Here is a 111,655-nt window from a genome sequence, read left to right as displayed (position 1 = left end):
TCAAGGCCTTCTCGGAAACCGACTTCACCGAGGACCTCAAGAAGATCGACAAGCCCACGCTGGTCATCCACGGCGATGACGACCAGATCGTGCCGATCGACGCCGCCGGTCGCGCTTCGCACAAGCTCGTGAAGAACTCGAAGCTGATCGTTTATCCCGGTGCGCCGCACGGTCTGACCGACACGCACAAGGAACGCTTCAACAACGACCTGCTGACGTTTATCAAGAGCTAACGCTCTTGCCTGATGGCAGCGACCGCGCGCCTTCGCCGAGCGGTCGCTGCATCAGCACGGTATCGACCCACCCGCCAAACTTGAAGCCCGCGTTGGCGAGTGTGCCGACGTACGTGAAGCCGTGCCGTGCGTGCAACGCGCGCGAGCCCACATTGCCGCTGTTGCCGATGACGGCAATCATCTGCCGCCACGGCCCTTGTTCGCAGCGCGCGATCAGTTCGGCCATCAGCGCACTGCCGATGCCGCGTCCCGCGAGCCCATCGGCCGCATACACCGAATCTTCCACCGTAAAACGGTACGCCGCGCGGGGCCGGTACGGCGTGGCATAGGCATAGCCCACCACGCGGCCATCCAGCTCGGCGGCCAGATAGGGTAGCCCATGGCCGAGCACGCCGGCGCGGCGGGCACGCATGTCGTCAACAGTCGGCGGCACTTCCTCGAAGCTTGAGATCCCATGCAGCACGTGGTGCGCGTAAATGGCCTGAATGGCGTCCATGTCGTCGTCGGTGGCGTCGCGCACGTGCACGACGGTACGGGTAGCGATATCGAGGGAGGCGGCAGCGGTGGACATGATCGGTTGGAGACAGGCGTTGTCGCATCTTGCCTCAATCGATACCATAAATGAAGCTTCATCCATTGATGCAATGTATAAGTAATTGTTTGACAACAAAGGCGCCCACTTGAAACGCTTGAACCTCGACTACCTGCGCACGTTCATCACCGTGGTGGAGCACGGCAGCTTCTCGGCCGCCGCACAGCGGCTCGATCTGACGCAGCCGGCGGTGAGCCAGCAGATCCGCCAGCTCGAACGCAGCCTCGGCGCCACGCTGCTGGAACGCGTGGGGCGCCAGGCGCGCGTGACGGCGGCCGGCGCGGAGCTGCTCGCGCACGCGGCGAGCATCGAGACAGCGGTAGACGTGGCGATCGACGCCGTGACGCGCCGGACCGGCGTGGCGGCGGGCCCGGTGCGCATCGGCACGGGCGCCACGGCCTGCATCTTCCTGCTGCCGCCGTTGCTCAAGGACCTGCGCCAGCGTCATCCGGACCTCGAGATCGCGGTGACCGTCGGCAACACCGCCGATATCGTCAAGGCGGTCGAGGACAACCTGCTGGATCTCGCGCTGGTCACGCTGCCAGTCACCGGCCGCAGTCTGGACATCACGCCAGTCATGGAGGACGAGTTCGTGCTGATGGCACCCGCAAACATGGCGCTGCCCGCGCGCATCACCGCGGCGGCGCTGGCCACGCGACCGGTGCTGCTGTTCGAGGGCGGCAATACCCGGCGCATTGCCGATACATGGATCGCGCGCGGCGGTGCCAGCATCCGGCCCGTGATGTCGCTGGGTAGCGTGGAAGCGATCAAGGCGCTGGTCGCCGCAGGGCTCGGTTGCGCGATTCTGCCGGGCATGGCGGTGCGCCAGCCCCCTGCCGACGTGGTGGTGCGGCCACTGTCGCCACGGCTGCATCGTGGGCTCGCGGTGGTAATCCGGCGCGACAAGCGACTGCACGCGGGGCTGGCCGAGGTGTATCGCGCATTGAAGGGCGTCGGCACCAATCGCGCATTTGTCGGACAATAGCGGCTTCCCGTCCAAGGGAACATGACGATAAAAAAGCTGGCGGCGCCGGATTGGAGCACGGTACTACGCACGGCATAACGTTATTTGCGATCTCTCTCTTTGCTCATGGTAGTGACTCCAGACAATACAAACGACACCACAGACCGCCTCGCTTCCGCCACTTCGACTGACGCACCCGACCGCACGACGGCCCGCAAGGCCTTGCTGGCGCTCGGTGTGGGCGGTTTTGCCATCGGCACCGGCGAGTTCGTCATCATGGGCCTGCTGCCCGATGCCGCGCGCGATCTGGGAATCTCCATTCCGGAAGCGGGCCATCTGATCAGTGCCTATGCGCTGGGCGTCGTGATCGGCGCGCCGCTGCTCGCGGTGCTCGGCGCGCGCTGGCCGCGGCGCAATCTGCTGCTGGCGCTGATGACCGTGTTCGCGATCGGCAATTTCGCCAGCGCGGTGGTGCCCGACTACGGGTCGATGCTGATCGCGCGATTGCTCACGGGCTTTCCGCATGGCACGTTCTTCGGCGTGGCAGCGCTGGTGGCCGCGAATCTCGTGCCGCGCCATGCGCGCGCGCAGGCGGTAGGGCTGGTGATGTTAGGCCTGACCACCGCTACGCTGATCGGCGTGCCGATCGCGGCGGCCATCGGCCAATGGCTCGGTTGGCGTTCAGCCTTCGCACTCGTCGGCGCAATTGGCGTGCTGACGGTGGTGCTGGTCTGGCGCTGGGTGCCGTTCGTTGCAGGCGATCGCCTCGCGAGCCCGTTGCGCGAGTTGTCGGCGCTGGCACGCAAGCAGGTATGGCTGACCCTCGGCATCGGTGCGATCGGCTTTGGTGGCATGTTCGCCGTATTCAGCTATATCAAGCCGACCATGCTGGAAGTGGCGCATGTATCGGTGGACAGCATCCCATTCGTGCTCGCGCTGTTCGGTGTCGGCATGGTGGGCGGCAACCTGATCGGCTCGCGCCTCGCGGACAAAGCGCTGATGCCAACCATTGGCGGATTGCTCGCATGGTCGGCGCTGGTGCTTGGGCTGTTCGTCTACACCGCACCGCATGCGTGGCTGGCCTCGGCCAACGTGCTGCTGATCGGCACCATCGTCGCGATCGGACCGGCACTGCAGATCCGCCTGATGGACGTGGCTGGCGAAGCGCAGACGCTGGCAGCGGCGCTGAACCACTCGGCATTCAACATGGCCAATGCCCTCGGCGCATGGCTCGGCGGCGTGACCATCAGCGCAGGCTACGGCTGGACCTCCACCGGCTGGGTCGGCCTCGTGCTGGCGATTGGTGGTTTGCTGGTGTATGCGGTATCGCTGTCGTCTTCGCGTCGGATAGTGGCCGCGCGCGCTTAAATAGACAAGACATGCTGCATTCCAGCCAGGCGCACGATATCGGCGTTTTGCTATAGCCAGAGGCGGTGTGGCGGTTCTATGCTCTTGCGGCGTTGAAGTATGTGGAAATAAAAAGACTGATAGTTCGGACGGACGGCCCACGCTCGAGATTCAAGATGGCAAGAATAAACAAAAGATCCGATACGAACCATGACAGATTATTCGATTGTTGCCGACTCAAGTTTGCATTCGCTTCCCTATGAACTGTCCTCGCTGAGAGATGAGAATGGGAAGCTCGTGTTGGAGATCATGGGTGCAGATGGGCGTATGGTTTGCGTTGTCTTTGATGATTATATTTTCTTCAGTAAACAAGACGAAGGCGATGCGTTGCGAACCCTAGGAGGAATGCGCGAGGCAGGTGTATTGGGAAGGGCTGTAATTATTAGAGCGAAAAAATCTTCGTTGTTGAGGTGGTTTATTGATGAGGGGTGTGGGGTTAAAATCGAAGAAAAAATTAGTCACTATATTATTGTTCTGGTGGATGATGTCGTTAATGTAATTTGTATAACCCCTCCGTTGGTAATTTATAATAAATAAGGTGGGGGCGCAGGGAATTTTTTTAGCAGTTCCGATCGCGGTTAGCTGCTCCCAATTCGGGTCTGATGTTTATGAGTGGCAAAACTGTCGATTTCGTTGGCTTCACCGGATTTGATGGCAACGTAAACGTAGGTCGTATTGCGGTACCGGGAGTGAAATGAGTTGGAGAGCAATAACGCGTGCGGAAGCATCCCTTCTGAAGTTTCTTTGTGGTGTCGCAAAGGATGTGCATTGCCCTGCGGATTGGGCTGACGAGTCTCCTCCCGCACTGAGGAGGTCAGAGTGAACACCAAAGAGTTGAAGGCAGAGTTGGACCGTTTAGGTGTACCGCAACGTGTCTACTCGTTGACCGGATGGAGAGACGAACGGCTTTGTCTGGAGTTTCGTCAAGATAAGTGGCACATATTTTATGTGGAACGAGGCGCGGAGCGTTCGATGCGAGAGTTCCGAACTGAGGATGAAGCATGCGGATTCATGTTGGAAGAGCTCAAGTATGAGGTTTGAGAAGAGACTCATGTGATAGCGGAACGAAGATCACAAGGCGTTTCGAGAAGGTGGCGCTTGTGAGAGACGGGAGCAGGAAGTTGGAGGGCAGACGTAGACATCATCCACGATTTTCCGCATATCGACATGACGACATGATCGTTCGCATCCATGGCGGCGTTTGCTAGGCTGTAAAGCCTGCCAAGCTGGCATTGGTGCGTCAGGCGCGCCGATGTTAATCGTCATGCTGAATAACGACCGCATCATCCATTGGGTACTGAACAGTCTCGAACTCGAGACCACGCTGTTCCATATCGGTCAGTATTGCGGCAGCTGGCGCGCCTCCGTGGCGGGGCGTTCGCGGGCGGGTTACCACCTTGTGCTGCACGGCGAGTGCTGGCTGCATCTGCCCGATCGCGAGCCGCCGCTCAGGCTTTCTCCTGGTGACGCGGTGTTTTTCCTGCGCGATGTGCCCCATCATCTCGGGCCGTTCGAGCAGGCCGAAGCCTGCCGTCCCGAAGCCGCGATGCAGCCACTTGATCGCGTGCTGGCAGGCGCTCAGGCCGGTGCCACCGGCCTTGCCTGTGGCTTCTTCGATTTCCGTCCGGGCCTCGCCGAAGCGCTGCTGGCTCCGTTCCCCGACTACCTTGTACTGCGTGCCGACGACCCCTCGGTGCAGGGCACGCGCGCACTGTTCGATCTGATCGTCAACGAAGCTGAACAGGGTGGCGCGGAACCCTCGCCGCTGATTGCGCGGCTGGTGGAGTTGCTGTTCTTCTACATGGTGCGCGAACTCGCCGCGCGCGAGGACGTGGCACGCGGGCTGTGGCCGATGCTGCGTAGCGCGGAATTCTCCTCGCTCGTGCTCGAGCTGATCCGGCACCCCGAGCAGCATTGGTCCATCGAGTCGATGGCCGAGCGCGTCCACATGTCGCGCGCTACGTTCTGCAAGCGCTTTGCGACGGTGTGCGGCGAGACCCCTGCCGCATTCCTGTTGCTGCTGCGCATGAAGATCGCGGCGCGGCTGCTCGATGACCGCCGCAGCGTGGCGCAGGTGGCGGAGCAGGTTGGCTATGCCTCGGAGGCCGCGTTCGCGAAGGCCTTCCGCAAGACCACTGGCGCATGGCCGGGCGCATGGCGTCGTCGCGCCGCCGATGGCGTGGCAAACGACAGTCTGATCAGCGACGCGGCCTGATCAGGTCCGCGGATTCCATACATCGCCCATACAAAGCCGCAGACGAAATAGCACGAAACCCATACGTTTGCACATGGCAGACATGTCGAGCGTCGACGACACTCAAGTCATGTTCAATCGCTGATGGATATGCCATGAGTCGCCTCCCCCTGCAGACCCTGGAATCGGCCCCCGAAGCAAGCCGCCCTTTTATCGAACGCGCGATCGCCAATAACGGTTACCTGCCGAACCTGATCGCCGCGCTATCCAACGCGCCCGTGGCGCTTGAAACGTACCTGACGGTCTCCGGTATCAACGCACGCAGCTCGCTGACGCTGGCCGAACGCGAAGTGGTGCAGATCACCGCCGCCGCTACGCACGGCTGCGGTTTCTGCGTGGCCGGCCACACGGCCGTAGCGCTGAAGAAAGCCAATCTGCCGCAAGAGCAGGTAGATGCGCTGCGCACGCAGGCGCCGGTGGACGACGTACGTTTGAACGCTGTGGCAGACTTTACCCGCGCAGTCATTCGCGACCGTGGCGCGGTGCCCGATGCCGATCTGCAAGCGTTCCATCAAGCCGGTTACAACGATCAGCAAGCATTGGAAGTCGTGCTGGGCGTGAGCCTGGCCACGCTGTGCAACTTCGGCAACAACCTCGCGCAGTCGCCGCTGAACAGCCAGCTCGAGCCGTATCGCTGGACGCCTCCTAACGCCTGAACGATACCCGCCATGAAGCTCAGTGAAGATATCGCCGGCTGGCTCGATACCCATGCCGAAGCATTGGATCGCGGGACCCACGCGTCCGGTGACCGCAATGCCTCCGACGCACCGGCGGAGCTCCTGAGCACGCTTGCGCGCGCCGGCTTGTTCCGCATCGGCGTGCCGGCCGCGCGCGGCGGCACGGGTGGCACCACCACCGATGCTGTGCTCGCCATCGCGGCAACCGCCGCGCATTCGCAGGCTGCGGGCTTCGTGTTCTGGGCCCAGCGCGTCTTCATCGAGTATCTGCTGCAATCCCCCAACGATGTACTGGCCGCGCGCTGGCTGCCGCCGCTGCTCGACGGTACGTTCGCGGGCGCGACCGGTCTGTCCAACGCGATGAAGTACCTCGGCGGCATCGAGTCGCTGCAGACGCAGCTGGAGCCGACGCCCGAAGGATGGATCGCCAATGGTCAGGTGCCATGGGCGACGAACCTGGTAAAGAACAACTTTGCCGTGGCAGTGGCGGCCGACGATAACGGCTCGGGTCGCCCCGGCGTCTACGCCATCCCGCACGACGCCCCCGGCGTCACCCGCAGCCCGGACCTCGACCTCGTCGGCCTGCGCGGCAGCAGCACCGCCTCGCTGCGCTTCACCGACGCCAGACTGGCACGCGAATACCTGCTGCACGACGATGCGCACGACTATCTGCCGCGCGTGCGACCCGCATTTCTCGGCATGCAATGCGGCCTGTCGATCGGCCTTGCACAACGTTCCATCGCCGGCGCGCGCGAACGCGGCGAAGCGGGGCGCTCGATCCTCTCCGACGAACTCGACGCACTGGCCATTACGCTCGACGAGCAGACCCGTCTGCTGAGCGAGGGCATCGAGTCCCGCGTCTTCGAGACCGCGCCACGCGGACTGTTTGAACTGCGCATCGGTCTGGTCGATACCGCTATCGCCGCGACGCAACTCGAAGTGCAGGCGCGCGGCGGAGCAGGTTACATGGTTGGCCGCGACGGCGGTCTCGCACGCCGTTGGCGCGAGGCATCGTTCCTGCCGATTGTCACGCCAAGCCTCGTGCAACTGCGCACCGCGCTGGCCGAGGCACGTCAGCGGAAAGTCGCGTGAGCGCGGCGGACACGGTAACTGGCCCGCTGTTGCGGACCGAAGCGGTCTCGCTGTCGTATGACGGCCGCGATGTGTTTGCCGGCATCGATCTCGCGCTGCGTGCGGGCGAGATCGTGTCGGTGGTCGGTCCGAGCGGCGCGGGTAAATCGAGCCTGTTGCGCATTCTGGCCGGGCTACAGACCGCATCGTCAGGCCGCGTGCGGATGCGCGATGCCGCGCTGACCGGCCCGCATCCCGATATCGCGGTGGCGTTTCAGGATGCCTGCCTGTTGCCATGGCTATCGGTCGAACACAACGTCGCTTTCGGTCTCGATTTCCGCCGGCAGCCCGCTACCACCCGCAAGGAGCGGCATGACCGCGTCGCCCGCATGCTCGAAGCGGTGGGTCTCTCGCATGCGCGGCATCTTTTTCCGGCACAGATTTCCGGCGGCATGGCGCAGCGTGTGGCCCTCGCGCGCTGCATGGCACGCCAGCCGCGCGTGCTGCTGCTCGATGAACCATTCGGCGCGCTCGACGAGATCACGCGCGCGGACATGCAGACGTTGCTGCGCGACATCGTGCGTGTCCATCGGCCCGCCACGCTGCTGATCACGCACGACCTCGACGAGGCGCTGCTGCTGTCCGATCGCGTGGTGCTGCTTGGCGGACGCGAGAACGAGCCGGCGCGCATCGCGCACACCTGGCACGTCACGCTGCCGCATCCGCGCGAGGCGCAGGTAGAAGCGATGGGCGCGCTGCGCGTGGAACTCGTGCGTGGTCTGCGCGAGTTAGTACAAACCGGCGCCCCGCGCGCCCTACAACAACAGTCTTCCATCCATTCAGACGAGGGAAATCATGTGCCAGGTACCAATGTCGCGGCGTGAATGGCTCAAGCTGTCGGCGCTGTTCACGGCCGGCGGCGCGCTGCCATTGCTCAATTCGTTGAACGCACGTGCCGCCGCGGAGCCGGACGCACCGGTGCGCATCGGCTATCTGCCGATCACCGATGCCACGCCGCTGCTGGTGGCGCACAACAACGGCTACTTCGATCAGGAAGGCGTGCGCGCGGAGAAGCCGACATTGCTGCGTAGCTGGGCGCAACTGGTGGAAGCGTTTATCTCGGGTCAGGTCAACGTGGTACACCTGTTGTCGCCGATGACGGTATGGGCCCGCTTCGGCAGCCAGGTGCCGGCCAAGGTGGTCGCGTGGAATCACGTCGGTGGCTCGGGCCTGACGGTGGCGCCGCAGGTCAACTCGCTGCGCGATCTCGGTGGCAAGACCGTGGCGATTCCGTTCTGGTATTCGATTCACAACGTCGTGCTGCAGACCATGCTCAAGCAGGATGGGCTGACGCCGGTGTCGCGCAAAACCGGCACCATCGCCGCCAATGAGGTCAACCTGACCGTGATGGCGCCATCGGATATGCCGCCCGCGCTGGCGTCGCGCCAGATCGAAGGGTATATCGTGGCCGAGCCGTTCAACGCCGCCGCGGAGACGCTCAAGATCGGCAAGATCCTGCGCTTTACCGGTGACGTCTGGCGCAACCATGCATGCTGCGTGGTGTTCATGCATCAGAACGACCTGGACAAGCGTCCCGAGTGGTCGCAGAAGGTCGTCAACGCGATCGTCAAGGCGCAACGCTGGACGCAGGACAATCGCGCGGAAGCGGCATCGCTGCTGTCTAAAGAGGGTGCCAACCGCTACACACCGCATTCGCTGGAAGCGCTACGCAAGGTGCTCGCGCCCGATCCGTCGGATCATGGCCGCTACCTCGCCAGCGGCGCTATCAAGCATGCCAACTGGAACGAGAAGCGCATCGACTTCCAGCCGTATCCGTATCCGAGCTATACCGAGGAACTCGTGCGGCGGCTCAAGGGCACGCTGATCGAGGGCAACAGCACGTTCCTCGCATCGCTCGATCCGCAGCGCGCGGCGCGCGAACTCGTCGATGACCGCTTCGTGCGTCGCAGCATCGAGTCGGTGGGCGGCCTCAAGGCATTCGGCATCTCCGAATCGTTCACGCGTCAGGAAGAGATTGCAGCATGAAGGAGGCACGATGACGGCGACGACGGCCACGCTCTGGTCCCGCACCGCGCATGCGCGGCTCGGCCTTGGCGGTCTCGTGGCACTGGTGCTGGCGTGGTGGCTGGCCACACGCGGTGCGGACGGTCTGGCGGCGCGCTTTGCGCCGATCCCGACGTTCGAGAGCGTGTGGGAGTTGCTGCGCCAGCCCGATTTCCTCGTGCACATATGGGTCAGCCTGCGGCGCGTGCTGATCGGTCTCGCGCTTGCACTCGCGGCCGGCGTACCGCTGGGCCTGCTGATCGGCGCGGCGCATCATGCCGATGCGGCGCTGTCGCCGGCGTTTCAGTTCCTGCGCATGATCTCGCCGCTGTCGTGGATGCCGCTGGTGGTGATGGTGCTCGGCGTTGGCGACAATCCCGTGCTGTTCCTCGTTGCCTTTGCCGGTGTGTGGCCGATCCTGCTGGCCACCGCTGCTGGCGTGCGTCAGCTCGATGCGCGCTGGCTGATGCTCGCGCGCAGCCTGGCCGCGACGCGCGCGGAAACTCTGTGGCGCGTGATCCTGCCCGGCGTGCTCGGCAACGTGCTCACGGGCCTGCGTCTTGCCATCGGCATTGTGTGGATCGTGCTGGTGCCAGCGGAGATGCTGGGCGTGAACGCGGGGCTGGGCTACTTCATCCTCGATACGCGCGACCGGCTCGCTTACTCCGAATTGCTGGCCACCGTGCTGGTGATTGGTGCACTGGGGTTCGCGCTCGACAGCGCCGCACGGCGTCTGCACAAATGGTGGGTACCGGGGTAACGGCGGGGGGGGATCGGCCCAACATGGCCCCAACATGGCCCCAACATATCGATAGACGAAACCGTTCGTTGTGCGACATATGGCCGCACAGGATACTGAATGCTGCCCATCATTCAGGAAATCACGTCGATGTCCGAAGCTCACTCCCCGCTGCCTGCCCGCCGCGTCGCCCTCAGGCAACTTGCATCGCTCGCGCTCGCGGGCTCCGCTGGTTCGTTGCTCGCCGCGTGCTCGCGCGAGGGCGGTGACAACAAGGCCGCTGCGGCAAAAACCCCGGAAGCGCCCGCCGTTATCAGCAAGGCCGGCGAGAAGGTCGAGTTCCGCTATCCGGACAACCCGACGTTCGACCTCGTCTATCTGGCCGATCAGCTCGGCTACTTCGATGGCACCAATACGCGCCCGAAGTACATCGGCAAGGTCGCCGCGCCGCAGATCATTCCACTGACCGGTACCGGCGAGATCGACTTCGGCTCGCGCATGGTGCCGCTTGTGATCTCCGCCGTGGCCAGCGGCGCCGATATCAAGGTGGTCGCGGCCGGCAACAAGACGCTGCAGGATGCGCCGCACATGAAGTACTTCGTGCGCAAGGACTCCGGCATTCGCGCGCCCAAGGATCTCGAAGGCAAGACCATCGGCATCAACAGCTTTGGCGCCTGCGCGGAGTTCGTCACCAAGACATTCCTGCGCCAGAAGGGCGTCGATGTCACGAAGATCAACTTCGTCGTGATCCCCGATGACCAGGCCGAGCAGACGCTCGCCACGGGTAACACCGACCTCGCGATCATTCACGCGCCGTTCTCGGGCCGTGCCGATCATGCCGACAAGCTCGTACGCCTGTGGAGCGACTTCGACCTCGACGGTGGCCTCGGCGGCATGCAGCCGTACAGCGCGCACGGCAAGTTTATTCGCGAACATCCGGAGTCGGTGAAGGACGTGGTGACCGCGCTGGCGAAGGCCGCGAACTGGGTCAACGAGCATCCGGAAGACGCACGCCAGTTGGTGTCGAAGCGCATCAACCTGCAACTCGAGTTCGTCGATCGCTATGCATATGTCGACAACCTCGTGGTGACCGAGCCGCCGATCCAGTATTACATCGACGTGCTGGAAGCGGAAGGCAAGCTCGCCAAGGGCAAGGTCGCCGCCAAGGACATCTACACCAACGCGTTCAATCCCTATGCCCAGGATCGGGCCGCGGCCAAGGCATGACCGATCCGCGTCCTCACAAGATCGTCGCGCGCGACGTGCGCATGGACTATGCCGTGCGCAATGAAGCGGGCCGTACCGACGCGCTTACGGTGCTGCGCGACTTCGACCTCGATATCCGCGAGGGCGAATTCATCTCGATCCTCGGGCCGTCCGGTTGCGGCAAATCGACGTTTCTGAGCATTCTGGCGGGGCTGACCGATCGCACCGGCGGCAGCATCTCGGTCGATGGCCAGCCACTGCGCGGCATTCATCCCGCGCAGGGCGTGGTGTTCCAGGGCTATGCGCTGTTTCCGTGGCGCACGGTGCTGGCGAACATCGAGGTCGGTCTCGAGATTCGTGGGGTAGGGCGTGTGGAACGCCGCCGTATTGCGGAGGAATATCTGGATCTGGTCGGCCTGACCGGCTTCGGCGAGCGCTTTCCGCACGAGATCTCGGGTGGCATGAAGCAGCGCGTGGCCATCGCGCGGTCGCTGGCCTACAAGCCGGAAGTGCTGCTGATGGACGAACCGTTCGCGGCACTCGACGCGCAGACGCGCGAGATCCTGCAGGGCGAGCTGCTGCGCATCTGGGAGCAGACGCGCAAGACCATTGTGTTCATCACGCACAGCCTCGACGAGGCGATCTTCCTGTCGGACCGCATTGCCGTGATGACGCGGCGCCCGGGCACGATCAAGCAGATCATCGACGTCCCGCTGCCGCGCCCGCGCGCGGCCGAGGTACGCAATTCCGAGGCGTTCGTGCGGCTGCGTCAGCAGGCGTGGGAGATTCTCAAGGACGAGGTGCAGTTGGGCAACCCGGCCAGCGTGCCGCGCCCGCTCGGTGCCACCGCCAATCCGTCCGAGCGCGCCAACGCGGCGCCGGCCATTGCAAAGGTTTCGTCATGAGTACCACGATCGAATCGACTGCGGGGGCGGAAGCGGTTGCCGCCGCGAGCGGAAAACCGGCCACTGCACGTGCCGCCGTGCCATCGGTTGCCATCAAGCTGGCGGGCAGGTCCGCGCTCGGCGATCGCGCGCTGGGTTTGCTCGGCATCGTCGGCTTCCTTGTCCTGTGGGAGCTCGTGCCGCGGCTGGGCATCGTCAGCGAGGCGTATCTGAGTCCGCCGTCGCAAATCATCGTCACCATCTTCCAGCTGATCGGCAGCGGCGAGTTGTGGAAGCATCTGTTCGCGAGCTTGCAGCGTTCGCTTTGGGGCCTGTTGTCGGCGATCGGGCTCGGCGTCACGCTGGGTCTGTTGATGGGCTGGTTCAAGCGCTTCGAGGCGATTGTCGATCCGATCCTGCAACTGTTCCGGCAGACCTCGGCGTTCGCGCTGTTCCCGGTGTTTATCCTGTTCCTCGGCATCGGCGAGACGTCAAAGGTCGCGATCATCTTCTGGGCGTCGTTCTGGCCGGTATTGCTGAGCACGATCAGCGGTGTGCGGCAGGTGGACCGGTTGCTGATCGATTCGGCTCGCTCGATGGGTGCGTCGCAGTTGTTCGTGTTCACCAAGGTGGTCCTGCCGGCGGCGTCGCCGTCGATCTTCACGGGCATCCGCCTGGCCGGGACGTACTGCATTACCGCGCTCGTTGCCGCCGAAATGATCGGCGCGCATTCGGGGCTCGGCTTCCTGACGCTGAACTCGCAGGAAGTGTTCCAGATTCCGACGATGTACGCGGGCATTCTGCTGCTGGCTCTGCTGGGCCTTGCGCTCAACTATGTGCTGGCGCTGATCGAGCGACGTCTGACGCGTTGGAGGCGGGGGCTGACGCTCAATGGCTGAGGGATCGATCGCATGGGCACTGCCCACGCGCGGTAGCTGGTTGCGAAGCCGCGTGGGCCGCGTCGCCGTGGCGCTGGCGCTCGCCGGGGCGTTGGCGTTTGCCGCCGCATTGCTGGTACATGGCGCCCGCGCACCGGCCGGGCCGCTGCTCGACGCTGTCCGCGCCAAAGGCGAACTCGTGGTCGGCGTCCGCGAATACGCGCGCCCAGCGCCACCGGGACAACCATCGCCCGCGGAACCCGATGCCTTCGACGTGGCGGCCGCGCGCTATCTGGCCGATCGCCTGCAGGTGAACCTGCGCATCGTCACAGACAGACAGAGCGGCACCGCCGACCTCGCCGACCTCAATCTGGCCGGCGCTCGCGCGGTGCGGGCCAATGCCGTCGCCACCCCGTACACCGGCGGCACCGGCGCACTGGTGGTGCTGCGCGGCAGCGCCTACACGCATGTACGTGATCTCGCACAGCGCGAAGTCTGCGTCCCACAGGGCAGCCCGTATGTCACGACGCTGGCGCAACGCACCGGCGTCGTCCCACGCCTCTACCCATCGGCCATCCGCGCGGTGGCCGGCTTTATGGCCGGCGAATGCCAGGCCCTTGCCGACGACGAAGTCGTTATCGCACGTCTGCTGAGCCTGCCCGAATGGCGCTTCTATCGCCGTCTCGGCGACAAGATCAGCGCCGACGATGGCAACCCGGAGGTCACCATGCGTGTGGAAGACCGCGCCTCCGCGGCGTGGCTCGACCGCGCCGTCCGCGACTGGCGCACCGACGGCGCATTGACCCACGCCCGCGAACGCCGCGCCGGCGATATCGCCTTCGAGGTCACGCAGCTACAGGACGGCCTCGTCTGCCATTCTTGAGCGTGTGAGGAGGGTATGCAGTTCAGATCCCCGCATACCACTCGTAGCCACGATCTTCCCAGTAGCCGCCACGCCCGCCCCACAGCTTGTCGAACGCGGAAACGACCTCGATGCGCATCAGGTACTTCGCATGTTTGTAGCCAAGCTGTCGCTCGACCCTGAGCCGCAACGGCGCGCCGTGCGCCACAGGCAGGTCCTTGCCGTTCATCGCATAGGCCAGAATGGTCTGCGGATGATAGGCGTCGAGCAGATCGATGCTCTCGTAGTACCTGCCACTGCCATCGAGCGTAGCCTCCAACTCGTCCGCACAGTGGAACACCACATAGCGCGCGCCGGGCTTCAATCGCGCAAGGTCCAGAATGCGTCCAAGTGCCACCCCTTGCCATTGTCCGATTGCACTCCACCCTTCGACGCAATCGTGTCGCGTGATCTGCGTACGCGATGGCAGGCGCTTGAGATCGGCCAGCGTCAAGCTGAGCGGTTGCTGCACGAGCCCATCCACCTGCAGGCGCCAGTCGGTGAAGCCATGCTCGCGCAGGCGGGCATATTCGTCGGAGTCCGGTTCCTGCGTGCCATTGGCACGGAACACCGGCGACAGGTCCGCCACGCTGTATTCCGGCGCCAGCGCGTGGGCACCAAGCAGCAACCGCTGGGCACCCATCGTGAGCTTCTCGGTGTTGCGTAACACCGCGCCGAACTCGGCGTTCTGGGTCATGCGATCGCACCCGGCCAGAAACGGGGCACTGGCGCCAGCCATCAGCCCCAGCAACATGCGCCGACGTGAAAGATCAGGCTTCATGATCGCTTCCTGAGTGTTCGATGGCGTAACGCCCGGTTAGCATCGACCGCATGTTGTTCCAGAACCCGGACAGCACCACCATCAACACGTGGACGACGACAAACAGCGCCAGCGCCGACGCCGTGATGAAATGCAGCGTGCGAGCCGAGGGACGTCCGCCGAACAGATCGGGCAGAAACGGGAATGCCGCGTCCAGGCCCGGCGACATGGTCAGTCCGGTCAACACCATCAGTGGCAGCAGTACCAGCGCCACCAGCAGATAGGTCATCTTTTGCAGCGCGTTATAGCGGCGCGCCTCGTCGCCCTTGGGAAAACGCAGGCGCGCGTGGTCCATGATTTCCTGCCAGAGATGCCGCGGCTTCAATTGGTCCCGCTCCGGCCATAGATCCCGCCGAACATGGCCACGCAGGAAGCCATGCACCAGATAGATCAGGCCATTGATCACCAGCAGCCATGCAAACAGGAAGTGCCAGTTTCTGCCCGAAGCGAGGTCTTGATAGGAGGGGATCGTCAGCCAGGTCGGAAAGCCCTGCGCGATGGTAATGAACGCCGGGTCCGGATCCGCGCCGTACTTGCCCCAGTAGAGCCGGGGATGCGCATTGAAGATCTGCAACCCGCTCATCAACAGAATAGAAAGGCAGAGCACATTTACCCAATGGGTGATGCGCACTGCCACGGAATGTCGCCGTACAAGCTGACCTGTCATGGCAGTGAGTCCTCTCGGTTGCGTCAATTACATGGGCGGAACGACGCCGTTCTTGCCCACGATCAGGCGATTCGAGGACAACACGCCGGCCGCATCCTTCTGTGCGGGAATGAATACGACCGTGCCCGGCTTCACGTCGGCAGCAGTCGCCGCCGCCAGCGTGACCACCGGTGTACCGTTGGCAATGGAGATCTTCTTCTCCTGCCCGTGGTAGTTGACGGTCACGACGCTACCATCCACCGACTTGACCGCATCCCCGACCGTTGCATTGGTCATGGTGCTGTTGGGCTTCAGATCCCACCCATAGCTGCCCTCGCCACGCCCGCGCAACGCCGGCGGGAAGATCAGCACTTCCAGCGCGCCGTCACCGCCTTCGGACTTGGGCAGCGAGGCGATGCCGACGAAATCCCCCGGCTTGATATCGCTGGCGCTCGCTCGCTGGACCGCCGAGACTTCCCAGCCCGTTGCCAGCTTGATCGTGACCGCCTGACCTTCGCGCGATTTCACCTGAAGCTGATCGCCCGACAGCGAGACGACGGTGCCGCGCACACGAACGCTCTGATCCGCCGCGCTCGCCGTGCTGGCGGCGGTGAGTCCGCCGATCGTCAGTGCCACCCCTGCCAGGGTGCCCGTCAGAACCTTATGAAGCCGTGAAGCATGCATGTTGAACTTCCTTTGAAAGCTACCAACTAGTTGGTTGGGTGGGTGAGTAAATAAACTATCGGCGTTCTGCAACGCCCCTGACTCAGGCAGTCCCGGCGCTAGCGGCGCGCACGATTGCCTGCATGCTGAGTTCGACGTCAGCCTCCGTGGTGGCCCAGTTTGCCACGCTGATGCGCATGGCCGGGCGACCCTGCCATTCCGTTCCGCCACACCAGCAGACCCCCTCGGCCTGCAAGGCGTCGATCACGGCGCGCGTGGCTTCCGCCGATCCAAAGGATACGAGCACCTGATTGAGCACGACATCATTGAGTACCTCGTAACCGTGTCTCGACAGGCCTTCCGCGAACAACCGGGCAAAACGGCAAAATCTGGCCACGAGATCGGCGATGCCATCACTGCCGAGATGCAGTAACGCCGCCCATATCTCCACGCCGCGTGCCCGTCGCGACGATTCCGGGGTGTAGTGCGATGGATGGCGCTCGGTTTCAATGCCTTCCGCAAGGTATGCCGCACTCGCCGACATCGCGGCCTTCAGGTGCGCCGCATGCCGAACCAGCACCACGCCGTTGTCGTAAGGGACATTGAGCCATTTATGGCCATCCGTCGCCCAGGAGTCGGCTTCGGTGAGGCCGTTGGTGAGCGTATCGAAATCGCGGTTGGCGAGTGCCCAGAGCCCAAACGCCCCGTCGACGTGAACCCATGCGCCGGCCGCTGTGGCAAGCCGACAGACTTCCGCCGCCGGATCGAAGTCACCGGTGTTCACATTGCCGGCCTGAATGCATACGATGGTGCGCTCATCGAGCACCGGCAGGCATTCCGCCCGTAGTCGTCCACGCCCATCGGTCGGTACTCGCAGCACGCGGTCACGTCCGAGGCCAAGCAGCGATAGCGCCTTGAGCACCGTCACGTGAACTTCGTCGCTGACCACGACCCGGATTTCGGGCGCGCCATACAGGCCCTTGGCTTCCACATCCCAGCCCTGACGTGCCAGCAGCGCGTGGCGCGCGGCAGCCAGCGCGCTGAAGGTGGCCATCGAGGCGCCACTGACAAAGGCGCCGCCGATGTCTTGTGGGAGTCCAAACAACTCGCCGAGCCATTGCAGCGACACGTCCTCCAGCGTCGCCGCGATCGGCGAGGTCCAGCGGAAGCACGCGTTCTGATCCCACGCGGTGGCCAGCCAGTTCGCGGCCACCGTGGCGGGCAGGGCGCCGCCGATCACCAGCCCGAAATAACGTCCGCCTGCCGTGGCAACCGTCGCGGGCGAGCCGATCTCGTCGAGGCGACGCAGGACTTCGACGGCATCGAGGCCCTGTGGCGGTAGTGGGTGGTTCAGTTCATCGAGCCGTCGCACTGCAGCGGACGAAGCCGCGATCGGGCGCTCGCGCACCGATTGCAGGTACGCGATCGCGCGCGCGGAGGCCTCTTGCAGAACGGTCTGTGTCGAAACGTCTTTCATGGTGGCTTCCGTCAAAGCAGTCCCAGCGCCGACGCCTTGAGCGTGGCGGCTGCGCGCGTGGTGCATCCAAGCTTGCGAAACACGCTCTCGAGGTGCGTGGCCACGGTGCTGGGGCTGAGCTCGAGTTCGCGCGCAGTTTCCTTGTTGGTCGCGCCACGCGACACCGCGCGGAGGACATCGACTTCGCGCGGCGACAGGCGGGCGCCATGATCACGGGTTTGCGGCAATCGTTGGGCGCCGCCGATGCCATCGGACAACAACGCCTCGACCGCCTCGCCGCACAGGCGGCCGGCCGCAACCTCATCTCGTATTGCCTTGATCGCGGTGTCCTCGGATAGGGCAGCACGCCACGGGCGCCGCGCGCGCATCGCGACCCAGGCCACCGCCGCGGCAAGCACGCGTGCCTCGACCGACAGGGCCTGATCGCGGGCTCCGCGAAAATAGCCGGAGCCGTCCACTCGCTCATACGCAAACGAGGCGAGCTCGGCCGCTTCACCGAGCGGCCCCTGCCATTGCGCGGCGCGCGCGGTCCAGTACGGGACCAGGCGAAGCCGTTCCCATGCGCTTTCCGGCAATGGCGTCGTCATGTTCCAGATCTGATTGGGCACAGCGGCCCGGCCCAGCCCGTGGATCAATCCTGCACGGTAGATGCGCGCGTGCGCCGATTTGTCGGAGGTGAGGCGCGCCAAAGCGCCAGCCGCCGTGGCCGCGACGGCGCGCGAGAAGCCCATCATCCACGGCAACTTGAGGTCGATGACATCGGCAATCAACTCTGCGGAAGTGGTGCGCTGCATTGGCGGCGTCGCCAGGGCAGTGTCGAGCGTGGCAGGTGAACTGGCCTCCAGCTCCGCGAGCCACTCCGCCGCGTGAGTCGTGGCGACCGAGGCAAGCCACGCCGGATAGCGATGGCCGGCGTATCGACCGATCAAAGCGAGCGCAAGTTCGGTCCCATGCGTGCGGCTCAGGACTTCAAGATCCCCGGCCAGCGAGACCACACATACCGCCATTGGCACGGCATCGCCCTGAAGGTGTGCAGGCTGCCCACTGCCGTCCCACGCCTCGAAAATATGGCGCAACGCCGTTTCCGTCGCGGGCGCCAGACCCAGCATGCGACCCACTTCCGCCGACACCTCGCAGTGGATTTGCGCCAGCGGCTGCAGCACGACACCAGCGCCGCCTGCCTGCTCCATGGGCTTGAGCCAATCGATGGTGCGCCCGTCGAGCATCGCCGCACGGGTCGCGATATCGTCCCCGAACACTTCGGCAAAGCCGCCAGCATTGGCCGTGCAGCCCGCCCATCGCAGCAAGGCTGTCTCGCAGGCCGTATGGCACGCCGCGGCATCGAGTTGCGCCGCCTGTGCCAGACGCGTGGCCAGCCACGCGGTGCGGAGCGAATAGTTGGTCGGCTGGCCCATACTCAGGTCGCCGACAAATGCGAGCGCTTTCACCACATCGAACACACGAAGCTGGGAACGGCTGCTGGCTGTCTGGTCGGTCATCGGAACCTGGGGAAAACGCTTGCGGTAACTATATCGCGTGATCTTGCGGCACAGGATCGGCTAATTGACCGATGCCGTCTTCTCCCGCAGGAAGGCAATCAGGGTGGCCACGGCGCGCGTCTGGTAGCGCGTCGGCAGGTACAGCAGATACATTGTTGTCCGCAGGAACGCAAGATCGGCAGGCGGCAATGGCAAGCGCACCAGCGTGCCCGCCTCGATATCGCGCGCCACCATGTATCGGGGCAGCAGTCCCACGCCCAGCCCCTGCAGGATAGCGTCGCGCAGGAAGAAGAAGTTGGCCGACATCAGGCGCGGATGAATCTGCAACTGCCCGCTCGCGGTACCGAGCCGTCCGGCCGCCAACAGCTTCTGGCCCGTGAGTTCGGAGGTGATCAACGGCAGATCGCCGAACTGATCGAGCGTCTGCGGCATGCCGGCCTCGCGCGCCAGGCCAGGTGTGGCGCAGGCCACGTACTCCACATCGCCGAGGGTGTAGGCCACCGCGTGCGTCGGCGTCTCGCCCATGACCCGCACCGAGAAGTCCACCGCGCCCTTGATCAGATCCTCGATATCGTTGTCGAAGATCACATTCAGCGTGATGGCTGGATACATCGCCATGAATTCCATGAACCACGCGGACATCGTGTGCTGCCCGAAGCCGCTCGGCACGCTCAGCCGCACCGTGCCGCTGAGCCGCTTGCCCAGGCTCTGCACTGATTCCTGCGCCGCCATCAGCTGATGGCGGATGGCTCGCCCATGCTCGTAGAGCTGCCAGCCGAGTTCGGTCGGCTCCAGTTGCCGCGTACTGCGCCGGAGCAGTTCCGCCCCGAGCTGCCGCTCGAACTGGTTGAGCCGCTTGCTCACGTTGGCCCGGCTCATCCCGAGCTGGTTCGCGGCGCGGCTCAGGTTGCCGGCATCGATGATGTCAACGAGCAGAGACAGGGCAGTCTGGTCCATTGTCAACCTGAAGTTGTCGTATATGGTGAATTTCCGTAGCAATTGTCAAACATAAAGAACATATACACAATCGCTACTGAACAAGACAACCGGACCGCCTGGATCCGCGTGGGTTCGGGAGACAACTGAATGCATTCGCAAGACAACGAACAATCCGCGGCACCCCTGCCGCTGGCAGGCGTACGCGTGCTAGACCTCTCGCGCGTGCTCGCGGGACCGATGTGCGCGATGGCGCTGGCGGACCTTGGCGCGGACGTGATCAAGGTGGAGCACCCCGCGCGCGGCGACGATACGCGCGACTGGGGCATCCGTATCGGCACGCGCAATACGTCCTACTTCAATAGCGCCAACCGCAACAAGCGCTCGGTCACGCTGGATCTGCAGAGCGAGCAGGGCGTCGCACTGGTGCGCAAGCTCGTGGCGCAGAGCGACGTCGTGATCCAGAACTTCAAGGTGGGCGGTGCCGAGAAACTCGGCCTGGGCTATGAACAGCTCAGCGAGATCAATCCGCGCATCGTCTACTGCTCGATCTCGGGTTACTCGCGTTCTTCTCCCGAAGCTGAACGTCCCGGCTACGACCTCGTCGTGCAGGGCGAGGCCGGCGTGATGGCCACCAATGGCGAAGCAGGCCAGGGCCCACTGAAATTCGGTATAGCCGCAGTGGATATGTTCACGGGCATGTTCTCGGCGCAGGCGATCCTCGCCGCGCTGTTCGCGCGGCACACCACCGGCCGGGGCCGCCACGTGCAGATGGCGCTCTACGACTGCGGGCTGATGATTCCATCCTACTACGGCATGGAAGCGATGCTGCGCAACGCCGAGCAGCCCAAGTTCGGCAATGCGCATCCGTCGATCGTGCCCTATGGCGTGTTCGACGCCGCCGATGGTCCGCTCGTGATCACGGTGGGCAACAACGGCCAGTTTCAGCGTTTCTGCCGCGAGGTGATCTGCCGTCCCGAATGGGCCGAGGACGAACGCTTCGCCACCAACACCGCACGCGCGACCCATCGCGACGTGCTGCTGCCCGAGCTGCGCGAGGTATTGCGCCGCTTCACGCGAGCGGATCTGCTGGCACGGCTCAATGCCGCGCAGATCCCATGCGGCGAGGTGCTTGGCATGCTCGAGGCGTTGCAGTCCGAACGCACCGCGCAGGCAGGGCTGCTGCATCGCTTCGAGGACAGCGAGGCGGGCGCGCAGGCTGTGCTGGCACCGCCGTATGCGATGGATGGTGAACGCATGCCGGTGCGCATGCCACCGCCGCATATGGGCGAGCACACGCGCGAAGTATTCCGCGAGCTGCTGCAGCTCGACGACGACGCCATCGCGGCGCTGCGCGCGGACGGCGTCATCTGACGCGCCGCGCCACAGAACAGAACGACGATTGATTCACGGAGACAAGACAGCATGAAGACCATCACCACCAATGAGCACCCGCACGCGATGAACGACCACCAGCACGGCCGCCGTCAGTGGCTCAAGGCCGGTGCCGCCGCATCGCTCGCGACGCTGATGCCCGGCGCGTTTGCCAAGGCCGGCTGGCCCGACAAGTACATCAAGATGGTGGTGGCATTTCCCGCGGGCGGTCCCACCGATACCGCGGCGCGTATCCTCGCGCAGAAACTGTCGGAGCGCCTTGGTCAGCAGGTGGTCATCGAGAACAAGCCCGGTGCGTCGGGTTCGATCGGCACCGCGGGCTTTATCAAGAGCCCGGCCGATGGCTACAACCTGTCGATGTTCGGCATGCCCGCGCTGCTGGCACCGCTGATGTACAAGAACAACGCGTACGACGTGAAGAAGGACTTCCTGTCCGTGGCCACGGTCTACGTGCTGCCGATGGCGATCGTGATCAACCCTGCGGTGGTGCCTGATGTGCAGTCGCTGCCGGAGCTGATCCGCTTTGCCAAGACCAGCAAGACGCCGCTGAACTACACGAGCTCCGGCACCGGCAGCTTCGGTCATCTGGCGATGGAGCAACTGAAGGATCTCGGCGGATTCGATATGCAGCACGTGCCGTACAAGGGCAGCGCGCCGGCGGTGTCGGATCTGCTCGGTGGCCAGATCGGCGTCATGTTCGCCGACGTGGTGGCCGCGCTGCCGCATATCCGCGCGGGCAAGCTCAAGGCCATCGCGCTGAGCTCGCCGAACGCGAAGGTGCTGCTGCCCGGCGTCAAGACGGTTTCCGAGCAGGGCTTCGCGAACTTCGACTTCGATTCATGGGGCGGCCTGATCGCGCCGCTGGACACGCCGCAGGCCGTGATCGACCGCCTCAACGCGGAGACGCGCGACATCGTGACGACGGACAAGGAGCTTCAGCAGAAGCTGGTCACCGCGGGCGCGATTGCCGCGTACCAGGACGGCAAGCAGATGCAGGCACGCCTGAACAAGGACTACGACCGCTGGAGCGCGGTCGTGAAGGCCAAGAACATCAGCGCGCTCTGACGAACGGTTTGCTCGTGGTCTCCGGGAGAGGGGTGCCTGATTTTTCTACATGCCCAACCCGGCCCGGGTGAGCGGGGAGATCGGATTCCATTCGAGCAAAGCGATAAATCCGTCCTGCGCCGCCACTACGATCTCCCGCCGATACTGATGGACGAGGCTGCCAGGTGCATGCGCGTGAGGTTCTACCCACCCGGCCGCGCGGCGTACGTAGACCGACTTGCCATGGCCCACTGGCGCGATGCATTCCTGCCATCCCAAGGCCCGGGCCACGCGCAGAATTTCGGCTACCGGGCGCGAGAAATCCAGCGTTCGTTCCGCGTCGGTGATCCGCGGCCAGTAGCTGCCGCCTTGCTGCGGCTGTCTGGCCTTCCACAGCGCATGGAAGTTCGTGGCCACGCGGCTGGCGAGCCGCTGTGTCGCAATCTGCAGCTTCAGTTGGAGCGTTTCATGGCATTCGTCGGGGGCGAGGGCCAGCGGGTTCGCGGCAAGAATGTCGCCCGTGTCGAAATCGGGCGCAATGCGATGGCAGCTCACGCCCCACTCACGCCGGTTTTCGAGGATTGCGCGAAACAAGGGGTAGGGTCCGCGTCCCTCTGGCAACGGCGACGGGTGGAAATTGATGGCGTGTGGCAGATATGGTGTCCAGTCCGGGATCTTCCACGTGTAGCCCGCCACGACGAGTAGGTCGCACTGTTTCTCGCCCAGTGCCCGCAGATCCTGCTCCCGGATGCGCGACATCTGCACTGGAATCCCGTGCCGGCCTGCCCGCGCTACGACTTCATCGTGAAAGTCGCTCCGGTGATCCACTGGCACGGTAAAGAGCGCGAGGGGTTCCCAGCTCTCGGCGATGAAGGCGTCGAAGACGCCACGCCACTGGTCGAATCCGGCAAAGGCAAAGCGCATCTGGGCTCGTCTGGCAGTGATGACAAGGGTCGCATCGTAGCCATGGCTTCTTATCCGGATGCCGCGAACTGGGCCTGATTTTCCCAGCATTTAACCGGCCGTAATGCCGATTCATCGTCTGTAAGCGGAAGCCCATCAATGTGTTCCCGTCGATACCGAGCGGATACATCAAGCTGGCGCAAGCCGGCTCTCCTACTACGCGCCGCTCCACGCCTCCTCGCTGATACGCGCCGCCAGTGGCCGGCGCGGCTCGCGCGTGCGCGCCAGATGCTCGAGCGCGGGTTCGATGACCTCCGCGAGCTTGCGGAACGCAGGCGCGATTTCCGCTTCGGGCACGCATGCATAGCCAAGCAGCAGCCCCTGCTGCGCGTGCGTGGCATCGGTGTAGTAGCGCGATAGTGGTCGCGCCGACAGTCCCTGCGTGCGCGCGGCCATGCTGATGCCTAGGTCGTCCGCGCCTGGCGGCAGATGCATCACCATGTGCAGTCCAGCCTCGTGCGTGGAGGTGGGCCAGTCCGCGCCGAAGCGCGCGGCAATGGCCTCGCGCAGCAGCGCTTGCCGTTGCGCATAACGCTGGCGCATGCGGCGGATATGCGTGGCGTAGTGGCCTTCCTCGATGAAGTCCGCGAGCACGGCCTGCTGCACGAGCTGGCCTTCGCGATAGAGCTCGGACAGTGCGAGTGCGAAGTGCGGCGCGAGCGGCTTGGGCAGGACCATGAAGCCCATGCGCAGGCCGGGAAACAACGTTTTCGAGAACGTGCCCATGTAGATCACGCGGTCGTGTTCGTCGAGGCCCTGCAGCGAGGCCACCGGGCGCCCTTCGAAACGGAACTCGCTGTCGTAGTCGTCCTCGATGATCCACGCCCCGCGCTGCCGCGCGTACTCGAGCAGCATGCGCCGGCGCGACAGGCTCATCATCATGCCGAGCGGATATTGGTGTGATGGCGTGACGAAGATAAAACGGGGCGGGTCCTGCAGTGCCGCGGCCCCTGGCGCGATGCCTTCCTCATCGACGGGCACCGGGATCGGTTCCACGCCCGCGCTGTGCAGCAGGCTGCGTGTGCCCCAGTAGCCGGGGTCCTCCATCCAGGCGCGATCGCCGGGGTCCGCGAGCAGGCGCGCGATCAGATCGACCGCCTGATGGATGCCGGTGGTCACGATGATCTGGTCCGGCTCGCAGCGCACCGAACGCACCACGCGCAGATGTTCGGCCAACTGCTGCTTGAGCGGGCCGTGACCGCCGTGGTGCGCATACGTGAGCAGTTGCGGGCTGGGGTTGCGCCAATGCTTGCTCAGCAACCGCGACCACACGCCATGCGGAAACAGTGAGACGTCGGGCACGCCCGCGACGAATGCGCCCCACTGGCGATCCGACGCGCTGGCATGCGAGACCAGATGCTGGCCACGCCGCGACAACGCGGAGCGGTTCGCATGTGGATGCGTGGCCGACTGCGGGGCGGGCACACCAGTGGTGCCACTGTGCGCACTGCCGTTGTGCAATGCACGATGGTCGGGCATGGTGTGCGACACGAAGGTGCCACTTCCGCTCGACGCCGTGACGTATCCCTCGGCAAGCAGTTGCTCGTACGCATACAACACCGTGTTGCGAGAGATCCCGATATCTTTTGCAAGCGCGCGCGATGCGGGCAGCTTGCTACCCGCAGGCACAGTACCAGCAAGGATTTCCGCCCGAATGATCGCGTACAGCTGGCGATTCATATGCTCGTTCGACTTGCCCGCCAGCGCGTCGCCGCCGGGACGCTCGAGCCGTTGCAGCAGCAGTTCCGAAAGCAGTGTCTCTTTCAAAGTGGCCCCGCGGAAAATTAAAGACATGGACCTACCGATGGTACCAACCATCGGCTAATTTTCATCCGTGCCGATGTTGTTTTTTTCCGGAGTGCTCATGACACCCAGTGCGGTTGCCACCAATAACGCTTCGTCGAACCTCTCGACGTTATCCGTCGCGGATGCCGTGCGCGCACTCGTGCCCTACATGGTCGATACGCTCTCCGACCTCGTGGCCGCGCCCAGTCTGTCGGGCAACGAGCAACCCGCCGTGGATGTCATGGAGCGCGCCCTTCAGGACCTCGGCCTGCAATCGGAACATATCGTGCTGAATACCGCGGCGTTGAAGGACTTGCCGCTGTACTCGCCGTCGTGCTGTCCCGATGGCGGCCGCTACAACTTGCTGGCGACGCATCGCCCCGCCACGCGCGGCGGCCGCTCGGTGCTGTTCAACGGCCATCTCGACGTAGTGCCCACCGGCCCCGTGTCGATGTGGCGCCGTGACCCATTCGCGCCGTATATCGAGGACGGCTGGCTCTTCGGTCGGGGTGCCGGCGACATGAAGGCCGGCATCGTCTGCGCACTGGCCGCGTTCAAGGCGCTGAAGTCGCTTGGCGTGCAGCCCGCCGGCGCGGTCGGCTTCAACGCGGTGCTCGAGGAAGAGAACACCGGCAACGGTGCGCTGGCTACGGTGGCGGCATTGCGCAGCGCTGTGGGTGCGGGCAAGCTGGCCTCGTTCGATGCGGTACTGATTCCTGAGCCGCTGGGAGAAGGGCTCATGAGCGCGCAGATGGGCGTGTTCTGGATGTTCGTGGAACTCACGGGTCGCCCCGCGCATGCCGCGTACATGACGACCGGCGTCAATCCGATCGAAGCCGGTATTGCGGTCATGGCGGACCTGCGCAAGCTGGAGGCGCAATGGAACCTGCCCGAGAACCGCCCCGCCGTCTATCGCGATCACGCGCATCCGATCAACTTCAATCTCGGACAGATTCAGGGCGGCGAGTGGAATTCGTCGGTGCCGTGCACCTGCACGCTCGGCGTGCGCATCGGCTTCTATCCGCAGATGAATGTCGATGACGCCAAGGCACAAGTGGCGGCGTGCGTGCGCGATACCCTCGCGCGGCTCGCAAGCAATCTCACCTTGAATATCCGCTACGAAGGCTTTCACGCGCCGGGCTGCGAGTTCGATCTCGACAACGCACCCATGCAGGCGCTCGCGCACGCGCACGAACAGGTCCACGGCGCGCCGCCCGCGCGGCAGGCCACGACCGCGACCACGGATGCCCGTCACTTCCGGCTGACGCTCGATACGCCAGTCACGTGCTACGGACCCGAGGCGCGCAATATCCACGGGATCGACGAGTCTGTGTCGATCGACAGCATGGTGCGCGTGGCCACCACGTTCGCACTGTTCCTGCACGACTGGTGTGGCGTGGAGCCCGCCGTGGACTGACCGCACCGCCGCATCACCTTTCGTTTCCTGTAGCAGTACTTCCCTGGCTGACGACCCGCGCGAGCGGCGGCGGCCGGTTGCCCTCACTCGTCCATATCACTCGTCAGAACAAAAGGATTCGACCGATGAAACGCACCATGAAATCAGTCGGCAGCAAGACGCGTATCAGGGGGAGCCTGATGTCGATGGTCATCGCCGCGGCCGCGGTGGTGGCGGGCTTCACCAGCACCAGTGCCATCGCGCAGACGGCAGGCGGCACGTTGTCGGGCATCGTTCAGCCCGAGCCGCCGATTCTCGTGAGCGCGCTCAACTCCCAGGCGCCTACGCAGTACATCGCGGGCAAGATCTACCAAGGCCTGCTCACCTACTCGGCGGACCTGAAGCCGCAGCCGGAGCTCGCCAAGTCGTGGAAGATCTCGCCGGACGGGCTGACCTACACGTTCGAACTGCAGAGCGGCGTCAAGTGGCACGACGGCAAGCCGTTCACGTCCGCCGACGTGGTGTTCTCGATCGACAAGCTGCTGCGCGAGGTGCATGTGCGCACGCGCGCGGTCATCAACAAGTACATGGCGTCGATCCGCGCGGTCAATGACACGACGGTCGAGATCAAGCTCAAGGAGCCGTTCCCGCCGTTCATCTCGATGTTCGAGACGGGCACGATGCCGATGATGCCCAAGCATCTGTACGAAGGCACCGACTATCGGAACAACCCGGCCAACCAGAAGCCGATCGGAACGGGTCCGTTCATGTTCAAGGAATGGAAGAAGGGCGCGTATATCAAGCTCGCCAAGAATCCGAACTACTGGAAGAAAGGCAAGCCTTACCTCGACGAGCTCGTGTTCTACGTGATTCCCGATTCGGCCTCGCGCGCGGTCGCGTTCGAGAAGGGCGACGTGCAGGTGCTGCGCGGCGGCGATGTGGATAACGTCGATGTCAAGCGTCTGCGCGCGCTGCCCAATGTCGAGTACACGACGAAAGGCTGGGAGATGTTCGCGCCGATGGCAAGCATGCTGCTCAACGAGCGCAAGCCACCGTTCAATAACGTGAAGGTGCGGCAGGCCGTGATGCATGCGCTCAACCGCAAGCTCATCGTGGACAACATCTTCTTCGGTATGGGCAAGCCCGCGGTCAGCCCGTTTGCATCGAGCACGCTGTTCTTCGACAAGAACATTCCGCAGTTCGAGTTCAGCCTCAAGAAGGCGCGCGAAGAGATCAAGGCGTCGGGCGTGGACGTTGGCCAGTATCCGATCAAGATCCTGTCGACGTCGTACGGTGCCAACTGGGATCGCCTCGACGAGTACGTGAAGCAGATGCTCGAGCCGCTCGGCTTCAAGGTCAGCATCGAGTCCGCCGATGCGGGCACGTGGGCCGCGCGCGTGGGCAACTGGGACTTCGACATGACTATCACGTACACGTACCAGTACGGCGACCCCGCGCTGGGCGTGGAACGCCTCTACGTGGCGCGCAATATCGTCAAGGGCACGCCGTTCGCGAACGTGCAGGGTTACAACAATCCGCAGGCCGACGAGCTGTGGACGAAGGCCGGTGTCACGATGGACTCCGCCGAGCGCCAGAAGCTCTATAGCGAGGTGCAGCGCATCCTGGTGAACGATGTCGCCAACGCAAACCTGTTCGAGATCGAGTTTCCGACGCTCTATCGCAAGAACGTCAAGAACCTCGTGACCAGCGCGATCGGGCTCAACGAGTCCTTCGACAACGTATCGATCGAGAAGAACTAAGTCGAGGAACCCGCGCCCTCCCGAGGCGGGGAGGGCGCGATCGATGGCATTTCCCGCGGAGCGTGCGCCGTGAATTTCCTGTCTTTCTTTGTGTCCCGGCTCGGCAAGGCGCTGGTCGTCGTGCTGGGCGTGGTGATCATCAACTTCTTCCTGATCCGCCTTGCGCCAGGCGACCCCGCCACGGTGATGGCGGGCGAAGCCGGTGCCGGTGATGCCGCGTACGTGGCGCAACTGCGCGAGGAGTTCGGCCTCGACAAGCCCGTCGTCACGCAGCTCGGCATCTACCTCAAAGGCGTGGCGCACCTCGACCTCGGTTACTCGTACCGCAATCACCTGCCGGTACTCGACCTGATTCTGGACCGGCTGCCCGCGACGTTCCTGCTGATGAGCGGCGCCTTCGTGTTCTCGATCGTGCTGGGTGTGCTGCTCGGCGTGATTGCCGCGCGCACACGATACGAGAACCGGCGGCGGTGGATCGACAGCGCGGTGATGTCGGGTGCGCTGCTGCTGTACGCGACGCCATTGTTCTGGCTGTCGCTGATGGCGATCATCTTGTTCTCGGTGGTGCTCGGCTGGCTGCCCGCGTTCGGCATGGAGTCGGTTGGCGCCGGCTACACGGGTCTGGCGCGCGCGCAGGACATCGCGCTGCATATGGTGCTGCCGACGGTATCGCTCGGCTGCTTCTTCATGGCCGTGTACGTGCGGCTGACGCGCGCGTCGATGCTCGAGGTGATGGGCATGGATTTCGTGAAGACCGCGCGCGCGAAGGGCGTGCCCGCGCGGCGCGTCATCCGGGTGCATGTGCTGCGCAACGCGCTGCTGCCGGTCATCACGTTTGCTGGCATCCAGCTCGGCCAGATGGCCGGCGGCGCGGTGCTGACCGAGACCGTGTTCTCGTGGCCCGGTATCGGCCGGCTGATGTTCGACGCGCTGCTGCAGCGCGACTATCAGCTATTGCTCGGCATCTTCTTCGTGACGTCGGCGCTCGTGGTGGTGTTCAACCTGGCGACCGACATCCTCTATCGATTCATCGACCCGCGCATCGCCGTCGGGGGCAGGGAGGCTGCCGCATGACATCGTTTCTTCGACGCTATTGCCGCAATGCCGGCGCGGTCGCGGGCCTCGTGGTGCTGCTCGCGGTCGTGGCAGTGTCATTCCTGGCTCCGCTGCTGTACGAGGAGTCGCCGTGGATGATGGTGGCGGATCCGCTGATCCATCCGTTTGCGGACATGGCCTATCCGTTCGGTACCGACATGCTCGGGCGCGACATCACGGCCGGTCTGCTCTACGGCGCGCGCGTATCGCTGCTTGTTGGCGTGGTATCCACCGCCGTGGCGCTCGTGTTTGGCATCCTGATCGGCGCGGTGGCCGGCTATTGCGGCGGCCGCATCGACGACGCGCTGATGCGGTTCACCGAGTTCTTCCAGACGATTCCGCAGCTTGCGATGGCGGTGGTGATCGTCGCGATCTTCAATCCGTCGATCTACTCGATCGTCGGCGCCATCTCAGTCGTGTCGTGGCCGCCGGTCGCGCGGCTCGTGCGGGGCGAGTTCCTCACGCTCAAGCAACGCGAGTTCGTACAGGCCGCCGTCGTCATCGGGCAGCGTCCGTTACGGATCATCCTGACGCAGATCCTGCCCAATGCGATGTCGCCGATCATCGTGTCTGCATCGTTCATGATCGCGACGGCGATCCTGACCGAATCGGCGCTGTCTTTCCTCGGGCTTGGCGACCGCAACATGATGAGCTGGGGCTTCATGATCGGCGCCGCGCGCACGATGATCCGCGAGGCCTGGTGGATGAGCGTCTGGCCCGGCGTGGCCATCCTGCTCACCGTGCTGGCCATCAACCTGATCGGGGAAGGGCTCAACGATGCCATGAATCCCCAGCTGCGCCGCCGTGGCGAGTAATCGAATGAATGCGCAAACGATGAGCGAAAGGGATCCCATGTCCATCATCCACGCCCAGCCGCTGCTGTCGATTCGCGATCTGTCCATCGCGTTGCCCGCCGGGGGCGATCGCCCTCATGCGGTCCGCAATATCTCCTACGACCTGCATGCAGGCGAAATCCTCTGTATCGTCGGCGAATCGGGGTCTGGCAAGTCGATGAGCGCAAACGCGATCATGGGCCTGCTACCGACGTACCTGAAGCCGGAGCGTGGCCAGATCCTGTTCCGCGGACAGGACCTGCTCGCGCTGGACGAGGCCACGCTGCTCGGCATGCGCGGCAAGGACATCGCGATGGTGTTCCAGGAGCCGCTGTCCGCGCTCAATCCCGTGATGACGATCGGCGACCAGATCGGCGAAGTCATGCGCGTGCATCGCGAGTATCCGGGCGAAGCCCGCGCACGCCGTGTGCTCGAGCTGCTCGAGTTCGTGGGCTTACCGGATCCGGCGACGATTGTGCATAGCTATCCGTTTCGGCTGTCGGGCGGCCAGCGCCAGCGTGTGGTCATCGCCATGGCGCTGGCGCTGGAGCCCGCGCTACTGATTGCGGACGAACCGACCACCGCGCTCGATGTCACCACGCAGGCGCAGATCCTCGCGCTGATCCGCCGCATCCAGGCCGAGAAGGGCATGGGCGTGATGTTCGTCACCCACGATTTCGGCGTGGTCGCGGAGATTGCCGACCGGGTCGCGGTGATGGAAAAGGGCGTGCTCGTCGAGCTGGGCAACGCGGAGCAGGTACTCAACGATCCGCGGCACCCGTACACGCGTCGGCTGATCGGCGCGGTGCCGCATGGCCGCGCGCGCGAGGGCGGACGCGCCGACGATCGCACCGTGCTCGACGTGCGCAACCTGCGCAAGACATACGTATCCGGCGGGGGCCTGTTCGCGAAGAAACGCGTCACTCATGCCGTCGACGATGTGAGTTTCCGCGTGCGCCGCGGCGAGACGCTCGGCATCGTCGGCGAATCGGGCTCGGGCAAGTCGACGATCGGCAAGTGCCTGCTCAAGCTGACCCACGTCGATGGCGGCGAGATCCTGTTCGACGGCCATGACCTCGCGCGTCTCTCCGAGCGGCAGTTCCGGCCGATGCGGCGCGCGGTGCAGATGATCTTCCAGGACCCGTTCGCCTCGCTGAATCCGCGCCACACGGTGGGCCGCATCATCTCTGACGGACCGGTCGCCAGCGGCGTGCCGCGCGAGACCGCCGATGCGCGGACGCGGGAACTGCTCGAACTGGTTGGTCTTGAGGCCTCGGCCTTCGACCGGTATCCGAACCAGTTCTCGGGCGGCCAGCGTCAGCGCATCGGCATCGCGCGCGCGCTCGCCCTGGAGCCCCGCGTGCTGGTCGCCGACGAGTCGGTGTCGGCGCTCGACGTGTCGGTACAGGCGCAGGTGCTCGCGCTGCTCGCCGATCTGCAGCAACGCCTCGATATCGCGCTGATCTTCATCACGCACGATCTGCGCGTGGCCGCGCAGATTTGCCACGAGGTCATCGTCATGCATCGCGGCCGCGTGGTGGAAGCGGGACCGCCCGCGCAGATCTTCGACGCGCCCCGACATGACTACACGCGACGCCTGATCGACGCGATTCCGGGCAAGGCCTGGGATCCGACGCGCGTGCCCGCGGCGGCCTGATCGCTGGCCTTGCCTATCACAACCACCAAGACACGCCCTCATTAATCTGGAGTCCCCACGCATCATGAAGAACGCCGAACTGCTACGCCGCAAGGATGCCGCCACCCCGCGCGGGGTGGGGGTCATGTGCAATTTCTACGCCGAGCGCGCCGAGAACGCCGAGATCTGGGACGTGGAAGGCAAGCGCTATATCGACTTCGCGGCCGGCATCGCCGTGCTGAACACCGGCCATCGCCATCCGAAGCTGGTGGCGGCGCTGCAGCAGCAACTGGAGCGCTTTACGCATACCGCCTATCAGATCGTGCCGTACGCGAGCTATGTCGAACTGGCAGAGCGCATCAACCAGCGCGCACCGGGCCGTTCCGCGCGGAAGACCGCATTCTTCACCACCGGTGCGGAAGCCGTGGAGAATGCGATCAAGATCGCCCGCGCGGCCACGGGTCGTCCCGGCGTGATCGCGTTCTCGGGTGGCTTCCATGGCCGCACGATGATGGGCATGGCGTTGACGGGCAAGGTCGCGCCATACAAGGTGGGCTTCGGGCCGTTTCCGGGCGAGGTCTATCACGCCCCGTTTCCTTCGGCGCTGCAGGGCGTGACCGTCGCGGACGCGAGCAAGGCGCTCCAGCATCTGTTCAAGGCCGATATCGATCCGCGTCGCGTGGCCGCCATCATCTTCGAACCTGTGCAGGGCGAGGGCGGCTTCAACGTCGCGCCGCCCGAGTTCGTGCGCATGCTGCGCGCGGTTTGCGACGAGCACGGCATCCTGCTGATCGCCGACGAAGTGCAGACGGGGTTCGGGCGCACGGGCAAGCTGTTCGCGATGGAGCACTACGACGTCGTGCCCGACCTGACCACGATGGCCAAGAGCCTGGCCGGCGGCATGCCGTTGTCCGCGGTATGCGGTCGCGCCGAGATCATGGATGCGCCCGCGCCAGGTGGCCTCGGTGGCACCTACGCGGGCAACCCGCTTGCGGTGGCGGCCGCGCTGGCGGTGCTCGACGTGCTGGAATCCGAGCAACTGATTCCGCGTGGCGCCGCGCTCGGCGAGCGGCTGGTGACGCGTCTCAACAGCATGAAGCCGCGCGTGCCGCAGATGGCCGAAGTGCGCGGCATCGGCGCGATGGTCGCGGTGGAGTTCCAGCGTGCCGACGGCAGCCCCGATCCCGAGTTCACGCGCGAGGTCCAGAACCGCGCGCTCGAACGCGGCCTGCTGCTGCTCTCGTGCGGCGTGCATGGCAACGTGATCCGCTTCCTGTTTCCGCTGACCATTCCGGACGCGGTGATGAACGAAGGCCTCGACATCCTCCAAGACGTATTGACGCGATAAGCGGCCTCGACCGGCCACAACCAGGACATGACGATGACCCGACCCCAGGCAGTCCCGACCGTGCAGGTCGACAACGAACGCGTGACCGTCACCGAATGGCGCTTCGCGCGCGGCGCGGAAACCGGTCATCACCGCCACGGTTACGACTACGTGGTGGTGCCGATGACGAGTGGCCCGCTGTTATTGGAAACGCCGGCGGGACAGGTGACGAGTGACCTCGTCGCCGGCCGTGCGTACTACCGGCCCGCGGGCGTCGAGCACAACGTGATCAACGGCCACGATGGCGAATGCGTGTTCGTCGAGATCGAGTTCAAGACGCCATCCGCTACGCCAGCCGGCGCGTGAAGACCGCACCCCTATTGACCATGCCACCCACCATGCGCGCCTTCTTCTCGGATGACCAGTTATTGCATCAGCCCCGGCAATTCATGCGCGTCGGCCGGCTGTGCGAGCCGACCGACGTTCCCGCCCGCGCGGCGGCGCTGCAGCGCGCGCTCGCTGCCCGGGCAATCACCGTCAGCGCGCCGCCGGACTACGGGCGCGCGCCACTGGAGACGGTGCATAGTCCGGCGTATCTCGACTTCCTGTCCACGGCCTATACGCGCTGGACGGCGCTGGCATCATCGACGCTGGAGCCCGGTATCGAAGTGCTGCCGAATCTCTCGCCCTATCACAGCGGCCGCATTGATCAGACGCGGCGCGCGCCGTGCCCGTCGGACAATATCATCGCGCAGACGGGCTACTACCTTGGCGATCTGAGCTGCCCGCTGGGCCCGCACAGCTGGCGCTCGATCGAACGGTCGGCGCATAGCGCGGTGGCGGCGGCACGGCATGTATCGGCGCCCGATGCGGGCGGCCTCGCCTATGCGTTATGCCGGCCCTCCGGCCATCACGCGCGCACGGATCGCGCAAGCGGCTTTTGCTACGTCAACAATTCGGCTATTGCCGCGCAGACGTTGCTCGAACGCTTCGACAAGGTCGCAGTGCTCGACGTGGATGCGCATCATGGGGACGGTACGCAGCAGATCTTCTATCAGCGCTCCGACGTGATGACCATCTCGCTGCATGCCGACCCGAGCAACTATTACCCGTTCTATACCGGCTACGCTACCGAGCGCGGCCATGGTGCGGGCTACGGCTACAACCTGAATTTCCCGCTCCCCCACGGCACCGCCGACGTGGGCTTTCTGGCCGCACTAGACGGCGCGCTCGATGCGCTGCGCGACTATCGTCCGCAGGCGCTCGTGCTGGCGCTCGGATTCGATACCTACGTGCACGACCCTATCAGCGTGCTTCGCGTGGGTCTCGACGCGTATCGCGGCATCGGCGAGCGCATTCATGCGCTTGGCGTGCCAACCGTGGTAGTACAGGAGGGCGGCTACGAGGTAGATGCAATCGGGCGCGCGCTCGAGGCATTCCTCTCCGGCTTCGTGCCGGCCACGGCCTAGTTTCTTCCGCGTTTGTCGATTCGCGCAAGCAGTTGTTCGATCACGTCGCTGGTTTCACGCTGCCGCAGTGCCCGCGCTTCGCGTTGCTCGCGCTCATCGCCTTCGCCCAACTCAAACTTGGCAACCGAAACGGGGCCATCCTTGCGATAGCCCTCCGTTTTCTCATCGTTGGCGAAGCGACTACGCAGGATTGCCAGCGAAGCCTCGATGACGGCGCCGTGCTTGCCAGATCGCTCTTTGCTGAAGGCTTCTGCCACTGCGTCGATGCCTTCGGCTGCGTGCTCGATGCAATAGATCAGATCGTGCGCGTCTTTACGCTCGAATCGCTGGTCGAATGCGAACGACTTCAGGCAAGTGAAGCTGACGAGATTGGCATGCTTGATCTTCTCGGTGGCTACGCCGTTGTCGCCCAGCAATTCCGCCTGAATTTCCGTGACCTGATGCAGGTCGAACACGATCGACGAATGTGGGATGTTCAGGGCCGAGATCGTCCCCTCGGTCGGCAGAGGCTGGACCTTGCCGCCGGCGAGCTCCGGCGCGTCAGCCAGTAGTTCCAGGATCATCAGCGCACCGTGTTCAGTGCGAGTCTGCCAACGCCACGATAGCTTCGTTCCAAATTTGTTCTCGGCGCGCTCGAAGCCCATCTTCTTGAGGTTGTCCTCCAGCGTGTGATACGCCTCGGTGTCGGCCAGGATCTGCAGGTCAATCACAATGTCCACGTCCAGCGTGCCCGCGTGCGCGGGAACCGCAGGCGGCCGCGCGGCGACGAGATACCGCGGTGTGAGCCCACCGACCAGATAGACCGAATCCTTCCAAGGCCCGAGGCCGCGCAATAGCGTCACGAGAACGCGCTCGCAATCCACCGTGTACGGGTCGCTGTAACCGTCGAGCGTTGCAGGCTTGGCCATCAGAATCCGATCCTTTCTTTGCGGAAGTGCTCAGCCATTTCCTTGGAGCGGCCTTCGCCGCGCAGCAGATCGAGGTAGATCTGAATGGAGCTGGCCAGCCACAGGCCATCCTTCTGCTCGCGGAACAACAGTTCGCCGGCGGACTTGGCTTCGATGATGCCCAAGTTGGCGCCCTCGTAAACGACACGTGCGTCCAAGTCGCCCATTGCGGCATCGAAGTTCGCATCGGTTAGTACGCGCGCGCGTACTTGGGACACGTGGGAAAGAAACGGCGCATAGCGCTGCGCGGCCGCTTCGTGGGTGATTGCGTATTGGATGCCGTGAGCGTCGAAGGCGCGGCCAAGCCGCTCTGCCAGCGCGTCAGCCTTTGCGCCTGGCACGTAGTAGCGCGGCACGGGCGGCTGACGAATGGCGGCAAGCTCCTTGGCCCATGAATCCAGTAGCGTAGTGGGTTCGCGAAGGTGGCGTTCTTTGCTAGGGCCTTGTCCACGCGACTCGAGCCAGTCGAAGCGCTCCAGTTCAGTGAGCACCTCCGAGGCGGTGGCGGGCGATACCGTTGCCTTTTGTGCCAGTTCAGTGACGCCGAGCCAGTCCTGATGCTGTACCAACAGGGCGTGAAGCACTTGGGCGCGTCGCCCGGCAAACAACGTCTGAAAGGATTTAGTCCATGCCTTGGGTGCTGGCCTGTCGATGTAGAGGTACGCGCCAGGAGCAGGGAGGTATAGGCTGCCGCCGCTGTCGTAATAACCAATGCCCTCGCTCTTGAGCAGTTCCTTCGCGCCGGGTGAAATGGACTCCGCTACGAGCAGCGTCAAGGGTTCATTTCCATGCTCGGTTGCCCAGTTGTGGATGACCCCCCGAAATTTCCAGATGAGCTCGCGGACATCACGTGGGAAGACGGCTTTCTTTTCTTCAAGCAGTACGACGAAGGACTTTTCCGCTACGTGCAGATCAATGCGGGCGTCGTACCCTCGGTCGCCGGAACCTGCAGCAGGGTCCGTCCGGCCGACGTCCGCCCGTACGTCGGGAAGTTCGCACAGCGCTTCGATGAAGCGCGCGATCAGCTGTCGTTCGGTTGAAACGGATTCAGGCATGTGGATGATGATCCATATTCACTGCGCAGTAAATATGATGACTATAGCGAATATTCGCTGGAATGGCCATATTTGCTGCGCAGTGAATTTGCAGGATCCTAGGTGAGGATTCCCGTAGAATCCCCAGAAACCTTTGTCCAGCTTACTCCAGCGGCGTATCCCCAACCGGCTCATGCATCCCAATCGCCATGCGATTCCACGCATTGATCGACGCCACAGTCCAGCTCAGCTCGACAATCTCCTGCTCGGTGAAATGCGCGCGCAGTGCCTCGAATTCAGCATTGCGATCGCTAAACCCGGCCGGCAGGTTCGTCAGCGATTCCGCCCACGCCAACGCGGCCTGTTCCTTCGCCGTGAACACATACGGCACTTCACGCCAGGTCGACAACAGGTTCAGCCGCTTCCACGACTCGCCAGCCTTGCGCAGATCGCGCACGTGCATATCCACGCAATACGCGCAGCCATTGATCTGCGACACGCGGGTCTGAATCAGCTCGACCAGCACTGGGCCGAGCGACGACTTGGCGCTGGCCATGCTCACGGCAACCAGAGACTTGTATTGGACGGGAGCAAGGGTTTGCCACGGCAGGCGGGGTGCGTTCATGATGTTTTCCTAAGTAGATTGATGTTGGGTAATTCTTAAAAAATCAGATTTGCAGCGCCGCCGCGGCGAGATGCCGACTGGCATGCGTCTGCACGAGTTCCAGCGGGGCGTCAACGCCGGCGAGGCTCGTCGAGGGTAGATAGGTGATGTCCTTGAGCCCGATCACGCCAAGCACGGCGGTCAGGTACGGGCGGAAGAAATCAGGCTGAATCGCCGGCTCCCGGAACATCGCACCGCCCGCGGTCACGGCCACATAAACCGGCCGATCACGCAGCAAGCCCACCTTGCGGTTGTCCTTCGTGACGAACGTCACGTCGCGGCGGACCACATGGTCGATCCAGTTCTTGAGCACGGCGGGCACCGTGAAGTTGTGCACTGGCGTGGAAATCCACACCACCTCGGCGGCGTCGAGTTCGCGAATCAGTTCGTCGGACACCGCAAGCTGGTTGCCAAAGCGCGCACGCGCTTCTTCCGCGGGCAGCACGAGCGAGTCCGCATACTCCGCAGTGATCGCCGGTACCGGCTTGACGCCGAGATGGCGCTGGGTCACGTGCACGGGACGGCCGAAGCGGTGCGTCAGCGCGGGCAACAGCTGATTGGTCAGGTGACGGCTGGTCGAGTTGTCGCGGCGCGGGCTGCAGTCGAGCAGAAGGAGTTCAAGCGGTTTCATTGCAGTTCCATCGAGAAGTGGAGGCCGCGCGACAGCAGGCCGGCGCGGAAATAGAAGCGCTGAGCCAGTGCGTTGGCCAGCCCGGTGTCGAGCACGAGCTGCGCGCAACCTTGTTTGCGTGCCAGATCGCGCACGGCCTCGATCAGCTGCTCGCCATGGCCACGACCACGTTCATTGGCGTCGGTGACCAGATCGTCGATATAGATAAAGGCGCCGTAGATCAGGTTGTCCATACGGCGATAACCGGCCGCGGCCACCGGACGTTCGCCATCCCACACCACGAGCAGACGGTAGCCTTGCGTGCTTTGCGTGGTGACTTGATCGATGAACTCCTGCGCCGAGCGCAGGTGGGGGCGAAGCTGCTGCACGAGTTCGAAACAGGCCGCCAGTTCGGCGTCCGTTTCCGCGTGTTGCAAGGTGTATTGGGTGGCCATGGTGCTGAAGGTTGCTGGTTGGTGTAGGCTCAAGTGTCGTCGACAGATGGCACAGCCAACAGGCACATGAATTTCACTTTCGACTAGTCCATGAAGCAAACCGCTCCGGCATCCGTTCCCGATACTCCTGCCGCCAGCCCTGCCGCCACCATCCACGCCCAGATCTATGGCCGCTTCCGCGCCATGATCGAGACTGGTCAATTGAAGCCCGGGCAACGGGTCTCCTCGCTGCGAGCGCTCGCGGAGGAGCTCGGCGTGGCGCGCGGCACCGTTCAGGTGGCCTTTGACCGGTTGCTGGGGGAGGGCTATCTGGTGGCGCGCGGCCCAGCGGGCACATTCGTCGCGGAGCACATCACGGCGGCGCCGGCCCGGGCACGCGCCGCGCGCAAGGCGCCGGTTGCGAGCGACCAGCCGCCGAAGCCGGTCAGACCGGCCGCGCCGCGCTTTGCCACGTCGCAAGACGCCACCGAGGTCGTGATCGAATCGGGCGGCGGCGCGCCGGCGATGCTGCAGCTCGGGGTACCGGCGCTCGATGAATTTCCGCGCAAGCTCTGGACACGATTGATGACGGGGCTGGTGCGATCGGTCAACACGCTCAACCGACCGGCGCCATTCGGTTATGAGCCACTGCGGGAGGCGTTGGCCACCTATCTGCACAGCTCGCGAGGCATCGATCTGCGGCCGGCGCAGGTGTTTGTCGTGCCAGCCTACACCGCGGGGCTCGAGCTCGCGGTCAATGCATTGGAATTGCGGGGCGGGAAGGGGGCCTGGGCGGAGTCACCGGGCTATCCGCCCACGGCGCAGTTGCTCAGGCGCCTGGGCCTGCCGCCACTGTTTGTGCCGGTGGACGAATGTGGGGTCGATGTCGAGTATGGCATCGCGCATCATGGCGATGCGTGCCTGGCGGTGGTGACGCCGTCGCACCAGAGCCCGACCGGCGTACCGCTGACGCTGCAGCGGCGCGTGGCGCTGCTCGACTGGGCCGCGCGGCGCGGCGCATGGATCGTCGAGGACGACTACGACGGCGAGTTTCGTTATCGCGGGCATCCGTTGCCGGCTTTGAAAAGTCTCGACACGTGCCAACGCGTGATCTACTGCGGCACTTTGAGCAAGGTGATGTTTCCTGGCCTGCGGCTAGGGTACGTGGTGGTGCCGGAGAGCCAGATCGAAGCGTTCGAAGTCGCCATTGCGCGGGCAACCTTCGGCGGGTGTCCGGAGCTGATGCAGGCTGCGGTGGCGGAATTCATCACCGCCGGCCATTTTTCGCGGCACATCAAGCGCATGCGCACGTTGTACGCACGCCGCCGCACGCTGCTGGCGGATGCGCTGCGCGCCTACGAGCCGCACGGGTTTCGCGTGCAACTGGAGGATGGCGGCATGCATCTGCTGCTGGACGTCCCCGACGACCGCGACGACATCGCCATGGCCCGGCTCGCCCAGGAAGCGGGTTTCGGCATCCACTCCCTGACCGGCTGGCGCCGCGGCAAACCAGGCCGCCGCGCGCTACTGCTGGGCTTCACGAACGTCGCGACGCAAGCGGAGGCGGAACGCGTGGTGACGAAGCTCATGCGCGCGCTCGGCGAGCCACGCACGTAACGGCTTAGGTTTTCTGATCCAGCACAACCTTCGCCATCGCGATTTGCCGTTCGACGCTCCGTATGGTGGTTGCCGCCTGCCCATTCGCTTCCGCTGCCAGCGCCCGCCCCTGCAAGTCGATCGGCAGTGCCAACACGCCATACAACGTCTGCTGCCCCAGCGACAGCTTGTCGTCCGCCTCCTTGCCGTGATTCTTGATCGTCGTCGTCGTGCCCTGACTGTAGGCCGCAATCGCACCGAGCCCCGCACCCAAACCTGAGAACGCCCCAATATACGAAGTCTTCAACTTCGACGACCCGCCGGCAACCGCCGCCGCAACCCGTCCAATCGAAGACGAAGCAAAGCTGCCAAACGCCCCCATGTGCCACGTCTGGCCCAATCGCTGCGCCACCTGCGTCTGGACCTCATCCCTATTGAGATTGCGCTTGCTATCACGCCACACACCCGGCAACAGCGCATCGGCATTGGAGACGAGCGTCGCCCGCGCATGCCCATTCGCGGACAATCCAGCGAGGTCGTTGTCCTTGAGCTTCTGCTTATCCGCGTTCATCGTATTGAGCGTCGTCTCGAGCGTCTTCCTTTGCTCGCTGCCGACCGGCGCCGCATCACGTTCCGCCTCGGTGCGCTTGATCACATCGTCGAGCGATTTCCCCACGCGCTTGACCAGCGATTGCGCCGGTGAGGCAATCAACCCGCGTAACTTGTCTTCGTCGATATCTGCCTCGGTGATCGGCTCACCGGCGGCAATCTTCGCATTACCCGCCGCGGTAAAGAAATCCCCGTAGATCAGATTGAGCGCGCTCTTGTAGTTGACCTTGGCCACCTCGTCATAGCCCGCCGAAACGTGCTGCGCGCCGGTAAGCGCCAGCGCGCCGAAGGCCTGGATGATCGCGATCGTCTTCGAATCGAGCCGTGCCACACGCTGCACGAGATTGGCGGCCATGGTCGCGGCGACATCCTTCGGCGTGCCCGATGCCAGCCCCATCAAACTCTGAAACACGGGCCGCATCACGCGTGAAACGGACTGGAAGCGATTGCCGATATGCTGCCGCGTATGGCCGGCCTGCGTCATCAGCACACCCTCATGGAGGTCGCGCAATGAAGTCAGCGCATCGGAAAACGCCTGCGCCGATTCGCGCAGTCTGACCGCATCCGGATCTGTCGGATTGGCCTCCAGCCACGCGGCCACCCGCGCGTCGTCGTCCTTGCCGTCCACCTTGTCGTTCGCACCACCCGAGATCTTCCCCATCACCGCATTCAAACGCTCGGAAAACTCGTCCCCACAGCGGTTGAGCGTCTCGGCCTGCGCCGACGCCTTGCGCGCGATATCGGGCAGCCATTCCTTGTGATGGACGTGGTCCTTGTCCACCTGCACTACGGGCCCATTGCGCTCGGCCGTATGCTCGACGAACTGCACAACCACCGGTTGCTGCGCGGCATACATCGGGGTCTGAAGTGCCCCGGCCACGCCCAGTCCGAGGCCGGTGCCCGCCCACGGCTTGCCGGTCCACGCGGACAGGAACGGCGACGCGAAGAACTGCAGCAGGTTCGATACCAACCCGGCACTCGGAGAAATCATCCCCGACACGAACGCGGCGTGATGCAACTGCTTGATATCCGCATCGTTCAGGCCCTGCGCGCGATACCAGTCGTCACTGCGGTTGGCGGCTGCGCTCATCAGGGTGCTGTTGCTCACCGACGCATCCTTGCGTTGCAGGCGCAGCCCGTTGACGAGTTGCGCGGCCTGCTCGCGATCGACCGGACGCTCGCGGCATTCACCGATCGCGCGCTGCAGATCGCGGAGCAACGCGGCCTCCGTGGTGGTCGCCGTTGGCTTGTACGAAGAGAGCGTGGCACCCACGGCAGAGCGCGTACTGGGCGGCTCGGCGGCCACCGTGCCGGCCTCGATGTCCGCGGGCTTCTCCAGCTTCGCCAGCCCGAACGCATTCACCGCGCGGCGCGCCAGCGAGGGCGGCTGCGCTTCAGGCGCACGTGACGCAAGGCCTGACAGTCGCGCATCCGTTGCATGCTTCTTTCCCGCAGGACGCTGCGGTGACGGCGACGTGTCCTGTTGCGGCTGAATATCGAGGCTGGGCGCGCGGCTGACTTGTGGGGAATGAATCGACGGCGGAGGAGGCATGGCGTATCCAGGTTCGGGAGGAATGCGAACGAGGCTACGAACCCAAGATGACAGCTTCATGCAAGTCACTGGGTGCTTGAGCGAAAGGCGCGGCGTCGCTTCGTTACGCGCAACCTCGCTTCGTTTGCGGGCTCGCGCGTCGTTACAAATTAATCAATATCCGATCGGATTTGCACGTTTACCGATTGTTTTCGTGCGATTAGACTCCCTTCGCAATTTGCCTCAACCTGCCTGCCTACTTGGCGAAGCACGTCGCACCATGATCGCCTCCTCTCCGACAAGTTCAGCCGCGCCCGCGCAACCGCCGATTGGCATGCCGCGCGTGTCGATGCCGGCCGCCGCCGATTCGCTCTGGGCCGCCACCGCGCCCGCGGCGCTGGCCACGCCGCCGCTGTACGACGCGAAGACCGTCGACGTACTGGTGATCGGCGCTGGCTATACGGGTCTGTCGACGGCACTGCATCTGAGGGAGGCCGGCACCGATGTGTGCGTGGTCGACGCGAATGAGCCGGGGTGGGGCGCATCGGGCCGTAACGGCGGACAGGTGAATCCATCGCTCAAGCACGATCCCGACGAGCTGGTGCAGAAGCTCGGCGGCGAGCGTGCCGAGGCCTTGATCGATGCCGTGTCCGGATCGGCCGACCTGGTCTTCGACCTGATCGAGCGACATCGCATCGACTGCCATCCGGTGCGGCAGGGCTGGCTGCAGCTCGCGTATGCGCCCAAGTCGGTGCCAGCGCTGCATGCGCGCGCACGGCAATGGGAGCGGCGCGGCGTGTCAGTGGAGATGCTCGATCGTGCCGACATCGAGCGCCGCGTCGGCACCCGAGCCTTCGCCGGTGGCTGGCGCGATGGCCGCGCGGGCGCGATCCAGCCGCTGGCCTACGCGCGCGGACTGGCCGTGGCCGCGCAACGCGCCGGTGCTCCGATCTACGGCCGCACCGCGGTGACCGCGCTCGAACGTGTAGAGGGCCAGTGGATCGCCACGCTCTCCACCGGTGGCCGCATCACGGCCTCGCATGTGGTCATCGCCACCAATGGCTATAGCGATGCGCTGTGGCCAGGTCTGCGCCAGACGCTGCTCGCGGCCAACAGCTTTATCATCGCCACGCGACCGATCTACGGCCAGGCCGCGCAGGCCATCCTCGCACGCGGAGAAACGGTCGCGACGTCGCAGCGGCTACTGCTGTATTTCCGCAAGGACCACACCAACCGCCTGCTGATAGGCGGCCGTGGCGCCTTCAACGACCCACGCGCACCAAAAGACTTCGCTCACCTCGAACGCTCGCTGGCGCTGCTGTTTCCACAACTGGGCGCGCTGCACGTCGAATACCGCTGGGCCGGCCGCATCGCGGTAACGCGCGATTTCATGCCGCACATCCACGAACCCGCCCCCGGCATCACGATCGCGGTCGGCTGCAACGGCCGCGGCATCGCGCTATGCACGAGCTTCGGCAAGCATCTGGCCACGCGGCTCACACAGGAAAACGGCACCTTCCCATACCCCGTGTCGCCGCTGACCCCATTCCCGCTCCACGGCCTGCAACGCGCCTACATCGGCGCGGGCGTAGCGTGGTACAGCCTGCTGGACAAGCTGTCGCGCTAGTCGTCAGCCAAGTCGATCAATCAAGCTTGATGCCGACGCTCTTGACTACCTTGTCCCACTTCTGCGCGTCGCGATTCACCAGTTGCGTGAACTCCACCGGACCCAGCGCTGCCGGCTCCATGCCCTGCTTGGCGATCGATTCACGGATCGACGGTTGGTTCACCACGGCGGCGATTTCCTGCGCGAGGCGGTTCACGGTCGGCATCGGTGTGCCACCGGTGGTGAACACGCCGTACCACGACACCACTTCATAGCCCGGTACGCCGGACTCGGCGATGGTAGGCACATTCGGCATCGTCTCCACGCGCTTGGTGCTCGTCACCGCAATGATGCGCACCTTGCCCGAGTCTGCCCCGGCCTTGGCGGACGGCAAGCTGGCAAACGTCATCTGGGCCTGGCCCGCCATCACGTCCTGCATGGCCGGCGCATCGCCGCGATAGGGGATATGCGTGATCTGCACGTTGGCCATGCTCTTGAACAGCTCGGCCGACAGATGCGAGATCGTGCCGTTGCCCGGCGATGCCACATTGAGCTTGCCCGGATTCGCCTTGGCATAGGCGAGCAGTTCCTGCACGTTCTTCACCGGCACATCGTTGTTCACCACCAGTGCGTTGGCGGACTTGGCCACCAGCGACACCGGCTGCACGCCCTTGATCGGATCGTAAGGCAGCTTGCTGTAGATCGACGGCGCGATAGCCTGTCCACCGACGGAGCCCAGCAGCATCACCGAACCATCGGGCTTGGCGCGCGCCATCTCGGCGGTGGCCAGCGTGCTGCCGCCACCGGGTTTGTTGTCCACGACGATCGTGGTCTTGGTGTTCAGCTGGAACTGCGTGGCGACCACGCGCGCGATGACATCGTTGCCACCGCCCGGCGCAAAGCCGACCAGCATGCGAAGGGGGCCCGGGGGCAGTTCCTGTGCCATGCCCTGAGCTGCGGCCAGTGCAAGCGCGAGAGCGGGAACGATCTTGAAAAACGCCATGATGAATTCTCGATAGATAGGTTGGGGAATGCTCTCAGGATGTCGTCGCTGTACTGGTCCAACTGGCGGGACTCGGCGTACCGGTCCCTGCTTCTTATGCTGCTGTCGTGGTGCTTGCTACGTGGTGCTTGCTACGGGTGCTTAAATTCGGTGTTGCCTTACTTCTTGAACCGCACGACGGCCTCGCGCGATGCCTGCGTCTGCGGCAACGTCGCGAGTTCGCCGAGCGTGACCGGCTTGGTGGGAAAACGCAGCCGGTAGTAGCCAACGTCGCGCGGATGGCGCTGCTGCTCGTCGGCGATCAGTTCGGTAACGGTGAGCCCGCAGAAGCGGCCCTGACACGGCCCCATGCCGCAACGCAGAAACGCCTTCATCTGGTTCGGACCCTGGCAGCCGATACGCGCCGCCTGGCGAACCTGTTCGGCGGTAGCCTCCTCGCAGCGGCACACGATGGTGTCGCCCACGGGGCGGCGGAACTGCGGCAGCGGGCGGTACAGCACCTCGAAGAACTCGCGACCGCGGGTGGCGCGATCGAGGGCTTCGCGATGCGACGCGGCTTTGATATCGCGCGTGGCGTTGTCGATGCGCCCAAGCGCGGCAGCCGCATGCACTGCGGCGATACGACCGCGATGTTCGGCCGCCACCGCGCCGGCAATCCCCGCGCCGTCGCCGGCAATGGTCACGTTCGGCACCGAGGTCGCACCCCAGGCATCGACCTGCGGCTCCCAGCAATCCTGGCGCTCGTTCCACACATGTTCGGCACCGATCGCGCGCGACAGGTTGGTGTTGGGCACCACGCCCTGATGCAGCAGCAGTTGATCGACGGCGATCGTCTTGCGTTGACCGTCAGCCTCGTAATGCAACTGCGCCACCTGCCCATTGGCACCGGCCACGGCTTCGAGCGCGGTCACCCCGCTAATAATCGGTATGGCTTTGCGCACCGCGCGCAGCAGCTTCAGGCCCTTGCCCAGATATGGTGAGCGCAGAAAGCCCCAGGCATGCGGCAGCGCCGCGCGCCATTGACCGCTGGCGGTGGTTTCCAGAATCGCGTCGAGCTTTACGCCAGCGTTGAGGTATTGATAGGCCAGCAGATAAAGCAGCGGCCCACCGCCAGCGAGAACGGTGCGGCCTTCGGGCACCACACCCGAGGTCTTCAACAGGATCTGCGCGGCACCAGCGGTGATCACGCCGGGCAGTGTCCAACCCGGAATCGGGAACGGGCGCTCCTGCGCGCCAGTGGCGAGAATGATATGGCGGCAGTGCAGCAACGCAGCCTGCGGATCCTGACCGGGGCGGGCCACCGAGTAGGCCACCTCGTAGCCGGCCGGCGTCTTGTTGGCCTCGGCTTCACGCGCATTGATCGACCACACCGTGGCCGCGGAAAGATGCCGCGCGCCGCTGGTGGCGAACGGCTCCAAGAGGTTCAGGCCGTGCCAGTAGTCCTGGCCGAGAATTGCGCGGTTCCGCACGGGCGTAGTGCTGATGGCGCGATAGATCTGTCCGCCCGGCGCGGGCTGTTCGTCGATCAGCACCGTCGCCAGCCCGAGCTGGGCCGCCTGCGTTGCCGCGGCAAGTCCAGCTGGGCCGGCACCGACCACGAGCAGGTCGCACGTCATGATGTCGAGGCTCATGCCGCCACCTCGCGTGCGCCTTGCTGGCGCTCTACCGTCATGCCGTCGCGCACGCGTGCCATACAGGCCTGCTGATTGGGTCGGCCATCGATACGTACGAGGCAGTCGTAGCACACACCCATCATGCAGTACGGACCGCGCGCGGTGCCGGACACCGCGGTATCGCGGCATGCCAGCACGTTGGCGGCAAACAGCGCCGCGGCGACGCTGTCACCCTCGCGGCATTCGAGCACGGTGCCATCCACGGTGACCCGTACCTTGTGTTCTGTCGATTGCAGGACAGCCGCATCAATGCGTTTGAACATGAAATCTCCGGGTCGAGAAAGTGTCGAGCTCGGGCGCAAGCGCGCCGGCGGCGATCATCGGGGCGAGGTTCATGGCATGCGTGGCGGCCAGCGTCACGCCGCTATGGCACGTGACGATGAACGCGCCGGGATGCGTCGCCGATTGTTCATAGACCGGGAAACCGTCCTTCGCGCGTACGCGCAGCGCGGACCATGCGCGCACCGCGCGCACATCGCGCAAGGCTGGCAACGTGCGTACCGCGCGGTCCGCCAGTGTTCCCAGCACCGGCAGCGTGGTGATCTGATCCGCGTAACCCGCGTCTTCCTGCGAGTCGCCCACCAGCCAGCTGCCCTCGTCGTTCTGACGCAGCGTGACCATCGGCGTATCGAGCAGGCGCTTCGTGCGTTCCAGCACGAGGATCTGGCCGCGCTGCGGTGCCATCGGCAGGTCGATCCCGACCATACTGCCAAGGTCGCCATTGCGCAGGCCACCGGCCAGTACGATCTTGCGCGCGCGCACCTCGCCGTTGGGCGTGCTCAGCACGAAGTCGCCGTTGGCCCGCTGCACGATGTTCGTCACACCGTGATTGGGAAGGTAATCGACGCCGCTGGTGCTGAACGCCGTGTGGAAAGCGCGCAGCAGTTTGAGCGGATTGACGATGCCGTCGTGCGGGGTCCAGATCGCGCCGGTGACATCGGGGCCAAGCCCGGGCACCAGCGAGGCCGCCTGATGATGATCGAGCAGCTTCCACTCGTAGGGCTCGACGCCGGGCTGGGACATCAGCGTGTTGACCCACCCGAGGCGGGCCTCCACTTCGTAGTCGCCCATCAGCGGGGTCAGGCCGCCTTTCTGCTCGAGCGCGACGTCGATGCCGGTTTCCTTCTGCAACGCGTCGGCCAGCTTTGGCCACAGGCGCGTGGAATTCAGCGTCCAGCGGCTGTAGGCACCCATGCCGTAGCCCTTGCTCTGGAGCCAGACCAGGCCGAAGTTGCCACGCGAGGCACGCAGCGCGATATCGCCTTCGTCGAGCACGGCAATGGCACCCGCGCTTTGGCGCAGGCCATAGGCCACGGCGGAGCCGACCAGGCCGCCGCCGACCACGGCGACGTCGAATACAGGGTAGGAGGAGGCCGCGGTCATCGGCGCAGCCTTCCGTGGGGGCGTTGCGGGCCTTGGGCCCTGCTTGGAATCATGTTCGCTACTCGCAAGAATCGTGACAGCACGGGTCTGTCAGTTTCGAACGAGTATGCGGAGTGCGGCCTATACGCGCAAATACGAGTCCATCAGGCGTCCATACGGAAACCGTATGGCCTCTGCTAGAGGGACGCTGTTTCGGCTGCGATGACCTCGATCATCCGCTCGGTAAAGCGGTCCACGAGTACGTTTGCGGGGCGATTGCGAGCCAGCAGCAGGTAGCTGACGAAAGGGATATGTGGCTGGAACGGTTTGATGACCACCTCCGACTGATGCATGCGTGCGACCAGTGGATTGACGATGGCCACGCCCAGACCGAGGCCGACCATCTTGCAGATGGTCGCGCCATAGGGCGTCTCGAAGTGCATGACGCGCCGGTCGTCGTCCACGAACGCGGCATCGATCGCGGCGCGCAGCCCATCGCCATGGCCCATCGAGATAAACGATTCGCCAGCAAGATCCGCGGGCGTGATGACTTCGCGTTCTGCCAGACGGTGGCCCGGCGGCAATACGCAGCAGCCTGCGAGTTCGGCCACCGGCTGCGCTTCCGTAACCGCCGCGGGCGGCAGGAACGAGACCAGGCCGAGATCGCAATAGCGGCTGCCCACGCGGTCCGCGACCAGTTGGGTGCTGCCGGTTTCCATGGCCACGTTGACGTCGGGGAAGTCGGCATGAAAGCGCTGCAGTACCAGTGGCAGCACCGTCAGGGCCAGCGAAGGCACCGTGGCGATACGCAGTCGGCCTTTACCGAACTGGCGGATATTGCGCGCGGCATCCTTGAGCGCATCGATGCCGACGAACGCGCGCTCCACCTCGCGCAGAAAGGCCAGACCTTCCTCGGTGGGCGTCAGGCGGCCGGCCGTGCGGGTGAATAGCGTGAGGCTGGTCGAGTGCTCGAGCTGGGCGATCAGCCGGCTCACATTCGGCTGCGAGGTGTAGAGCTCGGTGGCCGCGGCTGTCATCGAGCCGGAGCGCATCACGGCCTGAAAGGCGGCGATTTCCTTGAATTTCATGCTTTGGGGGCGTCGAATGCGGTGAATCCGTGTTTCGCGATGGTATATCAAATCCGTATGCGCACCCCGCAAGAACTGATTTGACGGTATAGGGTCGCGATTTCCATACTGGGTGTCATCGCATCGTTGGAAACACCCGAACATGGAATCGAAAGTCAGCCGCCGTTTGACGCAGGCCACCGCCCCCGAAGTCTGCGCGCATATCTACGCGCCCCGTCTGCGTGACTTCGCGCCGGGCTTTCGCTATCTGACCGACATCAACGCCGCGCATCTGCTGATGCTGCACGGCACCGGGCTGATTCCTGTCGACACCGCCACCACGCTGGCACAGGCACTGCTGCGTATGGAGCGCGAGGGGGCCGATGCGGTGCCGCTCGATCCGCAGCGCGAGGATGCCTACTTCAACTACGAGGCGCGCCTGATGGAAGTGGCGGGTGCCGATGCGGGCGGGCGGCTGCACGTGGCGCGCAGCCGCAACGACATCCTGTCCACGCAGGACCGGCTGCGCGCGCGCGATGCAGTGCTGGCGTTGCTGGAGACACTGGCCGAGACGCGCGGCGTCGTGCTGCGTCATGCGGCTGCGCATGCCGAGACCGTGATGCCCGGCTATACGCATCTGCAGGCCGCGCAGCCGATTACCTATGGCTACTATCTGGCCGGCGTGGCGCAGGCGATGCAGCGCGATATGACGCGCCTGCTGCATGCACTCGAGACGCTCGATGCCTGTCCGCTGGGCGCGGGCGCACTGGCTGGCACCGCGTTTCCAATCGATCGCGCGGCCACTGCGCAATGGCTTGGTTTTTCGGCCTATGCACCGAACTCGCTCGACGCGGTGGCCTCGCGCGATTTCGCGTGGGAGATCCTGTCCGCCGTCACGATTGCCACGGTGACGTGGGGACGCGTGGCGCAGGACCTGTTCGTGTGGGCCACGCCGGAGTTCGGGCTGATCGATTTTCCGGACAGCGTCGCGGGTACGTCGAGCATCATGCCGCAGAAGAAGAACCCCGTTGCGCTCGAGTATCTGAAAGGGAAGGGCGGACATATGCTGGGGTTGCTCACAGGCTCGCTCGCCGCGCTCAAGGGCACGCACTTCACGCATAGCGGCGATGGCAACCGCGAGACCATGCGAGGTTTCTGGGAGGCGATGACGGAGGCGCAGCGTTGTGTCGAAGTGCTGCGGCTTGTGCTGGAGCACGCCACGCCGCAGCCGGACACCATGCTGAACCGCGCCCGCCGCGATTTCTCCACGGCAACCGACCTTGCTGACATGCTGGTCCGCGACGCCGGCATGTCGTTCCGCGAGGCGCACCACGTAGTAGGCGCCGTGGTCCGCGAAGCGCTGGACCGCCACCTGCCCGCGTGCGAGATCGACAGCACGATGGTGGACCGCGCCGCGTTGACGCACACCGGCAGAGCGCTAAAGCTCGACCCGATGGTCGTCGCGCAATGCCTCGACCCCACCCACAGCGTAGCCGCCCGCACCGCCGCCGGCGGCCCGGCACCAACGCAGGTACGTGCACAGGTAGAGACGCAACAGGCCACGCTGACCCAACACCAGACCACGCTCGCCACCCAGCGCAAAGCCGTGGCCGCGCGCCGCGCCGACCTACAGCGCGCGCTAGAAGAACTAGCGAGCGCGAAGCACTAACGTCTTGCTCCATTCCTTGGGGCAAGCACGCGAGCAGATCGCATCCCGCCGGTTTTCTCCCTCTCCCTTGAGGGAGAGGGCACCTCCAACGCATCGCATCCCACCGGTTTTCTCCCTCTCCCTTGAGGGAGAGGGCACCTCCAACGCATCGCATCCCACCGGTTTTCTCCCTCTCCCTTGAGGGAGAGGGCACCTCCAACGCATCGCATCCCACCGGTTTTCTCCCTCTCCCTTGAGGGAGAGGGCACCTCCAACGCATCGCGTCCCACCGGTTTTCTCCCCTCTCCCTGGAGGGAGAGGGGCCGGGGGAGAGGGTGAGAATAAATCTACCAATTGTTTGCTCCCCTCTCCCTCGGGGAGAGGGGCCGGGGGTGAGGGCACCCCCCAACATTTCCCGCACATCGATATACACCCCATGCTGACAAGCATGCTCGGAAATATTCGTCGTACCCCCACACCCCTCCATGCTGAAATGACCGTCCGAACCAAGCGATCGAACTAAGCGACCGAAGTCGACCCGCGCCGCGCGCGATCGATGCGTCGACATGCCATGACGAACCTGTCAGATCAGCACGCCCTGCAATTCCCCTCACCCATCGCCGGTGCCCACCGCATCGCCAACGATGCTGAAGCCATCGCCGCCGCACACGCCTTCGCCGCCGCAGTCAAAGAGAGTGCGGCCCAACGCGACCGCGAACGCATTCTCCCGTGGGAAGAACTCGACCGCTGGTCCGCCAGCGGCCTCGGCGCCATCACCGTGCCACGCGCCTACGGCGGCGCTGAAGTCTCGTACGTCACCCTCGCCGAAGTCTTCGCGATCGTCTGCGCCGCAGACCCCGCGCTCGGCCAGATCCCGCAAAACCACTTCGGCCTGCTCGGCGTGCTGCGAGAAATCGGCACCCCCGCACAAAAGCAGCGCTTCTACAGCGAAGTCCTCGCCGGCCAACGCCTTGGTAATGCAGGCCCCGAGCGCCGCTCGTCAGCCAGCAGCACCATCCTGCAAACCAGCACCCGACTGCGTCGCACGCCGCAAGGCCTGCGCCTGACGGGCACACGTTTCTACTCGACCGGCGCACTGTTCGCCCACCGCGTCCCAGTCCGCGCGCTCGACGACAACGACCGCCCGGTCCAGGTATGGGTCCCGCGCGACGCCGCCGGCCTGACCGTTATCGACGACTGGTCCTCATTCGGCCAACGCACCACCGCCAGCGGCACCGTCGAACTCGACCACGTTGCCGTATCGGAAGACGACGTACTGCCAATCTGGCAACTCGCCGATCGCCCAGGCCTCTACGGGCCCACCTCACAATTGATTCAAGCCGCCATCGACCTCGGCATCGCGCAGGCCGCCTTCGACGAAGCCATCGCCTTCGTGCGCGCGTACGCACGCCCATGGATCGACGCCAATGTCGAACGTGCCACCGACGATCCGCACCTGATCGGCGACGTCGGCCGCCTCGCCGTCGACCTGCACGCCGCCCAGGCCGTATTGCAGGAAGCGGGCGAAACGCTCGACAGCCTTGCCGCCTTCACCGCGCAAACCGCCGCAGTTGATGGCACCCCCGAACTCGACGGCGACCTCAGCGCGCAGGCTTCAGTCGCAGTGGCCGAAGCGAAAGTGCTCACCACCGAAGTCGCGCTGAAAGCCGCCGAGAAACTCTTCGAGTTCGCCGGCTCCTCGGCCACCCGCGCCAGGCACAACCTCGACCGCCACTGGCGCAATGCCCGCACGCACACGCTGCACGACCCGGTGCGCTGGAAGCTTCATCTGATCGGCAACTACTTCCTCAACGGCGCCTTGCCCGCTCGACATTCCTGGAACTGACATGACGCTGCTGTCCACTCCCGCACCGCGCCCTGACGATCCCGCCAGCCGGCCCGCGGCGGCCCCCGCACCCGCGCGCACGCCAGACCGTATCCGCGACGATGCCGAAGCCATTGCTGTCGCACACCGGCTAGCCGAACAATTCGCGCAAGACGCCGTGCAACGCGACCGCGGACGCCAGCTGCCGTGGGCCGAGCTCGACGCGCTAAGCACCAGCGGCCTGCTCGCCATTACCGTGCCGCGCAAGTTCGGTGGTGCCGGCGTGTCCACCGGCACGCTCGCGGAAGTCATCGCCATCCTTGCCGCAGCGGACGGCTCGATCGGCCAGATCCCGCAAAACCACTACTACGCGCTCGAAGTCCTGCGCGTGGGCGGCACCGAGGCTCAGCAGCAATGGCTGTATGACCGCGTGCTGGCGGGCGAACGCCTCGGCAATGCGCTGGCCGAGATCGGCCACAAGGACTTCAAGCGACGTACGCGTCTGGTTCCCGATGGCGACGGCTTCCGCGTCACGGGCCAGAAGTTCTATTGCACGGGCGCCGTCTTCGCCCACTGGATCCCGACGTTGGTCGTCGCGGAAGAAGGCGAGGGGGAGATCAAAAAACAGGTCACCTATCTGGCGATCGTGCCGCGCGAAGCCGCAGGCGTGTCGATCGTCGACGATTGGGACGGCTTTGGCCAACGCGTCACCGGCAGCGGGTCCGTAGCCTTCGACAACGTGCGCGTGGAGAAGGAATGGGTGCTGCCTTTTCTCGCCTCGTTTGAAAGCCCGACGACCATCGGCCCGTTCGCCCAGATCCTGCACGCGGCAATCGACCTCGGCATCGGCCGCGGCGCCTTCGCCGCGACGCTGCCGTTTATCCGCGACCGCGCCCGCCCGTGGATCGACTCCGGCGTCACGCGCGCCAGCGACGATCCGCTAACGATCCACCACGTCGGCGAGGTCCGCGTCAGTCTGTGCGCGGCGGAAGCGCTGGTGCGCCGTTCCTCGCGCTTTCTCGATGCCGCCCAGCAGGCCCCCGACGAACGCAGCGTCGCCGCCGCCTCGATTGCCGTCGCGGAAGCCCGTGCCGCCACCACCAACGCCTCGCTGCTCGCCGGCACGCGCCTGTTCGAACTCGGCGGCACCGCGTCCACACTCGACGGCCTCGGCCTCGACCGCTTCTGGCGCAATGCGCGCACGCATACACTGCACGACCCCGTGCGATGGAAGTACCACGCCATCGGCAACTACTATCTGAACGACAAGCTGCCGACCCGTCACGGAGCGCTGTGATGGCAGGCAAGCAGATTCTGCTGAACGCGTTCAACATGAACTGCGTCGGCCACATCAACCATGGTTTGTGGACGCACCCGCGCGATCGCTCCACCGAGTACAACACGCTCGAATACTGGGTCAATCAGGCGCGCATCCTCGAGCGCGGGTTATTCGATGGCCTGTTCATCGCCGATATCGTCGGCGTGTACGACATCTACGGCGGCAACGTCGACGTTACGCTGCGCGAGTCGATTCAGCTGCCGGTCAACGATCCGTTGTTGCTGGTACCAGCGATGGCCGCCGCCACGAAGAACCTCGGCTTCGGCGTCACCGTCAACCTGACCTACGACGCGCCGTACCTGCTGGCACGCCGCTTCTCCACGCTCGACCACCTGACGCGCGGCCGCGTCGGCTGGAACATCGTCACCGGCTACCTCGACAGCGCCGCGCGCGCGATGGGTCTCGACGCACAGATCGCGCACGACGAACGCTACGACCGCGCCGACGAATACCTCGAGGTGCTGTACAAGCTGTGGGAAGGTAGCTGGCAGGACGACGCCGTGCGCCGCGACAAGGCCGCGCGCGTGTTCGCCGACCCATCCCGCGTGCACCGCGTCTCGCACCACGGCAAGTACTACGACGTCGAGGGCTATCACCTCGCCGAACCGTCGGCACAACGCACGCCGGTCCTGTTTCAGGCCGGCAGCTCCGGGCGTGGCCAGCGCTTTGCCGCGCGCCATGCGGAATGCGTGTTTATCTCGCCACCGAGCAAGGAGGCCGCGCGCAAGACCGTGTCCGCGCTGCGCGAGCAACTGGTCGCCAGCGGCCGGCGCGCCGATGACGTCAAGGTCTTCGCTGGCGCGGCAGTGGTTGTGGGCAAGACCGAAGCCGAAGCGCGTGCCCTGCATGCCGAGTATCGCGACTATGCGAGTCGCGAGGCCGGGCTCGCGCATTTCGCGGCCAGCACCGGTATCGACTTCGCGCGACATGGGCTGGACGAGCCGATCGACTATGCCGGCGGCAACGCGATCGAATCCGCGCGCCGCACCGCCGAGCAGCATGGCTGGACGCGCCGCAAGCTACTCGACCTGTTCGAACTCGGCGGACGCTATCCGGCCATCGTCGGCGACCCGTCGCAGGTTGCCGATGCGCTCGAGTCATGGATCGACGAGACCGGCATCGATGGCTTCAACCTGAGCCGCACGGTCATTCCCGAAAGCTACGAGCACTTTGTGGACCTCGTGGTGCCCGAATTGCAGAACCGCGGGCGCTACAAAACAGCCTATGCCGAAGGTTCGCTGCGGCACAAGCTGTTCGGCGAAGGCGACCGCCTGCCCGCGCGCCATGCTGCAGCAGAGTTTCGCCGCTACTGAAAACTGATTCCCGTCGTTCCCGATCCCGTCTCCAATACGCCTCCTGCCCATGTCCTTCCTGCTACGCCCCTCTACCTGCTCTCCCTGATCGTCGGGCTTGCCGCGTCGCTACTGTTTATCGCGCAGGCGCAAGCGGCACCGCTGATCATCGGCGTCACCCCCGGCTCGCTCGCCGACTCCGTCGAAGCGGCCGCCACCGAGGCCCGCAAGCAGGGCCTCGACGTCAAGGTCATCGAGTTCACCGACTGGACCACGCCGAACGTCGCGCTGGCCTCGGGCGACCTGGACCTCAATTACTTCCAGCATCAGGCCTTCCTCGATAACGCGATCAAGGAGCGCGGCTACAAGTTCCGCGCCGTTGCACTTGGCGTGCTGCCGAACATCGGCCTGTACTCGACGCGCATCAAGCGCTTCGATGACCTCAAGGAAGGCGCGCGCGTGGGGGTGGCCAACGACCCAGTCAACCAGGGCCGGGGCCTGCTGCTGTTGCAGAAGGCCGGGCTGATCAGGCTGCGCGATGGTGTGGGCGCCAAGGGCAGCGTCAACGATATCGTCGCCAATCCCAGGAAGCTCAAGTTCGCCGAGATCGAAGGGCCGCAGCTCGTGCGCGCGCTTGACGACGTGGATCTTGCGCAGGGCTATCCCGCGCACTTCGTCAACGCCGGCAAACCGCAGGTCGCCGGGGCAGGGCTGCTGTACTCGGGCATCGACGACGAATACTTTGCGATTCGCTTCGTCACGCGCGAGAACAACGCCACCGATCCGCGTGTGGCGCGCTTTATCCGCATCTATCAGGAGTCGCCCGCGGTCCGCAAGCAGCTCGCCACCTCGTTCGCCAACAACGACAAGCTCTACAGCCTGCCGTGGCTCAAGCAGTGATGCGGCATTGACCGAGGAGATCGCATGGCACTGACCAGTTCGTTGTTCTTCAGGCAGGCTGATGGCGGCGCAGGTGTCACGGGTGTCGATGCGGCCGAAAGCGCGGCACGCACCGCGGCCACCACCACCACCACCACGCGCCACGCCGGCACCATTCGCTTCGCGCACGTCAACAAGACCTATCGCGCGGCGAGCGGCCCGGTGGACGCGTTGCGCGATATCGATCTCGAGATTCCCACCGGCGGCATCTTCGGCATCATCGGCCGCAGTGGCGCGGGCAAGTCGAGCCTGCTGCGTACGATCAACGGTCTGGAGACGCCCAGCAGCGGCCATGTGCTCGTGGATGGTGTAGACGTTGCGACGCTCGACGCGCGCGCACTGGTCGCGCTGCGTCGTCGCATCGGCATGATCTTCCAGCACTTCAACCTGCTGGCCGCCAAGACCGTGCGAGACAACGTGGCACTGCCATTGCGCGTGGCAGGCGTGCCCCGCGAGCGGGTGACCGCGCGCGTGAATCATTTGCTGGCGCTGGTTGGCCTCGAAGGCAAGGCCGATGCGTATCCCGGCCAGCTTTCCGGTGGGCAGAAGCAGCGTGTCGGCATCGCGCGCGCGCTCGTGCATCGGCCGGATATCCTGCTGTGCGATGAGGCTACGTCGGCGCTCGATCCCGAAACCACGCAGTCGATCCTCGCCTTGCTGCGCGACATCAACGTGCAGCTCGGCATTACGATCGTGCTGATCACGCACGAGATGCGCGTCATCCGCGAGATCTGCGACACAGTGCTTGTACTGGAACGCGGCGAGGTGGCCGAGGCCGGGCCGGTGTGGCGGGTGTTCGGCAATCCCAGGCACGATGCCACGCGGGCTTTGCTGGCACCGCTGCATGCGCGGCTGCCCGCTGACCTTGCGCAGCGTTTGCGCGCTCGCCCGAATCGAGCCGAGGCGTCGCCGGGCGGCTGGCATCGTGTGCTCGAGGTGCGCTATACGGGCGGTGGCGATGCACCCGATCTGTCGCGCATCGCGGCCACGCTAGGCGAGGGCGTCCGGCTGCTGCATGGCAACCTCGACCGCATCCAGGGTCATGCGCAGGGCACGCTGCTGCTGTCGGTGCCCGACCGCGCCGGCATCGACCCCGTCGATGCCATCTCCGATCTTGCCCATCACGTGAGTCTGCTTGGCTATGTTCCCGAACCTTTCGATTTCCAGTCTGCTGTCGCCCATTCTCGTTGAGCGGCTCTGGACCGGCCTGTTCGACACGCTGACGATGGTCGGCGCCTCGGCCGCGATCGCGGCGCTGGCGGGATTGCCGCTGGCCTTGCTACTGGTGATTACCGCCCCCGATGGCATGCGCCCCGCACCGCGCGTCCATCGCGTGCTCGGGGCATTGATCAACGGGTTTCGCGCCACGCCCTTTATCGTGCTGCTGGTGGCGCTGCTGCCGTTCACGCGCCTCGTGGTCGGCGTGACGATCGGTGTGTGGGCCGCGGTAGTGCCGCTCGCGATCAGCGCCACACCGTTCTTCGCGCGCATCGCCGAAGTGAGCCTGCGCGAGGTAGACCGCGGCCTGGTCGAAGCCGCCCAGGCGATGGGCTGCGAGCGTCGCCATATCGTATGGCACGTACTGCTGCCGGAAGCACTGCCGGGCATCATCGGCGGCTTCACCATCACGGTGGTCTCACTGATCGGCGCCTCCGCCATCGCTGGCGCGGTAGGTGCCGGCGGCCTCGGCGATCTGGCCATCCGCTACGGCTACCAGCGTTTCGACACCACGGTGATGGTGATTGTCATCGCCATCCTGATCGCACTGGTCACCAGCGTCCAATGGATTGGTGACCGCGCCGTACGGAAGTTAAAGACGCGGCAGGCAACCTAGGTCGCCAGCACCACAAACAGGAACCACAGCACCACCGGCGCGATCAACGTCACCCCTGCGCCATACAGCATCAAGCTGCGGAAGAACGCCTGCCGATCCACCCCTTGCGCATTGGCCAGCACCAGCGCGCCATTGGTGGAGAACGGGCTCACGTCCACGATCGTCGAGGACACCGCCATCGCCGCGATAAAGCCAATGGCGCTGACGTCGCCACCCTGCAGGAACGGTACCGCGAGCGGAATCAACGAACCGAGCACCGCCGTCGACGAAGCAAACGCGGAAACTACCGCACCGATCAGACACAACAGCAGCGCGGCAATCAGCGGCGAGGTCAGCCCGGCCACGCTGTGACCGACAAAAGCAATTGTCCCCATCTTGTCGAGCACGCCCACAAACGTGCTCACGCCGACGATCAGCATGATCTCGGGCCAGGAAATCTGGTTGAGCGCGTCTTTCTGCAGATTCGGCGCCGTCAACGTCAGCAGCAGGGCAATCGTCAGCGCAACAAAGCCGATATCGAGCTTGAAATACAGCGTGAGCACGCCCAGCGCAATCAGCCCGGCCACCGTCAGGTACTGACAGAACGTACCCGGCGCATCCTCCCCGGCTTTCTTGCTGGCATCGTAGCCATCGTCCTCGAGCGGCGCGACCATCGTCGCACCCGCCATCGCCCGCGCGCTGAACGACTCGTGCATGGCAAAGCCCCCGGCCATCGCGGCCACTGGCTGCGCCGCACGCTGCGGCTTGCGCATGAGTTTCAGCCCGCCCAGCAGACAGAACAATCCTGCCGCCACCATTAGGTTGAAGCCAAGGCTGGCAAGCGCGGTGGCCATTTCGTTGAGCGGCAATCCTGCCTTGTGCACGATCTTGTTGGTAATGCCGCCATAGATACTCATCGGCGAGAAACCACCACCCTGTGCGCCGTGGACCACCATCAGCCCCATCAGCAGCGGGTTGATGCCATGCCGCGCGGCAAAGCCCAACGCAATCGGTGCGATGATGGCCACCGCCGCGGGACTTACCGCGCCGACCGAAGTCAGCAACGCGGCAATGCCGAACATGATCCACGGAATCGCCGCGATCCGTCCCCCCACCGCACGCACGGCCAGCCGCACGAGCCAGTCGATGGTGCCGTTCTTCTGCGCCACCGCAAACAGATAAGTGATCCCGGCAAGCGTCAGGAACAGGTCTGCCGGAAAGCCCAGGAAAATGGCCTTGGCCGGCATGTCCGCGACAAACGTGCCAACCAGAAACGCCCCGACAAACGCGAGAACTCCCATGTTGATGGGCAGGGCCGTAGCCACCACGAACATCAACACGAGTACGGCAATGGATAGTAAATGTGGTGTGGGCACGTCTGTCTCCGTCGTTTTGTCATAGTTCTGGTATGGAGACGACGATAGAAGACGCGCGGAAGCCGCGTCAATTAAGCTCGGGCGCGAATCCTTACGCACGCAGGAAAGAACGGTCGTGCGGAAAGGTGTCTGGCAGTGTGGCTAGCGACTCTTCGGAACGAGCGGCGGACCCAGCGACCAGTAACGTTCCGGGCCGCCAAGATCAGACAACTGTTCGGCATTGAACAGCGGCAGCTGACTCTCGTACGCCTCGATGGCTCGCATCTTCTGCGTCTGAAACGGCGCAATCGGCAGATGCACGGGCGCCGCCAGCAGCCCTTCCTGCCACCAGGCCATCAGGCGATTCTGAATCATGCCCGGCATGCGCCGATAGATAGCGTCCTCATAGAACAGCCATTGCTGCGTGGGCGGCGCAGGCACCGCTTGCGGCGTCGCGACGTCGCTCGCATGCGGCGTGGGCGTGGCGGCATGCGCCGCGGTAGCCCGTGCCGAGGTCCGGGGGGCCGGCACCTCCGCATGCGCGGCTTCGCGCACCAGCATGCAGGCCGCGTTCACCAACACATGGTCCGAGTGGAACAGGCCCAGCGGCGCGACGATGGTGGCATGTGGCTGCATGGCTAGCAGACGGGCGAGGCGCACGGCAAGATCCACGGGGTTGTAGCGCTTGCCGTACTGGCCATCGAGAAAATCGAGCCACACCGGCTCCGCGCCAAGCATCGACAGCGCGCGCGCATCTTCGCGACGCCGCGCGTGAACCGATTCGTATCCGGTGCTGAAGCCCGCCGCGCGATCCCAGTCGGGCGCATCGATGCCTTCGGGCGGCACGCCGCCGAATACGGTGACGACGATAGGGTTGCGGCTGGCGGCAATCAGGCTGCCGCAACTGAAGACCGCATCGTCGAGATGTGGGGAAATGACCGTCAGCAGTTCAGGTACTTGCATATCCATTCGGGTAGCCGGTAAAGGGATGCCGCATCGAAATACTGCAATCCCCATGCCAACGCGACCCACGCCCCATGACCCTTGAATGACTCAGTCGACGGGCAGGCGATGCAAATCTACCGTGCGACCGCTGCAAGTTTTACTGACGGATATCAACCAAGCGCGGCCAACACCTCCGCCGACTGCCGCACCAGCCCAATACGCGGAAACACAAAGCGCACGGCCGCGTCGTGATGCTCGACCGCCGCACAGCTCATCGCGTCCTCGGCCAGCACGAGCGTATAGCCATGTTCATACGCCGCGCGCGCGGTCGATTCCACGCCGATATTGGTGGAGATACCACCCAGCACAACGGTGTCGATGCCGCGACGGCGCAGCTGCAGATCCAGCTCGGTGCCATGAAAAGCGTTCCATTGGCGCTTGACGATCAGGATGTCCCGCTCGGCAGCCTCGAGCGCTTCCGGAAACTCCCACCAGTCGGCCGGCAGTCCTCCGGGCGGGCGGGGCGCGGGCTGATCCACCGGCTGCTTGAGCGTATCGCCATAGTCGGCGCTCCAGCCCACCCGTACCAGCACGACGGGCGCTCCCACTTCCCGAAAGCGCCGCGCGAGCGTCGCCGCGGTGGCCAGCGCTTCGGTGCCCGGACGCGGCGCCTTGCCGAACCCGAGAATGCCTTGCTGCAGGTCGATCAGCACCAGCGCCGTGGATTGAGGGGAAAGCTTCTGCAACATGGAAAGGCCTCCATCGCGTGCGAGCACGCATGTTGTTGCGGATGTCAGAGCCCCTCAGGCGTCCGCATCCGCGGTCAGGACGGCATTCGCGCGCGCATCGCCAGCCTTGCCACCGCCGCCGCCATTGCCACCATGTTCATCGCGCAGACGGCTCAAACTGATCGCCGCACCGATCGCGGCTACGGCCGCCGCCACGAACAGCGCGGTGCGCGCGGCACTCGTCCGATCGATGCTGAACAGCAGCGCGACAAATGCAGTGCCCGTGGTCTGCCCCAGCAGCCGCGTGGTCGCCTGCGCACCGCTCGCGCCGCCGCTGCGTTCGCGAGGTGTGGCGGAGATCATCGCGCGATTATTCGGTGACTGGAACAATCCGAACCCAAGCCCGCACAGCCCGGTGCGCCAGGCGATGTCGAGATTGCCGGCATCGTGCGATATCAAGCCAAGACTCAGCAGACCGCCCATCATCAGCAACAAACCGAGACCCGCCAGCACGCTCGCGGAGTAGCGATCGGACAAGCGGCCTGACACCGCGGCCATTACCGCGACCATCAGCGGCCACGGCGTAATCAGCAAGCCGGTTTCCTGCAAACCGCGTCCAAGCTGGTACTCGAAGTAGAACGGCAGCGACACGAACGCGAGCATCTGCGTCATAAACGAGCAGAACGAGGTGCCCACTGCCAGCGTGAACGCGCGGCTCGCGAAAAGATCGACCGGCACCAGCGGCGCGAGCTTGCCGTGCTGACGTCGCACCAGCACCCAACCGAGCACGATCGCGAGCACGAGGCCGCCCGCGCCCGCGATACGCAACGAGGGGTGTCCGAGGTGATCCACGCCAAGAATGAAGCAGGCGAAGACGATGGCCGACAGCACCGCGCTGGGATAGTCGAAGTCGCGCGGCTGAGCAGGGGTGACCGGCAACGCCTGCTTGCTGAGCGTAAGCGCGAAGATAGCCACGGGCACGTTGATCGCAAACAGCCACGGCCAGTTGCCGAACGACAGAATCAGCGCGCCGAGCGAAGGGCCCATCGCAATGGTCGCCCCGACCACCAGCGCATTGAGGCCGATGCCGCGGCCGAGCTTGGTTGGCGGGTAGATAAAGCGGATCAGCGCGGTATTGACGCTCATGATGCCCGCGCCGCCAATACCCTGCAGCACGCGCGCCGCGACCAGCATCGGCAGATTGACGGAGACCGCGCACAGCAACGAACCGACCAGGAACGTCGCAAGGCCGGCCCGATAGACGCGCTTGTACCCGAGGATGTCACCTAGCGATGACAGCGGCAGCAGACAGACCGTCACGGTCAGCTGATAGGCGTTGACGACCCAGATCGTGCTCGCGGGATCCGCATTGAGCTCGCGCGAGATCGATGGCAACGCGATGTTGGCGATCGAGCCATCGAGCACGGCCATGATCAGGCCACAAAAAACGGTAATGACGGCCCAGGTGCGCTGGGGTTTGGGAAGGCCTTGATACGGCTGCATGGGGCGAGGCGAAAAGCGGACCAATGGCGGAGAACCTATGCCGCGCATCCGCACCGCGTTGTCAGGTGCGATCGAGGCACGCGTGACAGGGCGGACGAGTGACGGCCGCGACATTATCGTCCTGCAGCCACAACTCCGCAAATCCGATCGCGCCTGCCGACGCGCCGACAATCGCACTGACAGTCGCACGGACAATCGGCCCGATCTCGAATGTCTCTATATGTCTGCCCGGCCCGCCGCGCCTGGCGTCGCAGCCTCAGCCGAGTTGGGGGCGGAGGTTGAACCGACTGTCCCTGCCAGCCTATAAGCGCGAACCGCGGCATGCAGCGCCTCGGCCCGCTTGCCGATCTCGGGGGTCCAGTCGTTGGTTTCGCGGCATTGGCGCTCCAGCTCCCGACACATCGAGACAATCGCGCGTTGTTCCACAATGTGGAAGGCACCCGCTGCGCGGTGGGCCCAATGGAACAACGCCTCGGTATCGCGTCGCCCGAGTATCGCCACGAGGTGGGGCAGGTCGACGTCGAGTTGCGTGCGCAGAATCACGTCGTAATAGGCGACGGGCTTGGGCGACATGACGGGCGCCGACGCTGGTGTCGGCACTGGCGCCTCCATCGGCGCAGTCGGCGCAGTCGGTGCGAAGCGGCGCAAGGTCGCCTCGATGTCGGCGAGCGACGCCGGCTTGGCGATGTGGCCGGCAAAGCCGCGTTGTTGCCAGTCATGCAACACACCCGCGGCGGATTCCGGTTCCTCCGCGTCCTCCGCCTGTGTGAGCGCGCTAAACGCGAGCACGGGCAGTTCGGGGTGCGTGGCGCGCACGACGGACAATAACGCGTGGCCGTTCATGACCGGCATATGAATGTCGGTCAGCAAAACGTCGAACTCGGAATGCTCCAGCGCTTCCACGGCCTGACGCCCGTCGCCCACGACGATCGGGCGATGGCCCAGTACCGCCAGTTGTTCCGCGATCAGCGTCTGATTCAGTGGATTATCTTCGGCGACGAGGACGCGCAGCGATGGCATCGCTCGTCGATTGACCATTGCGGCGTTCGGCGGTTCAGGTGCGATTGTTTCAGCCGGTGCAGTTTCAGTCGGCATCTCACTCGACGAGGCCTCGGCCGGCGCCGTGATGGCCATCTCCATCGCTGCGAGCACGCTGCGATGATGAAATCCCCCAACCTCGAAGATGCCCGGGGCACACCGCGCGGATTGTGGGGGACCGTCCCGCGTGATCCACACGGCGTTGATCGGGCCATGCGCCGGCGGCACACGGGAACGCACCGCGATCGCAAACGGCAAGTCGTAGTCGCCAGTGACAACGAGGATCTGCGGTCGATTGACCTCAAGAAAGCGCTCGGCCGCGGCCAGCGACCGGACCGAATGCGTGCGCCAGCCGCGCGACTGCATCGCTGCCTCGATGGAGGCGCCGGTCTCGCTATCCTGGCAAACGATCAGGGCACTCACGCCGCGGACCGGTGGCCGTGCCTTGGGCAATGCTTCGTCCTCGCGCAGCCCGACCGGCACGTGGACGGAGAACGCGCTGCCTACCCCCTCGACACTCTCGACGGTGATGTGCCCGCCCATCAGTTCACACAAGCGCGCGCAGATCGAGAGGCCTAGCCCGGTTCCGCCATAACGGCTCGAGTTGTTGGCTTCCGCCTGTACGAACGGATGAAAGATACGCGCGACCAGCGTGGGTGGCATGCCGATACCCGAGTCCTTGACCTGGCACACCAGCATGGTCCGCGCCCGGGCATCGGTATCCAGGCGCGCGCTGAGGGTGATCTTGCCGCTCGACGTGAATTTGAACGCATTGCTGAGCAGGTTGTTGACGATCTGCAGGATGCGCGCGCGATCGCCAATGATCGTGGTATCGAGCATTGGCGCGAACAAGGGATAGAACCGCACCGGCCGCTCGGCGAGCAAGGGGCAATAGGACAACGCCAGACTCTCCAGGTCGTCGAGCGGATGAAACGGCTCCATCACGAGCTTCATCTCGCCCGCATCGATCTTCGAGAAGTCCAGAATGTCGTTGACGATGCGCCGTAGTCCGCTCGCGGCCACATCGAGCGAACGCAGGCGGGGTGCGTGCGCCTCCAGACCCGGCGCGCGCGCGAGCAGTTCCAGGTTGCCGAGCAGGGCATTGAGCGGAGTACGAATCTCGTGGCTCATCGCCGCAAAGAAGTTCGAGCGCGCGCGCATCATGGTTTCGGACGTCCGTTGCGCCGCGCGGAGGCGTTCTTCGAGTTGCTGTTGCGCGGTGACATCCTGGATCGCGCAGAACAGTACATCTTCGCCGCGATAGCGCACGGGGGCATAGGTAATCTGCAGAAAGCGCCGCTCCTCGCCATCTGCCGTCACGCCTGTCGCGCTGGCACCCACCGTCGACGGCGCCGGCTCGGGCTGGGCCGGCACGATGAACTGCGCCGTCGCGGCGAGGCGCCCGGCCTGAACGTTCAGCGGCCCGGGCGGGAATGCCGCCACGATATGTCGCGGCAGCCGCGGCGGATCCCCCGGGTACAGCAGCGTATCGGCAAGCTGATTCGACCTGACCACCGCGTAATCGTGAAGCCTGACGATGCAGAGGCCGATCGGCGTCGTGCTGACCAGCACGTGGTTGATGGTCTCGCTCTCGAGCGCGCGCGTGGCCTCCGCATGACTGCGCCGCAGCAGATGAATGTCCCAGTAGCGTGCCGTCACGACCATGGCCGCGATCAGCAGCAGCGCAAGTGCGCCGATAACGGACAGATCGCTGGTCAGCGATGCGATCAGCGCGCCGGTCGGCACGAAGTATACGAACGAACCGAACCCCGCCCTCAACGGCTGCACGAGCAGCGCGCCGGCGCGCGTGATCTCGAACTTCTCGCGTGGGAGCGTGCGCGCACGCGCCAGAATGCGATCGATGTCCTGCTGCGACGTTGGTGGCGAGACATCGATCAGTTGCTCGCTGCTGTTGAGGAGCAGCAGCAGGGCGCGATCGTCGGTGACACCAGCGCGACCAATGCGACGGAGGCGCGCGAGGATGTCTTCCACCGGAATCACCGCCGCGATCAGCGTGGTCGCGACATTGTCCGAATAGGTGGCCGACACCACGGTCATCACCGGCGTGCCCAGCACGGGATCGATGCTCGGTCCCAGCCAGATCTGCTCGTTGCGGCGTGGCACCGGCTGGCCGATGCGATCCCGCAGCGCGAGCCCGAGCCGGTCGCGAACCACGGTCGCAAGGTTGGCGTCAAGCGGTGCAGAATGTCCATGGCTTGGATGATCGCGCGCGATAACGATCGCGTACTCCGCGTGCACATCGACGATATAGGCGCGATGATCGAGCTCGAAGGCCTGCTGCGTGGTAATGGCCGCGGTCGCGATCTGCTGCAGTTGAGCCAGCCGCTCGGGCAATGCGGTGCCCCACGCCGCGCGCGTGGCGGGAGGGACGACCACGGCGTAGCCGGGATCCAGCGCCTCGCCGATGCCGGTCTGTTGCACCTGTTTCACCAGCGCGGGGTCGGCGGGCTGCCGCGCCGGGTTCTCGCGGTTGAAGCGCACCGTCAGGTCGGTGCGACGCAGGAACGATACCTCTCCCTGCAGCATCAGCGAGATCGCGGCGACATGCTGACCAACCATGCTGCGCCGGTCGTCGAGGTGCCGCGCACCAGCTAGCCCCGCAAGCAATATCGCCGACACCAGCACGATCGCGATCAGCAGGCCGACGGTCGCGTAATACAGATTGCGCTGGCGGCGCGCATTGCGCGCCAACGCCTCGAACGCATGCGCGAGGGCCTCTTCAGTGCGGTCGAGAATCTGCTGCATGGCGTGGTCAGATCAGTCCGCGTTGTCAGATGAGCCCATTCTCATAGGCATATCGGATCAGGTCCGTGTTGGTCTGGACGCTGAGCTTGCGCATTGCCACGGTCTTCTGGCTCGAGATCGTGCTGACCGATCGCCCGAGCTTGCTGGCAATTTCGTTGAGCTGGAATCCCTGGGCGTAGAGCCTCACCACCTCGAGTTCGCGCAATGTCAGATCCGTCGCCGGCGCCGTCATCGCCGCGGCGCTATCCAGCACGGCGCGGATCGAAGGCGAATAGAAGTGCCCGTTGCTCACGGTCACGTGGACGCAGGCGCGCACGATTTCATCGAGTTCGTCCTCCTTGCTGACGAAGGCGCGGGCGCCGAGCTTCATGGCGCGGGTGACCACCCCTGGATTGATCTGCGCGCTGACCACGACGATGCGGGTCTCGGGATATCGTCGGGCCAGCCGGCGCAGCAGATTGAAGCCATCCAGCGAGGTATCGCCGTGGCCCATGCTGAAATCGGTCACGGCCACATCGACGGGATTCTGGGACAGCGCGGCAATCAGTTCACTGCCGTTCGTGCATTCGCACGTAACCTGAAATCCAGGGGTTCGGTGCAGGCAGTCGCGCAGTGCAACCACTACGAGGGGGTGATCGTCGGCCAGGGCAACACGGAGGGTTTTCGCCGGCATCCTGCAATTCCTTTCCGCTGACACGCAGCGTGCTCGTGGCAATCGCTCGTTAGAGTTTAATGCGTCTAAGAAAATAAGGAATAAAAGTAATCTAACGATTTCCCGATTTTTCCGTATCGAAGGTGCTTGCTGGCGGTGACTGCATGGTCAGTCTGAGTGGCATGAGAGGTCGAACCCGAGGTCCATTGAGGGTGAAACAACGGAGACTGTGATGCGGCGGAGACAATGCGTTGAAGTCAGTCATTGTGTTTGTGATAATAGAATTGCGAAATAGTAATTCTACGAATTTGCTCTTGTTTGTAGCGTGGAGAAGAATTAAATTTGGCTAAGTGACGATTTAAGTTTGACTGTTTCCTCGGCAAACTCTGAGGCAGTGAGCAGACGGGCCCGCACTCGGCCCGCCTGTTCGATCACTCCCTCGCGATGAAAGCGTTTAACGATTGTCACGACTGTCACGATTGTCACGTTCAGCCAAACTCTTCCGATGCCGTCCGTCAGACGGCCTCCAGCCGCTCCACCTGCTGCGCCAGCGCGCGCGACAAGCCGCCGTACTGCGGCAGCAGTCGTGTCACGCGCTCTATAAAGTGCGTGACGCGCTGCGATTGAGCTGGCGCGCCGGCGCCGACCAGCGCGGCGGCAGGGTGCTGCATGACCGGATGCGAAGCCAGCCACGGTGGAATGACCTTGGCGCCGCGCAGACGCATCAGCATCAACAACTCCACGGGAATTGCCTGCTCGACCGGATGATCGAAGTCATAGAGCTTCGCCACCGAGTCATGCCGGCATTGCCGTACGCGCCGTTCCGCCAGTTGCAGCACAGCGGCGGTGAACGTGCTGTCGTCATGTCGCCATCGTTCGCGCGTCTGGGCCAGTGCGGCGTCGGCCTTCTGGAAGGTGGTCGGCGGCACAGGCACGCCGAGCGCCTCGCCCGCAATGTTCACGATCATGCCCGCCATGCCGCTGATCGGGTGCGTACCGGCCAGTTCACCGTCCGCCTCGAACCATGACTCCAGCGCGAATGCCGCCAGCTCGCGCCAATCGAGCGCCAGCAGCATGGCGATCTGCAGGGCCATGTCGCGCTCGTACACCTGACGCCGGATGGGCCCGCTCCACTGCTCCTTGTGCAAGGCCAGCGCATGGATGCCGGCGAGCCCCTCGACCACGCCGAGTTGCAGAGACAGCCAGTTTGTCGACGGCAGCGTTTCCCCGCCGTTGAGGTCGATGGCGCGCCATTGACGCAGGCGCCCAAGCCAATAGATGGCACGCGCCGCACGCGGTAACGGCACCGCGTGCGGCGTGGAGAGAAAGGTCCCGAGGGTCTCCCGGTACATGGTGTTCAGTGCCGCAGCCTCGGCCTGCGCGGTGTGGAGAACGGTTTGCCGAGCTAGTTCTGCCTCCATTCCTGTGGTGATCTTCCCTGGCATTTGAGATCTCGTGGTTGTGTGAAAGCCGACACTAAGGCGAGATGTAATCAGGGTCCATCGGAGTTTATCTAAAAGAAACAAATTAAAACGGTCTCTCCTAGTATTCGATTGGGAGGTATTGCGTGCATTGAATCGAGAAGTTTAAAGAAATTACGATTTAAGAAAATGATGAAGTTAGCCAAACTCACGGAGTTTTGAATAAATTGCGACGCAAACCAACGCGCGTGGCGCGTATTAAGGAATGAAGTCATGAATAATGCTATTTTTAGGCGCCGCGCGACCGTCGCGGGCCTGGCACTCCTAGCGGGCGTCTCCACGGCCGCGCTGGCCACCGGCATGGTGCCCGAAACGTCTGTCGTCCTGCTTCAGGAGGCGGACGGCGAGACGGCCATGAATGTCAAGAACAGCGACGCAACACCGCAGTTGCTGTACTCGTCGATCAATCACATCGAGGAAGATCCGGAGGATCTGGTGGTGGTCACGCCGCCGGTGGCGCGCGTGGAAGCCAACGAGACGCAGGTTGTGCGCTTCCTGTTGCGCAGCAAGACGCCGCTCAAGACGGAACGACTCGCGCGCGCGATCTTCGAAGGGATTCCGCCCAAGGAGAACAAGCCCGGCGAAGCGCGCGTGACCATGACCGTGCGTCAGGATCTGCCGCTCGTGATTCATCCGAAGGGTCTGCCGATGGAACGCGAGCCGTGGAAGCTGCTCAAGGTTTCGGTGGCCGGAGATCAACTGGTTGTCGCGAACGACAGCCCGTACGTCGTCCGGCTTGCGCAGAACGTGCAGTTCCAGCCCGGCGGCCAGTCCGTCGAGTTGCCGCGCCCCTACGTGTTGCCGAAGACGACCGTCAAGGTCGACCTCAAGGATGTGCCCAAGGGCGCGCCGGCCGCCGCCGCCAGCCTGAGGCTGTTCCCCGCCACGCTCTACGGCTTTGCAGTGGAAAGCTATGACGTACCGCTGACTGCGGCGGCGCAGGCCGCCAAATAGTTGCATCGGAGTCAGCAATGCATTACCCCTCGAGATCGGCGCGTTCCGCCGTTTCCGGCCCGGCGCATTCCGCGATCGCGATCGCCACGCTGACGGCCCTGTCCTTCGGCGGCTGCCAGTCCGCCCAGGCCGGGCAAGCCGGCCCATCCCCATCCGTTCCACCCGCCGCTCAGCCATCGGGGCCGGCGACAACGCCGGCGATCGAGGCTGCCCCTGCCTCGTCTGGCGGCGAGACGCAGTTCGACCTCGAGATGATGAAGTCCCGCGGCATCGATCCGAAGGTTGCGGAGTACTTCATGCAACAGGCGCGCTTCATGCCGGGTATGACCACGGTGACGTTGAGCGTCAACGGCAAGCGCAAGGGCGCCGCCATGGCGCGCTTCGATGAGCGCGGCCAGCTCTGCTTCGAGCGGCGATTTCTGACGCGCGCGGGGTTGCGGATGCCTGACGACGCGCAGGGTCCCACCACGCGCGCGGCACGTGCCGACACCGCGGACGCGACTCAAGGTGCCAATGCTCAGGGGCAGTGCCTTGGGTTTCGGGAAGCCTATCCGCATACCGTGGTCACGCTGAAGCCGAATGCCTCGCTGGTGGAGCTGCTGGTCCCGACCGATGCGCTGGTTGCGGACGCGGTGGAGCAGACCGACTACACCAGCGGTGGCACAGCGGCGCTGCTCAACTATGACCTGCTTGCGGTAGGCAGCTCGTTTGCTGGCGGCAGTTCGAAGTACTACTCGGCCGCCACCGAATTCGGCTTCAACATGGGCGACTGGATTGTGCGTAACCGCAACATGTACAGCAACGACGGCACCACGTCGACGTTCTCGCATCTGTACGCGTATGCCCAGCGCACCTTCGTCGAACAGCAGGCCGTGTTCCAGGGCGGCGAGATCAACGTCGCCAATTCCATCTTCCCGGGCCCCGCCATCTATGGCGCGCAATGGATGCCGGAAATGGCGCTGCGGCGGCCCGCGAACCCCGGTACCGCGGTCGAGGGTATTGCACAGACCCAGGCGCGCGTGGAAGTGCGCCAGGCCGGCGCGGTGATCTACACCACGGTCGTGCCGCCGGGGCCGTTCACACTGACCAACATTCCGCTGCTCAATGGCAGCAACGACCTTGAAGTCACGGTAATCGAGGCGACCGGCTCGTCGCGGCGATTCGTGGTGCCGGCTGCGCAACTCGGCGCGGGCACGCTGGGCATTACGCCCGGCTATTCGCTCGCCGTCGGCAAGCTGCGTCAGCTTGGCAACGATCCGCAGGCGAAACCGTGGATAGCCACCGGCACCGGCACGTGGCAGCTCGGCAAGAGCGCTGGCCTGACCGGTGGCCTGATGGTCGGCACCCAGTACCAGAGCGCGGGTGCGGGCGTGGATGCGCTACTGTTTGGCGACAAGGTAGGCCGCACCAACGGCAGTCTGCGCGCCATTGTCTCCAATGCCACACGCGAATCCAATCGCGGGGCGCAGTTCATGGGGTCGGTGTCGACGCAGGTGAGTACGTCGTTCTCGATCAACGCCACTGCGACGCAGCAGACGCCGGGCTTCCGGTCCATCACGGACACCACGCAGGATACGACCAAGGACTGGATCAACAGCCACTATCGCGGCCAGTACACGGCCGGCGTGGCGTGGAGCCACGAGGTGCTCGGTGCGTTCTCGCTGAACTACAGCCGCTCGAGTCTGTTCGTTGGCGACACCTCGCAGCGCGTCACCGGCTCCTGGGGCAAATCGTTCAAGTACGCGAGCGTATCGCTCAGTGTGGAAAAGGCCATCGGCAACAGTACCAGCAGTAACGGCAACTCGGTCTACCTGAGCGTGTCGGTACCGCTCGGCAAGCGCAGCGTGCGCGGCTATGTCAATCGTGTCGATGGCACCACGCGGATCGGGGCCACGTACAACGAGATCGTGAACGACGTGTTCAACTACAGCCTCAACGCCGAGACGCAACCCAACGATGGTGTGGCATCGGGGTCGGCCAATGCGTCGATCACGCCGTACTACACGCGCGCCAATATCGGCGTGGCGCAATACGGAACATCCAGCACGTCCTACAACGGCGAGCTCAGTGGCGGGATTCTCGCGCACAAGCAGGGTGTCACGTTCTCGCCGTACGCGATCAGCGATACGTTTGGCGTGGCGTCGTTGGGCAGCGACCTCGCGGGCGTCAAGATCTCCACGCCGCAGGGGCCGGTGTGGACCGATGCCTGGGGCCGCGCGGTCATCTCGACCGTGCCTGCGTACTCGCAGTCGCGTCTGGAGGTGACCACGAAGTCATTGCCGCGCAATGTCGATATCGGCAACGCGTTCATGCAGATCAATCCGGGACGAGGCTCCGTCAGTTACGTCAACTTCGACGTCGTGAAGGTGCGCCGGCTGCTGCTGCGCACGGTCGATGCTGGCGGCAATCCGCTGCCGCGCAATGCGACCGTTACCGATGCGAACGGGAACTTCGTGACCACGGTGCTCAACGACGGCACGATCTTCCTGTCGAACTCGAGCGTGGGCGCTGGCCTGCGCGCGGTCGATCAGTCCGGCAAAGCCTGCGCGCTGCAATTCACGGTGCCGGTCGCGCAGGACCTCGATGCTTACTTTGACGAGGTGGAGGCGCGTTGCGTGCCAGAGGTCCCGTCATCAGAAGGAGAGCGCAAATGACGCGCGAGAACACTGTACGCGCCAGCATGCGCGTGATGATGATGGCCGCCAGCTTCGGCGCGATGCATGTCGCGATGGCGCAGGCGCCGCGGCCGCACGGCCCGAGCGCGCCCGCCGTGCCGATGGTGGTGGCGCCGCCGGCGGAGCGTTGTCAGCTGATGGTCAGCGAAGCCCGTGTCGACTATGGCACGACGACGCGTTATCGGCTCGAGTCCAACGGCACCGACATGTCGCTGGGCAAGCGACGCATGACGATGAACGTGACCTGCAGCAGTGCATCGACGCTTGGCATCGTGTTTCGCGCGCCATCGCTCGGCACCGACTATATCTTCGGGAATATCGGCGGGAAGAGCGGCAAGGTCACGCTGCAGATGTCCGAGGCGCAGATCGATGGCGTGCCGGCGCAACTCGGCAACGCCATATCCGCGGGAACACTGCCCGCGGCGATCGGCGGCACCGCGCGCTTTACACCGGGACAGGCGATCGTCCCGGTGATCGACGGCCGGCCGGCGCAGGGCACGCGCTTCTCGGCAACCGTGGATATCGATCCGGTTGTGCCGCGCGGCGACAACCAGGTGTCGTCACCCACGCCGCTCGAGTCGAACGGCGCGTTTCAGGTGCTCTGGCGCTGAGGTCAGGAAACCTCCACACAGGCCTCGATTTCCACGCAAGCGCCGAGCGGAATCTGCGCGACGCCGAATGCCGATCGTGCGTGACGGCCGCGTTCGCCAAACACCTCCGCCAGCAACTCCGACGCGCCGTTGGTGACGAGGTGCTGTTCGGTGTAGTCGAGCGTGGAGTTGACCAGGCTCATCACCTTGACGATGCGGGTGACACGGTTGAGGTCGCCCAGGTGAGTGTGCAGCGTGGCGAGCAGGTCGATCGCGACCTGCCGCGCGGCGGTCTTGCCGTCTTCTGTGGTCATGGTCGCGCCGAGCTTGCCGACCCACACGGCGCCGTCGCGCTTGGCGATATGGCCGGACAGGTAGACCACGTTGCCGGTCTGGGCGCTCATCACATAAGCGGCGGCAGGGGCGGCGGCGTTCGGCAGTTCGATGTCGAGCGAGGCCAGCTTGTCATAGACGTTCATCTGTTTCATCCCAAATCGTAACGAGAGCCTCAGCGCGGCTTGCGCTCGCTGCCAAATACATCGAATTCCTTCACGAGGCTGCGTGCGGCCAGCGCGACCAGCGCGCCACCTTTCTCGGGCGTGGCCAGGGCGGGGTTCGAGCCGATACGGCCGTCCGGGAAGCGCGCGCGGAAGTCGAGCGCTTCGCGGATCGGACCATTGGGCGCGATCGGCGGCGAGAAGTCCGCGGTCTTGATCAGGTCCGGGAACGCCCATTGCGTGACGGCAATCTCCGACGGCGTCGCGTGCGAGCCGTGGCCTTCGGGGAATTGCTCGCGCGCGAGATCGCCCACACCTTCCAGGTCCCACCAGTTCACGAGCTTCAACGCAAAGCCGGCGTCGCGTCGGGCGAAGCTCGACTCGGCATAGATCTCGGAGAACGCGGCCTCGATCGAGGCGACGTTGCCGCCATGGCCGTTCAGGAACAGAATTTTCTCGAAGCCGTGCCCAGACAGCGAGCGAATCCAGTCGGTGATGGCGGCGATAAACGTGCTCGGCCGCAGCGAGATCGTGCCCGGAAAGCCCAGGTGGTGCTGGGCCATGCCGATGTTGAAGGTGGGCGCGACCAGAATGTCGGCGCTCTTCTCGGCTTCACGCGCAATGATCTCGGGGCACAGCCAGTCGGTGCCGAGCAGGCCGGTGGGGCCGTGTTGCTCGTTGGAACCGATCGGCACGACGACCGTGCGGCTGCGCTTGAGGTAAGACTCGATTTCGGCCCAGGTGGAGAAAGATAGCAACATGGTGTGTTCCGTTCAGCGTGTGGAGGGAATGGCGGGAATCGCGGGAGTCGTTTGCGACTTCGGGAGTTTATTGGCGAACACGATCAGCGCGGCGATAACCGGCAGGATGGCCATCATCAGCACGCCGAGGTGGAGGTTGCCGGTCGCGGTCTTGGCCCAGCCGATCATTGCGGGGCCCCAGAAGCCGCCGGACAGGCCGATCGTGTTGATCAGCGCAATGCCGCCGGCCGCGGCCGGGCCCTTGATGTATTCGGGCGGCATGGCCCAGAACACGGTGTAGGCCATCCACAGGCCCATGGTCGCGACCGTCAGCAGTGCCAGCGACAGGTAGAGGTGGCCGTCGGTCAGCGTCGAGCAGGCGAGCATCGCGCCGGCACCGAGCGCGGGCAGCGCGCAGTGGAAGCGTCGCTCGCCCAGACGATCCGAGCGACGGCCCATGTAGTACATGCCGAATGCCGCCGCAACGTAGGGGATGGCGGCGTACCAGCCCAGTTGCACGAGGTCGTTGACGCCCTGGGCCTTGATGATGGTCGGCAGCCAGAAGCTGATGGCATAGATCGCGGCGATGATGCAGAAATACGCGAAGGCCAGCACATAGACGCGCGGATCCCTGGCGACGGCGAGGAACGAGTGATTGTGGGCCGCCTGCGAGCCGAGTTCGGATTCGAGCAACACGCGCTCGCGATCGTTGAGCCATTTGGCTTCGCTCGGGCGATTCGGGATCAGTCGCAGCGCGACGATGCCAAGCAGGATGCAGGGCAGGCCTTCCACGAGGAACATCCATTGCCAGCCGGCGAGGTTGCCGGTGCCGGCAAGCGCTGTCATGAGCCACGCCGAGATTGGCGCGCCCACGATGCCGCCGAGCGGCCCTGCGAGGAACACGATCGCGATCGCGCGTGCCATGCGTTGCGGACCGTACCAGCACGACAGGTAATAGATCATGCCGGGGGCGAAGCCCGCTTCGAACACGCCGAGCAGGAAACGCATCGCGTAGAACGTGGGCACGTCGCGCACAAACAGCATGCAGGCTGAAGTGATGCCCCATAGCACGAGGATGCGGCTGAAGGTCTTGCGCGCGCCGATGCGCGGCAGCATCAGATTGCTCGGAATCTCGAACAACACGTAGCCGATAAAGAAGATGCCGGCACCGACGCCATAGGCCGCGTCGGAGAAGCCGAGTTCGCTCTGCATCTGCAGCTTGGCGAAGCCGACGTTGACGCGGTCCAGATACGCGAACAGATAACAGACCAGCAGGAACGGAAGCAGTCGGAAGTTGATCTTCCGGTAGAGCGCCGAAATCTCGTCAGCGACCCCCGTGGTGGGTATTGCCAGCATGCCTGTCTCCTGTGGTTGTGAGTCGATGATGGCAAACGGGAGCGTGACTACCAAGAGCAACTAAGTACACAGTTCGTTCTGATTTGAGCAACGCAACGTGGATTGGGGTATCTTGGCGGGAAATATCGGGGACATCGGGGATCAGGAGCATGGGGATGCGGGAAATCAATCAACAGCGGCTGCGTTATTTCCGCGAAGTGCTGGTGCACGGCACCATCCGCGGGGCGGCCGATGCGCTCAATACGTCGCCTTCGGTGATTACGCGGCAGGTCAAGCTGCTCGAGGACGAGCTCGACGTGACGCTGTTCGAGCGGCTGCCGCGTGGCGTGCGGCCGACCGAGGCGGCGCTGCATCTGCTCGAGTTCTGGCAGGGCTACCGCTCGCACCAGGAGAAGCTGGAGGACGAGTTGCACGCGCTCAAGGGGCTGCAGCAGGGGCGCGTCACGCTGGTGATCAGCGAAGGCTTTGTCGATCCGCTGGTCAATCAGGTGCTGGCGCCGTTCTGCAAGCAGTATCCGAAGCTCGATATCGACATGCAGATCCTGCCCGTCGATGACGTGCTGGCGGAAGTGGCGGAGAGCCGCGCGCATATCGGGCTGGCGTACAACCCGCCGCCGCATCCGCATGTCGTGTATCGGGCCAGTTCGCCGCAACCCGTGGTGCTGCTGGCGCGGCCTGACCATCCGCTGGTGACTCGCGGCGGTAGCGTCGACATTGCGGATCTGATGGACTATCCGCTGGCGCTGATGCCGGCCTCGTTCGGCATCGGCCATGCGGCCAAGATGGTCGAGTTCGCCGAGAACGTGAAGATCCGCGCGACACTCGTGACCAATTCGCTGACCGCGCTCAAGCAGTTTGTGGCGTATGAGAACTTTGTCACGCTGATTGGCGCGTTTGCTGCGTACCGGGAGATTGCGGCGGGCACGCTGGCAACGGTGCCGGTCGCGCATCCACTGTTTCAGGGCGTCAATGCCCGGTTGCTGGTCAAGGAGAGGAGGCCGCTGCCGGCCGCGGCGCTGGAGTTGCTCGCTCATTTGCTGCGCCATATGCCGATGTTTGCGGATGACGCGCCATCGTGATGGAGCGACTGCGCCATGCGCGACAGCGGTGCATCGATGGCGCGATGCACTGCGATGGTGCCTGCGTGCGATTCGATAAGGGATCGTGCACGGACGTGGGGCGAACCTCGCCTCGCGTCGGTGTCGATTGAGATCAAATATTGCATACAAAGCTGGCATGCCGTTTGCGTTGTCAGAGGCCATCGACAATTCGCCTCCGACAACAAGGACCTGCCACTTATGTTTTCGAATGCCTTCGCCTCTCGCGCCCGTCGCGCTTTTCTGCTGGCCACCGCGGCCGGCGCCTGTCTCGCCAGCCTGACGTTGTCCGCACCGGCTCGTGCCGATGCGCTGGACGACGTGACCAAGGCTGGCGTGCTGCGCGTGGCCGTGCCGCAGGACTTTCCGCCGTTCGGCTCGATCGGCGCGGACATGGCGCCGCAGGGTCTGGATATCGACGTGGCCGCGCTGATGGCCAAGAAGATGGGCGTCAAGCTGCAACTGGTGCCGGTGACGAGCACGAACCGCGTGCCGTACCTGCAGACGAAGAAGGTGGATCTGATCATCTCGAGCCTGGGCAAGAACCCCGAGCGCGAGAAGGTGCTCGATTTCTCGGAAGCCTACGCACCGTTCTATAACGGCGTCTTCGGCCCGGCCGACATGGCCGTGAAGTCCGCCGCCGATCTGGCGGGCAAGACCGTGGGCGTGACGCGTGGCGCGGTGGAAGACCTCGAACTGAGCAAGATCGCGCCGGCCAGTGCCACGATCAAGCGCTACGAGGACAACAACGCGACGATCTCCGCGTTCCTGTCGGGTCAGGTGCAATTGATCGCCACCGGCAATGTGGTGGCCTCCGCGATCATCGCCAAGCATCCGCCCAAGACGCCGGAAACCAAGTTCCTGATCAAGAATTCGCCGTGCTTCATTGGCCTGAACAAGGGCGAGACGCGTTTGCAGGAGAAGGTGAACGCGGTGCTGGCCGAGTCGAAGAAGGACGGTTCGCTGAACTCGCTGTCGATCAAGTGGCTGCTGCGTCCGCTGCCGGCACAGCTCTGATGCGCGAACGCTGAGTTCGCGCAATGGCATATCAGTTCGATTTCACGTCGATCCTCGGCTACACCGACGTCCTTGCCAAGGGCGTCGCCGTGACCGCGCAGCTGACGCTGACCGGTGGCGTCATCGGCGTGGCCGTGGCTATCCTCGGCGCGTGGGCACGGACCGAGGGGCCGCGCTGGCTGCGCGCGGTGGTGGGGGCGTATGTGGAGGTCATCCGTAATACGCCGTTCCTGATCCAGCTGTTCTTCATCTTCTTTGGCCTGCCCAGTCTGGGCGTGCAGTTGCCGGAGATGGTCGCCGCGTCGCTGGCGATGGTGATCAACCTTGGCGCCTACGGTACGGAGATCGTGCGGGCGGGCGTGGCCGCCACGCCGCGCGGCCAGTATGAAGCGGGTGCAAGCCTGGCGATGTCGCGTGTGCAGGTGTTCCGGCACGTGGTGCTGCGTCCCGCGCTGCAGAAGATCTGGCCCGCGCTGTCGAGCCAGATCGTGATCGTGATGCTCGGGTCGGCGGTCTGCTCGCAGATTGCCGCGCAGGACCTGACCTATGCGGCCAACTTTATCCAGGGCCGTAACTTCCGCGCGTTCGAGGTGTATCTGGTCAGCACGCTGATCTATCTGGCGCTGGCATTGTTGCTGCGCCAGTTGCTGCGCGCGTTGGGCCGACGTCTGTTTGCGAGGGGCGCACGATGATCGAGTTTTCGACGTGGGACATCGTCCGCAACCTGTTGCTCGCGGCGCGATGGACCGTGCTGCTGTCGCTCGTTGCCTTCCTCGGTGGTGGGGTAATGGGGTTGCTGGTGCTGTTTGGCCGCACGTCGCGGCGGGCATGGTTGCGGCGCGCGACGTGGGTCTATATCGAGGTGTTCCAGGGCACGCCGCTGCTGATGCAGCTGTTTCTCGCGTTCTTCGGGCTCGCGCTATTTGGTGTCGATGTGCCGGCATGGCTGGCGGCCGGGCTGGCGTTGACGCTGTGGACCGCCGCATTCCTCGCCGAGATCTGGCGCGGCTGCGTGGAGTCGATTCCGCGCGGGCAGTGGGAAGCCTCGGCGAGTCTGGCAATGGGCTACGTGCAGCAGATGCGCCACGTGATTCTGCCGCAGGCGCTACGCATCGCGGTGGCGCCGACGGTCGGGTTTGGTGTGCAGGTGATCAAGGGCACCGCGCTGGCGTCCATCATCGGCTTCACCGAGCTGTCGAAGGCCGGGACGATGATCGTCAATGCGACCTTTCAACCATTCACCGTTTATGCGGCCGTGGCGCTGATGTATTTCGCGCTGTGCTGGCCGCTCTCGCAATTCAGCAGGAAGCTCGAGGAGAAGTTCCATGGCGCTCATCGCCATTGAGGATGTCCGCAAGTCGTACGGCGCCAACGAGGTGCTGAAGGGAGTGTCGCTGTCCGTGGAGCCGGGCGAGGTGATCGCGATCATCGGCAAGAGTGGTTCGGGCAAGAGCACGCTGCTCCGCTGCATCAACGGGCTCGAGCAGATCGACGCGGGCGCGATTACCGTGGCCGGCGCGCATCTGGCCGACAGTGAGTTGCAACTGCGCGCGCTGCGGCTCAAGGTCGGCATGATCTTTCAGCAGTTCAACCTGTTTCCCCACCTGAGCGCGGGGCGCAACGTGATGCTGTCGCCGACCATCGTCAAGGGCGTGTCGCAAGCCAAAGCGCGTGAACTCGCGGAGATCAACCTTGCACGTGTGGGATTGGCGGCGAAGTTCGATGCCTATCCCGATCAGTTGTCCGGCGGCCAGCAGCAGCGCGTGGCGATTGCCCGCGCGCTGGCGATGGAGCCGACCGCGCTGCTGTGCGATGAAATCACGTCGGCGCTGGATCCCGAACTGGTCAACGAAGTGCTACAGGTGGTGCGCGGTCTCGCGGCCGACGGCATGACGCTGCTGATGGTCACGCACGAGATGCGCTTTGCGCGTGAGGTGTGCGATCGCGTGGTGTTCATGCATCAGGGGCGGGTGCACGAGGTCGGTGCGCCGGAGACCGTGTTCGCCAATCCGCAGACCCCCGAATTGCAGCAATTTCTTGGCATGGTGGCGGCCTGATCTCTCAGGAACGGGCAACGCGACGCGCACAATATATACGCTGTCATTGGGGTCTTCGCAGGTGCCATACGCGCGCCTGAATTTTGTGGCAGGCTCCTCCTCGCGTGCGTGCGCATTCGACTCCCCCGATGCGCGCACGCTGACCTACCCCCGCCTGGAGGTGTGCCATGACCCAACGTCAATTTGGTGAATTTCCGTTCAACGAACAACAGGACGTCGCTGCGGTCGTCCAGTTGGTTGGATTGATGCCGCAGGACTTCGAGATCTCCGATGTCAATGGCACATCGGCTCGCCAGGTGACAGTCAAGCGCCAGAGTACCGGCGCGGCCAGCGTCTACGACGCGGGGCCGGGCACGACGTGGGTGGAGGAGTTCGAGAGCGATCTCGAATGCGGGTTGTTCGGGCAGGTTTCGCACTAACGCGTCAGTCAAGTCGAGCGCGTAGCGGACTGAACGATCGACGCACCTGCGATCAACTCTTTGAGTAGCGACAGCGAGGCTACTGCCGGCATGCGGTAGGGGTCGAGCTCACCCTGCGCCGAGTACTTGAGCAGCGTGGCGGGGTTGAGCCGGCCGGCGTTGACGCGGCCCATCGACCAGACCGAGAACTCGCGCTCGGCGATTTCCTCGAAATGCAGGAGTACCACGTCCTCGTGGCGCGGGTCGCGGCCGATATTGAGAAACAGCCGCGACACCGCCGCGCGTTCGCCCTCGAGTGCCTGCAGGAAAATGCCATTGCCGTGGCACAGCACGCCGGTGATGCCATGGCGCGCGTTGCCATTCATGCTGGTTTCGAAGATCGCATCGAGCGTGGCGGCCTCGAGAGGTTGCTTCGCTCGGCTTGCGTAGAGCAGACGGACTAGCATGGAGGAAGGTCTCCGGTATCAGCCGCGGTTGAGGTGCAGCAGCGTGAGGAACTCGCGGCGCAGCTTGTCATCCTTGAGGAACGAGCCACGCATCACGCTGTTGGTCATCTTGGCATCGGTATCGCGCACGCCGCGCCAGTGCATGCAGAAGTGCTCGGCTTCCATGACGATGGCGAGACCGTCGGGGTTCATCTTTTCCTGCAGCAGGTCCGCGACCTGTGAGACCGCCTCTTCCTGAATCTGCGGCCGGCACATGATCCATTCGGCCAGCCGCGCGTATTTCGACAAACCGATCAGGTTCGAATGCCGGTTCGGCATGACGCCGACCCACAGCTTGCCGATGATGGGGCACAGATGGTGCGAGCACGCGCTGCGCACGCGGATCGGCCCGACGATCATCAGTTCGTTGAGTTGCTCGACGTTCGGGAATTCGGTGATCTCGGGTGCGCGCGCATAGCGGCCCGCGAAAATTTCCTTGAGGTACATCTTGGCCACGCGCCGCGCGGTTTCGCGCGTATTGTGATCCTGATCGACATCGATCACGAGCGTGCGCAGGACTTCCTCCATGCGCGCTTCCACTTCCGCCTGCAATGCGTCGAGCTCACCGGGCTCGATGAACTTCGCAATATTGTCGTTGGCATGGAAGCGCTCGTTGGCGGCCAGCAGCCGCGCACGGATTCGCTCGGAAACGCCGCGCTCGGATATGCCGGATATGTCGGATACGCTGGGTTGGCCGGGATGATCCTGATCTGACATGTAGAACCGCTGTGCGTGTTGGGGGGCGCCATCGTGCGCAATGCTTCACTATATGGCAGTTCGAATGTCGCTACAACCGTGCTGGTGCCGGGATTTGGGCGGCAATTTGCCGCGCTGCCGCAATGAACTGCTGGACATGACGGTCATCCGTGTCCTGTTGCGTTGCCAGCGCGATGCCGATGCGGGCGGCGGGGCGGGGGCTGGTGATGCGAAGGAAACGGACGCGGCGGTTGGTATAGCGCGCGGTGACGCCGGGGACGAGCGCGACGCCCAGGCCGCTTTCGACGAGGCTGACAATGGTTTGCACCTGCACGGCTTCCTGCGCGATGCGCGGGACGAACCCGGCTTGCTGGCACATCAGCATGGCCACAGCCTGGAGGTTGGGCACATCGGCGCTCGGGTGCATGATGAACGGTTCGTTGGCGAGCGTCTTGAGTGCGATACCGGTTTGCTGCGCGAATGCGCTGTCGGCCGGCACGGCCGCGACGAATGTGTCCGACTCCAGCGGGAGCAGCGAGAACGGGCCGCTGCTAAGGATCGGAAAACGCACGAGACCGGCGTCGAGCTGGCCGCGTTCGATGCGGTCGAGGATCGACGCCGAGGTCGATTCGTGCAGGATCAGCTCGATGCCCGGATGCGTGTCGCGAAACGCCGGAATCAGCTTCGGCAGTAGCGCATAGGTGGCGGATCCGACAAAGCCGATACGCAGCGCGCCACGTTCGCCATGGGCCGCCGACACCGCGGCGGCGCGCGCCTGATCGGCGTGGAACAACGCGCGCCGTGCATCGTTGAGCGCCGCTTCTCCGGCCTGCGTCAGGCGCACCCCGCGCGTGGTGCGCACGAACAGCGGCGTGCCGAGCTCGGCCTCGAGCTTGCGGATCGAGATCGACAGCGGCGGCTGCGCCATATGCAGACGCTCGGCCGCGCGATGGAAGTTGCCGGTTTCGGCAAGCACGACGAACTGCTGCAGCTGGCGCAGATCCATGGTGATATCCAATCAATATCGGTTATTAAAAAACTAATATTAGACGGAATACTACCTGCTGGACTAGTCTGTGGCCTCAACCATGCGGCAAGTCATGGACACTCACAACTACAGGAGACCCGGCATGTTGCCTCTTTCCGGTATTCGCGTGGTCGATCTGTCGACCGTCGTCATGGGTCCCTATGCGAGCCAGTGGCTGGCCGATCTCGGTGCCGAGGTGATCAAGGTGGAAACGCCCGACGGCGATTCCACGCGCCGCACGGGGCCCGCGACCGAGGACGGCATGTCGGCGATCTTCCTCGGCGTCAATCGCAGCAAGAAGAGCGTGGTGCTCAACCTCAAGCAGCCGGCCGCGCAGCAGGCGTTGCATCGGCTGCTGGAGACCGCGGACGTTTTTCTGCACAGCATGCGGCCGCAGAAGCTCGGCAAGCTCGACCTCGATCCGGCGAGCGTGATGGCGCGCCATCCGCGACTGGTCTACGTGAGCCTGCTTGGCTTTGCCGAAGATGGCCCGTACGGCGGCCGACCCGCGTATGACGACATCATTCAGGGCCTGTGCGGCAACGCCGCGCTGATGGCGGCGCAGACCGGCACGGTGCGCTACTTCCCGACCATTGCCGCCGACAAGACCAGTGGCCTCGTGGCCGCGCTGTCGATCTCGGCCGCATTGGCCGGCCGCGAGCGCAACGGTGGCAAAGGCACGTTGGTGGAGGTGCCGATGTTCGAGTCGATGGTGGCGTTCAACCTCGTCGAGCATCTGTACGGCCAGCATTTCGAGCCGCCGCGCGCGCAGGCTGGCTATCCGCGCGTGCTGGCGCCGCTGCGCCGTCCGTATCAGACCGCCGACGGCTACGTCTGCATGATGCCGTACACCGATACGCACTGGCGCGACTTCTTCCGCGCATCAGGGCGCGACGACCTGGCGAACGATGCGCGCTTTGCCGATATCGCGGCGCGTACGCGACATATCGAGACGCTGTACGAGATGACGGGCGAGATCGTGCGCGAGCGCGGCACCGACGAATGGCTCGGCATCTGCGAGGACCTGCAGATTCCGGTGGCACGCGTGAACGGGCTGGACGAACTGATCGACGATCCGCACCTGCGTGCCACGGCGTTCTTCGACGAGGTGAAGGATCCGGCCATGGGCACGCTGCGTTTTCCGGGCGCGCCGGTGCGCTTTGACGGTGCGCGTGGTCACGCCGCGGTGCCGCCGCGGCTGGGCGAGCATACGCGCGAGGTGCTGGGCGGCATCGGCCTGAGCGACGCGGAGATCGACGCGCTGCGCTAACCCCATCGCTAACCCCTTACATACCGAGGAGACGACATGAGCGACACACCCCAACGCCTGGGACAAGGCTTCTACTGGCAGGACATTCGCGAGGGGCAGGTGTTCGAGACTTTCCGTCGCACCGTGACGGAGACCGATCTGGTCAACTTTATCTCGGTCACCGGGATGCTCGAGGCGATCTTTATCGAGGAAGGCTACGACGCGGGCGCGATCAAGGGGCGGCCAGTGCCGGCGGCGCTGACGTATGCGCTGATCGAGGGCTTCATCCTGCAGACCATGATTCAGGGCACCGGGCTGGCCATGCTCGAATTGACGCAGAAGATTCATGGCCCGGTGCTGGTGGGCGACACGATCGGCGCGCGTATCACGGTGACCGGTGTGCGACCGACGTCGAAGAGCGGGCGCGCGGTGGTGGACTCGTCGATCGATGTGTTCAATCAGCGCCAGGAATGCGTGATGACATATACCGCGCGGCGTCTGCTGGCAGGGCGCGAATAAACGTTGTAGTGACGGTTTTTACCGGAGGAGACAAGCATGCCATTGAAGAGCAAAAATGCCGGGCATATCCAATACACGCCGTCGCGCCGCACCTGGCTGCTCGCGCTGACGGGTATCGCGCTGGGGGCAGCCATCGCGCCGCAGGCCGCGCGCGCGTCGGCGTATCCGGACCGGCCGATCCGGCTGGTGGTGCCGTTTCCGCCGGGCGGCCCGACCGATCTGGTCTCGCGCGTGATCGCGAAGAAGATGTCCGACGAACTGGGCCAGCAGGTGCTGGTAGACAACCGCCCGGGAGCCAACGGCAATATCGGCAACGAGATCGTGGCGAAGTCGCCGGCGGATGGCTACACGGTGCTGTACAACACCTCGTCGATCGCACTGAGCCCCGCGTTGTACAAGAAGCTGCAATACGACGTGAAGCGTGACCTGCTGCCGGTGGCGATGACCGCGAACGTGCCGCTGGTGCTCGAGGTCAACGCGCAGGTGCCGGTGAACACCGTGCCCGAATTCATATCGTGGGTGAAGGCGAATCCCGGCAAGTTCACGTATGGCTCGGCCGGCAACGGCAATGTCACACACCTGGCGGCGTTTCTCGTGTTGCAGGCCAATGGGCTCAACGCGGTGCACGCGCCGTACAAGGGCAGTGCCCCCGCGCTGACGGATCTGGCCAGCGGGCAGGTGCAGTTCATGACCGACACGATCAACTCGTCGCTGCCGTTTATCCGCGACAAACGCATGAAGGCGCTTGCAGTGACCAGCAGCACGCGTAGCGCGCAGTTGCCCGAGGTGCCGACGCTTGCGGAATCGGGTATGCCGGGGTTCGAGGCGGGGGCATGGCAAGGGATGATGGTGCCGGCCAGGACGCCGCCCGAGGTGGTCAAGCGGCTCAACGCGGCGGTGCTCAAGGCGCTGGCTGCGTCCGATGTGCGCGCGAGTCTCGCGTTGCAGGGCGCGGAGCCGCGGGGTAGCTCGCCGGAGGCTTATGGCAAGTACCTGACGCAGGAGCTCGACCGCTGGCAGAAGGTGGTCAAGGACTCCGGTGTCACTTTGGATTGACGGCTGGATTGATATCTGGACTGCTGCAAGGAATCTCATGACCGGTATCTTCGCCACCTTCTCGCTGACCTCGCTGCCGCCTTCGGCGGCGGCGTTCCGTCGCGAGGTCAAGGCATTCTTGCGGGAGCATCTGCCGGCATTGCCGCCGGATGTGCGCGCGCGTTCGTGGATGGGTTTCGATCCCGCGTTCAGCCGGGCGCTGGCGCGGCGCGGCTGGGTGGGCGTGACGCTGCCGCATGACTACGGTGGCGCGGGGCTTGATGCGTTTGCGCGCTTTGTGCTGGTGGAGGAACTGTTGGCGTGCGGCGCACCGGTGTCCGCGCACTGGATTGCGGATCGGCAGAGCGGGCCGCTGATCCTGCGTTACGGCAGCGAGGCGCAGCGTGCGTTTTATCTGCCGCGGATCTGTCGTGGCGAGGCGTTCTTCTGCATCGGCATGAGTGAGCCCAATGCGGGTTCGGATCTGGCCAGTGTCACGACGCGCGCGGTGCCATTGGACGGTGGCGGATGGCGGCTCAATGGCCGCAAGATCTGGACGACCAATGCGGACCGTTGCCAGTACATGCTCGCGCTGGTGCGTACCTCGGGCGAAGCGGGTGATCGGCAGAAGGGCTTGTCGCAGGTGGTCGTGGATCTGTCCGCGCCAGGCGTCACGGTGCGGCCGATTCGCGATCTTGCAGGCGATGCGCATTTCTCGGAAGTGAGTTTCGAGGACGTGTTGTTGCCGGCCGATGCGTTGATCGGCAATGAAGGCGCGGGCTGGGAGCAGGTGAATGCGGAACTCGCATTCGAGCGTAGTGGCCCCGAGCGACTCTATTCGAGCGTGGTGCTGCTCGATGCGTGGCTCGATGCGCTACGGCGTTTGTCGGTGATGCAGCAGGATATGGCGACGGTGGGCCGCTTGCTGGCCAGGCTGGCGACGTTGCGTGCGATGTCGCTGGCGGTGACGGCGCGGCTGGCGGCGGGGGAGAGCCCGCTGGTCGAGGCGGCGCTGGTCAAGGATCTTGGCACCGCGCTCGAGCAGTCGATTGGCGAGCTGGCCGAGGCCGCGCTGGGCGACGATCCGGCGCTGGCCGCCGATGCGGATCTGTATCGCACGGCGGTCTATGTGAATCAGATTGCGCCGACCTATTCGCTGCGCGGCGGTACGCGCGAGATCCTGCGCGGCATGATTGCGCGCGGGCTTGGATTGCGTTGAGCGGGGGATAACGCAATGGATAACGCGATGGAAAACGAGTATTCGGATGCGCTGGAGGCGCTGCTGCGCGATCGATGCACGCCGGCGTGCGTGCGCGCGATTGAAGCGGACGACGCTGCCTCATCCGATGCGCTGTGGCAGGCGTTGCAGGAGAGTGGGTTTGCCGATTGCCTGCTGCCCGATGCGGGGTTGTCGCTCGGCGATGTGGTGCCGATGCTGGTGGTGATGGGGCGCTATGCGATGCCGTTGCCGCTCGCGCAGACGATGTTTGCGCGAGCGGTGTTGCAGGCTGCGGGAGTGGGTATTCCGGATGCGCCGATTGCATTGGCGACGTTCGATGGCGCGCCACGCGTGCACGTGGCGGATGGCGCCGCCGCGCAATACTTTCTCGTGCAGGACGGCAAGCGCGCGGCGCTGTTGTCGCGCGAGGCGGTGGATGTGGCCCGCACGGGGGCACATGGCGATCTTGGTGTGACCATCGCGCGCGCATCGCTCGATGCGTCAGCGTTTGCGCTGCCGCATGGCACGTTGCGCACGATCGGTGCGACGTTGCATACGGCCTTGATGGCGGGGGCGATGACGCGGGCGTTCGAGCTGACGCTGCAGTACGCCAACGATCGCGCGCAGTTTGGTCGGCATATCGGCAAGTTTCAGGCGATCCAGCATCAGATCGCGCTGCAGGCGGAGCATGTGGCCGCCACGCGCGTGGCGGCGCAGCTGGCTTGTCACGGCGATGGCTGGCAGCCGGATGCGATGCGTGCCGCGCTCGGCAAGTGTCAGGCGAGCGAGGCGGTGCAGGCCGTGGCGTCGATTGCACATGCGGTGCATGGGGCGATCGGTGTCACCGAGGAGTACGACCTGCAGCTGTTCACGCGGCGCTTGCATGCGTGGCGCATGGCCGATGGGTCGGATCTTTATTGGGGGCGGGTGATTGGAGACGCTGCGCGTGCGGCCAGCTTGCCAACGGTCGATCTGGTTCGCGCGTGGGGTGGAGAGGCGGCCTAGATCGACTGCGCGGCCAGCGCGGCGATCAACGCAATGGGCGTCACGATCGCGCCGATGCGCAGGAATTGCATGGCGCTGACCATATGGCCCTCGCGGCGTAGCGCGGTGAGCCACAGCAGCGTGGCCAGCGAGCCGGTGACCGACAGGTTGGGGCCGAGGTCGACGCCGATCAGCACCGCGCCGGTGACGGCTTCCGAGGCGTGGCCGGCTGACAGCGCGGAGGCCGCAATCAGGCCCGCGGGCAGGTTGTTGACGATGTTGCAGGCGATGCCTACCAACACGCCTGCGGCCATCGTGCCGAACCATCCCGTGAGGTCATGCGGATGCGCGGACAGCCAGGCGATCCAGCGTGCGAGTTGCGCGATCACGCCGGTGTGGGCCAGGCCCGCCACCAGCACGAACAGGCCAGCCACCAGCGGCATCACACCCCATGACACTTCGCGCACGGCAGGCACCAGCAGGCGCGGCTGCGTGGCGCATACCGCCGCGAGTGTCACCAGCCCACCGATGCACGACGGCCAGCCCAGGTCGCGGCCCAGCAGCGAGGCGGTCAGTAGCGCAACGCCCGTTATCACGATGCCGGCGGTGGTCAGCCACGCCTGCAGCGTCAGCGGTGGAGTGGGGACGTCATCGGCAATGCGCTCGGCCAGCGCATCGCGTTGGGTCCAGTAGAGCATCGCGAACGTCACGACGATCGCGATAATCGACGGCAGCGTGAAGCGTGCGAGCCAGGCCGCCAGCGGTGGCATGCGCTCGCCGAACAGCACGAGATTGGCGGGGTTGGAGATCGGCAGCGCAAAGCTCGCCGCGTTGGCGATGAATGCGCAGGCGAACAGATAGGGCAGCGGTTGCTTGACGCGCGCCGCGCGTGTGGCGGCCAGCACGGCGGGCGTCAGCACCACGGCCGTGGCGTCATTCGACATGAAGATCGTGACCGCGATACCGAAGCCGTAGACCAGCGCGAACAGCCGCCGCGCGGACCCGCGCGCGCGGCGCACGGCCAGCGCGGCCACATGGTCGAACAGTCCGGTCTTGCGGGCCAGTTCGGAGATCAGCATCATGCCCGCGAGAAACAGATACACGTCATGGCCGCGGGCGACGGCGGCCCACGCGTCGGCCAGCGGCAACAGGCCGGCCACGCACAGCGCCACGGCACCGGCCATGGCCCAGCACCATTCGGGCAGGCGGAATGGACGCAGCAGCACGCCAAGCGTGGCGGCACACGCAATGCTCCAGATCAGGGGTGAGGACCAGGCGGACAAGATTGTTTGTTCTTTTGGATAGATGTCACTGGTCGGGTCAAAGCTGGCCGGGGCTGCGCGGTGTGGCAGCCGGTACGCCAAGCGCGGGGCCCGCAGTGCCGACGTTGCCGTCTCGCACGACAGCAGGCACGCCAAGGCCGTCGCCGGCAGGTGCGCTGCCTTCGAACGGCGCCTCGGTTGTCGCAGCCGGTAGCGGGAAGCCGATCGAGGCCATCGCGTGGACGCCTTCCGGATACTCCGTGTACGCCCAGTCGCCATTGATGCGCGCCACGCCAGCCGGCGCCGCGAACAGCGACACCGGCACGCCGGCAAGGCGGCCTTCCATGTAGCCCGCCCAGATCGGCAGCGCGGTGGTCGCGCCGAACTCGCGCTTGCCTAGCGGGCGATTGTCGTCGAAGCCCATCCACGCGACCGTGACGATCTCCCCGGCATATCCCGCAAACCACCCATCGATCGAATCGTTGGTCGTGCCGGTCTTGCCCGCGATGTCCTCACGCTTCATATAGCGCCGCACGCCGGTGCCGGTGCCGGCATCGACCACGCTATGCAGCAGGCTGTCCATCACGAATGCATTGCGCTCGGAGATCACGCGCGTGGGCGCGGTGTTACCGGCGGACGATTCGGCCTGAAACAGCACGTTGCCCTCGCCATCGGTGATCTTCTGGATCAGATAGGGCTCCACGCGATAGCCGTGGTTGGCGAACACGCCGTACGCAGCCGCGAGCCGCATCGGCGACGTGGTGCCGGTGCCAAGCGCCATCGGCAGGTAGGGCGGCAGGCGGTTCTTCGAGAAGCCAAAATTGCTGGCGTATTCGATCGCATACGGAATGCCAATCTCGCGCAGTGTGCGAATGGCCGGCAGGTTGCGCGATTCGGCGAGTGCCTCGCGTACCGGAATCGGGCCGACGAAGCGGTCATCGTCGTTGGACGGCTGCCATTTGGGATCGTCGAGCGGCGCGTCGTTGATCAGCGTGCCCGGCGAAACGCCACGCTCGAGCGCGGCCGAGTAGATAAATGGCTTGAACGTCGAGCCCGGCTGCCGCTGCGCCTGCGTGGCATGGTTGAAGCGGTTCACCTGAAAATCCGAGCCGCCGATCATCGCTTCGATCGCGCCGGTCTGGCTGTCGAGCGAGATCAGCGCGGCCTGAGGCGTGGTACCGCCATGGCGCTGGCCATATTTCTCGATGCCCGCGTGCACGGCGTCATACGCCATGGTCTGCCGCACCGATGACACGGTCGTGTAGACATTGATGCCGCGCGTGTACGCATCATCGCCAAAGCGGTCGTGCGCGAGCTGGCGGGCGAGTTCGGCGACGTATTCCGCGTGGCCCGCATAGCGTCCGTTGCCCTCGGCCACCACGGCGATTTTCTCGGCACGCGCATCGCGATACTGATCCTGCGTGATCATGCCAAGCGCAAGCATGCGGCCAAGCACGTATTCCTGCCGACGCGTGGCCCGCGGCAGGTTCACCACCGGATTCATGGTCGAAGGCGCCTTGGGCAGGCCCGCGAGCATCGCGGTTTCAGCCAGCGAGAGGTCGGCGAGCGGCTTGCCGAAGTAGGCCTGCGCGGCGCTGCCGAAGCCATAGGCGTGCTCACCCAGGTAGACCTGGTTCATATAGAGCTCGAGCACGCGATCCTTGGGCAGCGAACGGTCGATCTGCCAGGCCAGCAGGATTTCGTACCACTTGCGGGACAGCGTCTTTTCGCGCGACAGGTAGAAATTGCGCGCCACCTGCATCGTGATGGTGGACGCGCCCTGCGAATAGCCTTCGCCGATATTGGCGAGCGCCGCGCGGATCAGGCCCGAGAAGTCCACCCCGACGTGCGAGTAGAACTGGTCGTCCTCGGCCGCGAGCAGCGCTTCGGTCATGCGCTTCGGCATGCGTTCGATGGGGATGAACTCCCGGTGCTCGGTACCGAATTCACCGATCAGCGTGTTGTCGCTGGTAAAGATGCGCAGCGGCACGTCGGGCCGGTAATCGCGCAGGGCATCGATCGAAGGGAGCTGCCGCAGGCTGACCACCGCAGCAAAGCCGGCGAGCAGCACGCCAGCGGCCGCCAGCCCCGCAACGGCGGTAGCGGCCCAGATTGCGATTTTTTTCATGGCCGCGATTCTACCGCGCCGCGGCAAGCGGCAACGGTTCGCCGGCCTCCGTGTGGTCCGCGGGGGGCGCGGCGGCCGTTCTGGCGGGTGCATGAGCGGGCACCTGGCGCGCAAATGCGCACAGGGCGAGCCACGTTGCCTCGTGCTCGACGATCGTAAAGTGATCGGTACCGGGGATGGTCTGCAGCGCCACGGGGCCCGGCCACGCGGCGATCAGCCGCTCCGAGCACTCGTGCGGCACCACGGCATCGGACTCCGCCAGCAGTACCTTGGTGCTCTGGACCACCTTCTTGCAATGCGAAATCGAGTCGAAATGGTGGCGCATCAACTGCCGCAGCGGGACCAGCGGGAAGCGTTTTCGCACGATTTCGAGCAGCGAATCGTAGGGCGTGATCAGCTGCAGGCTCTCGAAATCCTGCAGATCCGCAAGCTGGATTGCCACGCCGGTGCCCAGCGAGCGGCCAACCACGTGCACGCGCACGCCGGGGTGCGCCCGGCGGATATGCAGCAGAAACTGGCTGGCGTCCGCCACGGCAGAGGCTTCCGACGGCATGCCATCCGAATGGCCAAGGCCGCGATAGTCGAAGGTGGCGAAGCCCATGCCGGCCGGCAGCCATTTGACGTACTGGAGCGTGTCCAGCACGTCCTCGCCACGGCCGGGCAGGTAGAACAGCAGGTCTTCCACGCCGTCGTCGCCCGCGTGATAGAGGTAGCCGCGCACCATGCCGCCGGGCACCGTGTGCGAATAGGCAATGATGCCTTCGGGCAAATCGCGCGGCGGGCGGCGCCGCGCATCGAACAGCAGGCGTTCCTGATTGACCGCGAGGTAAGTCCAGTAACAGGCGAAACCGCCCGCCGTGACGAGCGTGGTGGCGAGGGTCCGCCGGATCAGTGTTGACATGAGGCTCGATGACATGAAGCCCGATTTCTGTGATGGATGCATTCAGACAGCGAGGGGTTGACGCAAGTTCGCGCGCAAGTTCTTGTACGATACGCGCTTCGGAGCATTACACGGCCAGTGGAGGCCAGCCATGGATGAACAGAAGCGCGCCGAGGAGGCGCAGGCAATGGAGCGCGTGGTCAATGCCACGCGTCAGGTGCAGGTCGCCTTTACCGCCTTGCAGAGTCAGTATCCGCCAGCGGGCGAAGGCAAGCCATCGAAGATGGCATTGCAAACGTTCGATGCCGCACTACAGGCGCTGGAAGACGCGCAGGCAACGTTCGACGAGATGCTCAACGATCTGCTGGATGGCAACCGCTGACCGCCAGTTCTGACCGCGCCGGTCAGTTTGGCGGATAGCTCGCGACCTCGATCAGGTTGCCGTCGAGGTCGCGGCAGTAGACCGAGTTGAGGGTGCCGAGGGCGCCGCTGCGCTGCGCCGGGCCGGCTTCCACTGGTACTTCATGCGCGAGGAAATGCGCGACCACTTCATTTGGCGGCATCCGCGTGATGAAGCACAGGTCGTCGCTGCCCGACGTCGGGTGGATGCCTGTGAACCACGCCACCGTATCTTCGGTGATCGGGCGCAGATTGATCTTCTGCTGGCCGAACTTCACCGCCACACGCGGGCCCGTGCGCGACGGGAAGTCTTCGCGCTGCATGCCAAGCACGCGCTGATACCACGCGGCGCTGGTTTCCACGTCCTTCACGTTGAGGACGATGTGGTCGATGCGATCGATCGCAAGGGTCATGCGGGGCCTCCGGCTGGTTCGGGTTCGGGCACTACTCTACTCTCCACCATGGCCTCGAACAACCTTGCGTACTGCGACTGCCGCGGCCACAGGAAGCCGAGCTGGCGGACTGGGCGGCCTTCCGGCAGGGGCAGGATGGCGACGGTGTCCGGCATCAGCGCCGGCTGGTAGCAGTCGGGCACCAGCGACACGCCCAGGCCCATGCTCACCAGCAGCAGGATGCCGTCGGGGGAGTCCAGCTCGAAACGTTCCTGTGGCTGCAGTCCGCGTTCCTGCAGGTATTGCTCGCCCAGCAGGCCGCCCCATGTGCGGCGGTCGTAGCGGATCATTGGCTGCTCCGCCAGCAGCGTGTCTGGGTCCTGATCAGCGAGGTGCGAGGGGGCCAGCAGCACCAGCGGTTCGGTACGCACGGTGTGCCAGACGTAGGCCTTGGGCAGCTTGAACGGGGGTTCCACCAGCAGCGCGGCATCGACCTTGCCTGTCACTACCTGGTGATACAGGTCGTGCGAGGTGCCGATTTCCATCGTGGCGTCCAGGCGCGGGTGGCGCAGCGCGATGTAGCGCAGCAGATCGGGCATGACGTTGGTCAGCGCGGTGCGGATGGTGCCGATGCGCAGGCCGCCGGGGAAGCCCTCGGTGGATACCGCCATTTCGAGTTCGCGGACATCGCGCTGGAAGCGCCGGGCGCGGGCCAATAGCCGTGCGCCGGCTTCCGTGAGCCGCACGAAGCGGCCCGAGCGCGTGACCAGCGGGGCGCCAAGCTCGCGTTCGAGGGTGCGCAGGCGCTGCGACAGCGCGGTGGGCGTGATGTTGATGCGCCGCGCGGCCTCGGCCATCGAGCCGCACTCGGCGACCATGACGAATGTGTCTATGAAGCGTGTGTCCATATTAAAGGCGTGCCCTCTCCCCCGGCCCCTCTCCCCGAGGGAGAGGGGAGACAACAATTGGTTATTTAACTTTCACCCTCTCCCCCGGCCCCTCTCCCTGAGGGAGAGGGGAGCAAACCGGCGCGGGCCTCGCCTCCCCGAAGCGAGAGGAGACCGGCGCGGCCCCGCCTCTGAGGCGAGAGGAGGCCGGCGCGGTCTCGCCCGGCGCGGTGACAATCCACAAAAAATAGATTCTGAACGCGAGAAAACCCAATTGTCTTAGAGTTTTGAGATGCCCACAATGGCTCCGCAGACTAATAAGGAGGAGACAACCCCATGGATCTCGGGATCAATGGCAAGACCGCGCTCGTGCTGGGCGCGGGCGGTGGCCTGGGCGGGGCGATTGCGCGGACGCTGGCCCGCGAGGGCGTCAAGGTAGCGGTGGCGGATATCAACGCGGAGGCGCTCGGCCCCGTGGTGGCCGACATCGAGGCCGCCGGTGGCAAGGCGCTCGCGCTGCAATGGGACCTCGCCGACCTCGGCGTGATCGAGCCCCGCGTGGCGGCGATCGAAGCCGCGCTGGGTCCGGTGGATATCCTCGTGAACAACACCGGCGGCCCACCGCCGACACCGGTTTTCGGCCAGGACGCCGCCGTGTGGCAGAAATGGTTCCAGGCCATGGTGCTGTCGGTGATCTCGATTACCGATCGCGTACTGCCCGGCATGCGCACCCGCAAATTCGGCCGCGTGATTACCAGCACGTCGTCGGGGGTAATCGCACCGATCCCCAACCTTGGCCTGTCCAACGCGCTGCGTACCTCGCTGGTGGGCTGGTCCAAGACACTCGCGGGCGAAGTCGGCCGCGATGGCGTCACGAGTAACATCGTGCTGCCCGGCCGCGTTGCCACGCCGCGTATCCAGTTTCTCGACGAGCAGAAGGCCGGCCGCGAAAGCCGCGCGGTGGAAGACGTCCGCGCGCAGAGCATGGCGTCCATCGCGGTGGGCCGCTACGGCGAGCCGCAGGAGTACGCCGATGTGGTGGCCTTCCTGGCCAGCGCGCGCGCCGCGTACGTGACCGGTTCGGTCGTGCGCGTCGATGGCGGCCTGATCGCCAGTATCTGATCTCTAACTTCATTCCGAGGCCTATCCATGTCCGTTGAATCCCTGCCGCTCGACGCACGCACGATCGAGGTGCTGTCCAAGATCACTACCGCCACGCTGACCACGGTGCTGCTCAAGAAGGGCCTGCGCAATGTCTGGCTGCGCGGCGCCATGCCGCTGCACGCCGACAGCCCGCGTCTGGTGGGCCGCGCGTTCACGCTGCGTTTTGTGCCGGCACGCGAGGACCTGGCCACGCCCGCATCGTGGTCGTCGCCGATCTCCACGCGCGCCGCCATCGAAGACATGCCCGCCGGCTGCATCGCGGTGGTCGATGCGATGGGCGTCAAGGACGCCGGCATCTTCGGCGACATCCTGTGCGCGCGCATGGGCAAGCGCGGGGTGACCGCGCTGGTGACCGACGGTGTGGTGCGCGATGTGGACGGCGTGCGCGGTACGGGCCTGCCGGTGTGGAGCAGCGGTGCCGCGGCGCCGCCGTCGGTAGCCGGTCTGACCTTCGTCGCGTGGCAGCAGCCGATCGGTTGCGGCGGCGTGGCCGTGTTCCCGAACGACGTGATCGTGCTCGACAACGACGGCGCGGTGCTGATTCCGGCCGACATCCTCGAGGAAGTCGTGGCGGAAGCCGAAGAACAGGAGCGTGTCGAGGGCTGGATCATGCAGCAGGTGGAAGCCGGCGAGAAGCTGCCGGGCCTGTATCCGCCCAACGAAGAGAACAAGAAGCGCTATCAGGCCTGGCGCGCGCAGCAGAAGATTTAACGCTGCAAGGGTGGTCAGCCGGCACCGGTGCGTGCCGGCCGCAGGACAACGCGTGTCGCGCGCGTTGAGGAGAGAGTCGCGTCGGACGCGGCTCTCTCCACAATGCTTAACAAGCGTTGAGGGGAGCGCCGCGCCCGACGCGGTCGCCCCAGAACAATAATCAAGGGGACAGACATGACGTACCTTCACGGGGCAAATTCCGCTCGCCGTCGCTTTATTTCCGCATCGCTGTGCACCGGGCTGATGGTTGCCATCGGCGGCGCCCATGCGGCCACCGACTATCCGACCAAGCCGGCCACGCTGCTGGTGGGCTTCTCGGCGGGCGGCGCGGTGGATCAGGTAGCACGGCTGGTGGGGCAGGGGCTCGGCAAGGACCTGGGCCAGTCGTTCGTGATCGAGAACCGCGCCGGTGCCACCGGCACCATCGCGGCGGAAGCCGTGGCACGCGCCAAGCCGGATGGCTACACGCTGCTGCTGGGCACGCAATCGACGATGGTGGTGGCGCCGGGCATGTATCCGAAGCTGCGTTTCAACCCGGTGAAGGATTTCGTGCCGGTCTCGCTGGTGGCCTCGGTGCCGCTGGTGCTGGTCGTGCATCCGTCGCTGCCGCTGCATACGGTGCAGGACGTCATCAAGTACGCGCGTGAGAAGAATGGCGCGCTCAACTACGCGTCGTCGGGCCCCGGCGGTCCGCAACACGTGGCGGCCGAACTGTTCTCGACCATGGCCGGCGTGCAGATGGTGCATGTGCCGTACAAGGGCGAGGCCAACGCGATTGCCGATGTGCTCGGCAATCAGGTGCCACTGATGTTCAGCAACCTGCCGACGCTGCTGCCTTACATCCGTAGCGGCAAGCTACGCGCGATCGCGGTATCGAGCCTCGAGCGCGCGCCGAGCGCACCGAACATCCCGACGGTCTCGGAGTCCGGCCTCAAGGGTTTCGAGGCGCTGACGTGGTTCGGCCTGTACGCACCGGCCGGCACGCCCGCCGATATCGTGCAGAAGCTCGAGCATGGTGTGAAGGTGGTGGCGGCTGACCCTGACACGCGCGCCAAGATGACCGCGCAGGGCATGAAGGTGGAAGCGTCGGATAGCGCCAGCTTCAAGCAGTACATGGCGTCCGAAAGCGTCAAGTGGGGCGACCTCGTGCGCAAGTCGGGCATCAAGCCGGAATAAGCCACGATGCTGTGTCTCGATGACTTCGAGGTGGCCGCGCGGCGCCGCCTGCCCGCGCCGGTGTTTGGCTATATCGCCGGCGCGGCGGAGCGCTACCGGTCATTTCAGGGCAATCGTGATGCCTTTGACGACGTAGGTCTGATCACGCGCGTGCTGGTGGATGTTTCGCGCCGGTCCACGGCCACGTCGCTGTTCGGGCGCACCTATGCGTCGCCATTCGGCATCGCGCCGATGGGCCTTGCGGCCTTGTCGGCGTACCGTGGCGATATCGTGCTGGCGCAGGCTGCCGCGCAAGAGAACGTGCCGATGATCATGAGCGGCTCGTCGTTGATTCCGCTCGAGCAGGTGGTGCGGGTCAATCCCGATGCGTGGTTTCAGGCGTATCTGCCTGGCGACGAGCCCAGCATCATCGCGCTGATCGAGCGCGTGCGCGCGGCGAACTACGGCACGCTGGTGATCACGGTCGATACGCCGGTGCCGCCCAATCGCGAGAACTATGCGCGTGCGGGATTCTCGGCACCGCTGCGGCCGAGCGCGCGGCTGGCGTGGGAAGGCATCACGCATCCGCGCTGGTTGTTCGGTACGTTTCTGAAGACCATGCTGCGCCATGGCATGCCGCATTTCGAGAACAACTACGCCACGCGTGGTGCGCCGATCCTGTCGCCCAATGTGCAGCGCGATTTTTCGGATCGCGGTCATCTGGACTGGCGCCACTTCACGCTGATTCGCAAGCTGTGGCCCGGCACGCTCGTGATCAAGGGCATTCTCGATGCGCGCGATGCGAGGATCGCCGTCGACGCGGGCGCGGACGGCATTATCGTGTCCAATCACGGTGGGCGTCAGCTCGATGGCGCGGTGGCGCCGCTGCGTGTACTGCCGCAGGTGGTGCGCGCGTGTCCGACCGTGCCGGTGATGCTCGATAGCGGCGTGCGGCGCGGCAGCGACGTGCTCAAGGCACTCGCGCTCGGTGCGAAGTTCGTGTTTGTCGGTCGGCCGTTTTGTTATGCGGCGGCGGTGCAGGGCTTGCCCGGGGTGCGCAAGGCGATCGAGCTAATGCAGCAGGAGGTGTCGCGCAATATGGCGATGCTGGGTGTGACGTCGGTGGGGGATATCGACGAAAGCTATCTGTGGATGCCACCGACGCGTTTGTCGGGCCTCAGCGCGGCTGGAACACGATGATCGCCATGCCAGCGACCGCTACGGCCACGCCGGCGATATCCCACGGGCTTGGCCGTACGCCGTCGACGGCCCAGAGCCAGCAGATCGCCACCGCGATATAGACGCCGCCGTACGCGGCATATACCCGTCCCGAAGCATCGGGATGCAGCGTCAGCAGCCACGCGAAAACCGCGAGCGATGCGGCGCCAGGCACTAGCAGCCATGGGCTTGCGCCCTGACGCAACCACAGGTACGGCAGATAGCAGCCGAGGATCTCCGCGAGCGCGGTCAGCAGATACAGCGCTACGGTTTTCATGCGGCGTCGGGTGTGGTGTCTGCCTCGTGCGACGTCTCGGCTTCGGCGGCGGCAATTTTTCCGGTGCGCCGTTTGCGCGGGGCTGCCATGAGCCGTCCGCCCTTGTACGGGACATGGCCCGACGGCACCACTGCTGCCGCACTCTCGACGTGCATCTCCTGATCATCGAAGAACATATGCGCGCCGAACGCGTGCAACACCTGATCCTTGGCGAGGCCGCCGAGAAAGAACGCTTCGTCGATGGCCACGTTCCACGCGCGCAGCGTGTGGATGACGCGCGTATGCGCGGGACTGTTGCGCGCCGTGACGATGGCGATGCGCACTGGGCATTCACCGGGCGGGAAATGCTGCTGGATCTCGGCCAGCCGCAGCAGCAGCTTGGCGAACGGGCCCTCGGTCATGGCCTTGTGCCGATGGCGCTGTTCGTGGCGGATAAACGCGTCGAGCCCCTTCTGCTTGTAGATGCGTTCGGACTCGGTGGAGAACAGCACCGCGTCGCCATCGAACGCGATGCGAATCTGGCCGGCGGGCGCCTGGTAGTCGGGCGGCACATCGTAGAGCTGCGCCGCGGCCACGCCGCCGTCGATCGCGGCCTGCACATCGGCGGCATCGCGGGACAGGAACAGGTCTACCTTGAAGGCCTGCAGATAGCGGTCGATCGCCTCGCCGCCGGTGAACGCGGCGCGCGTGATATCGAGCTTGCTGGCCTCGATCGCATTGAATGCACGCAGCCCTGTGTCGGGTGAATTGCGCGAGATCACCACGACTTCGACGAGGCGACGCTCGGGGATCAATGCGTTGAGTTCGAGGAGCGCGCGCACCAGCGGGAACGCGGTGCCGTTGCGCAGCGGCTCGTCCTCGTGTTCGCGCTGGTAGGCGGTGTACGCGGCGACGCCTTCGCGCTGATAGATGCCGTTCTCGAGTTCGAGATCGAACAGCGCGCGCGAGGAAATGCCGATGACGAGTTTGTCGGTGAGATCGTAGGCCATGCGGAAGTATATGCGAGTGCCCTACGCCACCACCTTGCGGAGCGCCGCCACCAGCGCCGATACCACCTCGTTCTGCTCCGCCTGGCGGCGCCACATGATGCCTACCGGCGGCAAGTCCCAGCTCAGGGTGTACGGCAGCACCGCCGCGCCGCCGCCGTCGACGAGTTCGGCGGCTACCGATTTTGGCACCATGGTGATGGCGGCAGGCTGGCTGCGGAGCAGGGTGGCGGTGGTTTTGATCGAGTAGGTTTCGACGGTCGGCAGCGGTGGCGCCACGCCGGCGGTGGCGAACATCGTATTGATCGTGCGGCGTACCGGCGTGTGCGGCGGCGGCAGGATCCAGTCGAGTTCCGCCAGCCGATGCCAGTCGAGAGTGCCACGCGCGAGCCGTTCCGCCGCGCGCGCCGGTACCACGAGCACCGGCTCCTCCCGATAGAGCGGAGCCTGCACGATGTCCTCGCCGGGCACATAGAACGACCGCACGATCACGCAATCGAGTTCATGCAGCCGCAGCGCATTGACGAGCTCGTCGGTGGTGCCCTCGCGCACCAGCACCGAGAGCCGCGGCTGCTGGTCGAGCCCGTACGCGCACGCGGCGTCGAGCACCGGTCGCGATACATACGGAATCACACCCAGACGCAGGCGCCCGCGCAGGCCGGCCTCGATCGCCGTGAGTTCGCGCCCGAGCGCCTCCGCTTCCGCGAGCGCCACGCGCGCATGGGCCAATACGGCCGTACCGGTAGCGGTGGGCTCCAGGCCGCGCCGCGTGCGCTCGAACAGCGGGGTCATGAAGATATCCTCGATCTCGCGCAGCGCCTTGGTCACCGCGGGCTGCGACAGATCGAGCTCGGCCGCGACACGTGACACCGAGCGCTGGCGCTCCAGCGCGAGCAGCAACGGCAGATGGCGCAACCGCAGTCGCGACACCACGTTGTGCAGCAGCTGGTCGGAAGCACTGGGGCGAGCGGGGCGCGGGGGGCGAGCCGGCATGGCCGCGACGGGCGGGGGAGAAGAAGCGGGCGGCATATGAGAGTCAGGCGGCCTGAAACCGCGCAGCTTGGTATGGGTAACCGAATGGTATAACCGAATGGTAATACCACAATAATGAAATCGCGCAAGCCGGTTATTCGCTAGTCATATACTGCGCAGCAATCCCACGGAATTTTCACGTCCATGTTCACTACCCGTCCGGAAATCGTCGGCACCTTCGGTGTGGCCGCCTCCACGCACTGGCTGGCTACGCAGACCGCCATGGGCGTGCTCGAGCGCGGCGGCAATGCGTTCGATGCCGCGGTCGCCGCCGGCTTTGTGCTGCAGGTCGTGGAGCCGCATCTGAACGGCCCGGGCGGCGAAGTGCCGATCCTGTTCTGGAGCGAGCGCGAGCGCGCGGTGCGCTCGGTCTGCGGGCAGGGCCCCGCGCCCGCGCTGGCCGATCCCGCCGCGATGCGCGCCATGGGTCTTGAAATGATGCCCGGCATCGGCCTGATGCCAGCCACCGTGCCCGGCGCGTTCGGCGCATGGCTGACGATGCTGCGCGATCACGGCACGTGGTCGGTCGCCGAGGTGCTGGCACCCGTCATCGGCTACGCGCGCAACGGTTTCCCGCTGGTGCCGCGCATCTCGCAGGCGATTCTCGCGGTGCAGTCGCTGTTCCGCGACGAGTGGCACAGCTCGGCCGAGACGTGGCTGCCCGACGGCAAGGTGCCGCGCCCCGGTAGCCTCCATACGCTGCCGGTGCTGGCCGATACGTACACACGCATCGTCGAGACCGCGATGGGCGCGGCCGACACGCGCGAAGCGCAGATCGACGCGGCCATGGACTGTTGGTACCGGGGCTTTGTCGCGAAGGAAATCGACGCCTACTGCCGCACCACGCCAGTGCGCGACACCACCGGCGAGCGCCACACGGGTCTGCTGCGCTACGACGACATGGCCAACTGGGCGCCGACGGTGGAAGCGCCCGCGACCATGGACTTCGGTCGCTACACGGTTGCCAAGTGCGATATCTGGAGTCAGGGCCCGGCCTTCCTGCAACAGCTCGGCATCCTGCGCCACGCCGGACTGGAAGCACATGCGCCGACCTCGATCGAATTCGTGCATCGCGTGGCCGAAGCGGCCAAGCTCGCGATGGCGGATCGCCTGGCCTGGTATGGCGACCCCGATTTCGTGCCTTCGCAACTGTCCGCGCTGCTCGACCCCGCGTATCTGGCCTTCCGCGCGGCGCGCATCGGCAACAACGCCGCCACCGCGATCGATGCCGGCACGCTGCTCAATGGCATGGCGCCGCGACTGCCGGACCTGGGCGTGGCCGAGCGCACGCTCGCCAGTGCCGACGTGCGCTTCGGCATTGGCGAACCTACCTTTGCCTCGCTGCCCCCCGTCAGCGAATGGGCCGAGCGCGAACTGTTCGTTGGCGATACCTGCCATATCGACGTGATCGACCGCCACGGCAATATGGTCGCGGCCACGCCGTCGGGCGGCTGGCTGTCGTCGAGCCCGACCATCCCGTCGCTGGGCTTCGCGCTCAATACGCGCCTGCAGATGACGTGGCTGGAGCCGGGTTTGCCGAACTCGCTCGCGCCGGGCAAACGGCCGTGCACCACGCTGTCGCCGTCGCTCGCGCTGCGCGATGGCGAGCCGTACATGGTGTTTGGCACGCCGGGTGGCGATCAGCAGGATCAATGGTCGCTGGCATTCTTCCTGCGGCACGCGGTTCACGGCATGAACCTGCAGGAAGCGATCGATGCGCCAGCCTGGCACATCGACCATTTCCCGGGCTCGTTCTGGCCGCGCCAGACCGTGTTGAACCGCTTGAGCGTGGAAGGTCGGCTGCCGGCGGACACGATTGCCGGGCTGCGCGCGCGCGGACACGACGTGCGCGTCGGCGACGACTGGTCCGAAGGCCGCATGTCGGCCGCCACACGCGAGCGCGACAGCCGCGGACGATTGGTGCTGCGCGCGGGAGCCAACGCGCGCGGTATGCAGGGCTACGCGGTGGGCCGTTGAGCCGGCCGCATACGAAACCTATAACGAAAACAAGAGACAACTCAGACAAAACCCGCGGCGCGCACGAGCTTGCCGCAACACGACAGGGAGTTGAAACATGACGTCCGTAATCAAGAGCCTGCTGCGCGGTATGGCCGCGCTGGCACTGTGCATGGCCACCGCCGCGGGCGCGGCCGATGCGTATCCGACCAAGCCGATCACGCTGATCGTGCCCTGGGCAGCGGGTGGTTCCACCGACATCCTCGCGCGCGTGCTGTCCGAACACCTGACCAAGCAGCTGGGCCAGCCGGTGATCGTCGATAACCGCCCAGGTGCCTCGGGCAATATCGGTTCGGCCTTCGTCGCGCGCGCGCAGCCGGACGGCTACACGCTCCTGATCGGTTCGATGAGCACGCACGCGATGAATCCCGCGCTGATGCCGAAGATGCCGTTCAAGGGCGTGGAAGACTTCACGCCGCTGGGTCTGGTGGCCTACGTGACCAACACGATGGTGGTGCATCCGTCGGTGCCGGCCAACAACGTGAAGGAACTGATCGCCTACGCCAAGGCGCACCCGGGCAAGCTCGCGTACGCGACGGCTGGTTCGGGTTCGACCAATCACCTGAGCGCGGTGCTGTTCGCCAAGATGGCGGGCATCGACATGCTGCACGTGCCGTACAAGGGCGGTGCCCCGGCGGTGGTGGATCTGGTCGCGGGCCAGACCCAACTGCTGTTCTCGGCCGGCACGCAGACGCTGCCGCACGTGAACGCTGGCAAGCTGCGCCTGCTCGCGGTAACCGAGGCCAAGCGCTCGCCGCTGCTGCCGAATGTGCCGACCGTCGCCGAGACGCTGCCCGGCTATGAGCTGTCGGTCTGGTACGGTGCCTTCGGCCCCAAGGGCATGCCCGCGGATCTGGTCAAGCGCCTCAATGCCGAGATCAACAAGGTGATGACGCTGCCGGAAGTGAAGGCGCAGATGGAAAAGATTGGCGTGGAGACGGCGACGTCGACGCCGCAGGAGTTCGGCAAGATCCTGCGCCGCGATGCGGACCGCTACGGCAAGCTGATCCGCGAACTGGGGATTCAGGCGGAATGACGAATGCGCGCGCGAATCCGGCATTCGGTGCGGGCGGCGAGGGTAAGGATTTCGACGACCTCGCGCTGCTGGCCGTCGCGGAGGTCGAGCGCCTGTGCGACGCGCTGCGCGGTGCCGAAGCGCCAGCCGATGTGTTCGACGCCGTCGGCGGCGCCACGCTCGGGCTGCTCGGGCCCGGCCTGCTGACGATCAACGCCTGGCATGCGGACACTGCCACGATCGAACGGCTGTGGTCGTCGGACACGGTGGCATATCCGGTCGGCGGCACCAAGACCAAGGGCGATACGCCGTGGACGCGGCAGTTGCTGCAGCGCGGCGAAGTGTTTGTGGGCGAGGGCGACGAGGCGCTGTCGGCGGTATTCGACGACATTGCCCTGATTCGCGACCTGGGTCTGCGCGGCGTGGTCAACGTGCCGCTGTGCCACGCGGGACGCGTGATTGGCACCTTCAATTACCTGGCCGGCGGCGACGGGTGGAGCCCGGCTCAGGTGGCCGCGCTTCGGTTGCTCGGACAGCTCGCGTTGCCGGGGGTGCTTGGCTTGCGTACAAGGCAGCAGCGATAGTCCTCGCCAACTTAGGCGAGCGATTGCCCCTAAAAAAGGCGGTCATGCGCAAACGCGCGGGCCGCCTTTTTTGTTTTTTGCGCGATATCCGCGGATTGCGCCACTGTGGCGCGAATGCAAAAGATCACTATTCGACGGTCATTTCTGACAAAATCCGCAGCCGGGGACTAAAGCTATGACAAATCCCAGCCGTTAATACGCCGAGCCCGACTTTACACGGGGGATTTGCGCAAAGGCGGCACGGTGTAGTGGTTTGCCTCGTGCTGACGGGGCCTTTCCGAATGGGGGGAATAGGAATATGACGAAGTTGATCGGTCGACCGATGGCCGTATCGGGCTTTGCCGTGGCGATGTTGCTGGCGGCGGGGCAGACAGCATTCGCGCAAAGCGCGGACGCTCCGAACAAGGATCAGGCGCAGCAGCCGGTCGTGGTGGCCGTCGACGCGAGCAGCGCCGGCACCGCGCAGGAACTGCAGCAGCGCATCGGCGGCGGTACCGTCGCCGCGCTACGCAAGACCGCCAACGGCAGCTACGAGGCGCAACTGCTGTTCGATCGCCAGCTTGGCAAGTACTACATCGCGCTGATGCAGCAGGGCAATTACTGGCGCGTGATCCGCACCGGTGACGAGGTACGCGCCAACGCCAACTACGCGATGTTCGTGCGCCAGACCGAGCGGTTGTCGGACGTGGAGATGCAGCGCGCGCGCGTGGAAACGCAGAAGTCGCAGGTCGTGCAGAAGCTGGTGGCCGCACGCGAAGTCGAGCGCCGTCTCGAGGCCGATGTCGGCGTGGCGCAGGAACAGGCCAAGCTTGCAGCCGAGCGCGGCCAGGAAGAGCGCAGCCAGGTGCAGGACCTGCAGGCGCAGCAGGGCGCGGCGCAGGCCGAGCTCAGGGAAACCATGAGCCGTATCGCCCGCCTGCAGCAGCAGGAGAAGACCAGCGGCACGGTCACGCGTACGCGCTGATTCTCTCGCTGCGCTTCCCGCTTCTCTTCGCGCTTCTCGCAGCGGATGCAAACGCCGGACACTTGGGTCCGGCGTTTTGCTTTGATCGGTCAACGAATGAAGCAGGCCGGCACATGCTCGGTCAGCCAGTTGCCGTCGTCGTCCTGATAGAAGCGAAAGCCCTGATCATGCATGCGCAACGCATGCACTGTCAGCACCACCGCCTGCCCATAGCGCTGCCCCACCACCGCCGCCTTGTGCGGGTCCTGAGCAAGATGCACGTGACTGCGACAGCCGGGCAGTAAGCCCTCTGCGAGGATGGACGTGATAAAGCGGTTGGCCGTGCCGTGGAACAGCATGCTCGGCGGCATCGTGGGTTTCGGGTCGTCGGGTCTCATTGCGGTCCATAGGGAGGAATGACGGCGATGGTACAGACGCGCCACGAACGCAATTCAATCCAGATCAATTTCCGGTCATATTCGGGTCAGTAAATTGCTTTAACCGAATCGCCTCGTCATTTTCCCGTCTCGGCACCGCTGAAACAGTCGTTTATTTTCAGCGCGATGTAAATCTGTCCTGCGGTTCTTTCAATTCTGCGAAGAATATATTGGAGAGCGCTATGGTTTCCGTCATCCGGCAGTTGTCGTGTCTCGTACTCGGTGCATGCGTGCTCTGGCTCTCCGCCTGTGGTGGTGGCGGCGGCGATAGTAATTCGGCGGGGAGTCCGGGCAACCCGGTCACCCCCGGTGCGCCGGGCACTGGCACGCTTGCGCTGACGGTATCCGGTCTGCCGACCGGTACGCTGGCCAATGTGTCGGTGACGGGCCCCGACGGTTTTGCTCGCGCCGTGACTGCCACGACGACATTGACCGGGCTGGCCGCCGGCACCTACACCATTGCCAGCGACAACGTCCTCAATGGCACCTCGCTCTATAGCGCCGCACAGCCGAGCCAGACCGCTAGCGTCGGCGGCGCGACGTCGCCTGCCGTGACGGTGACGTACGGCGCGCCGCAGACCTTTCGGCTCGCGCTGACCGCAGTGGCGAGCGGGCTCACGGCGCCGATCTTTCTGGCCGCGCCAGCCAACGATCCCCGGCTGTTCGTGGTCGAGCGCGCCGGGCGTATCCGCGTGATTCCCAACAGCACGCCACCCGCCACGCCGCTTGCCACGCCATTTCTCGACATCTCCGCGCTGACCACGACCGATGGCGAACGCGGCCTGCTGTCGATGGCATTCGACCCGGACTATGCAATCAACGGCCGGTTCTTCGTGTATTACACGGCGACCGATGGCGCGATTACCGTGGCGCGCTATCAGGTCTCGACCGGCAATCCCAACGTGGCGGCCGCAACCGGCACCGTACTGCTGTCGATTCCGCATCCGGGCGCCACCAACCATAATGGCGGTCAGCTTGCATTTGGCCCGGACGGCATGCTGTATCTGGCCACCGGTGATGGCGGCGGCGCGAACGATCCGGCTGGCAACGCGCAGAACACCGCGTCGTTGCTGGGCAAGGTCCTGCGCCTCGATGTGCGTGGCGGCAGCTATGCGATTCCGCCGGACAACCCGTTCGCTGGCGGGGCGGGCGGCCGCGCCGAGATCTGGGCCAGCGGCCTGCGCAATCCGTGGCGGTTCTCGTTCGATACCACCGGGCTGCTCTATATCGCGGATGTGGGCGAGGGCGCGCGCGAGGAGGTCAACGTGATGCCGGCGACCGCGGCCGGGCTCAACTACGGCTGGGATCGTACCGAAGGCACCACGTGCGTGGGGGCGGCAACCTGCGATACCACGGGGCTGACACCGCCCGCGTTCGAATATAGCCATGCCGGCGGCGGCTGCGCGATTCTGGGCGGTTACGTCTATCGGGGCAGTGCCGTGCCGGAGCTGCAGGGTCGGTATTTCTATACTGACCTGTGCACGGGCGGGTTGCAGAGCTTCGCCTATCGGGACGGTGTGGTGACCGAGTCGGTGGACTGGGCGTTGCCGATCCCGGGCACCGTGTTCTCGTTCGGCACCGATGCCGCGCGCGAACTCTATATCCTGAGCAATGGACAGGTGCTACGCGTGCAGCGCGGCACGTGACGCCGGGCTGCCATTACGCCGCGCTACGACTTTGGGATTGTTGACTTTTGACGTGCCGAAGCCAATTCTTCGATCACGCTTTTTCTGACAACACGTCGTAAAAGGGTGGTGAAAATGAGGCTCAAACTAGGGGCCGCGGCGCTGATCGCGGTGGGGGTGATGGCCATGGGCGTCGTCCATGCGCAGTCGGGGAGCGGTGCCGCCAAGCCCGCCCAGGCGCAAGGACAGGCAAAGCCAGTCAACAAGCAGCAGTTCAAGATCACCCGCGTGACACCCGCTTACTGGCGCGTGACCATCGACAATCCGCCGTTCAATATCTACGGACCGGATTCGATGCCGCAACTCAACGAGGTGATCACGCAGATCGAGAAGGATCCGAATCTCAAGGTGGTCGTATTCGACAGCGCGGTACCGGGATTCTTTCTGACGCACTACGACTTCAAGCCACCGCTCGAAGCCACCACGAGCATGCCGCCGGGGCCCACCGGCTTGCCGCCGTTGCCCGATATGCTGGTGCGCTTGTCCAAGGCACCGGTGGTGTCGATCGTATCGATTCGCGGGCGCGCGACGGGCGTCGGCAGCGAACTTTCACTGGCCTCCGATATGCGCTTCGCCAGTCGCGAGAAAGCCGTGCTGTCGCAGTTCGAGATCGGTGCGGGCTTCACGCCGGGTGGCGGGCCGATGGCGCGGCTACCACGGCTGATGGGGCGGGGACGGGCACTGGAGATCCTGCTGAGCGGCAACGACATCAATGGCGATATTGCCGAGCGCTACGGCTACGTCAATCGCTCGCTGCCCGACGCGCAACTGGACAAGTTCGTGGACACGCTCGCGCGCCGCATCTCGACCTTCGACAAGCAGACGCTCGGTGACATCAAGCAACTCGTCAACAATGCCAGCCTGCCGCCGGACAAGGACCTTGGCGCCGAGTGGGCGGCGTTTATCACGTCGGTGCAGCGGCCTGCGGCGCAGCACAATATTGGCAAGCTGATGGAGCTGGGGCTGCAGGAGAAGCCCGACGTCGAGATTCACCTCGACCGCTATACCGGGCTGGTCAATCAGCCGGACGGCAAGTAGTCCGCAGCGGCGTCACTCGGTCGTGCTGGCGTTCCAGAACGCCTGGGCGATCGCGGTGGATGCCGCCAGTTCGGCCACCATGCGATCGAGCACGTCACCATCTACCGACGTAGAGGCGAGCATGGCTTCGATCTGCACGTCCTGCTCCCCGAATGCTTCCACCTCGAGGTCGCGGGTAGGGTGACCGATGGCTTCGAGCGCGTCCTCGAGCAGGCGCATGGCTTCCTTTTGCCGCGCGCGCGAGGTAATCACGTGAATGGTGTGCGTGGCTTCGACATCGGGTGTGTCGAGCGGCTGCCGATTGATGCGATCGGCCACAGGACGCAGCAGCGTGTTCGCCGCAAGGATGAAGGCGCAGCCGACGGCTGCCTCGAGAATCAGGTCCGCACCGGCGCAGGCACCCACGGCCGCCGAGCACCATAACGTGGCCGCGGTATTGAGGCCGCGTACATTGCCTTCCTCGCGCATGATCACGCCCGCGCCCAGAAAGCCGATGCCCGACACGACGTACGCAATCACGCGTACCGCGCCGTCATGGCCCGCGATATGGTTGGCCAGATCAACGAAGATCGCCGCGCCGAGCGCGACCAGCACATTGGTGCGCAGGCCCGCGGTGCGTTGACGGTATTGGCGCTCGTACCCAATGACGGCGCCGAGTACGAATGCGGAGGCGAGGCTGATGGCGGTGTCGAGCAGCGACTGCGGATCGACGTTGTGGAAGGCTTCGAGCGACATGGGCGAGTGCGATACGGGCCGGAGTTGGCGCGATTGTGGCACAGGCGGTGGAGGCCCTCACCCCAGCCCCTCTCCCTGAGGGAGAGGGGGGAAACCAACTAGGCTTACTTGCCGCCCCACTTGTCCACATCGAGCACCGCCTGCGCAAACGCGGCCGGCGCTTCCTGCGCCAGGTTGTGCCCAACGCCGCCACCGATGTCGCGATGCTCGTACTTGCCCGTGTACTTGCTACGGTAAGCACTCGGTGCCGGGTGCGGCGCGCCGTTGGCATCGCCTTCCATCGTGATGGTCGGCACACCGATGGTCGGTCCCACGGCCAGGCGCTTCTCGATATCGTCGTACTTGGCCTCGCCCTCGGCCAGGCCCATGCGCCAGCGGTAGTTGTGGATCGTGATGGCCACGTGATCGCGATTGTCGAACGCGGCCGCGCTGCGGTCGAACGTCGCGTCATCGAACTTCCACTTCGGCGAGGCCAGTTGCCAGATCAGCTTGGCAAACTGATGCGTGTACTTTTCATAGCCCAGACGGCCACGCTCGGTGGCGAAGTAGAACTGGTACCACCATTGCAGTTCGGCTTCCGGCGGCAGCGGCTGCTTGCCCGCGGCCTGGCTGCCGATCAGGTAGCCGCTCACGGCAACGAGGCCACGGCAGCGCTCGGGCCACAGCGCGGCCAGGATGTCGGCGGTACGGCCGCCCCAGTCGTAACCCGCCACGACCGCGGTCTTGATCTTGAGCGCATCCAGCAGGGCGATCGCATCGACGGCCAGCGCCGCCGGTTCGCCATTGCGCGGCGTGTCGGCCGACAGGAACGTGGTCGTGCCAAAGCCGCGCAGGAACGGCATGATCACGCGATAGCCACGCGCGGCCAGCAGCGGGGCCACATCGGCAAAGCTGTAGATGTCGTACGGCCAGCCATGCAGCAGCAGCGCCACCGGACCATCGGCGGGACCGGCTTCGGCGTAGCCGACATTCAGGGCACCGGCCTGGATCTGCTTGATCGGACCCAGGGACGTATGCGTGCCGGGCGTGGTCGACGGGACCGGCGCGGCCTTCGGCAGGTTGCTCTGAGCGTGCGCGCTCTGCATCAGGCCCAGCTGCGCGGCGGCCAGCGACAGGGCCGCGGTACCCAGAAAGCCTCGGCGAGGCAGATCGATCTTGTCCGTCATGTTTTTCTCCAGTTGTGCCTGATGGGGTAGTGCCTCGGTGGGCGATCGCGTGAAACTGAAGTGGAGTCTGAGACCGCTTCGCAAGCGGCATGTGTCAAATCGAGGCCTATTTGTATCGCCGTGTATTAGCCGAATCGCCACACATATGACGATACACATGCCGCCGGAAGTCCGTCCGTGGGGCGGGCTGCGTGCTGACGGGCATGATGGGGGTATCATGGCGACCGTCGCGGCATGGACTGTTCATGCTGAATCAGAAGAAAATCATGGCAACGTCCTTCGCAGGCATCGACCCCAACGAACTCGAGACCGTCAGGCCGTATCTGCTGCGCTTTGCGCGCCTGCAATTGCGTGACGACACGCTGGCCGAGGACACGGTCTCGGAGACCATCCTGGCGGCGCTCGAGCATCCCGAGCGGTTTGCCGGGCAATCGGCGCTGCGGACCTACCTGGTTGGCATTCTCAAGCACAAGATCGTGGACCTCCTGCGCAGCGGCAAGCGCGAGGTGCGTATCGCGTTGTCCGCCAACGAGGATGGCGAGGCGCAATCCGATGACGATGCGTTCGACGCGCTGTTTACGCGCAATGGCCACTACCAGAACCCGCCTTCGGACTGGGGCGATCCGGACCGCACCTTCGAGCGGCGTGAATTCTTCGAGATATTGCAGATCTGCGTGGACAAGTTGCCCGCCAAGGCCGGTCGCATTTTCATGATGCGCGAGTGGCTCGAGCTCGAAACCGAAGAAATTTGTCAGGATTTGAAGATCAGTGCGACCAACGCATGGGTGCTGCTGTATCGCGCCCGCATGCGCCTGCGCGAATGCCTCGAACTGAATTGGTTCGGGCAGCGCGGCGCGTCACGTTGACAGGACTCCCATGCCAGATTCGCCCGATGACCCGCACGGCCACGATGAATCCCGCAAACGGCTGATGCCGAATTGCGAGGAGGTCCATCACCTGACCATGAAAGGCATGGACCAACCGCTCTCGTGGACGGAACGCGCGCGGGTGCGCATGCATCTGGTTATCTGCCACGCCTGCACGAACTTCAGTGGCCAGATGCGCCTGATGCGCGCGGCCATGCGCTCGCTCGGCCAGCAGGAGCCGAACGAGCGCAAGGACGATTGAGATCGGTTGAGCTCGATCGAGAGGGTCTAACGGGTCTAACGGGGGTCTACCGCCGGCGTCGCAGCCAGTCGAGGCTCAGCCGTCCGCCACCAGCCGTGAGCGGCACCAGCAACAGCATGCCCCAGTAGAGATGGCTCTGGATCGCGGCCGGGCACTCGAACGTCCACAGGTCGGGATACGAGATCACGGCCATCAGGTTCACGGCGAACAGGCCCAGCGCGGCCGGCCGCGAGAACAGACCCACGAACAGCAGCAGCGGAAACGCGAGCTCGCCAAACGTGCCGAACACCGCGGCGACGTCGGGCGGCAGCACCGGCACGTGATACTCGTCGTGGAACAGTGCCAGCGTCGAACCCCAGTCCATCAGCTTGAGCTTGCCTGAGGCAAAGAACTGCCAGCCGACGTACACGCGAATGCCGAGCAGCACCGCGGAAAGTCCCCAGTCGGCGAGCCATTGCTCGACACGTTCGCGCGTGCGCTGGAGGGTGCCCGGCAGCGGACGGTCGTTCGGCGCGAGCGGTGGTTGGGTCAGGGTGTTCATGTCGTGATCCTTGTTCAGGGCGCGCGGCGCAACATGCCGGCATGGAGCCAGCGCGGCAGTGCCTGCGCGGGGTCGAATTGCGGGTCGAGCGTGACCGCGTGCTGCAGCAACGCGCCAAGGTCCATCGGCGCGGATGCCAGCGAGGCCAGTGCCACGACTTCCGCGGCGGTAGCTGGCAGCACGTTCACACGCCAGTCGGGGCGGACGACGACGCCCGCACTGGCTTGCTGTGGATCGTCGGGCAGCGCCGGGCCATCGGGCTGATGCGCGCGCCAGATCGTCACGGCATCCCACGCCGATGTGAATGGTCGCGTGCAGCGCGTGAGCGTGACGCGCATGGCCGCGATGGCATCCGCCGGCAGTGCTGTCAGATCGGCGACGGTAAGCGGAGCCTCGTCGTCGGCGTAGTACGCCTCATGGCAGTGCCATTCGAGCCGCGCCACTTCGGGAACGTATGGATAAGGCGCCACCGGCTCGAACGTGCGCAGGAAGTCGGCAAACACGGCGCCATAGCGATGCAGATCCGGATCGCGCGACGGATGGGCGCGACGGTATGCGTCGCACAGCGCTTCAAAGAACTCGTCGCCGAGCAATGCGCGCACCACGGGATACGCATTGCTCAACACTGACAGCGCAGTGGCCTGCTGATTGCCGCGGTAGTACGCCATGCGGCCGCGCGTTGCGTCCTCGTCGCCCCGGAAAATCGACAGGCATGCCGCGGCGCCTGCGTCGTCGAGCGTGGGTGCCACCAGCGCCTGCGCAAAAACCTGCTGCAACGCATCATGCGATCGCATGGTCGGGCTCCCGTAATGCATGCCAGGCGTGATCGATCGCACGCCGGCGTTCCGCAAGCAACGTGTCTAGCGGCGGCACGTCGGTGTCCCATTCGATCAGCGTCGGGATCGGCACGCCGTGACCCGCGAGCTTGCGCAGCGCACTCTCATATAGCGCCCACACCGGTTCGGCCACCGCCGCGCCGTGATGGTCGATCAGCACACGTCCCGTCACGTCGTCGCCAGCGTCCAGATGCCCGGCCAGATGCATCTCGCCAATGGTGCCGGCGGGCAGGGCCGCCAGATCGTCCAGCGCGAGTTCGGCATCCTCGGCGTGGTTGAACTGGTTCACGTAGAGGTTGTTGATATCGAGCAGGATGCCGCAGCCGCTGCGCCGTGCCAGCGCGGCCAGA

Annotated in this window: 107 protein-coding genes (2 of these 107 cut by a window edge); 60 read left to right on the top strand and 47 right to left on the bottom strand. The window is 64.9% G+C overall.

Annotation, left to right across the window (positions count from 1 at the left end):
• Window positions 1–233, top strand: the final stretch of a protein-coding gene (locus LDO41_RS14380) for an alpha/beta fold hydrolase (RefSeq protein ID WP_223989226.1). It extends 760 nt beyond the left edge of the window; 233 of the gene's 993 nt are visible here — the last part of the coding sequence; its start codon lies off the left edge, out of view; its stop codon occupies window positions 231–233.
• On the opposite strand, the gene LDO41_RS14375 is transcribed toward LDO41_RS14380, so the two are convergent.
• Window positions 223–804, bottom strand: coding sequence for a GNAT family N-acetyltransferase (locus tag LDO41_RS14375; protein WP_223989224.1), 582 nt, complete (start codon window positions 802–804; stop codon window positions 223–225). The two genes, LDO41_RS14380 and LDO41_RS14375, sit on opposite strands and share 11 nt — an antisense overlap.
• A 109-nt stretch (window positions 805–913) precedes the next feature.
• Here LDO41_RS14375 and LDO41_RS14370 point away from each other — a divergent pair, with 109 nt between their 5' ends.
• The 13 genes from LDO41_RS14370 to LDO41_RS14310 all read left to right on the top strand — a co-directional run bounded on the left by LDO41_RS14370 (window position 914) and on the right by LDO41_RS14310 (window position 13,852).
• Window positions 914–1,810 carry a LysR family transcriptional regulator gene (locus LDO41_RS14370; protein WP_223989222.1) on the top strand — a complete coding sequence of 299 codons (897 nt, stop codon included), beginning with the start codon at window positions 914–916 and terminating at the stop codon, window positions 1,808–1,810.
• Between the two features lie 105 nt (window positions 1,811–1,915).
• Complete coding sequence (locus LDO41_RS14365) at window positions 1,916–3,157, top strand: MFS transporter (protein ID WP_223989220.1); 1,242 nt, start codon at window positions 1,916–1,918, stop codon at window positions 3,155–3,157.
• Between the two features lie 189 nt (window positions 3,158–3,346).
• Window positions 3,347–3,733, top strand: coding sequence for a hypothetical protein (locus LDO41_RS14360; RefSeq protein WP_223989218.1), 387 nt, complete (start codon window positions 3,347–3,349; stop codon window positions 3,731–3,733).
• A gap of 727 nt (window positions 3,734–4,460) precedes the next feature.
• On the top strand, window positions 4,461–5,411 hold the full coding sequence (locus LDO41_RS14355) for an AraC family transcriptional regulator (protein WP_223989216.1): 951 nt from the start codon (window positions 4,461–4,463) through the stop codon (window positions 5,409–5,411).
• A 134-nt stretch (window positions 5,412–5,545) separates the two neighbouring features.
• Window positions 5,546–6,106 (top strand): carboxymuconolactone decarboxylase family protein, encoded by a 561-nt coding sequence (locus LDO41_RS14350; RefSeq protein WP_223989214.1) that lies wholly within the window; start codon window positions 5,546–5,548, stop codon window positions 6,104–6,106.
• 12 nt (window positions 6,107–6,118) lie between these two features.
• Window positions 6,119–7,219, top strand: a complete 1,101-nt coding sequence (locus tag LDO41_RS14345; protein WP_223989211.1) for an acyl-CoA dehydrogenase family protein — start codon at window positions 6,119–6,121, stop codon at window positions 7,217–7,219.
• Window positions 7,216–8,082 carry an ABC transporter ATP-binding protein gene (locus LDO41_RS14340; RefSeq protein ID WP_223989209.1) on the top strand — a complete coding sequence of 289 codons (867 nt, stop codon included), beginning with the start codon at window positions 7,216–7,218 and terminating at the stop codon, window positions 8,080–8,082. Before LDO41_RS14345 ends, LDO41_RS14340 begins: the two co-directional genes overlap by 4 nt.
• The gene (locus LDO41_RS14335) at window positions 8,054–9,244 is read left to right on the top strand and encodes an ABC transporter substrate-binding protein (protein ID WP_223989207.1); all 1,191 of its coding nucleotides are present in this window, start codon (window positions 8,054–8,056) and stop codon (window positions 9,242–9,244) included. Before LDO41_RS14340 ends, LDO41_RS14335 begins: the two co-directional genes overlap by 29 nt.
• 10 nt (window positions 9,245–9,254) lie before the next feature.
• Window positions 9,255–10,022 carry an ABC transporter permease gene (locus LDO41_RS14330; protein WP_223989205.1) on the top strand — a complete coding sequence of 256 codons (768 nt, stop codon included), beginning with the start codon at window positions 9,255–9,257 and terminating at the stop codon, window positions 10,020–10,022.
• Between the two features lie 99 nt (window positions 10,023–10,121).
• Window positions 10,122–11,228 (top strand): ABC transporter substrate-binding protein, encoded by a 1,107-nt coding sequence (locus tag LDO41_RS14325; protein WP_223989203.1) that lies wholly within the window; start codon window positions 10,122–10,124, stop codon window positions 11,226–11,228.
• Window positions 11,225–12,112: an ABC transporter ATP-binding protein gene (locus LDO41_RS14320; protein WP_223989201.1), complete on the top strand. Its 888-nt coding sequence runs from the start codon at window positions 11,225–11,227 to the stop codon at window positions 12,110–12,112. Before LDO41_RS14325 ends, LDO41_RS14320 begins: the two co-directional genes overlap by 4 nt.
• A complete protein-coding gene (locus LDO41_RS14315; protein WP_223989199.1) occupies window positions 12,109–12,990 on the top strand; it encodes an ABC transporter permease in 882 nt (293 codons plus the stop codon). Before LDO41_RS14320 ends, LDO41_RS14315 begins: the two co-directional genes overlap by 4 nt.
• Entirely contained in the window at window positions 12,983–13,852 is an 870-nt protein-coding gene (locus tag LDO41_RS14310; RefSeq protein WP_223989197.1) for a type 2 periplasmic-binding domain-containing protein, read from the top strand. The genes LDO41_RS14315 and LDO41_RS14310 overlap by 8 nt, the downstream gene beginning before the upstream one ends.
• A 22-nt stretch (window positions 13,853–13,874) precedes the next feature.
• Here the strand turns inward: LDO41_RS14310 and LDO41_RS14305 are convergent, their stop codons facing one another.
• The 6 genes from LDO41_RS14305 to LDO41_RS14280 form a co-directional block, all read right to left on the bottom strand.
• Window positions 13,875–14,651: a molybdopterin-binding protein gene (locus tag LDO41_RS14305; protein ID WP_223989195.1), complete on the bottom strand. Its 777-nt coding sequence runs from the start codon at window positions 14,649–14,651 to the stop codon at window positions 13,875–13,877.
• Window positions 14,641–15,327: a cytochrome b/b6 domain-containing protein gene (locus LDO41_RS14300; RefSeq protein WP_253074789.1), complete on the bottom strand. Its 687-nt coding sequence runs from the start codon at window positions 15,325–15,327 to the stop codon at window positions 14,641–14,643. Before LDO41_RS14300 ends, LDO41_RS14305 begins: the two co-directional genes overlap by 11 nt.
• Before the next feature lie 57 nt (window positions 15,328–15,384).
• On the bottom strand, window positions 15,385–16,020 hold the full coding sequence (locus tag LDO41_RS14295) for a hypothetical protein (RefSeq protein WP_223989191.1): 636 nt from the start codon (window positions 16,018–16,020) through the stop codon (window positions 15,385–15,387).
• A gap of 82 nt (window positions 16,021–16,102) precedes the next feature.
• The gene (locus LDO41_RS14290; protein ID WP_223989189.1) at window positions 16,103–17,476 is read right to left on the bottom strand and encodes a pyridoxal phosphate-dependent decarboxylase family protein; all 1,374 of its coding nucleotides are present in this window, start codon (window positions 17,474–17,476) and stop codon (window positions 16,103–16,105) included.
• A gap of 11 nt (window positions 17,477–17,487) precedes the next feature.
• Window positions 17,488–18,975 (bottom strand): helix-turn-helix transcriptional regulator, encoded by a 1,488-nt coding sequence (locus tag LDO41_RS14285; protein WP_223989187.1) that lies wholly within the window; start codon window positions 18,973–18,975, stop codon window positions 17,488–17,490.
• A 60-nt stretch (window positions 18,976–19,035) separates the two neighbouring features.
• Complete coding sequence (locus LDO41_RS14280) at window positions 19,036–19,932, bottom strand: LysR family transcriptional regulator (protein ID WP_223989185.1); 897 nt, start codon at window positions 19,930–19,932, stop codon at window positions 19,036–19,038.
• A gap of 129 nt (window positions 19,933–20,061) precedes the next feature.
• Here LDO41_RS14280 and LDO41_RS14275 point away from each other — a divergent pair, with 129 nt between their 5' ends.
• Together LDO41_RS14275 and LDO41_RS14270 are read left to right on the top strand one after the other, a co-directional pair.
• The gene (locus tag LDO41_RS14275) at window positions 20,062–21,285 is read left to right on the top strand and encodes a CaiB/BaiF CoA transferase family protein (protein ID WP_223989183.1); all 1,224 of its coding nucleotides are present in this window, start codon (window positions 20,062–20,064) and stop codon (window positions 21,283–21,285) included.
• 51 nt (window positions 21,286–21,336) lie between these two features.
• Entirely contained in the window at window positions 21,337–22,371 is a 1,035-nt protein-coding gene (locus tag LDO41_RS14270) for a Bug family tripartite tricarboxylate transporter substrate binding protein (RefSeq protein ID WP_223989181.1), read from the top strand.
• Window positions 22,372–22,416: 45 nt separating this feature from the next.
• Here LDO41_RS14270 and LDO41_RS14265 read toward each other — a convergent pair whose 3' ends face one another.
• Window positions 22,417–23,274 (bottom strand): methionyl-tRNA formyltransferase, encoded by an 858-nt coding sequence (locus LDO41_RS14265; protein ID WP_223989179.1) that lies wholly within the window; start codon window positions 23,272–23,274, stop codon window positions 22,417–22,419.
• 195 nt (window positions 23,275–23,469) lie between these two features.
• Window positions 23,470–25,080 (bottom strand): MocR-like pyridoxine biosynthesis transcription factor PdxR, encoded by a 1,611-nt coding sequence (gene pdxR, locus LDO41_RS14260; protein ID WP_223989177.1) that lies wholly within the window; start codon window positions 25,078–25,080, stop codon window positions 23,470–23,472.
• A 97-nt stretch (window positions 25,081–25,177) separates the two neighbouring features.
• Here pdxR (LDO41_RS14260) and LDO41_RS14255 point away from each other — a divergent pair, with 97 nt between their 5' ends.
• From LDO41_RS14255 to LDO41_RS14220, 8 genes are all read left to right on the top strand, one after another.
• Window positions 25,178–26,515, top strand: coding sequence for an ArgE/DapE family deacylase (locus tag LDO41_RS14255; protein ID WP_223989175.1), 1,338 nt, complete (start codon window positions 25,178–25,180; stop codon window positions 26,513–26,515).
• 179 nt (window positions 26,516–26,694) lie between these two features.
• The gene (locus LDO41_RS14250; protein WP_223989622.1) at window positions 26,695–28,254 is read left to right on the top strand and encodes an ABC transporter substrate-binding protein; all 1,560 of its coding nucleotides are present in this window, start codon (window positions 26,695–26,697) and stop codon (window positions 28,252–28,254) included.
• 69 nt (window positions 28,255–28,323) lie between these two features.
• The gene (locus tag LDO41_RS14245) at window positions 28,324–29,328 is read left to right on the top strand and encodes an ABC transporter permease (protein WP_223989173.1); all 1,005 of its coding nucleotides are present in this window, start codon (window positions 28,324–28,326) and stop codon (window positions 29,326–29,328) included.
• Entirely contained in the window at window positions 29,325–30,164 is an 840-nt protein-coding gene (locus LDO41_RS14240) for an ABC transporter permease (protein WP_223989171.1), read from the top strand. The genes LDO41_RS14245 and LDO41_RS14240 overlap by 4 nt, the downstream gene beginning before the upstream one ends.
• A gap of 37 nt (window positions 30,165–30,201) precedes the next feature.
• On the top strand, window positions 30,202–31,839 hold the full coding sequence (locus tag LDO41_RS14235; RefSeq protein WP_223989169.1) for an ABC transporter ATP-binding protein: 1,638 nt from the start codon (window positions 30,202–30,204) through the stop codon (window positions 31,837–31,839).
• Window positions 31,840–31,903: 64 nt separating this feature from the next.
• The gene (gabT, locus tag LDO41_RS14230; protein ID WP_223989167.1) at window positions 31,904–33,166 is read left to right on the top strand and encodes a 4-aminobutyrate--2-oxoglutarate transaminase; all 1,263 of its coding nucleotides are present in this window, start codon (window positions 31,904–31,906) and stop codon (window positions 33,164–33,166) included.
• A 33-nt stretch (window positions 33,167–33,199) separates the two neighbouring features.
• Complete coding sequence (locus LDO41_RS14225; protein ID WP_223989165.1) at window positions 33,200–33,511, top strand: cupin domain-containing protein; 312 nt, start codon at window positions 33,200–33,202, stop codon at window positions 33,509–33,511.
• Window positions 33,512–33,543: 32 nt separating this feature from the next.
• Window positions 33,544–34,614: a histone deacetylase family protein gene (locus LDO41_RS14220; RefSeq protein ID WP_223989620.1), complete on the top strand. Its 1,071-nt coding sequence runs from the start codon at window positions 33,544–33,546 to the stop codon at window positions 34,612–34,614.
• Here LDO41_RS14220 and LDO41_RS14215 read toward each other — a convergent pair.
• The 5 genes from LDO41_RS14215 to LDO41_RS14195 form a co-directional block, all read right to left on the bottom strand.
• Window positions 34,611–35,522, bottom strand: a complete 912-nt coding sequence (locus tag LDO41_RS14215; RefSeq protein ID WP_223989163.1) for an antitoxin — start codon at window positions 35,520–35,522, stop codon at window positions 34,611–34,613. The two genes, LDO41_RS14220 and LDO41_RS14215, sit on opposite strands and share 4 nt — an antisense overlap.
• Window positions 35,522–36,616 (bottom strand): hypothetical protein, encoded by a 1,095-nt coding sequence (locus tag LDO41_RS14210; RefSeq protein ID WP_223989161.1) that lies wholly within the window; start codon window positions 36,614–36,616, stop codon window positions 35,522–35,524. Before LDO41_RS14210 ends, LDO41_RS14215 begins: the two co-directional genes overlap by 1 nt.
• 142 nt (window positions 36,617–36,758) lie before the next feature.
• Window positions 36,759–37,220, bottom strand: a complete 462-nt coding sequence (locus LDO41_RS14205; RefSeq protein WP_223989159.1) for a carboxymuconolactone decarboxylase family protein — start codon at window positions 37,218–37,220, stop codon at window positions 36,759–36,761.
• A 43-nt stretch (window positions 37,221–37,263) separates the two neighbouring features.
• Entirely contained in the window at window positions 37,264–37,890 is a 627-nt protein-coding gene (locus tag LDO41_RS14200; RefSeq protein WP_223989157.1) for an FMN-dependent NADH-azoreductase, read from the bottom strand.
• Window positions 37,887–38,324, bottom strand: a complete 438-nt coding sequence (locus tag LDO41_RS14195; RefSeq protein ID WP_223989155.1) for a GNAT family N-acetyltransferase — start codon at window positions 38,322–38,324, stop codon at window positions 37,887–37,889. The genes LDO41_RS14200 and LDO41_RS14195 overlap by 4 nt, the downstream gene beginning before the upstream one ends.
• Window positions 38,325–38,414: 90 nt before the next feature.
• On the opposite strand from LDO41_RS14195, the gene pdxR (LDO41_RS14190) reads away from it, so the two are divergent.
• Entirely contained in the window at window positions 38,415–39,920 is a 1,506-nt protein-coding gene (gene pdxR, locus LDO41_RS14190; protein WP_223989153.1) for a MocR-like pyridoxine biosynthesis transcription factor PdxR, read from the top strand.
• A 4-nt stretch (window positions 39,921–39,924) separates the two neighbouring features.
• Here pdxR (LDO41_RS14190) and LDO41_RS14185 read toward each other — a convergent pair whose 3' ends face one another.
• A complete protein-coding gene (locus tag LDO41_RS14185) occupies window positions 39,925–42,060 on the bottom strand; it encodes a hypothetical protein (RefSeq protein ID WP_223989151.1) in 2,136 nt (711 codons plus the stop codon).
• Between the two features lie 313 nt (window positions 42,061–42,373).
• On the opposite strand from LDO41_RS14185, the gene LDO41_RS14180 reads away from it, so the two are divergent.
• Window positions 42,374–43,666: an NAD(P)/FAD-dependent oxidoreductase gene (locus LDO41_RS14180; protein WP_223989618.1), complete on the top strand. Its 1,293-nt coding sequence runs from the start codon at window positions 42,374–42,376 to the stop codon at window positions 43,664–43,666.
• A gap of 16 nt (window positions 43,667–43,682) precedes the next feature.
• Here the strand turns inward: LDO41_RS14180 and LDO41_RS14175 are convergent, their stop codons facing one another.
• From LDO41_RS14175 to LDO41_RS14155, 5 genes are all read right to left on the bottom strand, one after another.
• Window positions 43,683–44,648: a Bug family tripartite tricarboxylate transporter substrate binding protein gene (locus tag LDO41_RS14175; protein WP_223989149.1), complete on the bottom strand. Its 966-nt coding sequence runs from the start codon at window positions 44,646–44,648 to the stop codon at window positions 43,683–43,685.
• Window positions 44,649–44,806: 158 nt separating this feature from the next.
• Entirely contained in the window at window positions 44,807–46,279 is a 1,473-nt protein-coding gene (locus LDO41_RS14170) for an NAD(P)/FAD-dependent oxidoreductase (protein WP_377741546.1), read from the bottom strand.
• The gene (locus LDO41_RS14165) at window positions 46,276–46,584 is read right to left on the bottom strand and encodes a (2Fe-2S)-binding protein (protein ID WP_223989147.1); all 309 of its coding nucleotides are present in this window, start codon (window positions 46,582–46,584) and stop codon (window positions 46,276–46,278) included. The genes LDO41_RS14170 and LDO41_RS14165 overlap by 4 nt, the downstream gene beginning before the upstream one ends.
• Window positions 46,568–47,704 (bottom strand): NAD(P)/FAD-dependent oxidoreductase, encoded by a 1,137-nt coding sequence (locus LDO41_RS14160; RefSeq protein ID WP_223989145.1) that lies wholly within the window; start codon window positions 47,702–47,704, stop codon window positions 46,568–46,570. The genes LDO41_RS14165 and LDO41_RS14160 overlap by 17 nt, the downstream gene beginning before the upstream one ends.
• 176 nt (window positions 47,705–47,880) lie before the next feature.
• Entirely contained in the window at window positions 47,881–48,771 is an 891-nt protein-coding gene (locus LDO41_RS14155; protein ID WP_223989143.1) for a LysR substrate-binding domain-containing protein, read from the bottom strand.
• Between the two features lie 142 nt (window positions 48,772–48,913).
• Here LDO41_RS14155 and argH point away from each other — a divergent pair, with 142 nt between their 5' ends.
• From argH to LDO41_RS14120, 7 genes are all read left to right on the top strand, one after another.
• Window positions 48,914–50,419, top strand: coding sequence for an argininosuccinate lyase (gene argH, locus LDO41_RS14150; protein ID WP_223989141.1), 1,506 nt, complete (start codon window positions 48,914–48,916; stop codon window positions 50,417–50,419).
• Window positions 50,420–50,969: 550 nt separating this feature from the next.
• Entirely contained in the window at window positions 50,970–52,244 is a 1,275-nt protein-coding gene (locus LDO41_RS14145) for an SfnB family sulfur acquisition oxidoreductase (RefSeq protein WP_223989139.1), read from the top strand.
• 1 nt (window position 52,245) lies between these two features.
• Window positions 52,246–53,520 carry an SfnB family sulfur acquisition oxidoreductase gene (locus LDO41_RS14140; RefSeq protein ID WP_223989137.1) on the top strand — a complete coding sequence of 425 codons (1,275 nt, stop codon included), beginning with the start codon at window positions 52,246–52,248 and terminating at the stop codon, window positions 53,518–53,520.
• Window positions 53,520–54,875: an LLM class flavin-dependent oxidoreductase gene (locus LDO41_RS14135; protein WP_223989135.1), complete on the top strand. Its 1,356-nt coding sequence runs from the start codon at window positions 53,520–53,522 to the stop codon at window positions 54,873–54,875. The genes LDO41_RS14140 and LDO41_RS14135 overlap by 1 nt, the downstream gene beginning before the upstream one ends.
• Before the next feature lie 84 nt (window positions 54,876–54,959).
• Window positions 54,960–55,754, top strand: coding sequence for a MetQ/NlpA family ABC transporter substrate-binding protein (locus LDO41_RS14130; protein WP_223989616.1), 795 nt, complete (start codon window positions 54,960–54,962; stop codon window positions 55,752–55,754).
• 24 nt (window positions 55,755–55,778) lie between these two features.
• The gene (locus tag LDO41_RS14125) at window positions 55,779–56,984 is read left to right on the top strand and encodes a methionine ABC transporter ATP-binding protein (RefSeq protein ID WP_223989133.1); all 1,206 of its coding nucleotides are present in this window, start codon (window positions 55,779–55,781) and stop codon (window positions 56,982–56,984) included.
• A gap of 34 nt (window positions 56,985–57,018) precedes the next feature.
• A complete protein-coding gene (locus LDO41_RS14120; protein ID WP_223989615.1) occupies window positions 57,019–57,627 on the top strand; it encodes a methionine ABC transporter permease in 609 nt (202 codons plus the stop codon).
• On the opposite strand, the gene LDO41_RS14115 is transcribed toward LDO41_RS14120, so the two are convergent.
• The 7 genes from LDO41_RS14115 to LDO41_RS14085 all read right to left on the bottom strand — a co-directional run bounded on the left by LDO41_RS14115 (window position 57,624) and on the right by LDO41_RS14085 (window position 68,038).
• Window positions 57,624–58,940 (bottom strand): SLC13 family permease, encoded by a 1,317-nt coding sequence (locus tag LDO41_RS14115; protein WP_253074792.1) that lies wholly within the window; start codon window positions 58,938–58,940, stop codon window positions 57,624–57,626. The two genes, LDO41_RS14120 and LDO41_RS14115, sit on opposite strands and share 4 nt — an antisense overlap.
• A gap of 183 nt (window positions 58,941–59,123) precedes the next feature.
• Complete coding sequence (locus tag LDO41_RS14110) at window positions 59,124–59,924, bottom strand: PIG-L deacetylase family protein (protein WP_223989129.1); 801 nt, start codon at window positions 59,922–59,924, stop codon at window positions 59,124–59,126.
• A gap of 152 nt (window positions 59,925–60,076) precedes the next feature.
• Complete coding sequence (locus tag LDO41_RS14105) at window positions 60,077–60,655, bottom strand: hydrolase (protein WP_223989126.1); 579 nt, start codon at window positions 60,653–60,655, stop codon at window positions 60,077–60,079.
• A gap of 54 nt (window positions 60,656–60,709) precedes the next feature.
• The gene (locus LDO41_RS14100) at window positions 60,710–62,137 is read right to left on the bottom strand and encodes an MFS transporter (protein ID WP_223989124.1); all 1,428 of its coding nucleotides are present in this window, start codon (window positions 62,135–62,137) and stop codon (window positions 60,710–60,712) included.
• A gap of 216 nt (window positions 62,138–62,353) precedes the next feature.
• Entirely contained in the window at window positions 62,354–65,941 is a 3,588-nt protein-coding gene (locus LDO41_RS14095) for an ATP-binding protein (protein ID WP_223989122.1), read from the bottom strand.
• A gap of 25 nt (window positions 65,942–65,966) precedes the next feature.
• A complete protein-coding gene (locus LDO41_RS14090; RefSeq protein ID WP_223989121.1) occupies window positions 65,967–66,614 on the bottom strand; it encodes a response regulator transcription factor in 648 nt (215 codons plus the stop codon).
• Window positions 66,615–67,108: 494 nt separating this feature from the next.
• A complete protein-coding gene (locus LDO41_RS14085; RefSeq protein ID WP_223989119.1) occupies window positions 67,109–68,038 on the bottom strand; it encodes a hypothetical protein in 930 nt (309 codons plus the stop codon).
• A 249-nt stretch (window positions 68,039–68,287) separates the two neighbouring features.
• On the opposite strand from LDO41_RS14085, the gene LDO41_RS14080 reads away from it, so the two are divergent.
• Genes LDO41_RS14080 through LDO41_RS14070 form a run of 3 tightly spaced genes read left to right on the top strand, consistent with a single transcriptional unit; the run spans window position 68,288 to window position 72,314 of the window.
• Window positions 68,288–69,028, top strand: coding sequence for a fimbria/pilus chaperone family protein (locus tag LDO41_RS14080; protein ID WP_223989117.1), 741 nt, complete (start codon window positions 68,288–68,290; stop codon window positions 69,026–69,028).
• A 17-nt stretch (window positions 69,029–69,045) separates the two neighbouring features.
• Window positions 69,046–71,682, top strand: coding sequence for a fimbria/pilus outer membrane usher protein (locus LDO41_RS14075; RefSeq protein WP_223989114.1), 2,637 nt, complete (start codon window positions 69,046–69,048; stop codon window positions 71,680–71,682).
• Window positions 71,679–72,314 carry a DUF1120 domain-containing protein gene (locus LDO41_RS14070; RefSeq protein WP_223989112.1) on the top strand — a complete coding sequence of 212 codons (636 nt, stop codon included), beginning with the start codon at window positions 71,679–71,681 and terminating at the stop codon, window positions 72,312–72,314. The genes LDO41_RS14075 and LDO41_RS14070 overlap by 4 nt, the downstream gene beginning before the upstream one ends.
• A gap of 2 nt (window positions 72,315–72,316) precedes the next feature.
• Here LDO41_RS14070 and LDO41_RS14065 read toward each other — a convergent pair whose 3' ends face one another.
• From LDO41_RS14065 to LDO41_RS14055, 3 genes are read right to left on the bottom strand one after another with little or no spacing between them, the layout of a single operon-like run.
• Entirely contained in the window at window positions 72,317–72,781 is a 465-nt protein-coding gene (locus LDO41_RS14065; RefSeq protein WP_223989109.1) for a RidA family protein, read from the bottom strand.
• 20 nt (window positions 72,782–72,801) lie between these two features.
• On the bottom strand, window positions 72,802–73,551 hold the full coding sequence (locus LDO41_RS14060; protein WP_223989107.1) for a creatininase family protein: 750 nt from the start codon (window positions 73,549–73,551) through the stop codon (window positions 72,802–72,804).
• Between the two features lie 12 nt (window positions 73,552–73,563).
• On the bottom strand, window positions 73,564–74,886 hold the full coding sequence (locus tag LDO41_RS14055; protein WP_223989105.1) for an MFS transporter: 1,323 nt from the start codon (window positions 74,884–74,886) through the stop codon (window positions 73,564–73,566).
• Window positions 74,887–75,041: 155 nt separating this feature from the next.
• On the opposite strand from LDO41_RS14055, the gene LDO41_RS14050 reads away from it, so the two are divergent.
• From LDO41_RS14050 to LDO41_RS14025, 6 genes are all read left to right on the top strand, one after another.
• Window positions 75,042–75,965 carry a LysR family transcriptional regulator gene (locus LDO41_RS14050; protein WP_223989103.1) on the top strand — a complete coding sequence of 308 codons (924 nt, stop codon included), beginning with the start codon at window positions 75,042–75,044 and terminating at the stop codon, window positions 75,963–75,965.
• 219 nt (window positions 75,966–76,184) lie between these two features.
• The gene (locus tag LDO41_RS14045; RefSeq protein WP_223989101.1) at window positions 76,185–77,000 is read left to right on the top strand and encodes a transporter substrate-binding domain-containing protein; all 816 of its coding nucleotides are present in this window, start codon (window positions 76,185–76,187) and stop codon (window positions 76,998–77,000) included.
• 23 nt (window positions 77,001–77,023) lie between these two features.
• A complete protein-coding gene (locus tag LDO41_RS14040; RefSeq protein WP_223989099.1) occupies window positions 77,024–77,692 on the top strand; it encodes an amino acid ABC transporter permease in 669 nt (222 codons plus the stop codon).
• A complete protein-coding gene (locus LDO41_RS14035; protein ID WP_223989097.1) occupies window positions 77,689–78,345 on the top strand; it encodes an amino acid ABC transporter permease in 657 nt (218 codons plus the stop codon). The genes LDO41_RS14040 and LDO41_RS14035 overlap by 4 nt, the downstream gene beginning before the upstream one ends.
• Window positions 78,326–79,057 carry an amino acid ABC transporter ATP-binding protein gene (locus tag LDO41_RS14030; RefSeq protein ID WP_223989095.1) on the top strand — a complete coding sequence of 244 codons (732 nt, stop codon included), beginning with the start codon at window positions 78,326–78,328 and terminating at the stop codon, window positions 79,055–79,057. The genes LDO41_RS14035 and LDO41_RS14030 overlap by 20 nt, the downstream gene beginning before the upstream one ends.
• 167 nt (window positions 79,058–79,224) lie before the next feature.
• Complete coding sequence (locus tag LDO41_RS14025) at window positions 79,225–79,476, top strand: hypothetical protein (RefSeq protein WP_223989093.1); 252 nt, start codon at window positions 79,225–79,227, stop codon at window positions 79,474–79,476.
• 8 nt (window positions 79,477–79,484) lie between these two features.
• Here LDO41_RS14025 and LDO41_RS14020 read toward each other — a convergent pair whose 3' ends face one another.
• The 3 genes from LDO41_RS14020 to LDO41_RS14010 form a co-directional block, all read right to left on the bottom strand.
• Window positions 79,485–79,922: a BLUF domain-containing protein gene (locus LDO41_RS14020; RefSeq protein WP_223989091.1), complete on the bottom strand. Its 438-nt coding sequence runs from the start codon at window positions 79,920–79,922 to the stop codon at window positions 79,485–79,487.
• Window positions 79,923–79,940: 18 nt separating this feature from the next.
• Window positions 79,941–80,678 carry a GTP cyclohydrolase I gene (folE, locus tag LDO41_RS14015; RefSeq protein WP_223989089.1) on the bottom strand — a complete coding sequence of 246 codons (738 nt, stop codon included), beginning with the start codon at window positions 80,676–80,678 and terminating at the stop codon, window positions 79,941–79,943.
• Between the two features lie 70 nt (window positions 80,679–80,748).
• Entirely contained in the window at window positions 80,749–81,663 is a 915-nt protein-coding gene (locus LDO41_RS14010) for a LysR substrate-binding domain-containing protein (protein WP_223989087.1), read from the bottom strand.
• A gap of 124 nt (window positions 81,664–81,787) precedes the next feature.
• Here LDO41_RS14010 and LDO41_RS14005 point away from each other — a divergent pair, with 124 nt between their 5' ends.
• Genes LDO41_RS14005 through LDO41_RS13985 form a run of 5 tightly spaced genes read left to right on the top strand, consistent with a single transcriptional unit; the run spans window position 81,788 to window position 86,711 of the window.
• Window positions 81,788–82,954, top strand: a complete 1,167-nt coding sequence (locus tag LDO41_RS14005; protein ID WP_223989085.1) for a CaiB/BaiF CoA transferase family protein — start codon at window positions 81,788–81,790, stop codon at window positions 82,952–82,954.
• Window positions 82,955–82,990: 36 nt separating this feature from the next.
• Complete coding sequence (locus tag LDO41_RS14000) at window positions 82,991–83,452, top strand: MaoC family dehydratase (RefSeq protein ID WP_223989083.1); 462 nt, start codon at window positions 82,991–82,993, stop codon at window positions 83,450–83,452.
• A gap of 36 nt (window positions 83,453–83,488) precedes the next feature.
• Window positions 83,489–84,508, top strand: a complete 1,020-nt coding sequence (locus tag LDO41_RS13995; RefSeq protein ID WP_223989081.1) for a Bug family tripartite tricarboxylate transporter substrate binding protein — start codon at window positions 83,489–83,491, stop codon at window positions 84,506–84,508.
• A gap of 37 nt (window positions 84,509–84,545) precedes the next feature.
• A complete protein-coding gene (locus LDO41_RS13990; RefSeq protein WP_223989079.1) occupies window positions 84,546–85,706 on the top strand; it encodes an acyl-CoA dehydrogenase family protein in 1,161 nt (386 codons plus the stop codon).
• A 27-nt stretch (window positions 85,707–85,733) separates the two neighbouring features.
• Window positions 85,734–86,711 (top strand): acyl-CoA dehydrogenase family protein, encoded by a 978-nt coding sequence (locus tag LDO41_RS13985; RefSeq protein WP_223989614.1) that lies wholly within the window; start codon window positions 85,734–85,736, stop codon window positions 86,709–86,711.
• Here LDO41_RS13985 and LDO41_RS13980 read toward each other — a convergent pair.
• From LDO41_RS13980 to LDO41_RS13970, 3 genes are read right to left on the bottom strand one after another with little or no spacing between them, the layout of a single operon-like run.
• Complete coding sequence (locus tag LDO41_RS13980) at window positions 86,708–87,973, bottom strand: arsenic transporter (RefSeq protein ID WP_223989077.1); 1,266 nt, start codon at window positions 87,971–87,973, stop codon at window positions 86,708–86,710. The genes LDO41_RS13985 and LDO41_RS13980 overlap by 4 nt on opposite strands.
• 37 nt (window positions 87,974–88,010) lie before the next feature.
• Window positions 88,011–90,080 carry a penicillin-binding protein 1A gene (locus LDO41_RS13975; protein ID WP_223989075.1) on the bottom strand — a complete coding sequence of 690 codons (2,070 nt, stop codon included), beginning with the start codon at window positions 90,078–90,080 and terminating at the stop codon, window positions 88,011–88,013.
• A gap of 10 nt (window positions 90,081–90,090) precedes the next feature.
• Window positions 90,091–90,981 (bottom strand): alpha/beta hydrolase, encoded by an 891-nt coding sequence (locus LDO41_RS13970; protein ID WP_223989074.1) that lies wholly within the window; start codon window positions 90,979–90,981, stop codon window positions 90,091–90,093.
• 130 nt (window positions 90,982–91,111) lie between these two features.
• On the opposite strand from LDO41_RS13970, the gene LDO41_RS13965 reads away from it, so the two are divergent.
• On the top strand, window positions 91,112–91,342 hold the full coding sequence (locus LDO41_RS13965) for a hypothetical protein (protein WP_223989071.1): 231 nt from the start codon (window positions 91,112–91,114) through the stop codon (window positions 91,340–91,342).
• Between the two features lie 22 nt (window positions 91,343–91,364).
• On the opposite strand, the gene LDO41_RS13960 is transcribed toward LDO41_RS13965, so the two are convergent.
• Window positions 91,365–91,772, bottom strand: a complete 408-nt coding sequence (locus tag LDO41_RS13960) for a VOC family protein (RefSeq protein ID WP_223989069.1) — start codon at window positions 91,770–91,772, stop codon at window positions 91,365–91,367.
• A complete protein-coding gene (locus LDO41_RS13955) occupies window positions 91,769–92,659 on the bottom strand; it encodes a LysR family transcriptional regulator (protein WP_223989067.1) in 891 nt (296 codons plus the stop codon). The genes LDO41_RS13960 and LDO41_RS13955 overlap by 4 nt, the downstream gene beginning before the upstream one ends.
• Window positions 92,660–92,974: 315 nt before the next feature.
• On the opposite strand from LDO41_RS13955, the gene LDO41_RS13950 reads away from it, so the two are divergent.
• From LDO41_RS13950 to LDO41_RS13935, 4 genes are all read left to right on the top strand, one after another.
• Complete coding sequence (locus tag LDO41_RS13950) at window positions 92,975–93,760, top strand: SDR family oxidoreductase (RefSeq protein WP_223989065.1); 786 nt, start codon at window positions 92,975–92,977, stop codon at window positions 93,758–93,760.
• A 27-nt stretch (window positions 93,761–93,787) separates the two neighbouring features.
• Window positions 93,788–94,513 (top strand): ribonuclease activity regulator RraA, encoded by a 726-nt coding sequence (locus LDO41_RS13945; protein WP_223989063.1) that lies wholly within the window; start codon window positions 93,788–93,790, stop codon window positions 94,511–94,513.
• A 174-nt stretch (window positions 94,514–94,687) separates the two neighbouring features.
• The gene (locus tag LDO41_RS13940; protein WP_223989061.1) at window positions 94,688–95,689 is read left to right on the top strand and encodes a Bug family tripartite tricarboxylate transporter substrate binding protein; all 1,002 of its coding nucleotides are present in this window, start codon (window positions 94,688–94,690) and stop codon (window positions 95,687–95,689) included.
• 6 nt (window positions 95,690–95,695) lie between these two features.
• Window positions 95,696–96,868: an alpha-hydroxy acid oxidase gene (locus tag LDO41_RS13935; RefSeq protein WP_223989059.1), complete on the top strand. Its 1,173-nt coding sequence runs from the start codon at window positions 95,696–95,698 to the stop codon at window positions 96,866–96,868.
• Here LDO41_RS13935 and LDO41_RS13930 read toward each other — a convergent pair.
• The 3 genes from LDO41_RS13930 to LDO41_RS13920 are packed head-to-tail and all read right to left on the bottom strand — an operon-like array spanning window position 96,846 to window position 99,142.
• A complete protein-coding gene (locus LDO41_RS13930; RefSeq protein ID WP_223989057.1) occupies window positions 96,846–97,163 on the bottom strand; it encodes a YnfA family protein in 318 nt (105 codons plus the stop codon). The two genes, LDO41_RS13935 and LDO41_RS13930, sit on opposite strands and share 23 nt — an antisense overlap.
• Window positions 97,160–98,152, bottom strand: coding sequence for a 5'-nucleotidase (locus LDO41_RS13925; protein WP_223989055.1), 993 nt, complete (start codon window positions 98,150–98,152; stop codon window positions 97,160–97,162). The genes LDO41_RS13930 and LDO41_RS13925 overlap by 4 nt, the downstream gene beginning before the upstream one ends.
• A 21-nt stretch (window positions 98,153–98,173) precedes the next feature.
• On the bottom strand, window positions 98,174–99,142 hold the full coding sequence (locus LDO41_RS13920) for a LysR family transcriptional regulator (RefSeq protein WP_223989053.1): 969 nt from the start codon (window positions 99,140–99,142) through the stop codon (window positions 98,174–98,176).
• A 183-nt stretch (window positions 99,143–99,325) separates the two neighbouring features.
• Between LDO41_RS13920 and LDO41_RS13915 the strand changes: the two genes are divergently transcribed.
• The 4 genes from LDO41_RS13915 (at window position 99,326) to LDO41_RS13900 (ending at window position 103,760) form a co-directional block, all read left to right on the top strand.
• A complete protein-coding gene (locus LDO41_RS13915; protein ID WP_223989051.1) occupies window positions 99,326–101,158 on the top strand; it encodes a gamma-glutamyltransferase family protein in 1,833 nt (610 codons plus the stop codon).
• A 97-nt stretch (window positions 101,159–101,255) separates the two neighbouring features.
• Window positions 101,256–102,233, top strand: coding sequence for a Bug family tripartite tricarboxylate transporter substrate binding protein (locus LDO41_RS13910; RefSeq protein WP_223989048.1), 978 nt, complete (start codon window positions 101,256–101,258; stop codon window positions 102,231–102,233).
• Entirely contained in the window at window positions 102,230–102,796 is a 567-nt protein-coding gene (locus LDO41_RS13905) for a GAF domain-containing protein (RefSeq protein ID WP_223989046.1), read from the top strand. Before LDO41_RS13910 ends, LDO41_RS13905 begins: the two co-directional genes overlap by 4 nt.
• Window positions 102,797–103,094: 298 nt before the next feature.
• Window positions 103,095–103,760 (top strand): DUF2968 domain-containing protein, encoded by a 666-nt coding sequence (locus LDO41_RS13900; protein WP_223989043.1) that lies wholly within the window; start codon window positions 103,095–103,097, stop codon window positions 103,758–103,760.
• Between the two features lie 89 nt (window positions 103,761–103,849).
• Here the strand turns inward: LDO41_RS13900 and LDO41_RS13895 are convergent, their stop codons facing one another.
• Window positions 103,850–104,137: an RNA 2'-phosphotransferase gene (locus tag LDO41_RS13895; RefSeq protein ID WP_223989041.1), complete on the bottom strand. Its 288-nt coding sequence runs from the start codon at window positions 104,135–104,137 to the stop codon at window positions 103,850–103,852.
• Between the two features lie 221 nt (window positions 104,138–104,358).
• Between LDO41_RS13895 and LDO41_RS13890 the strand changes: the two genes are divergently transcribed.
• Window positions 104,359–105,822: a PQQ-dependent sugar dehydrogenase gene (locus LDO41_RS13890; protein WP_223989039.1), complete on the top strand. Its 1,464-nt coding sequence runs from the start codon at window positions 104,359–104,361 to the stop codon at window positions 105,820–105,822.
• A gap of 114 nt (window positions 105,823–105,936) precedes the next feature.
• The gene (locus tag LDO41_RS13885) at window positions 105,937–106,899 is read left to right on the top strand and encodes an enoyl-CoA hydratase/isomerase family protein (protein WP_223989037.1); all 963 of its coding nucleotides are present in this window, start codon (window positions 105,937–105,939) and stop codon (window positions 106,897–106,899) included.
• A gap of 12 nt (window positions 106,900–106,911) precedes the next feature.
• Here LDO41_RS13885 and LDO41_RS13880 read toward each other — a convergent pair whose 3' ends face one another.
• Complete coding sequence (locus tag LDO41_RS13880; protein WP_223989035.1) at window positions 106,912–107,634, bottom strand: MgtC/SapB family protein; 723 nt, start codon at window positions 107,632–107,634, stop codon at window positions 106,912–106,914.
• Window positions 107,635–107,738: 104 nt separating this feature from the next.
• Window positions 107,739–108,800, bottom strand: coding sequence for an alpha/beta fold hydrolase (locus LDO41_RS13875; RefSeq protein WP_223989033.1), 1,062 nt, complete (start codon window positions 108,798–108,800; stop codon window positions 107,739–107,741).
• 266 nt (window positions 108,801–109,066) lie between these two features.
• On the opposite strand from LDO41_RS13875, the gene LDO41_RS13870 reads away from it, so the two are divergent.
• Both LDO41_RS13870 and LDO41_RS13865 read left to right on the top strand, forming a co-directional pair.
• A complete protein-coding gene (locus LDO41_RS13870) occupies window positions 109,067–109,666 on the top strand; it encodes a sigma-70 family RNA polymerase sigma factor (protein ID WP_223989031.1) in 600 nt (199 codons plus the stop codon).
• Window positions 109,667–109,676: 10 nt separating this feature from the next.
• Window positions 109,677–109,928, top strand: coding sequence for a zf-HC2 domain-containing protein (locus tag LDO41_RS13865; protein ID WP_223989029.1), 252 nt, complete (start codon window positions 109,677–109,679; stop codon window positions 109,926–109,928).
• Between the two features lie 46 nt (window positions 109,929–109,974).
• Here LDO41_RS13865 and LDO41_RS13860 read toward each other — a convergent pair whose 3' ends face one another.
• The 3 genes in view from LDO41_RS13860 to bufB are tightly spaced (at most 14 nt apart) and all read right to left on the bottom strand, a layout consistent with a single transcriptional unit that may run on beyond the window.
• Window positions 109,975–110,469: a DoxX family protein gene (locus LDO41_RS13860; RefSeq protein ID WP_223989027.1), complete on the bottom strand. Its 495-nt coding sequence runs from the start codon at window positions 110,467–110,469 to the stop codon at window positions 109,975–109,977.
• 14 nt (window positions 110,470–110,483) lie between these two features.
• Entirely contained in the window at window positions 110,484–111,263 is a 780-nt protein-coding gene (locus LDO41_RS13855; RefSeq protein WP_223989024.1) for an HvfC/BufC N-terminal domain-containing protein, read from the bottom strand.
• Window positions 111,250–111,655, bottom strand: partial view of an MNIO family bufferin maturase gene (gene bufB / locus LDO41_RS13850; RefSeq protein WP_223989022.1) — the 3' end only. 503 nt of this gene lie beyond the right edge of the window; only the last 406 of its 909 coding nucleotides appear in the window; the start codon falls outside the window, past its right edge; the stop codon is at window positions 111,250–111,252. Before bufB ends, LDO41_RS13855 begins: the two co-directional genes overlap by 14 nt.

This window comes from Cupriavidus pampae (genome assembly GCF_914271485.1).
Classification (GTDB): domain Bacteria; phylum Pseudomonadota; class Gammaproteobacteria; order Burkholderiales; family Burkholderiaceae; genus Cupriavidus; species Cupriavidus pampae.
The sequence above is the reverse complement of the archived record's forward strand: the minus strand, read 5'-3'. Positions and strand labels throughout refer to the sequence as shown.

What these genes read in the sequence shown, in the direction of transcription:
- LDO41_RS14060 (WP_223989107.1), bottom strand. Translation starts at nt 73,551, where the DNA reads ATGTTGCTATCTTTCTCCACCTGGGCCGAAATCGAGTCTTACCTCAAG.
- LDO41_RS14045 (WP_223989101.1), top strand. Translation starts at nt 76,185, where the DNA reads ATGTTTTCGAATGCCTTCGCCTCTCGCGCCCGTCGCGCTTTTCTGCTG.
- LDO41_RS13925 (WP_223989055.1), bottom strand. Translation starts at nt 98,152, where the DNA reads ATGGCCTACGATCTCACCGACAAACTCGTCATCGGCATTTCCTCGCGC.
- LDO41_RS14205 (WP_223989159.1), bottom strand. Translation starts at nt 37,220, where the DNA reads ATGAACGCACCCCGCCTGCCGTGGCAAACCCTTGCTCCCGTCCAATAC.
- LDO41_RS13955 (WP_223989067.1), bottom strand. Translation starts at nt 92,659, where the DNA reads ATGGACACACGCTTCATAGACACATTCGTCATGGTCGCCGAGTGCGGC.
- LDO41_RS14290 (WP_223989189.1), bottom strand. Translation starts at nt 17,476, where the DNA reads ATGAAAGACGTTTCGACACAGACCGTTCTGCAAGAGGCCTCCGCGCGC.
- LDO41_RS14005 (WP_223989085.1), top strand. Translation starts at nt 81,788, where the DNA reads ATGTTGCCTCTTTCCGGTATTCGCGTGGTCGATCTGTCGACCGTCGTC.
- LDO41_RS14335 (WP_223989207.1), top strand. Translation starts at nt 8,054, where the DNA reads ATGTGCCAGGTACCAATGTCGCGGCGTGAATGGCTCAAGCTGTCGGCG.
- LDO41_RS14085 (WP_223989119.1), bottom strand. Translation starts at nt 68,038, where the DNA reads ATGCCAGGGAAGATCACCACAGGAATGGAGGCAGAACTAGCTCGGCAA.
- LDO41_RS13970 (WP_223989074.1), bottom strand. Translation starts at nt 90,981, where the DNA reads ATGTCAACACTGATCCGGCGGACCCTCGCCACCACGCTCGTCACGGCG.
- LDO41_RS13880 (WP_223989035.1), bottom strand. Translation starts at nt 107,634, where the DNA reads ATGTCGCTCGAAGCCTTCCACAACGTCGATCCGCAGTCGCTGCTCGAC.
- LDO41_RS14160 (WP_223989145.1), bottom strand. Translation starts at nt 47,704, where the DNA reads ATGACCGCGGCCTCCTCCTACCCTGTATTCGACGTCGCCGTGGTCGGC.
- LDO41_RS14145 (WP_223989139.1), top strand. Translation starts at nt 50,970, where the DNA reads ATGACGAACCTGTCAGATCAGCACGCCCTGCAATTCCCCTCACCCATC.
- LDO41_RS13855 (WP_223989024.1), bottom strand. Translation starts at nt 111,263, where the DNA reads ATGCGATCGCATGATGCGTTGCAGCAGGTTTTTGCGCAGGCGCTGGTG.
- gabT (WP_223989167.1), top strand. Translation starts at nt 31,904, where the DNA reads ATGAAGAACGCCGAACTGCTACGCCGCAAGGATGCCGCCACCCCGCGC.
- LDO41_RS14295 (WP_223989191.1), bottom strand. Translation starts at nt 16,020, where the DNA reads ATGCATGCTTCACGGCTTCATAAGGTTCTGACGGGCACCCTGGCAGGG.
- LDO41_RS14375 (WP_223989224.1), bottom strand. Translation starts at nt 804, where the DNA reads ATGTCCACCGCTGCCGCCTCCCTCGATATCGCTACCCGTACCGTCGTG.
- LDO41_RS14355 (WP_223989216.1), top strand. Translation starts at nt 4,461, where the DNA reads ATGCTGAATAACGACCGCATCATCCATTGGGTACTGAACAGTCTCGAA.
- LDO41_RS14070 (WP_223989112.1), top strand. Translation starts at nt 71,679, where the DNA reads ATGACGCGCGAGAACACTGTACGCGCCAGCATGCGCGTGATGATGATG.
- LDO41_RS14040 (WP_223989099.1), top strand. Translation starts at nt 77,024, where the DNA reads ATGGCATATCAGTTCGATTTCACGTCGATCCTCGGCTACACCGACGTC.
- LDO41_RS14155 (WP_223989143.1), bottom strand. Translation starts at nt 48,771, where the DNA reads ATGAAATTCAAGGAAATCGCCGCCTTTCAGGCCGTGATGCGCTCCGGC.
- LDO41_RS13905 (WP_223989046.1), top strand. Translation starts at nt 102,230, where the DNA reads ATGACGAATGCGCGCGCGAATCCGGCATTCGGTGCGGGCGGCGAGGGT.
- LDO41_RS14320 (WP_223989201.1), top strand. Translation starts at nt 11,225, where the DNA reads ATGACCGATCCGCGTCCTCACAAGATCGTCGCGCGCGACGTGCGCATG.
- LDO41_RS13910 (WP_223989048.1), top strand. Translation starts at nt 101,256, where the DNA reads ATGACGTCCGTAATCAAGAGCCTGCTGCGCGGTATGGCCGCGCTGGCA.
- pdxR (WP_223989153.1), top strand. Translation starts at nt 38,415, where the DNA reads ATGAAGCAAACCGCTCCGGCATCCGTTCCCGATACTCCTGCCGCCAGC.
- LDO41_RS14305 (WP_223989195.1), bottom strand. Translation starts at nt 14,651, where the DNA reads ATGAAGCCTGATCTTTCACGTCGGCGCATGTTGCTGGGGCTGATGGCT.
- LDO41_RS14000 (WP_223989083.1), top strand. Translation starts at nt 82,991, where the DNA reads ATGAGCGACACACCCCAACGCCTGGGACAAGGCTTCTACTGGCAGGAC.
- LDO41_RS14345 (WP_223989211.1), top strand. Translation starts at nt 6,119, where the DNA reads ATGAAGCTCAGTGAAGATATCGCCGGCTGGCTCGATACCCATGCCGAA.
- LDO41_RS13920 (WP_223989053.1), bottom strand. Translation starts at nt 99,142, where the DNA reads ATGCCGGCTCGCCCCCCGCGCCCCGCTCGCCCCAGTGCTTCCGACCAG.
- LDO41_RS14350 (WP_223989214.1), top strand. Translation starts at nt 5,546, where the DNA reads ATGAGTCGCCTCCCCCTGCAGACCCTGGAATCGGCCCCCGAAGCAAGC.
- LDO41_RS14120 (WP_223989615.1), top strand. Translation starts at nt 57,019, where the DNA reads ATGGTCGGCGCCTCGGCCGCGATCGCGGCGCTGGCGGGATTGCCGCTG.
- LDO41_RS14065 (WP_223989109.1), bottom strand. Translation starts at nt 72,781, where the DNA reads ATGAAACAGATGAACGTCTATGACAAGCTGGCCTCGCTCGACATCGAA.
- LDO41_RS13895 (WP_223989041.1), bottom strand. Translation starts at nt 104,137, where the DNA reads ATGAGACCCGACGACCCGAAACCCACGATGCCGCCGAGCATGCTGTTC.
- LDO41_RS13940 (WP_223989061.1), top strand. Translation starts at nt 94,688, where the DNA reads ATGACGTACCTTCACGGGGCAAATTCCGCTCGCCGTCGCTTTATTTCC.
- LDO41_RS14090 (WP_223989121.1), bottom strand. Translation starts at nt 66,614, where the DNA reads ATGCCGGCGAAAACCCTCCGTGTTGCCCTGGCCGACGATCACCCCCTC.
- LDO41_RS14185 (WP_223989151.1), bottom strand. Translation starts at nt 42,060, where the DNA reads ATGCCTCCTCCGCCGTCGATTCATTCCCCACAAGTCAGCCGCGCGCCC.
- LDO41_RS14195 (WP_223989155.1), bottom strand. Translation starts at nt 38,324, where the DNA reads ATGGCCACCCAATACACCTTGCAACACGCGGAAACGGACGCCGAACTG.
- LDO41_RS13965 (WP_223989071.1), top strand. Translation starts at nt 91,112, where the DNA reads ATGGATGAACAGAAGCGCGCCGAGGAGGCGCAGGCAATGGAGCGCGTG.
- LDO41_RS14250 (WP_223989622.1), top strand. Translation starts at nt 26,695, where the DNA reads ATGTCGATGGTCATCGCCGCGGCCGCGGTGGTGGCGGGCTTCACCAGC.
- LDO41_RS14255 (WP_223989175.1), top strand. Translation starts at nt 25,178, where the DNA reads ATGACACCCAGTGCGGTTGCCACCAATAACGCTTCGTCGAACCTCTCG.
- LDO41_RS14115 (WP_253074792.1), bottom strand. Translation starts at nt 58,940, where the DNA reads ATGTTCGTGGTGGCTACGGCCCTGCCCATCAACATGGGAGTTCTCGCG.
- LDO41_RS14210 (WP_223989161.1), bottom strand. Translation starts at nt 36,616, where the DNA reads ATGCCTGAATCCGTTTCAACCGAACGACAGCTGATCGCGCGCTTCATC.
- argH (WP_223989141.1), top strand. Translation starts at nt 48,914, where the DNA reads ATGGAATCGAAAGTCAGCCGCCGTTTGACGCAGGCCACCGCCCCCGAA.
- LDO41_RS14225 (WP_223989165.1), top strand. Translation starts at nt 33,200, where the DNA reads ATGACCCGACCCCAGGCAGTCCCGACCGTGCAGGTCGACAACGAACGC.
- LDO41_RS14030 (WP_223989095.1), top strand. Translation starts at nt 78,326, where the DNA reads ATGGCGCTCATCGCCATTGAGGATGTCCGCAAGTCGTACGGCGCCAAC.
- LDO41_RS14170 (WP_377741546.1), bottom strand. Translation starts at nt 46,279, where the DNA reads ATGAGCCTCGACATCATGACGTGCGACCTGCTCGTGGTCGGTGCCGGC.
- LDO41_RS14235 (WP_223989169.1), top strand. Translation starts at nt 30,202, where the DNA reads ATGTCCATCATCCACGCCCAGCCGCTGCTGTCGATTCGCGATCTGTCC.
- LDO41_RS13885 (WP_223989037.1), top strand. Translation starts at nt 105,937, where the DNA reads ATGAGGCTCAAACTAGGGGCCGCGGCGCTGATCGCGGTGGGGGTGATG.
- LDO41_RS13975 (WP_223989075.1), bottom strand. Translation starts at nt 90,080, where the DNA reads ATGAAAAAAATCGCAATCTGGGCCGCTACCGCCGTTGCGGGGCTGGCG.
- folE (WP_223989089.1), bottom strand. Translation starts at nt 80,678, where the DNA reads ATGTCAGATCAGGATCATCCCGGCCAACCCAGCGTATCCGACATATCC.
- LDO41_RS13945 (WP_223989063.1), top strand. Translation starts at nt 93,788, where the DNA reads ATGTCCGTTGAATCCCTGCCGCTCGACGCACGCACGATCGAGGTGCTG.
- LDO41_RS14280 (WP_223989185.1), bottom strand. Translation starts at nt 19,932, where the DNA reads ATGGACCAGACTGCCCTGTCTCTGCTCGTTGACATCATCGATGCCGGC.
- LDO41_RS13890 (WP_223989039.1), top strand. Translation starts at nt 104,359, where the DNA reads ATGGTTTCCGTCATCCGGCAGTTGTCGTGTCTCGTACTCGGTGCATGC.
- LDO41_RS14325 (WP_223989203.1), top strand. Translation starts at nt 10,122, where the DNA reads ATGCTGCCCATCATTCAGGAAATCACGTCGATGTCCGAAGCTCACTCC.
- LDO41_RS14010 (WP_223989087.1), bottom strand. Translation starts at nt 81,663, where the DNA reads ATGGATCTGCGCCAGCTGCAGCAGTTCGTCGTGCTTGCCGAAACCGGC.
- LDO41_RS14050 (WP_223989103.1), top strand. Translation starts at nt 75,042, where the DNA reads ATGCGGGAAATCAATCAACAGCGGCTGCGTTATTTCCGCGAAGTGCTG.
- LDO41_RS14105 (WP_223989126.1), bottom strand. Translation starts at nt 60,655, where the DNA reads ATGTTGCAGAAGCTTTCCCCTCAATCCACGGCGCTGGTGCTGATCGAC.
- LDO41_RS13860 (WP_223989027.1), bottom strand. Translation starts at nt 110,469, where the DNA reads ATGAACACCCTGACCCAACCACCGCTCGCGCCGAACGACCGTCCGCTG.
- LDO41_RS14095 (WP_223989122.1), bottom strand. Translation starts at nt 65,941, where the DNA reads ATGCAGCAGATTCTCGACCGCACTGAAGAGGCCCTCGCGCATGCGTTC.
- LDO41_RS13915 (WP_223989051.1), top strand. Translation starts at nt 99,326, where the DNA reads ATGTTCACTACCCGTCCGGAAATCGTCGGCACCTTCGGTGTGGCCGCC.
- LDO41_RS14100 (WP_223989124.1), bottom strand. Translation starts at nt 62,137, where the DNA reads ATGCAGCCGTATCAAGGCCTTCCCAAACCCCAGCGCACCTGGGCCGTC.
- LDO41_RS14020 (WP_223989091.1), bottom strand. Translation starts at nt 79,922, where the DNA reads ATGCTAGTCCGTCTGCTCTACGCAAGCCGAGCGAAGCAACCTCTCGAG.
- LDO41_RS13935 (WP_223989059.1), top strand. Translation starts at nt 95,696, where the DNA reads ATGCTGTGTCTCGATGACTTCGAGGTGGCCGCGCGGCGCCGCCTGCCC.
- LDO41_RS14075 (WP_223989114.1), top strand. Translation starts at nt 69,046, where the DNA reads ATGCATTACCCCTCGAGATCGGCGCGTTCCGCCGTTTCCGGCCCGGCG.
- LDO41_RS14330 (WP_223989205.1), top strand. Translation starts at nt 9,255, where the DNA reads ATGACGGCGACGACGGCCACGCTCTGGTCCCGCACCGCGCATGCGCGG.
- LDO41_RS14055 (WP_223989105.1), bottom strand. Translation starts at nt 74,886, where the DNA reads ATGCTGGCAATACCCACCACGGGGGTCGCTGACGAGATTTCGGCGCTC.
- LDO41_RS14175 (WP_223989149.1), bottom strand. Translation starts at nt 44,648, where the DNA reads ATGGCGTTTTTCAAGATCGTTCCCGCTCTCGCGCTTGCACTGGCCGCA.
- LDO41_RS13950 (WP_223989065.1), top strand. Translation starts at nt 92,975, where the DNA reads ATGGATCTCGGGATCAATGGCAAGACCGCGCTCGTGCTGGGCGCGGGC.
- LDO41_RS13995 (WP_223989081.1), top strand. Translation starts at nt 83,489, where the DNA reads ATGCCATTGAAGAGCAAAAATGCCGGGCATATCCAATACACGCCGTCG.
- LDO41_RS14365 (WP_223989220.1), top strand. Translation starts at nt 1,916, where the DNA reads ATGGTAGTGACTCCAGACAATACAAACGACACCACAGACCGCCTCGCT.
- LDO41_RS14035 (WP_223989097.1), top strand. Translation starts at nt 77,689, where the DNA reads ATGATCGAGTTTTCGACGTGGGACATCGTCCGCAACCTGTTGCTCGCG.
- LDO41_RS13900 (WP_223989043.1), top strand. Translation starts at nt 103,095, where the DNA reads ATGACGAAGTTGATCGGTCGACCGATGGCCGTATCGGGCTTTGCCGTG.
- LDO41_RS13865 (WP_223989029.1), top strand. Translation starts at nt 109,677, where the DNA reads ATGCCAGATTCGCCCGATGACCCGCACGGCCACGATGAATCCCGCAAA.
- LDO41_RS14025 (WP_223989093.1), top strand. Translation starts at nt 79,225, where the DNA reads ATGACCCAACGTCAATTTGGTGAATTTCCGTTCAACGAACAACAGGAC.
- LDO41_RS14285 (WP_223989187.1), bottom strand. Translation starts at nt 18,975, where the DNA reads ATGACCGACCAGACAGCCAGCAGCCGTTCCCAGCTTCGTGTGTTCGAT.
- LDO41_RS13875 (WP_223989033.1), bottom strand. Translation starts at nt 108,800, where the DNA reads ATGACGGACAAGATCGATCTGCCTCGCCGAGGCTTTCTGGGTACCGCG.
- LDO41_RS14215 (WP_223989163.1), bottom strand. Translation starts at nt 35,522, where the DNA reads ATGGCCAAGCCTGCAACGCTCGACGGTTACAGCGACCCGTACACGGTG.
- LDO41_RS14125 (WP_223989133.1), top strand. Translation starts at nt 55,779, where the DNA reads ATGGCACTGACCAGTTCGTTGTTCTTCAGGCAGGCTGATGGCGGCGCA.
- LDO41_RS14310 (WP_223989197.1), top strand. Translation starts at nt 12,983, where the DNA reads ATGGCTGAGGGATCGATCGCATGGGCACTGCCCACGCGCGGTAGCTGG.
- LDO41_RS14180 (WP_223989618.1), top strand. Translation starts at nt 42,374, where the DNA reads ATGCCGCGCGTGTCGATGCCGGCCGCCGCCGATTCGCTCTGGGCCGCC.
- LDO41_RS14315 (WP_223989199.1), top strand. Translation starts at nt 12,109, where the DNA reads ATGAGTACCACGATCGAATCGACTGCGGGGGCGGAAGCGGTTGCCGCC.
- LDO41_RS14240 (WP_223989171.1), top strand. Translation starts at nt 29,325, where the DNA reads ATGACATCGTTTCTTCGACGCTATTGCCGCAATGCCGGCGCGGTCGCG.
- LDO41_RS14360 (WP_223989218.1), top strand. Translation starts at nt 3,347, where the DNA reads ATGACAGATTATTCGATTGTTGCCGACTCAAGTTTGCATTCGCTTCCC.
- LDO41_RS14140 (WP_223989137.1), top strand. Translation starts at nt 52,246, where the DNA reads ATGACGCTGCTGTCCACTCCCGCACCGCGCCCTGACGATCCCGCCAGC.
- LDO41_RS13870 (WP_223989031.1), top strand. Translation starts at nt 109,067, where the DNA reads ATGGCAACGTCCTTCGCAGGCATCGACCCCAACGAACTCGAGACCGTC.
- LDO41_RS14080 (WP_223989117.1), top strand. Translation starts at nt 68,288, where the DNA reads ATGAATAATGCTATTTTTAGGCGCCGCGCGACCGTCGCGGGCCTGGCA.
- LDO41_RS13960 (WP_223989069.1), bottom strand. Translation starts at nt 91,772, where the DNA reads ATGACCCTTGCGATCGATCGCATCGACCACATCGTCCTCAACGTGAAG.
- LDO41_RS14200 (WP_223989157.1), bottom strand. Translation starts at nt 37,890, where the DNA reads ATGAAACCGCTTGAACTCCTTCTGCTCGACTGCAGCCCGCGCCGCGAC.
- LDO41_RS14220 (WP_223989620.1), top strand. Translation starts at nt 33,544, where the DNA reads ATGCGCGCCTTCTTCTCGGATGACCAGTTATTGCATCAGCCCCGGCAA.
- LDO41_RS14265 (WP_223989179.1), bottom strand. Translation starts at nt 23,274, where the DNA reads ATGCGCTTTGCCTTTGCCGGATTCGACCAGTGGCGTGGCGTCTTCGAC.
- LDO41_RS14135 (WP_223989135.1), top strand. Translation starts at nt 53,520, where the DNA reads ATGGCAGGCAAGCAGATTCTGCTGAACGCGTTCAACATGAACTGCGTC.
- LDO41_RS14270 (WP_223989181.1), top strand. Translation starts at nt 21,337, where the DNA reads ATGAAGACCATCACCACCAATGAGCACCCGCACGCGATGAACGACCAC.
- LDO41_RS13985 (WP_223989614.1), top strand. Translation starts at nt 85,734, where the DNA reads ATGGAAAACGAGTATTCGGATGCGCTGGAGGCGCTGCTGCGCGATCGA.
- LDO41_RS14165 (WP_223989147.1), bottom strand. Translation starts at nt 46,584, where the DNA reads ATGTTCAAACGCATTGATGCGGCTGTCCTGCAATCGACAGAACACAAG.
- LDO41_RS13930 (WP_223989057.1), bottom strand. Translation starts at nt 97,163, where the DNA reads ATGAAAACCGTAGCGCTGTATCTGCTGACCGCGCTCGCGGAGATCCTC.
- LDO41_RS14110 (WP_223989129.1), bottom strand. Translation starts at nt 59,924, where the DNA reads ATGCAAGTACCTGAACTGCTGACGGTCATTTCCCCACATCTCGACGAT.
- LDO41_RS14275 (WP_223989183.1), top strand. Translation starts at nt 20,062, where the DNA reads ATGCATTCGCAAGACAACGAACAATCCGCGGCACCCCTGCCGCTGGCA.
- LDO41_RS13990 (WP_223989079.1), top strand. Translation starts at nt 84,546, where the DNA reads ATGACCGGTATCTTCGCCACCTTCTCGCTGACCTCGCTGCCGCCTTCG.